We start from the raw sequence: 112,547 nt of genomic DNA on the forward strand, positions 1-112,547 counted from the left end.
GGGGCCTGCGGCCCCCAGACCCCCGCTTCGGCCCTGAACGGGCCTCGTCCTCAAACGCCGGACGGGCTGAGTGATGCCCGGCCGGCGCTGAGAGGTGAAGCCCCCTCTCTCGGACGGCGGGCGGGCGGGCTGGGTGGTGCGGGCCGGGCCGGTGCTGAGGAGCGACGGTCGGCGTCGCAAGGTCTGGCCCCCAACGGGCTGCCGGCCGGTGTCAGAGAGTGACTGGGGGCGAGCGATTTGCCTCTGTCCGCATGGTTGACGTAATGTTGCATTCACCGACGCGGGGTGGAGCAGCTCGGTAGCTCGCTGGGCTCATAACCCAGAGGTCGCAGGTTCAAATCCTGTCCCCGCTACTGAAGGCCTAGGGCCGGGATCCTCACGGATCCCGGCCCTAGGTGCGTTTCAGGGCGCGTGACCCACCGCCTCCTCGTACAGCGTGCGGTTCACCGTCCGTGACTCCGGGAGTGGGCTGCCCTCCGACACGCCCTGGGCCTCGTAGGCCGACTGCAGGCGCGTCGTCGTACCGGAGCGGATTTCCCAGTCCATGCGCAGGGGTGGGGTGGATTTGAGGATGGACTCCTCCGACTTCAGGAGTCTGGCGAGGTATGTGACAAAGGTCGCATCCTGCTTGTAGTCGGCCGCGAAGTACGTGTTCACCCTGCGGATGTAGGCCCTGAGCAGTGCCACGCCCGCGTCCACGTCGTCCTGCAGCAGTGCGCGGCCGTAGAGCATGCCGCCCAGCGGTTCGCCCTGAGGCTGGCCGCCCAGGAAGGCGTACCCCTGCTTGCCGTCCACCTTGCGCCAGACCGGATCCAGGAGCCACGCGGAGTCGACGCCGCCGTTCTGCAGGGCCGTGAGGACGTCGGCCGAGCCCAGTTGCTGGTACTGGATGTCGGCCAGGCACGGCCAGCGCCAGTTCCAGTGCGCGCCTGCGGCGGTGGGTGCGGGCGGGGTGGAGTTCCTGCGGGCCCGGGCGGCGGACCAGGACCCACTCCGCGGATGGCTTCGTGAGTGTCGTCATGCCGGTACCGCCTCCTTCCGCAGCAAGTCCCACAGCTCGCTCTTCAGCGCGGTGAACTCGGGTGCGGCGCGGATGCCGCCGGTGCGCGGGCGCGGGAAGGGCGGGCGGTGCTCGGCGATGATCCGGCCCGGGCGGGCGGACATCACCAGCACGCGGTCGCCGAGGACGATGGCCTCCTCCAGGCTGTGGGTGATGAAGAGCGTGGTCGTCCGTAGCGTCTGGGTGATGTCCAGGAGTTCGTCCTGGAGGATCGTGCGAAGCTGGGCGTCGAGCGCCGCGAACGGCTCGTCCATGAGCAGGAGTTCGGGCCGCACGGCCAGTGCCCGGGCGATCGCCACGCGCTGGCGCATACCGCCGGAGAGAGTGGCCGGGTAGGCGTCCGCGAAGTCCGACAGGCCCATGCGGGCCAGCCAGTCGTCGGCGCGCGCGTTCGCCTCGCGGCGGGGGACGCGTTGGATGTCCAGCCCGAAGCGGACGTTGGCACGGACGGTCTTCCAGTCGTAGATGCCGTAGTCCTGGAAGATCATGGCTGCCGGACGCGCGCTCGACGCGCGGATCTCCAGCGTGCCCGAGCTCGGGCGCAGCAGGCCCGCGGCGATGCGCAGGAGCGTGGACTTGCCGCAGCCGGAGGGGCCGACGACACACACGAACTCACCGGGCGCGACGGTCAGATCGAGGGGGCCGAGGGCGTCGAGCGTGTGGGGGGTTCGGCCGAAGGTGCGGGTCAGGTCGGTGGCTTTGAGTTTCGGATCACTCGCTTCTCGGTCTTGATACGGCTCTCCCACGGGGGCTCCTCGCGGAGTGCGGTACGGACTGGTGGGTGCCGTCGACGATATGACGGGCCGTCAGATACGGGAAGGTCGCCCGCAGGGGTCGTATTCGCCGGGGTCGTGTCCGCAGGTCGTACGCAGCGCGAAGCCCCGGCGCCTCATAGGTGCCGGGGCTTGAAGGAGTCGCGGGGCTACGCCTTCGCGCAGTTGGGGCAGATGCCGCGGTACGTCACCTCGACGTCCGAGACTGTGAAGCCGAAGCGCTCCGAGTCGGGGAGGTCGGCCATCGGGTTGCCTGTCGGGTGGACGTCCCGGATCGAGCCGCAGTGAGCGCAGACCAGGTGGTGGTGGGGCCGGTGGGCGTTCGGGTCGTACCGCTTCGCGCGCTTGTCGGTGGAGACCTCGAGTACCTCGCCGAGGGAGACCAGCTCGCCCAGCGTGTTGTAGACGGTGGCCCGGGAGATCTCGGGCAGCTTGGCGACAGCCCGGGCGTGGACCTCGTCGGCCGTCAGGTGGACGTGATCGCCGGCGAGGACCTCGGCCACGACACGCCGCTGCGCGGTCATCCGCCATCCGCGTCCGCGCAGCCGTTCCAGAAGGTCACTCATGGAGAACACCTTAACAGCAGCATGCCTAGGTTCCGAATGGGTGTGACTTTGGATCTCCTTTTGATTTGGACAAAGTCCAGCATGGGGCGAGGCTGGCTTTGATCAGGGGTCCAGGACCGGTGCCTGCTGGAGTGGGGCGCCTCTTCGCGTACGGCGACCCACCGCTTCGATCGCTTGCCGTGGCGGACGGGCCGGGTTCCTCGGGAGCCCGGCCCGTTTCGTGTGCCGTTGCCCTGGTGGCCGTTCCTAGGCCGGAACCTGCTGCCGTACGGGTGCCCAGCAGCGGATGATGTCGCGGACCGAGACGATGCCGACGGGCTCGTCGTGGTCCAGGACGATCAGATGGCGGAAGCCGCCGTGCGCCATGGCGCGGGCCGCCTCCTCCAGGGTCCACGACGGGGCGGCGAACACGACGTCGTTGGTGGTGTGGTCGTGGGTGCGTTCGCTGTCCGGGTTCTGTCCGAGGCCGACGGAGTTGAGGATGTCGCGTTCGGTGAGGATGCCGATGCCGCCGGCGTCGGGGTCGTGGACCACGGCCGCGCCGATCCGACGGGCGGACATCAGCGCGGCTGCCTGGCGAAGGGTGTGAGTGGGGCCGATGGTGAGGACCACGGTGCTCATGGCGTCACGTACGAGCATGGATGGAGCCACCTCCTGGTGTGCCCCCCGCCGCCTGGTTCACGGCTTGTTCACGGTTTCACAAATTCACAAGTGGGGGGACTCTCAGGGTTGCAGGCAAAGCGCGGGTCAACAAGGGGGCGCGTGCGGCTGGTACGGGGGCGCGACGGGAGCGTCAGTAGCGCTCGTTGAGATACCCGAGGAACTCGTCGTGCAGGAGGCCGTTCGAGGCGGCCGCGTTACCGCTGTGCGGGCCCGGGCGGCCGTCGAGGCCGGTGAAGGTGCCGCCGGCTTCGGTGACGATGATCGCCGTGGCGGCCATGTCCCACAGTGACAGCTCCGGCTCGGCGCAGAGGTCCACCGAGCCCTCGGCGACCATCATGTAGGGCCAGAAGTCGCCGTACGCGCGCGTACGCCACACCTCACGGGTCAGGTCGAGGAAGCCGCCCAGCCGGCCCTGGTCCTCCCACCCGCTGAGCGAGGAGTACGCGAACGAGGCGTCCGACAGCTTCGAGACGCGGGAGACCTGCAGGCGGGTCGCGGAGGAGAGGCTGCGGCCGCTGAAGGCGCCGTGTCCCTTGGCGGCCCACCAGCGGCGGCCGAGAGCGGGGGCGGAGACGACGCCCACGACCGGCTGGAAGCCGGTCTCGCCGGCCTCCATCAGGGCGATGAGGGTGGCCCAGACCGGGACGCCGCGTACGTAGTTCTTGGTGCCGTCGATCGGGTCGATCACCCAGCGGCGGGGGCCGGTGCCCTCGACGCCGTACTCCTCACCGAGGATCGCGTCTCTCGGCCGGGCCCGCTGCAGCTGCCCGCGGATGAGTTCCTCGGCGGCCTTGTCGGCCTCGCTCACCGGCGTCATGTCCGGCTTTGTCTCGACCTTGAGGTCGAGCGCCTTGAAGCGGGCCATGGTGGCGGCGTCGGCGGCGTCCGCGAGGACGTGGGCGAGGCGGAGATCGTCGAGGTAGTCCGGCATGGGACGAACCGTATCTGTCGTGGTCGGGGTGGGGCTACCGGGTGACTGCGTCGGCCGGGCCGAGTCACAGGCGCCGCTCGCCTTGCGCATCACCCGGCGTGGGGCTGGGGGGCGCGCAGCCCGGCGCTGGCGGGGTGCCGCCGGCGCCCACCCGTGCCGCGCCAGCGGCACGACTGCCCGCGGCTGAGCGGCACGGTCCCGACCTACAACGAAACCGTCAGGCCCGCTACGCGAACCCCCACCCCACAGCAACAGGCCGCCGCAGGCATCCCCGGCCCGACCGCCGGAGGCAACGCGTGCTCTCGCGACCCCTTGACAGTGCCTCTGTGCGCGTCAAATCTGGGCGCAGAGCCGCTCGCCCAGGGAGGCGATGATGCCTGCAGCGCGGGAATCACTGCTGGACGCCGCTTACACGGCGCTGGCGCGCCGGCCATGGTCCGCCGTGCGGATGGTGGACGTGGCCGCGGCGGCCGGAGTGTCCCGGCAGACGCTGTACAACGAGTTCGGCAGCAAGGAAGGTCTCGCCCGCGCGCTCGTCAGGAGGGAGGCCGACGCGTACCTGGCCGGCGTCGACCGCGCCCTCGCCACGCAGAGCGACGCCCGTGAGCGCCTCACCGCCACCGCGGAGTGGACCGCCGCACTCGCCCGCGACAACGCCCTGGTCCGCGCCATGCTCACCGGCTGCTGGAGCGAGCGCCTGCCCTCACCGACTCTCTCGGCCGTCCCGTCCTCCTCCGCCGTACCGGCACAGCGACGGGCGGACGGCCCCCTGCCCTCCCCGGGCGACTTCGTGGCCATCGTCCGCGACCGGGCCGTGTCGGTCCTGTCCGGGCCCGGCGTCAACAAGTCCGACACCCCCGACCTCGCCCGCTCCTGCGAACTCGTCGTCAGGCTGGCCCTGTCCTGCGTCGCCGCCCCACCCGGCCAAGGCGGCGTGGCCGACCTCGTACGCAGCGCGCTGTACCGGCAGTTGACCGGCTGACCTCCGGGCGAATCCCGCCTCAGTGCGCCGAGCCGGACAACTGCAACCCGATGACCCCCACGATCACCAGGCTGATCGACACGATCTTCAACGTCGACACGATGTCCCCGAGGAAGATCATCCCGTAGATCGCCGTACCGGCCGCCCCGATCCCCGTCCACACCGCATACGCCGGCCCCACGTCCAGCTTCTTCAGCGACAGCGTCAGCAGTCCGAAACTGCCGAGGGCGAAGATGCAGAACGCGACGGTCGGCCAGAGCCGGGAGAAGCCGTGCGACAGCTTCAGACAGACGGCGAAGCCGGTTTCGAGCAGCCCCGCCACGATGACCAGCAGCCACGCCATGTGCTGTCCTCCCGTATCCCCGCGTTCTGTGACCGCTTCGTCGGCTTCATCGGCTTCGTCAGGCTTTGGTCAGGCTTGGTTCCAGCTCGGTGCGATTATGCCCTTACCAGCCCTACAGGGAGGCAAACAACGCGGAGGTCAGCCGCCTTCCTCAGTCGCCCTCCGTGGGCTCCCGCGTAGCCAGCAGCCGCCGCAGCGAGTAGAGCCGCGCCTGATCGGCGTGACCCTGCGCCACCCAGTCGTCCAGCGCGCAGTCCGGTTCGTCATGACTGCACGCACGCGGGCAGCCTTCGGTTCCCGGTTCCAGGTCGGGGAACGCGTGGATCACCCGGGACGGGTCGACATGAGCCAGACCGAAGGAGCGGACCCCGGGGGTGTCGATCACCCAGCCGTCCGCCACGGGCCCCGCCAGCGGCAGCGCCAGCGCCGATGTCGTCGTGTGCCGCCCCCGGCCCGTCACTGCGTTGACATGACCGGTCGAACGCCGCCGTTCCTCCGGCACCAGCGCGTTCACCAGCGTCGTCTTGCCCACCCCCGAGTGACCGACGAACGCCGTCACCCTGCCGTCGAGTTGCTCCCGCACCCGGTCCGCCGCGCTGCCGTTCTCCAGCTCCTCACGGCTGGTGACCACATACGGGATGTCCAACGCCCCGTAGAGCTCCAGGAGTTTGTCCGGCGGTGCCAGGTCCGACTTCGTCATCACCAGCAGCGGCTCCAGACCGCCGTCGAACGCCGCCACCAGACAGCGGTCGATCAGCCGAGGCCGCGGCTCGGGGTCGGCGAGGGCGGTGACGATGGCGAGCTGGTCGGCGTTGGCCACCACGACGCGCTCGTAGGGGTCGTCGTCATCGGCCGTCCGCCGAAGCACCGACGTCCGCTCCGCGATCCGCACGATCCGCGCGAGCGTGTCCTTCTTGCCGGACAGATCGCCGACCAGAGCGACCCGGTCACCGACCACCGCCGCCTTGCGGCCGAGCTCGCGGGCCTTCATCGCCATCACGACCCGGTCCTCGACGAGGCAGGTCAGACGGCCCCGGTCGACGGTGAGGACCATGCCCTCGGCGGCGTCCTCGTGCTTGGGCCGGATGCTTGTACGGGGCCGGGTGTTCCGACGGCCCGGGCGGCTGCGGATGTCGTCCTCGTCGGTGTGCTTGCCGTAGCGGCGCATGGCGTTGAGTCCCTACGCCCCGAGCATCCCGGTCCACAGCTCGGGGAAGTCCGGCAGGGTCTTCGCCGTGGTCGCCACGTTCTCGATCCGTACGCCCTCGACCGCGAGGCCGATGATCGCGCCGGCCGTCGCCATGCGGTGGTCCTCGTAGGTGTGGAAGACGCCGCCGTGCAGCCGGCGCGGGCGGATGTGCAGGCCGTCGGCCGTCTCCGTCACGTCACCGCCGAGTTCGTTGATCTCCTTGGTGAGCGCGGCCAGGCGGTCCGTCTCGTGCAGACGCAGGTGCGCGACCCCGCGCAGGGTCGAGGGGGAGTCGGCCAGGGCGGCCACCGCCGCGATGCCCGGGGTGAGTTCGCCGACCTCGCTCAGGTCCACGTCGATGCCGTGGATCGCGCCCGAGCCGGTGAACACGAGCCCGTACTCGGTGAGTTCGCAGGAACCGCCCATCTCGGTGAAGATCTCCCGCAGCCGGTCACCGGGCTGGGTGGTCCGGGCCGGCCAGTCCGGGATGAGCACCTTGCCGCCGGTCACCAGCGCCGCGGCCAGGAACGGCTGGGCGTTGGACAGATCCGGCTCGATGGTCAGGTCGCGGCCGAGCAGGGCGCCCGGCGTGACCCGCCAGACGTTCGGCTCGCCGCCCGACTCCGGGGTGTCCACCTGGGCGCCGACCGCGCGCAGCATGTCGACGGTCATGCGGATGTGCGGCATCGAGGGGAGCGTGGAGCCGATGTGGCGGACCTCCACGCCCTGGTTGAAGCGCGGTCCGGAGAGCAGCAGGGCCGACACGAACTGGGACGACGAGGAGGCGTCGATCTCCACCGGGCCGCCCTCCAGCGCACCGCCGCCGTGCACCGTCAGCGGCAGCGCGCCCCGGCCGTCGTCGTCGATCCGGGCGCCGAGGACACGCAGGGCGTCGATCACGCCGTGCAGGGGACGCTCGTACGACCTCGGGTCGCCGTCGAAGCGGATGGGGCCGTCGGCGAGCGCGGCCACCGGCGGCAGGAAGCGCATCACCGTGCCGGCGTTGCCGACGTCGACCGTGACCGGGCCGCGCAGACCCGCGGGGAGCACACGCCACGCCTCGCCGGTGCCCTCGGGACCCACGCCCTCCTCGATGCCGACGCCCATCGCGCGCAGGGCGCCGGCCATCAGCAGGGTGTCGCGGGAGCGGAGGGGGCGGCGCAGCCAACCCGGTTCCGAGGCGAGGGCTGCCAGGACGAGGGCGCGGTTGGTGACCGACTTGGACCCGGGCACGTGGACCGTCGCGTCGACGGCTCCGCTCGCGTGCGGGGCGGGCCAAAGGGCGGGCTGTGCGTCGTTCGGGGCCATGGGCCCCACTCTATAAGGAGGGGGGTGGGTAGGCCGTTTGTCGTCTGCGGGTCCGTTGTGGCTGGTCGCCCCCACCCGGCGGAGCCGCATATCGATACGGCCCCGCGCCCCTGGAGGTCGGCTGTCATACCGCCAGTAGCCAGCGGCCGCCGCCTATCAATGAGCACAACGACACCGCGTGGAACAGGAACAGCCACAAGCTCGCCGGCACGTGCGTCAGCCGCGACAGCTGATCCGCGTCCGAGTCGCCCGCCCCACCCCGCGCCCTCTTCGCCTGCAGCTCGAACGCCGGTCGCACGCCCCCCACCAGCAGGAACCACACCACCACATACGCGAACGCCGCCTGCACCTGCGGGCCCGTCAGCCAGCTCACCAGCACGAACGTGCCGCCCGTCACGAACACCGTCAGTGCCCCGTACGCGTTGCGGATCATCACCAGCATCGCCACCAGCAGTGCCGTCGCCAGCCACAGCAGCAGCGTGATCCGGCCGGAGGCCAGCAGTGCCGCGCCGCCGAGGCCCAGCAGCGGAGGAGCCGTGTAGCCCGAGGCGGCCGTGAGGATCATGCCGAGGCCGTGTGGCTTGCCGCGGCTGACGGTGAGGCCGCTGGTGTCGGAGTGCAGGCGTATGCCGGTCAGGGTCCGGCCGGTCAGCAGCGCGACCAGGCCGTGGCCGCCCTCGTGGGCGATGGTGATGGCGTTGCGTGAGAGACGCCACAGGACGTGCGGGACGACGACGGCGAGCGCGGCGACCAGGGCGGCGATCACCACCCACAGATCCGGGTCGGGCTGAGTACCGGAGACCTCGTTCCAGAGGGAGGCGAGCGAGGCGGATGCGGTGCTGTCCATGTCAGGCGATGGCTCCCTGTGGTCGGATGGAATCTGGCAGTGTGGCACGTATGTGTGGACGGTATGCAGCGAGTCGTGGACCCGAGGATCTCGCAGGAATCTTTGAGATCGAGAAGTGGGAGCCCGAGGAGACCCTGGAGCCGGACTACAACGTGGCACCCACCAAAGAGGTCCACGTCGTCCTCGACCGTCCTTTGAAGGACGTGCCTGACCCCCGGCCGGTTCGGCAGCTGCGGAAGCTGAAGTGGGGGCTGGTGCCCAGCTGGTCCAAGACCCCCGAGTCCGCCTTCAAGATGATCAACGCGCGCGCGGAGACGGTCCACGAGAAGCCGTCGTACCGGCGGGCTTTCTCCTCCCGGCGCTGCATCATCCCCGCCGACGGCTACTACGAGTGGGTCACCGGCAAGCAGGAGCGGGACCTGGAGGTGGAGGGGAAGAAGAAACGGCCGCGCAAGCAGCCGTACTTCGTGCTGCCCGCCGACGGGTCGGTGTTCGCGATGGCGGGGCTGTACGAGTTCTGGCGGGACAAGACCCTGCCGGACGACCACCCGCACGCCTGGTGGGTGACCTGCTCCGTCATCACGACGGAGGCGGAGACGACCCCGCTGGCGGTGACGCCGCCCGAGGGCCCGACCTCGCTGGCCGAGATCCACCCCCGCATGCCGCTGATGCTGACCCCGGACCGCTGGGACACCTGGCTCGACCCGTCCCGCACCGACCCCGAGGAGCTGCGGACGCTGCTGGACCCGCCGCCCGCCGGACTGATGCGCGCCTACCCCGTCTCCACGCTGGTCAGCAACGTCCGCAACAACGGCCCGGAGCTGCTGAAGGAGCTGGACGGCCCCGAAGAGGGCACACTCTTCTGAACGCGGAGATGCGCCGAGCACCTCAGGGACCGGCCCGAGCACCTCAGGGACCGGCCCAGGCGCGGGCCGGCGAGGCGTGGCGGCCCCGACAGGCGCCGCCACGCCGACTCACCCGGACCGCACCCGCGCGGACCGCCCGGACCAGGGCCGATCAGACGGCTCCGGCCGGCGTCAGGGCCTCCCGTACCGTCGCCCGTGCCAGTGCGGCCGTGGGGTCCACCACCGGGAGGCCGGCGGTGCGATCGCCGAGAAGGAGGGGCAGTTCGGTGCAGCCCGCCACCAGCAGGCCCGCCCCTCGGGCCGCCAGCTCCTCGGCCGCCCGCTCGATCAGGGAGACCGGGGCCGGGCCGAGGTCGCCCGCCTTGACCCGGCGGATGGCGCCCGTGACGGCCTCGCCCTGGGAGAGCTCGCCCGGCACCACGACCCGCAGACCCGCCGCTTCCACGGCCCGCTGATAGAGCCCGGCGCGGATCGTGCCGGTCGTGGCCAGGAGCCCGACCGACGCCACGTCCGGGTGGTGGTGGCGGATCTCGGCGACCGTCTCCGCGATCATGTCGAGCATCGGGGCCCGCACCGTGGTCCGTACCTCGTCGAGGAACGCGTGCGCGGTGTTGCACGGCGTCGCGATGACCCGTGCCCCCATGGCTTCGAGCCGGTGGGCGCCGCGCACGAGCCACGGCGTCGGGTCGGGGCCGCGCCCGATCAGCGCCGCCGAGCGGTCCGGGACCGTGGGGTCGGCCCAGACCACGACCGGCAGATGGTCCTGGTCGATGTCGGCCGGTGTCGCGTCGATGACCTTCCGGTAGAAGTCGACCGTGGCCAACGGGCCCATTCCGCCCAGGATTCCGATGGACATCTCACGTCCCCCATTGGTCGAGTGCGAGCTTGCCGACCAGCACGGTCACGACGACGAGCAGCACGGCCCGCACGAAACCGCTGCCGCGCTTGAGTGCCATGCGGGCTCCCACCGAGGCGCCCGCGAGGTTGAACAGCGCCATGAAGGGAGCGAGAGCCCACAGCACCGTTCCCTGATACGTGAACATCGCGAGCGCGCCCAGGTTCGTCCCGACGTTGACGACCTTCGCGGTCGCCGACGCCGTGACCATGTCCATCGACAGGACCGCGACCAGGCCGATCACCAGGAAAGTCCCCGTGCCGGGGCCGAGCAGGCCGTCGTAGAAGCCGATACCCGCCCCGACGACCACGACGGCGGTCAGGACCCGCTGCCGGGTCACGGCGCCGCCCGGCCGCTGCCCGAACTGCGGCTTCAGGACGACGAAGGCGGCCACCGCGAGCAGCAGCACCATGATCACAGGGCGCAGCACCTCGCTGTTCACGCCGGCCGCGAAGAACGCCCCGGCCACCGCCGCCAGGGCCGCGACGGAGCCGAGCCCGGCCGCGAGCCGCACGTCGATCGCGGCTCGGCGGGCGTACGTCACCGCCGCCGCGGACGTGCCGACGACGCCGACGGCCTTGTTGGTGCCGAGGGCGTATGCCGGGGCCAGGTGCGGGAAGGCGACCAGCAGGGCGGGCACCTGGAGGAGCCCGCCACCGCCGACCACCGCGTCCACCCAGCCCGCGAGCGCGGCGGCGACGCAGAGCAGCACCGCCGCCGTGAGGGTCAGGTCATGCACGGGCGTAGCTGTCCTTGCTGAGCACGCGGCCCCCGGCCCGCACCAGGACGTCGGCGGGCAGCTCGCCGGGGTACGGGTAGAACCGGCGCAGCCAGCGGTCGGCGCCGTCGTAGCGCGGCGTGAAGTCGCTGCGGCCGTGCACGACGATCCGGTTGTCGACCAGGAGCAGTTCGCCCCGGTCGGCCCGCACCGCGCGGTGCACGGTGTGCATGGCGCGGTTGAGGCGCTCCAGGGCCGCCTGCGCCTCGGGGTCCGTGCCGAAGGTGTTGTGCATGTTGAACCGGACCCTCGTCCCGGGGGCGCCGGCCGGGCCGTCCGTGAGCACCGGGTGCGGCTCGGTCACCGGCCTCTCGTCCTCGGCGAGACCCCGGGTGAAGGAGAGCGGGAAGCGGCTGCGGTAGCGGTCGGTGCGCAGCAGCTCACGGTCGCCGGCCGAGAGCAGCGGCTCGGCCTCGCGGACCGAGGCGACCATGGTGGCCGCCCGCCGGTCGTGGTCGGGGCGCAGGCACAGCAGGCCCAAGTGCGAGGGCCGCACCGGGTGGTGGACGTTCTCGGTGTGGAAGTCGAAGAGCGTGGAGCCGGAGTTCAGGGGCTTCGCGGCGTCGGTGGGGACCGGGTACACGTCGTGCACGAGCGCCCCGGACTTCTCGTCCTCGTAGCCGATCAACCCGCCCAGCGGGTGCGCCACCAGGGCCACGAGCAGGCTGGAGGGGTGCGTCTCGCCGAGGACGTTGGAGCCGTACGTCGCCGGAGTCGGCGGGATGTCGCCGACGGGCAGTCCGCGCACCACGAGGAGACCGTGGTCCGGCGGCGTGTCACGGAAGGACTCGATGCCCTCGCGCAGCCGGGCCGGCAGCCGCTCGGCGAGCACGGCGAACGCCTCGGTCTGGAGGGCCTGTTCCAGGGGGCCCGTCAGGCGCGCCGCGACGTGGAGCAGTCCTTCGAGGCGGGCGGTGTCGCCCGGGTCGAGGGTGAGCGTGGCGAGGTCTGAACGGGGTTCCGCATGAGTCGTCATGCCGGAGATCATTCGGCCCCAACGAGGGCTGTGACCAGGGAAGTTGACCGTCCGGAAACGTCCATGACCCGCACCGGTCACACCTCGTACCTGTCCGGTTCGGGACGCGGCCTGATGCGGACGCGGCCCGGCGCGTCACCACCCCGTGCGGTGCGGCAGCATGTGGGGTGGCGCGGCCATGTCTTCGGGGGAGGTGTCCGCCATGTCTGAAGTTTCCTTGTTCTCCTTCATATGGGGATGATCGGTGCGATCGATGCGGTCGGTGTCCTTGTCCGCGGTCAACGCCGGCGTGGTGGCGATGGCGGTCTCCTACGCGGGACCGCTCGCCCTCGTCCTGGCCGCCGCCGACGCGGCCGGCCTGAGCCCGGCGCAGACCTCGTCATGGGTGTGGGCGATATCCATGGGCGCGGGCCTGACCTGCGTGGGGCTGAGCTGGTGGAGCCGTACCCCGGTGATCACGGCGTTCTCGACGCCGGGCGCGGCCATCGTGGTCACGGCTCTCGCGCAGCACGACTACGCCGAGGCCGTCGGCGCCTTCCTCTTCGCGGGCGTCGCGGCCACGGTGCTGACCGCGACGGGGGTGTTCACCCGGGTCCTCGCCCGGATTCCGGAGGGAATCGTCTCGGCGATGCTCGCCGGGATCCTCTTCTCCTTCGGCACGGCGATCTTCACCTCGCTGCGCTCGGCCCCGCTGCTCGCGGGTTCGATGGTGATCGGCTGTCTGCTCGCCAAGCGCCTGTGGCCGACCTACGCGGTGATGTGTGCGCTGGCCGCAGGGCTCGCCGCCGCCTGGGCCGGCGGCGGCCTCAGCCCGCACATCGCCGGTCCCGGCCTGGCCGTGCCGCACCTCACGGCACCGCACTTCTCGGCGGGGGCGCTCATCGGCATCGGCGTGCCGCTGCTCGTCGCCACGCTCGCCGGTCAGTACGCGCCGGGGATGGCCGTGCTGCGCGCCGACGGCTACCGGCCGAACGAGCGCGTGGTGTGCGGTACGACCGGTGTCGTGTCGACGCTCCTCGCTCCCTTCGGCTCGCACGCGATCAACCCGGCTGCCATCACCGCCGCCATCTGCACCGGGCCCGAGGCACACCGGGATCCGGCCAGGCGGTGGGTCGCGGGAGTGAGCTGCGGCGTCGGCTATCTGGTCGTGGGCTGCTTCGGCTCGACGCTCGTCGCCCTGTTCACCGGGCTGCCGGCGGCGCTCGTGGCGACCCTGGCCGGCCTGGCGCTGCTAGGAGCGCTCTCCGGCAGTCTGGCCCGTACGGTCGCGGACGAACGCGACCGTGAGGCCTCCGTGATCACCTTCCTCGCGACCGCCTCCGGAGTGACCGTCGCCGGTATCGGCTCACCCTTCTGGGGACTGCTCGCCGGAATCGTCGCGCACGTCCTGCTCAAGACCCGCAGGGGCGAGCCAGCCCGCACGCTCGGCGAGGACGGCGACCTGGAACCGGCTCGTGGCGCCGAGCGTCGACGTCAGGTCGTTGACCATCCGGCGGACGGTGCGGTCGGAGACGCCGAGGCGCCGCGCGACCGCCTCGTCGGTCAGCCCCTCGGCGAGTAGCCGCAGGACCGCCCGCTGCCGCCGGTCGGGCCGGCCCTCCGGGACCTCGTCCACGGCGGAGCGCGCCCCCGTGTCGAAGGCGGCGGCCTGCGCCCACGCGTACTCGAACTGGCTGCGGAACACCTCGACCAGGGAGGGGTCGTAGACGACGACGGCCGCCTGCTGTCCGTCCGTGCCGGTGGCGGGCACGATCGCCAGGTGCTGGTCGACGACGATGAGCCGGTGCGGCAGCGTCACGGCGGTACGCACCCGCCCGCCCGCCTTCTGCAACTCCCGCAGATACGCGCATATATGGGGCTGCGCGGCGGACGAGGCGAGATGGACGGTGCGCATCGCGACACCGCGTCGCAGCGCCCTCCGGTCGCGCGACAGACCCTCCTCCACCATGTGCTCGGGCACCCCCCGGCCCGGGTGCAGCGAGACGACCTCGTCGTGGGCCTGCTGGGCGGCGTCCTCCAGGGCGGCCGCGATATTGGTCGTGCCCTCCACGAGCTGGGCCTGGGTGCCGGACAGGCGCATGGCGTGGATGGGATGGAAGTCGGTGAGCATCCGCACCATCGCCTCGCGGGTGCGGGTGGTCTGCTCGACGAGCTCGGCGACGCGGCGCGCGTCGGCGGCGAGCAGGTGATCCAGCGCGGACTCGGACGACACGCAGGCCCACCCACTGGGCGTGGCGGTGGTCCGCACCAGCAGACCCAGCCCGGACAGGACGTGGATGGCCGCCGCGTACTCCTCGCTGCTCCAGCCGAGCCGCCGGCACACGGACGTCGGCGTCCAGCCGGCGTCCTGGACGGCGATGACATAGAGACTCTGCGCGAGTTTGTGCTCCAGCGCAGTCGTCCTGGTCAATGGATCCCCCTCGTCGACGCTGCCCCGGTCGCGAAGGAAGGGCGCCCTCCCTCCCTCCCGCCGGGGGAGTGACGGCCTCGTCACACAGTCGGACACCCTACGTCGGAGAGGGCACACTCTTGTGATGTGACGGATGTGACGACCGAGATCGTTGGCACGGACGCGGGGGACGCCCGCATCACCTGGCACCCGGCGAAGCAGCCCCGGCTCGTGCTGGCGGTGAGCCACGGTGCCGGCGGTGGCATCGAGGCCAGGGACCTGCGGGCGCTGGCCGAGGTCCTGCCCGGGCACGGAGTGACCGTCGCCCTCGTGGAGCAGCCCTGGCGCGTGGCCGGCAAGAAGGTGGCACCCGCCCCGAAGACCCTCGACGTCGGCTGGCGCGGCATCTGGCCCGCACTCGCCGAACCGGGGTTGCCCGTGATCTCCGGCGGGCGCAGCGCCGGGGCCCGGGTCGCCTGCCGTACGGCCGTCGAACTCGGCGCCCACGCCGTACTCGCCCTCAGCTTCCCCCTCCACCCGCCGGGCAAGCCCGAGAAGTCCCGCGCCGACGAGCTGCTCGGGGCCGGGGTGCCCACCCTCGTCGTCCAGGGCGGGAACGATCCGTTCGGGAAGCCGGAGGAGTTCCCGGACGGCGACTTCGAGCTGGTCGAGGTGCCGTACGGCGATCACGGGTTCGCCGTACCCAAGCGGGCACCCCTCGATCAGGACGAGGCCGTGTCGGTCATCACGGACGCGGTGGTCAAGTGGGTCGGGTCACTCGGGTAAAGGTTGGGGAATGTCGGGGACCCGGCCTCTGTTGTGGCGGACAGCGGTGCTGAACCAGCAGCGCAGACGTCGTAGGAGAGGAAGTCCGCCGCATGGGTTCGACCTTCTGCCCGAGCCGTGGCAGCCGTGCTGACCTGGACTGGACAGTGCTGCACGCGGCCAGGACCGCTCCTATTCGAGGGGCGGCAGGTACGGCAGGTCGTCTATCCTCCGATTCAGGCGGGACCGGCTTCGGTCCTGCCCGGAATCTTGAGGAGGTGGGTCCGGTTCCCGGTACCGACGCAGGGACCGACAACGGCCAGGCGGAGCAGCCCGAGGGCCTGGGCACGAGCGTGGGCACGTCCACGGAGACGACCGCCGAGCGCAGCGCGCGCTTCGAGCGGGACGCGCTCGAATTCCTCGACCAGATGTACTCGGCCGCGCTGCGCATGACGCGCAACCCGGCCGACGCCGAGGACCTGGTGCAGGAGACGTACGCCAAGGCATACGCGTCCTTCCACCAGTTCCGCGAGGGCACCAACCTGAAGGCGTGGCTGTACCGGATCCTCACCAACACCTTCATCAACTCCTACCGCAAGAAGCAGCGTGAGCCGCAGCGTTCGGCGGCGGAGGAGATCGAGGACTGGCAGCTCGCCCGCGCCGAGTCGCACATGTCGACCGGCTTGCGCTCCGCGGAGTCGCAGGCGCTCGACCACCTGCCCGACTCGGACGTGAAGGAAGCGCTGCAGGCGATCCCCGAGGAATTCCGCATCGCCGTGTACCTCGCCGACGTCGAGGGCTTTGCGTACAAGGAGATCGCGGACATCATGGGGACACCCATCGGTACGGTGATGTCCCGGCTGCACCGGGGCCGCCGTCAACTGCGCGGCATGCTCGAGGACTACGCCCGTGAGCGCGGCCTGGTCCCGGCGGGCGCCGGAGAGTCGAACGAAGTGAAAGGTTCGGGCTCATGAGCTGCGGAGAGCCGCACGAGACGGACTGCAGTGAGGTACTCGATCATCTCTACGAGTTCCTCGACAGTGAGATGCCGGACGTGGACCGCGACAAGTTCAAGCAGCACTTCAAGGAGTGCTCGCCGTGCCTGGAGAAGTACGGCCTGGAAGAGGCCGTGAAGAAGCTGGTCAAGCGCTGCTGCGGGCATGACGACGTGCCGACCGACCTGCGCGCCAAGGTCCTGGGGCGGCTCGACCTGATCCGCTCCGGGCAGGCGGTGCCCGACCACGACGTGACCGCGACGCCGCAGGAGTCCTGAACTCCCAGTCGTAGTCCCCCTCCCGGGAACGGGCTGCCGTCACTCGAACGTGCTAATCGGTGCGTGACAAGCCCGCAGCCGCCCCTCTCACCGACCTAGGCTCCGCGTTGAGCTGAGCAGGTCATGGTTGGGGAGGCGTCGAAGATGGAGGCGATACCGGCACGGGCGCGGGTGTACGTCGCCTGTGTGGCGCTGTGCGCCCTCGCCTGCCTCGTGCCGTTGCTCGCGGCGCTCCCCCGCGGCCTTGAGGGCGCGGGCGGTGCCCCCATGCCCTGGTGGGCGGTCGTCCTGCTCGCCGCGCTGTATGCCGCCGGTGAGCGGATCGCCGCCCGATGGCGGTTCGCGGGCACCTTCTATCCCGTGCTGCTCGCCGGGGCCTTTCTGCTGCCGCCGTCCGCCGCCGCGCTGGTCGCGGTGCCGGGTGCCCTGCTGTCGCCGACCGGGCAACGGCCGCTGTGGACCCGCCGGATCTGGCGGGCCGCCCAGCTCGCCGTCGCCGTCTGGGCGGCGGCCCGGGTGCACGGGGCGCTGGACGGGCGCGATGCCGTCGCGACGGGCGAATTCCCGTGTGCGCTGCTGTCGGCCGGGGGCGCGGTACTGACGTTCTGTCTGGTCCTGACCGCGCTGGACGGCGGGATTCTGGCGGTGGCCGAGCGCGTGCCGGTGCCGCGCGCCTGGCGGGGGCTGTTCCTGCGCTCGCTCGCGCCCATCGCCGTACACGGTCTGGCCGGGCTGATGATGGCCGTGCTGTGGCGCAGTCCGTACGGCTCGGTCGCCGCGCTGCTCGTGCTGCTGCCGATGTGTGTGTCGTGGTGGGTGTTCGCCCAGTACCACCGGGAACGCGCGGCTCATCAGGCGACCATCCGGGCGCTGGTCCAGGCCGTCGACATCAAGGACGGCTACACCCGCGGCCACAGCGAGCGGGTCGGGCAGGCCTCGATGATGATCGCGCGTGAGCTGGGCCTGCCCGACGAGCGCGTCGAGGTGCTGCGGTTCGCCGGGATCCTGCACGACGTGGGGAAGCTCGGGGTGCCCACGCGGCTGCTGCGCAAGAACGGGCCGCTCACGCCCGAGGAGCGGCGGGTGATCGAGCTGCACCCCGAGTACGGGCACGAGATGGTCCGGGGGATCTCCTTCCTCGGCGAGGCCCGGGCCGCCGTACTGCACCACCATGAGCGGCTGGACGGGAGCGGGTACCCCTACGGGCTGAGGGGAAGCCAGATCCCGGAGTCGGCGCGGGTGGTGGCGGTCGCGGACGCGTTCGACGCGATGACGTCGACCCGGTCGTATTCGAGGGCCCGGCCCGTGTCCGTCGCCCTGGGGGAGCTGGCGAAGTGCGCGGGCTCGCAGTTCGACCCCCGGATGGTCACGGCCCTCGCCCGAGCCGTGGACCAGTACGGATGGCATCCCGCCGTGACCGCCGACGAATCCTGTACGCCTCCTGCGCGCCCCCCGGTCGCCGGTGTCCCCGGAGCGCACCGGTGAGCGCCCCCTGTACCGCCGGGAAACCGCCCCTCCTCCTCACCCTCGTCCACACCTCCGCGGCCCTCCTCGCCGGGGTCTGCCTCCTCGGCACCCTCGGCGACGGACTCGAGGAACGCGGCATCGCCCTCGCCTTCGGCGTCCTCGTCACCGTCGGCGAGCTCACCCGGTGGACCGGCGCGGAGGACCGGGAGGCCGCCCCGCTCGGCGCCGCCGGGGCGCTGTCGTACGCCCTGCTGGGGGAGGCCGGCGGGCACCCCACCCATCACGGGGTCCTGCAGGTCGGTGCCGTCGTCCTCGCCGCCTCGCTCCTCGGCAGCGTGCCGCACATCGCGCGCGGACGCCCCGTGCTCGACCACCTCGCCCGGCGCGTGCTCACCGTCGGCTTCGCCGCCGTGTGCTTCCAACCCCTGTACAACCAGGGCACGTTCCAAGGCTGGGGCCCCGGCTACGCCCTGCTCCTGCTCGCGATCCTGGTCCTGACCGCCCTGTGCGACGCCGTGCTCGCCGCCGCGCTGGCGCACTCCCGCACCCGTTGGCCGTTCGGACCGTTGCTGCGGGACGAGCTGCGGGCGACGCTCGGGATCGGGTCGGCCGTCTGCGCGACGGGCGCGGTGATGGCCCTCGCGGTCGCCGTGGTGGGACTGTGGGCGCTGCCCGTCTTCTCGCTGCCCCTCCTGCTCACCCAGATGTCACTGCGCCGCTACGCCGCCGTGCGGACCACCTACCGGCAGACCATCGCCTCCCTCGCCCGGGCCACCGAGATCGCCGGGTACACGCCGGCCGGACACGCCCGGCGGGTGGCCGCGCTCAGCCGGGAGGTCGGGCGGGACCTGGGCCTGTCCGAGGCCGAGCTCACCGTGCTGGAGTACGCGGCGCTGATGCACGACATCGGCCAGCTGAGCCTGGTCGACCCGGTGCCGGCCGGGGCCACCGCCGGGCTGCCCGTCGCGGAACAGCGGCGGATCGCGCTGCTCGGCGGGGCCGTCGTACGGCAGACCGGGGTGCCCGCGCAGGTGGCGACGGTCGTGGAACGGCTCGCCGACCCCGGCCCGGAGCAGCCGGTCGCCGCGCGGATCGTGCGGGCCGTCAACGCCTACGAGGAGAAGGCGCGGGACGCCGGGCCCGGCGGGGCGCTGAAGGCGCTGGAGGAGCTGCGCCTCGCCACCGCCGGGGACTATGCGCCGGAGGTGGTGGGGTCGCTCGCACGGGTGCTGGCCAGAGACTGTCTGACATGGCCTGTGGCTGGGTAACCCATGGGTAATGAGCGCCCTTCCAGCCGTACGTGGTTGGATGCGAATGAGAGGGTGTCCGGGGGCGAGCACTAGCCAGCCCACTCCACGGAACTGGCAGGCGGGAATCGTGAGGATCTTCGGCAAGGGACGGCACCGGCCCTCCGCCTCCTGGCGGCAGGCCACCGACCGGGCGTTCACGCTCATCGGCGACGGCCGGTACGAGGACGCGGGCGCGTTGCTGACACGCGCCGCCGATCTGGAGCCCTGGCTTTCGGAGTCCTGGTTCAACCTCGCCCTGCTGCACAAGTTCCGGCACGACTGGGAGCAGGCCCGCGCCGCCGGACTGCGTGCCGTGGCGCTGCTCGACCGGGAGACCGGGGCGCCCGACTGGTGGAACGTCGGCATCGCGGCCACCGCCCTGCAGGACTGGCCGCTGGCCCGGCGGGCCTGGCAGGCCTACGGGCTGCGGGTGCCCGGCGGGGCGACCGAGTCCGGTGAGCCGGTCGGGATGGACCTGGGCAGCGCGGCCGTACGACTGTCCCCCGAGGGGGAGGCCGAGGTCGTGTGGGGGCGGCGGCTCGACCCCGCCCGCATCGAGGTGCTGTCGATCCCGCTGCCGTCCTCCGGGCGGCGCTGGGGCGAGGTCGTACTGCACGACGGGGTGCCCCACGGCGAGCGGACCACGTCCGCCGGGCACGCCTACCCCGTCTTCGACGAGATCGAGCTGTGGGCGCCCTCGCCGGTGCCGACCTGGGTGGTCCTCCTGGAGGCCGCCACCGAGGCCGACCGGGACGCCCTGGAGCAGCTCGCGGCCGAGGCCGGATTCGCCGCCGAGGACTGGTCGTCGTCCGTGCGGCTGCTGTGCCGGATGTGCTCCGAGTCGCGGATGCCGTCCGACGAGGGCGACGGGGAGCACCTGGACCCGCACGACCACAGCGAGCCGGGTCACCCCGGGCCGCTGGGGCACCGCACGGACGGGCAGCTGTGGGTGCCGGAGCGGGAGTGCGGGGTGGCTGCGCCGGCTGCGCTGGTTCGGGGGTTGCTGGACGGGTGGGTTGCCGACAGTCCGGATTCGCGGGATTGGCGGGATCTCGAAGAGGTCTGCTGAGCATTCGCCGTACCCTGTATCAGCATCACATCCCCTCTTTGGCTCTTTTGTTTGTGCAGGAAGGCATACGTCTGTCATGGCCCAGCAGGACACCGATCAGCAGCACGCGGGCGTGCTCCCCGTCGACGACGAGGGCTTCGTCATCGACACGGAGGACTGCGAGGAGCGCGAGCAGGCGTACCGCGAGCGTGGCACCTCTCGGCCCATCACGGTCGTCGGAAACCCGGTGCTCCACAAGGAGTGCAAGGACGTCACCGAGTTCGACGACGAGCTGCTGAAGCTGGTCGACGACATGTTCGCCTCGCAGCGCACCGCCGAAGGCGTGGGCCTGGCCGCCAACCAGATCGGCGTCGACCTGAAGGTCTTCGTCTACGACTGCATGGACGACCAGGGCAAGCAGCACGTCGGCGTCGTCTGCAACCCCAAGCTCGTCGAGCTGCCCGCCGAACGGCGCCGCCTGGACGACAGCAACGAGGGCTGCCTGTCCGTGCCGACGGCGTACGCGCCGCTGGCCCGCCCGGACTACGCCGAGGTGACCGGGCAGGACGAGAAGGGCAACCCGATCAAGGTGCGCGGCACCGGGTACTTCGCCCGGTGTCTGCAGCACGAGACCGACCACCTGTACGGCTACCTCTACATCGACCGTCTCTCCAAGCGGGAGCGCAAGGACGCGCTGCGGCAGATGGCCGAGAACGAGCCCCGCTACCCCGTGGTCGCGAACGACTGAGGCCCCTGGAACGTCCTCCGGTAGGCGTTCGGGGTCGTCCCCAGCGCCCGTACGAACTGATGGCGCAGTGCGGCCGCCGTGCCGAAGCCTGTCCGGCCGGCGATCGCGTCCACCGTCTCGTCCGTCGCCTCCAGCAACTCCTGCGCCAGCAGCACCCGTTGGCGCAGGATCCAGCGGTAGGGAGTCGTACCGGTCTCCTGCTGGAAGCGGCGGGCGAAGGTGCGCGGTGACATGTGCGCACGCTCGGCGAGCTGCTCGACGGTGACCTCCTCGTCGAGGTGCCGCTCCATCCACGCCAGCACCTCGCCTACGGTGTCGCACTCGGAGCGGGGCAGCGGGCGCTCGATGTACTGGGCCTGCCCGCCGTCCCGGTGCGGCGGCACCACCATGCGCCGGGCGATCCTGTTGGCGACCTCCGGGCCCTGCTCCTTGCGCACGATGTGCAGGCAGGCGTCGATGCCGGCCGCGGTGCCTGCGGAGGTGATCACCGGGTCGGCGTCGACGTACAGCACGTCCGGCTCGACGACCGCCCGCGGGAAACGCCGGGCGAGTGTCTCGGCGTGCCGCCAGTGAGCGGCGCAGCGCCGCCCGTCGAGCAGCCCGGCCGCGCCGAGCACGAAGACGCCGGAGCAGACGCTGAGCACCCGGGCGCCTCGGTCGACGGCCCGGCGCAGGGCGTCGAGCAGCTCGGGCGGATAGTCACGGGTGACGCTGCGGTCCGAGGCCGGTACGGCGATCAGGTCGGCCTCCTCCAGGCGATCGAGGCCGTACGGAGTCGAGACCGTGAGGCCGGGGACGTGGGTGCTCAGCGCCGACCCCTGGGCCGAGACCACGGCGAAGTCGTACACCGGCAGGCCCTCGTCGCTCCGGTCGAGGCCGAACACCTCGCAGACGACGCCGAGTTCGAAGGGGTGCACACCGTCGACGAGGATGCAGGCGACGTTCTTCAGCATGCTGCCAGTGTGCCTCGCCGGTGGCAGTAAATCGAGGGTCTACGGCAGTCCTGCCACTGTTCGTAAGGAGTGTCCGGCGCGAGAGTGGTGTCATGACTACGGAACAGACAGAAGGACTGCTCGCAATGATCACCGTTCTCGGCATGTTCGTCCTGCTGGTCCTCCCCTCGGTGATCGGGATCGTGCGCGACCGGCGCATCGACCGTCAGATCAGGGAGGCGGAGGAACACCGGGCCCGGCAACAGGGCTTCGCGCCGGCGGCGTAACCTCTCCTGCACCGACAGGGGAGGATCATGAGACACAGACTGTGGGCCGTGGCAGGCGGGGCGGCAGCCCTGACCCTGCTCACGGCCACCGGCGCCCATGCCGAGGGCGAGGGTGACATCCGGGTCACCAAGACGGTCGTCAACGGCGGCAAGAACGTCATCGTCGGGACGACGAAGGTGGTCGAGTACCCGATCGCCATCACCATCACGGACGACTCGGGGGTGAAGGGGCTCAACCGCGTCAGCACCTCCAACACGTCCAGTGCCGTAGGGGGCGGCTTCGCCGAGTGGGTGGACACGACGTGTGTGAAGAAGTCGTCGACCACGTCGGTCTGCACGGCCACGATGAGGATCACTCCGTCCTGGATCCCCCACTACAGCGACGCCGACAGCAACAAGGCCGCCGGTGAATGGCAGGTCAACGCCACCGTCAAGGCGAACGACGGTGACTACTGGATCTCCGACCGCATCGGCCTCTACAAGGTCAAGCGCGCCTCCAGGCTCACGACGGACGCGACCCCCGAGCCGGTCGCCAAGGGCGCCTCGCTCACCGTCAACGGCAAGCTGACGCGCGCGAACTGGGAGAACCTCGAGTACCACGGGTACACGCAACAGGCGGTCAAGCTCCAGTTCCGGCCCGCCGGCGGCGCCCACTACAGCACGGTCAAGACCGTGCGGACGGGCGAGCACGGCAAGCTCAGCACCAAGGTGACCGTCACCTCGGCGGGCAGCTGGCGCTGGTACTTCCCCGGCACGACGACGACCGCGCGGGTCGTGTCGGCCGGGGACGCCGTCACGCTGAAGTAGGGCCGGACATACGGCTCAGAAGTCCTCGTCCAGGTCGACCGTGCCCTCCACGGCGACCTGGTACGCCGACGGACGCCGCTCGAAGAAGTTGGTGAGCTCCTGGACGCCCTGCAGCTCCATGAAGGAGAAGGGGTTCTCGGAGCCGTACACCGGGGCGAAGCCGAGGCGCGTCAGGCGCTGGTCGGCGACGCACTCCAGGTACTGCCGCATCGACTCGGTGTTCATGCCCGGGAGGCCGTCACCGCACAGGTCGCGCGCGAACTGCAGCTCGGCCTCGACGGCCTCCCTCAGCATGTCGGTGACCTGCTGCTGGAGCTGGTCGTCGAAGAGCTCCGGCTCCTCCTTGCGGACGGTGTCGACGACGTCGAAGGCGAAGGACATGTGCATCGTCTCGTCGCGGAACACCCAGTTGGTGCCGGTCGCCAGGCCGTGCAGCAGGCCGCGGCTGCGGAACCAGTAGACGTAGGCGAAGGCGCCGTAGAAGAACAGGCCCTCGATGCACGCGGCGAAGCAGATCAGATTGAGCAGGAAGCGTCGCCGGTCGGCCTTGGACTCCAGCCGGTCGAGCTTCTCCACCGAGTCCATCCACTTGAAGCAGAACTCGGCCTTCTCGCGGATGGAGGGGATGTTCTCCACGGCCGCGAAGGCGGCGTTGCGGTCCTCCGGGTCGGGCAGATAGGTGTCCAGCAGCGTCAGATAGAACTGGACGTGGACGGCTTCCTCGAAGAGCTGACGGCTCAAGTACAGCCGTGCCTCGGGGGAGTTGATGTGCTTGTAGAGGGTCAGCACCAGGTTGTTCGCGACGATCGAGTCACCCGTCGCGAAGAAGGCCACCAGACGGCCGATGAGGTGCTGCTCGGCGGGGCTGAGCTTGGCGAGGTCGGCGACGTCCGAGTGGAGGTCGACCTCCTCCACCGTCCAGGTGTTCTTGATGGCGTCCCGATAGCGCTCGTAGAAGTCCGGGTAGCGCATCGGGCGCAGCGTCAGCTCGAAGCCGGGGTCGAGCAGGTTCTGGTGGGACATTACTGGCAGGCCTCGCAGGACTCGGGGTTTTCCAGGGAGCAGGCGACCGCGTCTTCGGGCGCCGGCTGCTGAACGGGGATGGTGGCTCGGTTCTGCGCCTGGGCGGCGCGGGCGATGCGGGTCGCCGGGCGTGAGCGCAGGTAGTACGTGGTCTTCAGGCCCGACTTCCAGGCGTACGCGTACATCGAGGAGAGCTTGCCGATGGTCGGTGTCTCCAGGAAGAGGTTCAGGGACTGGGACTGGTCGAGGAACGGGGTTCGGGCCGCCGCCATGTCGATCAGGCCGCGCTGCGGGATCTCCCACGCCGTGCGGTAGAGGGCCCGTACGTCCGCCGGGATCCAGGCGAAGTCCTGCACCGAGCCGTTCGATTCGCGCAGCGCCTCACGGGTGCGGGCGTCCCAGACGCCCAGCGCCTTCAGCTCGTCGACCAGGTAGGAGTTGACCTGGAGGAACTCGCCGGACAGCGTCTCGCGCTTGAACAGGTTGGAGACCTGCGGCTCGATGCACTCGTAGACGCCGGCGATGGACGCGATGGTGGCGGTGGGCGCGATGGCGAGGAGGAGGGAGTTGCGCAGGCCGGTGGTGGCCATCCGGTCCCGCAGGGCGGCCCAGCGCTCCGGCCAGGTCAGGCGAACGCTCGTGAAATGGTCGGGGTGCAGGACACCCTTGGCCGTCCGGGTCTTCTCCCAGGCCGGCAGCGGGCCGCTGCGCTCGGCGAGGTCGGCGGAGGCCTCGTACGCGGCGAGCATGATGCGCTCGGCGATACGCGTGGAGAGCTGTTTCGCCTCGGCCGAGTCGAAGGGCAGCCGCAGCTTGAAGAAGACGTCCTGGAGCCCCATCGCGCCCAGCCCGACCGGGCGCCACTTGGCGTTGGACCGGCCCGCCTGCTCGGTCGGGTAGAAGTTGATGTCGACGACCCGGTCGAGGAAGGTGACGGCGGTACGGACGGTGGCGTCCAGCCGCTCCCAGTCGATGTCGCCGGTCGCCGTGTCGACGAACGCGCCGAGGTTGACCGACCCCAGGTTGCAGACCGCCGTCTCCCCGTCGTCCGTGACCTCCAGGATCTCCGTGCACAGGTTGGAGGAGTGGACGACATGGCCCGGCAGGGCCGTCTGGTTGGCGGTGCGGTTGGCGGCGTCCTTGAAGGTCATCCAGCCGTTGCCGGTCTGCGCGAGGGTGCGCATCATACGGCCGTACAGGTCGCGGGCCGGGATGGTCTTCTTCGCGAGGCCCGCCTCCTCGGCCTTGCGGTAGGCGGCGTCGAACTCCTCGCCCCACAGGTCGACCAGCTCGGGCACGTCGGCGGGGGAGAACAGGGACCACAGGGCGTCGGCGTTCACGCGGCGCATGAACTCGTCCGGGACCCAGTGCGCGAGGTTCAGGTTGTGCGTACGGCGGGCGTCCTCGCCGGTGTTGTCGCGCAGCTCCAGGAACTCCTCGATGTCGGAGTGCCAGGTCTCCAGGTAGACCGCGGCGGCACCCTTGCGCCGGCCGCCCTGGTTCACGGCGGCGACCGAGGCGTCGAGCGTCTTCAGGAACGGGACGATCCCGTTGGAGTGCCCGTTGGTGCCGCGGATCAGCGAACCCCGGGAGCGGATACGGGAGTACGACAGGCCGATGCCGCCGGCGTGCTTCGACAGGCGGGCGACCTGGTGGTAGCGGTCGTAGATGGAGTCCAGCTCGTCCTTGGGGGAGTCCAGGAGGTAGCAGGACGACATCTGGGGGTGCCGGGTGCCGGAGTTGAAGAGGGTGGGGGAGGAGGGGAGGTAGTCGAGGCGGCTCATGAGCCCGTAGAGCGCGGCGACTTCGTCGACCGACCTGGTCGTGTCGTCCTCGGCGAGGCCGGCGGCGACGCGCAGCATGAAGTGCTGGGGCGTCTCGATGACCTTTCGGGTGAGGGGGTGCCGGAGCAGGTACCGGCTGTGCAGGGTGCGCAGGCCGAAGTAGCCGAAGCGGTCGTCGGCGGCGGTGTCGATCAGGTCGTCGAGGCGGGCGCGGTGCAGACGCACGAACTCGGCGGTCCGGTCGGCGATGAGCCCCTCGCGATGGCCGACGGCCACCGACTCGGTGAAGGACGTGACGCCCTGCGAGGCGGCCTCGGCCGCGATGGAGAGGGTCAGCAGCCGGGCGGCCAGCCTGCTGTAGGCGGGGTCCTCGGAGATGAGACCGGCCGCCGCCTCGGTGGCCAGCTCGCGCAGCTCCGCTTCGTCCGCGACGGCGGACCGGCCGCGCAACGCGGCGGCGGCGACCCGGCCGGGGTCGGCGTCGGGGAGGTCGGCGGTCAGCTCGGTCAGGGTCCGCAACAAGGCGGTTCCCGGAGCGTCCTCGTCCGTCGGGACGGTCGGGACGGCTGAGGCCGGGTCTGCTGGCGCGATGGTCACGTGGGGGCTCTCCCTCGCTCGGCACGGGGGCCTTGCGGGAGGGCAGGGGGCAGCACACGAGCGCACGCGGCGTCGCGTCCACCGGCCCATTCCACGAGGCCCGGACGTCGGAGCGCACCGACCGGGTGGCCGGGGCGCGCTGTCGACAGGTCCTCGGACTGACTCTCGTACGACGGCATGCGGGCATACGTGTACGAGTACACCGTTGCGGGACAGTTCCGGATTCGCACCGGATTCCCCTGCGGCGACAGCGAGCATGAGCATACATCTTGTGCCGGGCTGTCGTGTCACCCCCAGATGTTGTGTCGGGGTGGTTTCAGAGCGTCAACTCATAGGTGAGGAGCGTGATGTCGTCGAGGGCCGGGACCGGGTTCCAGTCCCGCTCGGGCGTGCGGACGAAGCCCACCCGCTCGTAGATGCGGTGGGCGCTGTGCATGGTGCGCTGGGTCGACAGGACGATGCGTACGCAGCCCTCCGTGGCCCGTGCGCGGTCGACGCAGGCGCGTACGAGGGCCTCGCCGACGCCCCGGCCCCGGGCGTCCCGCGCGACCGCCAGCATGCGGATCTCGGCCTCGCCGGAGCGCGCAATGTCGGCCATCGGCCCGCCGCTCGGCACGAAGGTCACGCCACCCAGCAGCCGGCCCTTCTCGACCGCCACCAGCACCTCGGCTGCCGCTGCTCGCTTTGCCGCGTTCCTCAGCTCGCCGAGGTACGCGTCGCTCTCCCCGAAGTCGAGCAGACCGTCCTGGAGGTAGGCCTGCGCGGTGATCTCACCGAGGGCCTCGTACTCGCCGGGTTCCACCTGCCGGATCACGATGTCCATGCAGGTGAGTGTGGCGGACGGGTACGCCGACGGGCCGCCGGATTTCTCCGACGGCCCGTCGATGCCGGGTACTCAGTGGGACGAACCCGCAGTCGCCGGCGGCAGCTCCACCTGGACGCCCGGGTCGCCCGCGTCCGCCGTGTAGTCCTCCGGCCTGGTCTCGTCGACGCCCTCGGGGGCCTTCGCCGCCTTCAGGACGAAGGTGAGGACGACCGTCACGACCACGTTCAGCACGAACGCCGTCAGGCCGATGTAGCCGATCTCCCCGATGCCGGGGATCTCCTTCGCCGAGCCGCCGAAGTGCTTCTGCGTCGGCGAGGCGACGCCGTACGCGGCGACCGTGCCGTAGATCATGCCGACCGCCCAGCCGGCCAGCAGGGCCCAGCGGTGGAACCAGCGGGTGAACAGGCCGCCGACCAGGGCCGGGAAGGTCTGCAGGATCCAGATGCCGCCCAGGAGCTGGAAGTTGATCGCGACCGTCTTGTCCATGGTCAGGACGAAGACCAGGGCGCCCACCTTCACCAGCAGGGACACCAGCTTGGAGACCTTGGTCTCCTGCGCGGGAGTGGCGTCCGGCTTGATGAAGTCCTTGTAGATGTTGCGGGTGAAGAGGTTCGCGGCCGCGATGGACATGATGGCCGCGGGGACGAGGGCACCGATGCCGATCGCCGCGAAGGCCACGCCCGCGAACCAGGACGGGAACATGTCCTCGAAGAGCTGTGGGATCGCCAACTGGGGGTTGGTGACCGAGACTCCGGCCGCGATCGCCATGAAGCCCAGCAGGGCCAGCAGGCCGAGCATGAGGGAGTACAGCGGCAGGATCGTGGTGTTGCGGCGGATCACCTCACGGCTCCTGGAGGAGAGCGTCGCGGTGATCGAGTGCGGGTACATGAACAGCGCGAGCGCGGAACCCAACGCCAGCGTGGCGTATGTCCACTGGCCCGCCTCCGGCGGGATCAGACCGCCGGCCTTGGCTGCCGTGTACTTCTCGCTCGCCGCGCCGAAGATCTCGTCGAACCCGCCCAGCTTGATCGGGATGTAGATGATCGCCACCGCGATGACGACGTAGATCAGCGTGTCCTTCACGAACGCGATCAGCGCGGGGGCGCGCAGACCCGAGGAGTAGGTGTACGCCGCCAGCACGCCGAAGGCGATGAGGAGCGGGAGGTCCTTGACGAACCAGTTGGTGTCCTCACCGCCGCCCACGCCCATCACGTCCAGCACCGCCTGGATGCCGACCAGTTGGAGCGCGATGTACGGCATGGTCGCCAGCAGGCCGGTGACGGCGACGGCCAGCGACAGGCCCTTCGAGCCGAAGCGGCCGCGCACGAAGTCCGAGGTCGTGACGTATCCGTGCTTGTGCGAGACCGACCAGAGGCGGGGCAGGAAGGTGAAGATCAGCGGGTACACCAGGATCGTGTACGGCACCGCGAAGAAGCCCGCCGCGCCGGCCGCGTAGATCGCCGCCGGGACCGCCACGAACGTGTACGCCGTGTACAGGTCGCCGCCGAGCAGGAACCAGGTGACCCAGGTGCCGAACGACCGGCCGCCCAGGCCCCATTCGTCGAGGCTGTGCTCGTTCTCGGCCTTGCGCCAGCGCGAGGCCAAAAAGCCCATGACCGTGACGGCCAGGAAGAAGATGATGAAGACGGCGAGTGCGACGCCGTTCACGCCGTCGTTCACTCGGCACCCCCACGGCGTGCACGCTGGTCACGCTGCCACAGCTTGTACGCGATCATCGTCAGTGCGGTGGAGATCAGCACCCACAGCATCTGGTACCAGTAGAAGAACGGGATACCGGCGAAGGCCGGGTCCACCTTCGCGTACGAGCCGACCCACAGCATCGCCACGAACGGCGCGATCAGGCAGAGGGCGATGACCACACGCACGGGTGTCACCACCGGTGGTCTCACTTCTGGCGCATCAGACATACGGCGGCTCCGTCCCCTCACTGATCACCTGTGCAATGCGCAGGAAATCTAGGCGACGCTTCCGCTTTATGGAACCCCCGTCCGTATAACGGATAGCACTCAACTGACAGCGCTTGCCGCTCAGCAGCAGCGGAAGCCCTGCCGGGGGTCCTGCTCCTGACGGTCGGTGCGCATGCGCTCGAAAGTCCGCCGTGAGGGCACGTCCGCCCGCGGATGGTCCCGGCGGAGGTGCGCGACATAGCGGTCGTACGCCGACTCGTCGGTCAGCTCCCGCAGATACCAGCGCACACCCCTAAGCGCCCGCCGCAGTGCCGACGTCATGGCGCGCCTCCTCCTTCTCCTCCCGGGTCGGGAACAGCCCGGCCGGGGCGACGATCTTCGACTCGACGTACGGCGCCTCGCTCAGCGTGGACAGTGCCGGGCGCCGGACGTGCCGGACGCAGACGCGGGCCGCGTCGACGATGACGACGACGATCAGCAGGGCGAGGACGGCCGAGAGGACACCGTCCACCGTGGAGTTGGTGACCACGGTGTGCATGTCGTCCATGGTCTTGGCGGGCGGCAGGACCTCGCCGCGGTCGATGGCGTCCTGGAACACCTGACGCTGCTTGAAGAAGCCGACCTTGGGGTCGCTGGAGAAGACCTTCTGCCAGCTGGCCGTGAGTGTGACCGTGGCGTCCCAGGCGAGCGGAATCCCGGTGATCCAGGCCCACTTGAGGCGTCCGGACTTCACCAGCAGGGTCGTGCAGACGGCGAGGGCGACCGCGGCCAGCAGCTGGTTCGAGATGCCGAAGATCGGGAACAGCTGGTTGATGCCGCCGAGCGGCTCGTGGACGCCGACCCACAGGAAGTACCCCCACAGGCCGCACACCACGGCGCTGGTGATGACCAGGCCGGGCTTCCAGCTGACGTCCTTGAACGGCCGGTAGACGTTGCCCAGCGTGTCCTGGAGCATGAACCGGCCCACGCGGGTGCCGGCGTCCAGCGCGGTCAGGATGAACAGCGCCTCGAACATGATCGCGAAGTGATACCAGAAGGCGCGCAGGCCGTCGCCGGTGACCTGCGAGAAGATCTCCGAGACGCCGATGGCGAGGGTGGGGGCGCCGCCGGTGCGGGAGAGCAGGCTCGCCTCCTCTACGTTCTCCGCCGCCCGTGCGAGTGCCTCGGGGGTGATCTGGTAGCCCCAACTCCCCACGACCTGCGAGGCGTTCTGGACGGTGTCCCCGATGACCCCGGCGGGCGCGTTCATCGCGAAGTAAAGCCCCGGGTCGATGATGCTCGCCGCCACCAGCGCCATCACGGCGACCGACGACTCCATCAGCATGGAGCCGTAGCCGATCATCCGGACCTGCGTCTCCTTCTGGATCATCTTCGGCGTCGTACCCGACGCGATGAGCGAGTGGAAGCCGGACAGGGCGCCGCAGGCGATGGTGATGAAGACGAAGGGGAACAGGGACCCCGCGAAGACCGGGCCGTCGCCGCGCGAGGCGAAGCCGGTCACCGCGTCCATCTTCAGCGTCGGCAGCGCGATGACCACGCCGAGGGCGAGCAGCACGATCGTGCCGATCTTCATGAAGGTGGAGAGGTAGTCGCGCGGCGCCAGCAGCATCCACACCGGCAGGATCGAGGCGATGAACCCGTACGCCACCAGCCAGACGACCAGCGTGGAAGGCGCGAGGGTGAAGGTGTCGGCCCACGACGACTCGGCGACCCAGCGGCCGGCGATCAGGGCGAACAGCAGCAGCGCGACGCCGATGACGGAGACCTCGGTGACCCGGCCGGGGCGGAGCACCCGCAGGTAGAAGCCCATCAGCAGGGCGATCGGGATGGTCATCGCGATGGAGAAGGTGCCCCAGGGGGACTGGGCGAGGGCGTTGACGATCACCAGCGCCAGCACACCGAGCAAGATGATCATGATGGCGAAGGCGGCGAGGAGCGCCGCCGCGCCGCCGAACGGGCCGATCTCCTCGCGCGCCATCTGCCCCAGCGAGCGTCCGTCCCGGCGGGTGGAGAAGAACAGCACCACCATGTCCTGGACCGCGCCCGCGAAGATGACGCCGGCGATGATCCAGACCGTGCCCGGCAGATAGCCCATCTGCGCGGCCAGCACCGGCCCGACCAGGGGTCCGGCCCCGGCGATCGCCGCGAAGTGGTGGCCGAGCAGGACGCGGCGGTCGGTGGGGTGGAAGTCGATGCCGTTGTCGAGGCGTTCGGCCGGGGTGGCCCTGGTCCTGTCGACCTTGAGGACCTTGTACGCGATGAACTTCGCGTAGAAGCGGTAGGCGATGGCGTACGAGCCGAGGGCGGCCGCGACCATCCAGGCGGCCGATACCTCCTCGCCCCGGGAGAGCGCGAGCACGGACCAGCCCGCGGCACCGACGAGCGCGACGAGGGTCCAGATGACGAGGGATCGGACGTTCGCGGTACGCACCGGGGAGTCCTCCCGTCCATGCGGCGACGGGAGGACCGTAGAGCAGGAGCGGCAGTTGCGCTACACCGCGTGCGGTACTGCGAAGGTCCCTGGGACAGGCCTTAGTCCCGGGGCCGCTTGAGGCGCGCCACGAACTTGTAGCGGTCCCCCCGGTACACCGACCGCACCCACTCCACCGGCTGCCCCTCCCGGTCCTGTGAGTGCCGGGACAGCATCAGCATCGGCAGGCCCACGTCGGTGCCGAGCAGGCCGGCCTCGCGCGGGGTGGCCAGGGAGGTCTCGATGGTCTCCTCGGCCTCGGCGAGATGGACGTCGTAGACCTCGGCGAGCGCGGTGTAGAGGGATGTGTACTTGGCCAGGGACCGGCGCAGGGCGGGGAAGCGCTTGGCGCTCAGGTGGGTCGTCTCGATGGCCATCGGCTCGCCGTTCGCCATCCGCAGCCGCTCGATGCGCAGCACCCGTCCGCCGGCCGTGATGTCGAGGAGCTCGGCGAGCCGGTCGTCGGCGGTGATGTAGCCGATGTCCAGCAGCTGCGAGGTCGGCTCCAGGCCCTGGGCGCGCATGTCCTCGGTGTACGAGGTGAGTTGCAGGGCCTGCGAGACCTTCGGCTTGGCGACGAACGTCCCCTTGCCCTGGATGCGCTCCAGGCGCCCCTCGACGACCAGCTCCTGGAGGGCCTGGCGCACGGTCGTGCGCGAGGTGTCGAACTCGGCGGCCAGCGTGCGCTCGGGCGGGACCGGGGTGCCGGGAGACTGTGTCTCCGTCATGTCGAGCAGGTGCTTCTTCAGGCGGTAGTACTTGGGCACGCGCGCGGTACGAACGCCTGCCCCACCCTCGTTCTCCGCACTGCTGACGTCGGTACTCATGGCCTGCCTTCCCGGCTCCGGATGCGGGTCACCTCGTGATCCCTTCTGTATACCGTTGCCGCGCTCTTTTGGTCTAGTCCACAACCCCAAAGTGGTCTAGCGGACGAGAGTACTCCGGAGCCGCTGTTTTCGCTGCCTTCTTACTTAAAGGTTCCTGCATATGTAGGTCCCATAACGGCTGGTCAGAGGCCATTCGGTCACCCTTGACACGCTTCGTGGTCTGGTCCAAGCTCCCCCCTACTGGTCTACACCATTGGTCCAGGTCCCGGCCCATGGGCGGGAGGTGTGGGCATCCCTGAGGAGGGTGGCGTGAAGCGCAAGCTGATATCCGCGATCGGTGTCGCGGGCATGATGATCTCCCTGGCGGCGTGCGGGGGCGACGACGGCGACGGCGGGGGCAAGGCCGGGGCGGACGGATACGCGGGCCAGACGCTCACCGTGTGGGTGATGGACGGCTCCTCGCCGGACCAGTGGCAGAAGGACGTCGCCGCGGCCTTCGAGAAGCAGACCAAGGCCAAGGTCAAGTTCGAGATCCAGCAGTGGAACGGCATCCAGCAGAAGCTGACCACCGCCCTGTCGGAGGAGAACCCGCCGGACGTCTTCGAGATCGGCAACACCCAGACCCCGGCCTACGCCAAGACCGGCGGCCTCGCCGACCTCGCCGACCTCAAGTCGGAGATCGGTGCCGACTGGACCGAGTCCCTCAACGAGTCGTCGATCTACGACGGCAAGCAGTACGCGGCACCCTGGTACTTCGCCAACCGCGTCGTCCTCTACAACAAGAAGATCTGGGCCGAGGCGGGCATCAAGGACACCCCCAAGACCCGCGACGAGTTCTACGCCGACCTCAAGCAGATCGGCGAGAAGACCGACGCCGAGCCGATCTACCTGCCCGGCCAGAACTGGTACCACTTCGTCGGCCTGACCATCGGTGAGGGCGCCGAGCTGGTGAAGAAGGACGGCGACAAGTACGTCTCCAACCTCGCCGACCCGAAGATCGCCGCTGCCATGGAGACGTACAAGAAGTTCCAGGCGCTGTCCAAGGCGCCCAAGGACAAGGACGAGGCCACCCCGCAGCAGGGCGAGGTCTTCGGCAAGGGCAATGTCGGCGCCTTCATCGGTATGGGCTGGGAGGCCGGTATCGCGATCAAGGCCAACCCGAAGATCGAGAAGGAGATCGGCTACTTCACCATCCCCGGTGCCGCGGCCGACAAGCCCGAGGGCGTCTTCCTCGGCGGCTCCAACCTCGCCGTCGCCGCGGGCAGCCAGAAGCAGGAGCTCGCCAAGGAGTTTCTGAAGATCGCCCTGTCCGACAAGTACGAGGGCGAGCTGGCCAAGCTCAACGGCGTCATCCCCAACAAGGAGTCGCTGCAGACCAACCTGAAGGGCAACGTCGTCGCCGAGGCCGCCGCGCCGGCCGCCGCGGGCGGTGGCACCACGCCGCTGATCCCGGAGTGGGCCGCCGTGGAGAACGCGCCCAACCCGATCAAGACGTACATGACCGCCGTGCTGAACGGCAAGTCCCCGGCCGAGGCCGCGAAGCAGGTCGAGGACGAGTTCAACAAGCGTCTGTCGCAGCAGCAGTAGGCAGCGCGGCCCGCACTGTGCCGGCAGTAATGCAGCAGCACTAAGGCGCCGGTGTTCGCGCCGGGGCGGGGGGACGGGCATGCCGCCCCCCCCGGCCCCGGCGACCGCACGCGGGTCTACGTACGTAGGTCGAGAAGAGAGATCGCGAGCATGACCGTGCAGACCGAACGGCCGCCCTCCGGCCCGGTGGACACAGCCAAAAGGGATGAGAGCGGCCCCGCCGGACCGGGACCCCGAGCCGCCTCGCGCCTCGGCGCGCTCACCCCGTACCTCCTGCTGCTGCCGGCCTGCGTGGCCACCGTGCTGCTGCTCGGCTGGCCGCTGCTGAAGGACGTCCTGCTGTCGTTCCAGAACCTCAACATGGCGCAGCTGATCCAGCACGTCACCGAGTGGAACGGTATCGACAACTACAAGGAGGTCCTCACCGGCGAGGACTTCTGGCGCGTCACCCTGCGCTCGATCCTGTTCACGGCGGTCAACGTCGCCCTGATCATGGTCGCGGGCGCGCTGGTCGGCCTGCTGCTCGCCCGCCTCGGCCAGCGGATGCGGGTCACCCTGATGGTCGGGCTCGTGCTGGCCTGGGCGATGCCCGTGGTCGCCGCGACCACCGTCTACCAGTGGCTGTTCGCCCAGCGCTTCGGCGTCGTCAACTGGGTCCTGGACAAGCTCGGTTGGCACGCCATGGCCGACTACAGCTGGACCAGCAGCCAGATGTCGACCTTCTTCGTGGTCACGGTCCTGATCGTCTGGCAGTCGATCCCTTTCGTCGCGATCAACCTGTACGCGGCCACGACCACCATCCCGGGCGAGCTCTACGAGGCCGCGGCGCTCGACGGCGCGGGCGGCTGGAAGAGCTTCACCACGGTGACCCTCCCCTTCCTGCGCCCCTTCCTCTACGCCACGACCTTCCTGGAGATCATCTGGGTCTTCAAGGCGTTCGTGCAGGTCTTCACCATCAACGGCGGCGGCCCCGACCGGCTCACCGAGATCCTGCCCGTCTACGCCTACATCGAGGGCGTCGGCAACCAGCACTACGGCATGGGCGCGGCGATCGCCGTCCTGACCATCCTGATCCTGCTCGGCATCACCGCCTACTACCTCAGGATCGTGCTCAAGCAAGAGGAAGAGGAGGCCGGGCTGTGAAGCGCTCGCTCTTCGGCCGCCTGTGGCCCAACGTCACGGCCGTCGTCCTGTTCATCGGCTTCGTCTTCCCCGTGTACTGGATGTTCGCCACGGCGTTCAAACCGACCGGCGACATCATCTCCGAGGACCCGGTCTGGTTCCCGACCGACGTCACCCTCGAGCACTTCAAGCGGGCGACCGGCGTCGACCACTTCTGGACGTACGTCACCAACTCGCTGGTCGTCACGCTGTGCGCGGTCGTCCTCGCCCTGGTCATCGCGCTGGCCGGCTCCTTCGCCCTGGCCCGGATGCGGTTCAAGGGGCGGCGCGGCTTCGTCATCGGCTTCATGCTGGCCCAGATGGCACCCTGGGAGGTCATGATCATCGCGATGTACATGATCGTGCGGGACGCGTCGATGCTGAACAGCCTCGTGCCGCTGACGGCCTTCTACATGATGATGATCCTGCCCTTCACCATCCTGACCCTGCGCGGCTTCGTCGCCGCGGTGCCCCGGGACCTGGAGGAGGCCGCGATGGTCGACGGCTGCAGCCGGGCCCAGGCCTTCCGCAAGGTCATCCTGCCGCTGCTGGCACCCGGCCTGATGTCCACGTCCCTGTTCGGCTTCATCACCGCATGGAATGAATTCCCCCTGGTGCTGGTGCTGAACAAGGAGACCGAGGCGCAGACCCTGCCACTGTGGCTGTCCAGCTTCCAGACCGCCTTCGGCAACGACTGGGGCGCGACGATGGCGGCGTCCTCCCTCTTCGCCATCCCGATCCTGATCCTCTTCGTCTTCCTGCAGCGCAGGGCTGTCAGCGGCCTGACGGCCGGCGCCGTGAAGGGATAACGCCACCCGATGACGACAATCGCCAGCGCCACCGACACTTTGACGCGCGATGCCCTGACCGTTCTGCAGCCCGGCTTCACCGGCACGACCGCCCCCGACTGGCTGCTGCGCCGCCTCGGTGAGGGCCTCGCCTCCGTCGGCCTGTTCGGCCGCAACATCGCCTCGCCCGAGCAACTGGCGGCCCTGACAGCCCAGTTGCGCGCCGAACGGGACGACGTGCTGGTCGCGATCGACGAGGAGGGGGGTGATGTGACGAGGCTGGAGGTGAGGTGCGGCTCCAGCTTCCCCGGCAACCACGCCCTGGGCGCGGTGGACGACGTGGAGCTGACGAGGCAGGTGGCGTCCGAACTGGGCCGCCGCCTCGCCGCCTGCGGAGTCAACCTCAACTGGGCCCCCTCGGCGGACGTGAACTCCAACCCGGCGAACCCGGTCATCGGCGTACGCTCCTTCGGCGCCGACACCGCCCTGGTCGCCCGCCACACCGCGGCCTACGTCACCGGCCTCCAGTCGGCAGGCGTGGCGGCCTGCACGAAACACTTCCCGGGCCACGGCGACACGGCGGTCGACTCCCACCACGCGCTCCCGCGCATCGACGCGGCCCTGGACGTGCTGACGGACCGCGAACTCTCCCCGTTCCGCGCGGCGATCGCCGCCGGCACGCGGGCGGTGATGAGCGCGCACATCCTCATCCCCGCCCTGGACCCCGACCACCCGGCGACCCTCTCCCGCCCGGTCCTGACCGACCTCCTGCGCGGCGACCTCGGCTACACCGGCCTGATCGTCACCGACGGCATGGAGATGCAGGCCATCGCGGCGACTTACGGCATCGAACGCGGCAGCGTCCTCGCCATCGCGGCCGGCGCCGACGCGATCTGCGTGGGCGGCGGCCTGGCCGACGACGAGACGGTACGCCGCCTGCGGGACGCCCTGGTCGAGGCGGTCCGCTCCGGCGAACTCCCCGAGGAACGCCTGGCGGAGGCCGCGGAACGGGTCCGCGAACTGGCCCGCTGGACGGCGACCGCCACACCGGTGACCGACGCCGAGGGCCGAACGGACGTGGGCCTCGTCGCAGCCCGCCGGGCCCTGAAGGCGACTGGCGCCGCGGACTTCACCCCGCTCACCGAAGCGCCCTACGTCGTCGCCCTCACCCCGGTGGCGAACATCGCCGTGGGCGACGAGACGCCCTGGGGCGTGGCGGCGGAACTGGCCCGACTGCTCCCGGGCACACAGACGGGCACCTTCACGGGGGAGGACGCGGGGCGGCAAGCACTGGACGCGGCGGGGAACCTGCGGATCGTGGCGGTGGTCCGCGACGAACACCGGCATCCTTGGATGCGGCGTGCCCTGGACACCCTGCTGGAGGCCCGCCCCGACACGATCGTGGTCGAAATGGGCGTCCCCCAGGCGCCACCCCGAGGCGCCCTGCACCTCGCCACGCACGGCGCGGCTCGCGTGTGCGGGCGGGCGGCGGCGGAGGTCATCGCGGGGAAGTAGCGGTTACGACGAGGAAGGCGCCGGTCCTTTGAAAGGGGACCGGCGCCTCAAGTGCCTTTAGGGGCGCTGGGCTGTATCGATATGCGGCTCCGCCGCGCGGGCGCGACCAGCCCACCACTACCCGCAGCCCGCGACAAGCCGAACCCGGCAGACGGAACCGCCCCTAAATTCCCTGCCACTCCGGCTTGTTGGCATAGGTGTGCCGGAAATAATCGGCAAGCTTCAACTTCGACGCCGCCCCCTCGTCCACAACAACCGTCGCATGCGGATGCAACTGCAACGCCGAGGCCGGACACACCGCAGCGACCGGCCCCTCCACAGTCGCCGCAACCGCATCCGCCTTGCCCTCACCCGTGGCCAGCAACACCAGATGCCGCGCCTCAAGAATCGTGCCGATGCCCTGTGTGATCACGTGATGCGGCACCTGCTCGATGTCCCCGTCGAAGAACCGCGCGTTGTCGACCCGCGTCTGCTCCGTCAGCGTCTTGATCCGCGTCCGCGACGCCAGCGACGAACACGGCTCATTGAACCCGATGTGCCCGTCCGTCCCGATCCCGAGCAACTGCAGATCGACGCCCCCGGCATCGGTCAGCGCCGCGTCATACGCCTCACACGCCCCTTGCACGTCCTCGGCCGTACCGTCGGGCCCCATGAACGCGTCCATCCCGATCCCGAGCGGCTCCAGCACCTCGCGCCGCAGCACGGACCGATACGACTCCGGATGCTCGGCGGGCAGCCCCACATACTCGTCCAGCTGCGCGATCCGGGCCCGTGAGACGTCCACGGCACCGGAGCGCACCTTGGCCGCGAGCGCCGCGTAGATGGGCAGCGGCGTCGACCCGGTGGCCACACCGAGCACGGCGTCGGGCTTGCGTCGGAGCAACCGCGCCATGGCCTCGGCTATCAGCTCGCCACCCGCCTTGGCGTCCGAAACGATGACAACTTCCACGCTGGGCCTGCCGATCTGGAGAGGGACTCGAAGGGCACCCTAAAGGGGCATGTGGTTTAGACCAATCTAACAGAGCGGGGTCCCAAGGCCCAGGTAGACGAAACATTCCCTAGTGGTCGCTACAAAAATAACCGTAGATCACCCCGCCGACATTTGTCTAGCGTCCGCTATAAAATGCATCCCATGGTGAGCAACAAGGAGAGCGAGGCGACCGGAGCGAAGCCCCGCCCGGCGGCCAGACCCCGCGGCCGCCCCCGCTCCTTCGACCGCGAGACCGCCCTGGAGAAGGCGATCCTCGCGTTCTGGGAGCACGGCTACGAGGCGACCTCCGTCTCCGACCTCACACGCGTCATGGACATCGGCGCCCCCAGCCTGTACGCCGCCTTCGGTGACAAGCAGTCCCTGTTCGAAGAGGCCGTGCGCGCGTACGACGTGCGGTACGGCTCCTTCGTCGATCGCGCCCTCGCCGAGGAGCCCACCGCCCGTGCGGCCGTGGCGCGGATGCTGCGCGAGGCCGCCGCCGAGTACACCGATCCGGCCCATCCGCACGGCTGTCTCATTGCCCATGCGGCCACCAACTGCTCCACGCCCGAGGTGGAGGAGTCGCTACGGAGCCGGCGCAACTCCACCATCGCGGCCATCCGGAGCCGTATAGCAGCGGACCTCGCCACGGGTGCCCTCCCGCCCGGCGCCGACGCCGCCGCCCTCGCCCGGCACACCGGCGCGATGATCCAGGGCATGTCACAACAGGCGCGCGACGGGGCGAGCCGGGAGGAACTGGAGGCGCTCGCGGAAATTGCCATGGCCAACTGGCCCCGCACATGAACCCACACGGGTTAGGCTGCGTGGTGGACGACGGGGCGTCCCACTGGTTCTCCGACTGGCCCGCCAGCCCGCGAAGAAGCGTCAACAACAAACAGGCTCCAACGCATGGACACACCGGAGTGGTCTAGTCCACAATGCGAAGGAGTGCGTAGGAGAAGAACGCACCGACTTCCGTCTTCCCCGCACAGGAAGGCGGACCGAGGAACCGGAGCTCTCTGCCCTGACTGCCCCGGCTCCTCATCCTTCGGCCGACCGGGACCGCACACCCCACGGCCGATGTTGCTCCGGGCTGCGGTGCCGGGAGGGTTGAGGGTCCCTCCCAGGCGCCGCGGCCCGCGGGTGTTTTCGGCCCCCGCGAGCCCTTGAAGTGGCTGGTTTCGAGCCATGTCCGTACCGCCAGGTACGCTCGGCCACGTGCCCTCCATGAACGAACTCGTACGCCAGCACACGGCCCTCGACGACTCCGACCTCGAGTGGCTCCACCTGCTGGTCTCGGAGTGGCAGCTGCTCTCCGACCTTTCCTTCGCCGACCTGGTCCTGTGGGTCCCCACCAGCGACGGCACCCGCTATGTGTCCGTCGCGCAGATGCGACCCAACACCGGCCCGACCTCGTACCAGGACGACATGGTCGGCCACCTCGTCCCGCGCGGCCGCCGCCCGATGCTGGACGCCGCGCTCGACGAGGGCCGGATCGTGCGGGAGGGCGACCCCGAGTGGCGCGAGGAGGTGCCGGTCCGCGTCGAGTCGATTCCCGTACGGCGGGACGGGCGCGTCCTGGGTGTCATCGCGCGCAACACCAACCTGCTGACCGTGCGCACCCCGAGCCGCCTGGAGCTGACCTACCTCCAGAGCGCCTCGGACCTCGCGCAGATGATCGCGGCCGGTTCGTTCCCGTTCGCCAACCAGCAGGTCGACATGGACGCCTCGCCGCGCGTCGGCGACGGCCTGATCCGCCTCGACGCCGACGGCCTCGTCCAGTACGCCTCCCCGAACGCACTGTCCGCCTACCACCGTCTCGGCCTCGCCGCCGACCTCGTAGGCCACCACCTGGGCATGACCACCGCCGAACTCGCCCCGACCCACGGGCCGGTGGACGAGGCGCTCGCCAAGGTCGCCAGCGGCTGGGCGCCCCGCGAGTTCGAGATCGAGTCGGACGACGGAGTCATCCAGTTCCGGGCGATCCCCCTCAAACCCAAGGGCACCCGCATCGGTTCGCTGGTCCTGCTCCGGGACGTCACCGAACTGCGCCGCCGCGAGCGTGAGTTGATCACCAAGGACGCGACCATCCGGGAGATCCACCACCGCGTCAAGAACAACCTCCAGACGGTGGCCGCCCTGCTCCGTCTCCAGGCCAGGCGCATCGAGTCCGACCGCGGCCGCGAGGCCCTCGAAGAGGCGGTACGACGGGTCGGCTCGATCGCGATCGTGCACGAGACGCTCTCCCAGAACCTGGACGAGCGTGTGGAGTTCGACGAGATCGCCGACCGGGTGCTGGCCATGGTCGCCGAGATCTCGCCCGGCAAGGTCATCGGCCGGCGCACCGGCCGCTTCGGCATCCTGGACGCCGAGGTCGCCACCCCGCTGTCGATGGTCCTGACCGAGATCCTGCAGAACGCTCTGGAGCACGGCTTCCGCGAGGGCGACACCGGCACGGTCGAGGTCTCGGCGGTCCGCGGCGGCACGACGAAGCAGGCCCGCCTCCTGGTCACCGTCCAGGACGACGGCGTGGGTCTGCCCGAGGGCTTCGACCCGCACACCGCGGGCAACCTCGGCCTTCAGATCGTACGGACGCTGGTGGAGGGCGAGTTGGGCGGCACGTTCGACATGGTGCCGGCGCCGGAGCGGGGGACCCGGGTGATCCTCGACCTCCCGGTGCGGGCGCACAAGTAAGCGTCGGCAGAGGGCGTGTGCCGTGCACCACGGTGGCAGGGTGGTGCACGGCACACGCCCACCACATGTGAACGGCCTGATCTCCACCGGCTCCCGGACAGCAAAGAGCCCCAGCCCGTTCAGGGGGCTGGGGCTCAACATGCTCGTTGCCAGCATTTGCTGCGCATCGGGGGTACTGCGCGCTGCGGCTCGGGGGCGGGAGATGCGTACTCGCTGTACGCGCCGCCAAGCTCAGGCTGTTTGCGGGGCGGGTGTTGTCAGGCGGAGGCCTGACGGGCCCGGTTGCGGGCGGCGCGGCGCTTCATGGCGCGGCGCTCGTCCTCGCTGAGACCACCCCAGACGCCGGAGTCCTGGCCGGACTCGAGCGCCCACTGCAGACACTGATCCATAACGGGGCAGCGACGGCAGACGGCCTTGGCTTCCTCGATCTGCAGCAGCGCAGGACCGGTGTTGCCGATGGGGAAGAAGAGCTCGGGGTCTTCCTCGCGGCAAACGGCGTTGTGACGCCAGTCCATGGCTGCTACCTCTCCTTGTGTATTACGTGCAAGTTGCTTGTGAATGTGAACGCTTTCACGAATCCCTCAACAAGTGAAGGGCCGACCGCCAGGTTCCCTGGCGAGGTCCTGTGATTTGAAGAGGGGTTCCGGTGATCTGTGGAGCCGGTGTTGCGGGCTGTCCCGATCGCCACGTAGAGACTCGCAAACCTCAGCGGCGGATACAACCCCTTCCGGAAAGTTTTTTTTGATTCCTCGGTGTCGACTAGGTCACAGCCGTACTTCCATGGGGTGGATCCTGGCCTAAACGTTCGAGTGAAAGGACTTTAGCCCGTTCCGCTCACACAATCACACGCAGTGCACGGCGTACGCCTGTGAACGTCACGCTCGTGCGCAGCCCCAGATGGTCGCCGTCCATCTGAAGGGGCAAGGGGACCTTCGAATGCAAGGTGAAGCGGTCCAGGTCGTGGAGTGAGACGGCGTGCTTTCCATGGGGTCCGCGCTCGGGGGACGAAGTGAGCAACTGGGTGCCATACCGGGCAACCGCGCCTGTCGTCATACGGCTGAGACCGAGTACGTCGAGGCCTTTATCGAACGAGGCCTTAGGTGACGCGTACATCGGGTGATTGCCCAGGAAGGTCCACGGAGAGGTGTTCGAGACTATGGAAAGCACCAGATCGGTCACCGGCTCGGCGTCCGGCCGCTCCAGCGTGATCGTCCCGTGCCTGCGGTGCGCCTCGCCGAAGAACTGGCGCAGGGCCTGTCGGACGTAGAGCGCGTGTGTGGACTTTCTGCCGCGCTCGCGCTGCTGCTCGACCCGTCCGACCACGCCGGCGTCGAAACCGAGGCCCGCGTTGAAGGTGAACCACCGTCCCGGCACGGCCTCGTCCTCGGTGCCGGGCGTGCCCGAGGTCAGGCCCAGGCCGACCGTACGCTCGCTGCCCTCGCGCAGGGCGTCCAGCAGGGCGCCGGTCGCCTCCACGGCGTCGTTGGGCAGGCCGAGTGCGCGGGCGAAGACGTTGGTGGAGCCGCCGGGGACCACGGCGAGGCGGGGGAGGTGTTTCGGGTCGGGGCCGTTGTGCAACAGTCCGTTGACGACCTCGTTCACCGTGCCGTCGCCGCCGAGGGCGACCACCAGGTCGACGTCGTCGCTGTCCGCCGCCTGCCGGCCCAGGTCGCGCGCGTGGCCGCGGTACTCGGTGGTGACCGCCTCGAGCTTCATCTCGCTGGCGAGCGCATGGATCAGGACATCGCGCGTACGTGCGCTTGTGGTGGTTGCTGCCGGATTGACCACGAGAAGTGCACGCATGAGTTGCAGCGTACCTACTGGGGGGTACCGGGCACAGGGCGAGGTAGGGATCAAGTAAGACATCGCGCGTGAGTCTCAACACGGGGGACTCCGTCGGTTGGGCCGCGTGTATTGATGCCGTCCGCTGCGAGGTGAGCGGCGTCGGCGCCGGCCCTGCTGGGGCCTGAGGCCCCCAGACCCCGCTTCGGCCCTGAACGGGCCTCGTCCTCAAACTCCCCCCAGAGGGGACACCCCCAGACGGGGCACCCCCAGACGGGCTGAAATTCAGCCCCCCGGCGTTTGAGGAGCGGGGGCCCAGGGGGCAGAGCCCCTCCAGGATGGGGCGGGTAGGGGCGGCGGGGGCGATGTGGCGGAGGGCTACCCTTCAGGGGTGACCAAGGAGCAGACCCCCACCACCCCGGAAACCGCCGGTCCGCGCCCGCGGCGGCTGACGTACGCGGCGGTACTCACCGCACTCGAAGGGCTGGCGCTCGCCGTCGGGGGCGTCTGGGTGTTCGTCCTTGGTCTTGCCGGTGATCCGGACGACCGGCAGCAGGCCGTCACCCTCGGCGTGACCCTGATCGTGCTCGCGCTGCTGCCGCTGCTCGCCGCGCGGGGCCTGTTCGCCCAGCGCAGCTGGAGTCGGGGGCCGTCCGTCATCACGCAGATCCTGGCCCTGCCGGTGGCCTACAGCCTGCTCCAGGCCGACAGCATCGCGATCCCGGCGGGCATCGCGATCGCGGCGGCCGCGATCGCCACGCTCGTGTTCCTGATCAACCAGGAGACGACCCGGGCCCTCGGAATCCGGGGGCCCGGCAGCGCCCCGGATCAGGAGTAGTACTCCGGCCTGACCGTCACTCCTCCACCAGTAGCTTCTCCCGCAGCTGCGCCAGCGTCCGCGCCAGCAGTCGGGACACGTGCATCTGGGAGATCCCGACCTCCTGCGCGATCTGCGACTGGGTCATGTTGCCGAAGAACCGCAGCAACAGGATCCGCTTCTCGCGCGGCGGGAGGTCTTCGAGCAGCGGCTTGAGTGACTCGCGGTACTCGACGCCCTCCAGCGCCTCGTCCTCCGCGCCCAGCGTGTCCGCGACCGCGGGGGACTCGTCGTCCGTGTCGGGGACGTCCAGGGACAGCGTGGAGTACGCGTTGGCGGACTCCAGGCCCTCCAGGACCTCCTCCTCCGAGATTGCGAGCTTCTCGGCGAGTTCATGGACGGTGGGAGAGCGGCCGTGCTGCTGGGACAGCTCGGCCGTGGCCGTCGTCAGGGCGAGGCGCAGCTCCTGCAGGCGCCTCGGCACCCGCACCGCCCAGCCCTTGTCCCGGAAGTGCCGCTTGATCTCGCCGACGACCGTCGGGGTCGCGTAGGTCGAGAACTCGACGCCGCGCTCCGGGTCGAAGCGGTCGACCGACTTGATCAGGCCGATGGTGGCGACCTGGGTGAGGTCGTCCAGCGGCTCACCGCGGTTGCGGAAGCGGCGCGCGAGGTGCTCGACGAGCGGCAGGTGCATACGGACCAGCTGATTGCGCAGTTCCGCGTACTCGGCGCTGCCGTCCTGCAGCTTGCGCAGCTCGACGAACATGGCGCGCGCCCCGCTGCGGTCCTGATGGTCGTGCTGCGTGGCCTGCACGCTGTGCGCGCCCATCGCCTCGTCCCCGGCGTTTCGCTCGTGCTCGCTCATCGTCCCGCCCGTTGCCCTCTCCCGAGCCCTCGCCTCCGCACGGACGGGGGAGACCCCGCTCCCGCCGCCCGGAGGCGCGCCCTGCACGGAGCCTTCGTCATCCCGACCGCCGTCCAGGAAGCCGGCCTCCGCGGAGTCGTCCTCCGGGTGTGGCCGGGCCTGCTCGGGGATGCCGTCGATGCCGCCCACCACGCGCCGGGCACCGCTCGGACCGCTCGGGCCCACCCCCAGGCTCTCGGCTCCGTCCGAGCAGGGGGGAGTGCCGTCCGACAGCTCTCGTGTGCCGCGCTCTTCGTCCCGCACCGGCCCGTCCCCGTTCCTCACGCCGGCCCGGGTCCCGCGCCGCGCTGTTTGTAGAGGCTGATCGAAACGGTTTTGTCCTCGTCCACGGCGGAGGAGACCTTGCCCGCGAGGGCGGACAGCACGGTCCAGGCGAAGGTGTCCCTGGAAGGCGCGTGGCCGTCCGTGGTCGGGGCCGAGACGGTGACCTCGAGCGAGTCGTCGACGAGCCGGAACACACAGCTGAGCACCGAGCCGGGCACGGCCTGCTGGAGCAGGATCGCGCACGCCTCGTCCACCGCGATGCGCAGGTCCTCGATCTCGTCGAGGGTGAAGTCCAAACGGGCCGCGAGGCCGGCAGTGGCCGTACGCAGCACCGACAGGTAGGCACCCGCGGCCGGCAGCCGGACTTCCACGAAGTCCTGGGTCGCGGGCTCGCCTGCGATCTGGGACACCCTCACCTCCAAGGTGGTACAAGCTTCTCGGGGCCGAGGGTCGCCCCCCGGGGTAACGCGATGTGTGGTTCAGCGGTGACGCTATCGCGCTCTGAACTTTCCTGTCCCCAGGACCCCAACCCCTTGCCGTCACTCACAGTAAACCTGTGGATACGCTCCGTGTCTAGGGGTCTGCGGCTCCAATTGGGAAGAGCGCGCGCCGGGTTGACGTACCCAGACGTCAGACGGTCGAACCGTCCGGATCCAGGGTCACACGAGTACGTGGTCCACGAAGCACCAACGCCATTCCTCGCCCGGCTCGAAGGTCCGCATCACCGGGTGACCGGACTTCTTGTGGTGTTCCGTCGCATGCCTCCCCGGCGAGGAGTCGCAGCAGCCGACATGCCCGCAGCTGAGACAGAGCCGCAGTTGTACGGGGTGCATGCCGTCCGCCAGACACTCCGGGCACGTCTCGTTCAGCGCCACGGGTTCCGGGTGCGGCAGCGCGTCGGCGTGCGTGCACTGTTTCATGATTGCCAGGTTACGACGGCCGCGAGGATGGCCGCGCGGAAAAACGAGGGCGGGCGTACGGCGATGATCAAGTGCGGTCCACGACGGATGAGCGGGGGCGGGCGCAGACCATGAGCGAGCGCGGGCGGAAGACGGCGGCACACGTGCGCGTGCGGACGACGAGGGGCGGGGGCGGCCGTGCCGCGGTGCACGCGCGCGTGGGCACCGTGACGGACGAGGGCGGGCGAGAAGCATGGACGTGATGCCGCTGCTGTTGCTGGTGGCGGGCAGTGCCGCGGTGGCCGCGGCCGCCCGGCGGTCCCCCGTGCCGGCGCCGCTGCTGCTCGTCGCCGCAGGCCTCGCGGTGTCGTACGTCCCGGGCGTGCCCGACTACACCCTCGACCCGCACATCGTCCTGCCCCTGGTGCTGCCTCCGCTGCTGCACACCGCGGCGACGGACAGTTCGTATCTCGATCTGCGGGCCCAGATGCGGCCCGTGATGCTGCTGTCGGTGGGGTACGTGCTCTTCGCGACCTTCACCGTCGGCTGGGCCGCGTATCTCGTCGTGCCGGATCTGCCGCTGACCGCGGCGCTGGTGCTGGGCGCGGTGGTGGCGCCGCCGGACGCGGTCGCGGCGACGGCGGTCGCGCGCCGGGTGGGGCTGCCGTCCCGGATCACCACGATCCTGCAGGGCGAGTCCCTGGTGAACGACGCCACCGCGATCACCGCCTACCGCGTGGCGCTCGCGGCCGCCGTCGGAGAGGGCGCCACCTGGGCCGGCGGCATCGGCGAGTTCCTGCTCGCGGCGCTCGGCGGCATCGGGATGGGGCTGGTGCTGATGGTGCCGCTCCACTGGCTGCGCACGCATGTGAAGGAAGCGCTGCTGCAGAACACGCTCTCGCTGCTCATCCCGTTCGTCGCGTACGCGGCCGCCGAGCAGGTGCACGCCTCCGGAGTGCTGGCGGTCGTGGTCGTCGCGCTGTACCTGGGGCACCGCGCGTGGGAGGTCGACTTCGCCACCCGGCTCCAGGAGGAGGCGGTGTGGAAGATGGTCGCGTTCGTGCTGGAGTCGGCGGTGTTCGCGCTCATCGGACTGCAGTTGCCGGTGGTTCTCAAGGGCCTCGGGGAGTACGAGGGCGGGCGCGCCGCCTGGTACGCGGTCGTCGTCTTCGCCGTGGTCGTCGTCTCGCGGTTCGTGTGGGTGTATCCGGCGATGTTCCTGCCACGCATGCTGTCGGCGCGGATCCGGGAGCGTGAGGACAACCCGACCTGGAAGGGGCCGTTCATCATCTCGTGGGCCGGGATGCGCGGCGTGGTCTCGCTGGCCATCGCCTTCTCGATCCCGCTCACCGTGCACGGCGGCGAGCCGTTCCCCGAGCGCAACCTCATCCTCTTCCTGACCTTCACGACGGTCATCGGCACGCTGGTCGTCCAGGGCGTGACGCTGCCGCCGCTGATCCGCCTGCTGAGACTCCCCGGCCGGGACGCACAGGCCGAGACCCTCGCGGAGGCGAACGCCCAGGCGCAGGCCTCCCGCGTCGCCGAGCTCCGCCTGGAGGAACTCCTCTCCGACGAACGCAACGCCCTCCCGGGCCCGCTGGCCGACCGCCTGCGTGCCGTCCTGGAACGGCGCCGCAACTCCGTCTGGGAACGCCTGGGCCAGGCCAACCCGGTCACCGGAGAGTCCGTCGACGACACCTACCGGCGGCTGTCCCGTGAGGTGATCGGCGCCGAGCGCGCGGTGTTCGTGAAGCTGCGGGACGGTCGATATATCGATGACGAGATGCTGCGGACGTTGCTGCGCAGACTGGACCTGGAGGAGGCGGCGGCCTATCGGGAAGCAGGGTGAGCGGCCGGAGGGCGGCGTACGCATTTCCCTACCCGCGTGCGCCTCTGACGGTGGATCATAGGAGGGACACGATCGGCACTGGGTGACTCGGGGGGCTCGATGGCCGGCACCTCACAGCGGTTCTTCATCAGTTACGCGGGGGCGGACCGGCTGTGGGCCGAGTGGGTGGGGTGGCATCTCGAACGGGATGGCCATCGCGTCGAGCTCGACGTGTGGGACTGGCGGACCGGGGACGACTTCGTCCAGCGGATGGATGACGGGCTGGAGAAGGCGGACGCCGTCGTCGCTCTGTTCTCCAAGTCGTACTTCGAGGACGGGCGTTGGACCCAGGAGGAGCGGTCCGCGGTCGTTGCCCGCCGGGACCGGGTTCTTCCGCTCGCGGTGGAACCCCTGACCAACCACGACGTCGATCCCATGTTCGCCGCGAAGGTGCGCACGCAACTGCACGGGCTGGACGAGGCCGCGGCCATCGAGGCATTGCGGGCCGCGGTGAGCGGGAAGGGGCGGCCGACCGAGCGTCCGGCGTTTCCGGGGGGCCTCGCCGACGCGCCGGACGGATCTGCCGAGCCCGCGGTGCCCGAGGGGCCCAGGCCGGCACTGCCCGGCGACGGTGACGAGCCCGAGGTGTGGAACGTACGCCGCCGCAACCGCGACTTCTCCGGGCGCGAGGCCCAGATGGTCGAGCTCCGGGACGGTCTGCTCAGCGGGCGGCAGTCCGTCGTGTACGCGCTGCACGGCATGGGCGGGATCGGCAAGACGCAGATCGCCCTGGAGTACGCCCACCGGTTCGCCAGCCAGTACGACCTGGTGTGGTGGATCGACGCGGAGCAGAGTGACCAGATCCCGATCCATTACACGGAGCTGGCCGACCGGATCGGCGTCGCCCTGCCCGAGGCCGGTGCCGAGCACAACGCCCGGATGCTGCTGCACCATCTGCGTACCCGGCCCCGCTGGCTGATCATCCTCGACAACGCGGAGGACCCCGACCAGATCGAGCCGTGGCTGCCCGAGGGCCCCGGACACGTCCTGATCACCTCACGCAACCCCAACTGGCGCCGCCTGGCCCGCCCGACGGCGCTCGACGTGTTCTCGCGGGCGGACTCGCTCGCGTACCTGCGGACCCGGATCTCGGGTATCACCGAGATACAGGCGGACACCCTCGCGCAGGACCTCGGTGACCTACCGCTGGCGCTCGCCCAGGCCGCCGGCGTGATCGAGACCGGCACGCCCGTTGACCACTATCGGCGGCTCCTGAACGACAGCACGAGCCGGATCCTGCGCGAGGGTGACGTCCCCGACTATCCGGTGCCGCTGGCCGCCGCGGTCGGCATCGCCGTCGAGGGCCTCGACGACCGGCACCCCGACGCGGCGGCGCTGCTCCGGATCGCGGCGTTCCTCGGGCCCGAGCCGATTCCCACCGAGTGGTTGGTGAACGCGCGGCCGCGGTTGTCCACGATTCCGGGAGATCCCCACGACCCGCTATGGACGCGGGCCGCGCTGGAACCGCTGCGCCGCTACGGCCTCGCCCGCATCGATGGAGAGGCCCTGCAGCTCCATCGCCTGACCCAGGCCGTCCTGCGGGACCAGGTCGACCCGGCGCGGGCCGAGGCGATCCACGACGACGCGGCGGCCGTCCTGGCAAAAGTCGATCCGGGGGATCCCGAATCGCCGGCCGACTGGCCGACTTGGGCGAGCCTGACTTCGCACCTCTGGTCGCGGCACCTCGACGTCACCCACCGGACCGAGTTGCGCCCGGTGCTCCGCAACGCGGTGAACTTCCTGATACGCAGCGCCCAGCCGCGGACCGCCGCCGAGCTCGCCACCACCCTGCGAGAGGCGTGGACCGCGGAGTCGGGCCCCGACCATCCCGACGTGCTGACCTGCACGCAGTACCTTGGCCACGCGACATCGGACCTCGGCGACCTCCAAGGGGCCCGGCTGATCATCGAGGACGCCCTCGTGCGCCGCCGTCGGACGCTGGGAGACGACGACCCCGACACGCTGCAGTCCGCCAACGACTTCGCCGTGATTCTCTCCTTCCTCGGTGAGTATCGGGAGGCATGGGCCATCGCCGAGGACACGCTGGCCCGTCGGCGCCGTGTTCTTGGTGACGAGCACCCCGAGACCCTTCAGTCCGCCAGTAATCTGGCTGTGGCCTTCGCCAGGTTGGGTGAGTACGTCGCATCACGCGACCTGCACGAGGACACACTGGCGCGCAGGCGTGCAGCTCTCGGCGACGACCATCCCGCCACACTCCAGTGCGCTCTGAATGTCGCCGAAGCCCGCCGTGGGCTCGGCGACGTGACCGGGGCCCGCCGACTGCAGGAGGAGACGCGGGACAGATGCCGGAGCACTCTGGGCGACGATCACCCCGTGACCCTTAACGCTGTTCAGTGGCTGGCCATCACCCTGAATCTCATGGGCAACCACAGCGAGGCTCGGAGCATGCTCGAGGACGTCCTCGCCCGGCGTCGTCGTGCCTTCGGCAACGATCACCCCGACATTTTCATGACCGCCTATGCTCTCGCGGTCACCCTGAGGATGATGCGTGACTACGAAGAGTCCCGCCGCATGCTCGCGGACGTTGTCGCCTGGCGGCGCCGCGTTCTGGGGCCGGATCACCCGGAAACCCTGAACTCCGTGGAGTCCCTGGCTCTTTCCCAGCAGGGGTTGCGTGACTACAAAGAAGCCCATCGCATGCTCGCGGACGTTGTCGCCCGGCGTCGCCGCGTCCTTGGCGAGGACCACCCCGAGACCCTCAAGTCGGCTCGCGTCCTAGGCGTCGCCATGTGCCAGCTGCGCTCTCCCGCAGAGGGCGCGGAGTTGCTGGACGACGTGCGTACCCGTCAGCGCCGCATTCTCGGTGACGACCACCAAGACACCCAGGCCACCACCCGATCCCTCGCGGATGCGTACAGGCAAATGGGGCTGCATCGCAAAGCCCAGAAACTGACAGCGAAGAAGACGACGCAGCGTCGCTTCAGGAGAAAGTCCCGCTAGTCACCGCCGAACGGCGCCCCGGTCACCACGGCAACCACCACGTCCCCCACCCCGAACGCCCCTTCCTCCACCAACGCCACCAACCCATAAAGCAATTTGGCGACATAGAGACGCTCGACCGGCACCCCATGCCGTTCCTCGAAGTCCTCCGCGAAGGCGTCGAGTTCGGGCGACGTCCGGGCGTACCCGCCGAAATGGAACCGCTCGTCCAGCCGCCAGTCACCGCGCGGACCGCCGAACGCCTCGGCCTGCAGGCCCCGTATGTCGTCGCCGAGGAAGCCGCCCTTGAGGACGGGGATGCCGAGGGCCCGCTGACCGGGGTCGAGCCCCGCGGCGAGGCCGGCCAGCGTCCCGCCCGTGCCGCACGCGATCGCGACGACGTCGGCCTGACCGCGCAGCTCCTCGCCGAGCGCTCGGCACCCCCGTACGGCCAGGGTGTTGCTACCGCCTTCCGGGACGACGTACGCCTCCTCCGCGCCCGCCGCGCGCAGGACGGCCGTCTGCGTTTCAGGGTCGGTCTTGCGGCGGTACGTCGACCTGTCGACGAAATGCAGCCGCATACCGTCGGCCACGCACCGCGCGAGCGATGGATTCAGTGGCCGTTCGGCCAGTTCCTGGCCGCGCACCACGCCGACCGTGGGCACGCCGAGGAGTCGGCCGGCCGCGGCGGTGGCGCGCAGGTGGTTGGAGTAGGCGCCGCCGAAGGTGACGATCGGGCGACCGGCCGCGGCCGTCAGGTTCGGCGCGAGCTTGCGCCACTTGTTGCCGATCAGCTCCGGGTGGATCAGGTCGTCGCGCTTGAGGAGCAGCCGGACGCCACGACGCGTGAACCGCCCGTCGGCCGCCTCCTGCAAGGGGGAGGGGAGCCGGGGGCGGAGTGCGCTGAGGTCGGGGCCGGTCACCTGGCCATTGTCGCCCGGCCCCGGCGGTACGGCTGCCCTGTTCGCGCTGCTCCCGCAGCCTGTCCTACTTCAGCCGCTCCCGGATCCGCTCCCGCATCCACGCCATCGTGAATCCCCGCGGATCCACCTTCCCCGGCTGCCACTCCAGATGCCCGATCACCGACCGCTCCGTCCATCCGTGATGGCGGCAAACGGCTGCCGAGACCCGTTCGATCGCCTCCAGTTGGGGCTCCGGCCACGGATCCTGTCCGTCACCCAGGTTCTCGCACTCGAAGCCGTAGAAATGGCGGTTGCCGTCGGTGTTGGCCTCGTTGTCGGGAGGCAGGGCCTTTTCCGCGATGACCGCGCGCAGTACGTCGTCGTCGCCGAGTCCGGCGTGGTTGGCGCGGCCGTAGCCGACGAGGTGGACCCTGCCGTCCTTGGTGATGACGCCGTGGCACAGGGGGCCGGGCAGCCCTTCGTAGCCGTTGCGGCAGAGTTCCACGGTGTGCGCGCTGCCCTTGGTCACCGTGTGGTGGATCATCACGCCGTGGACGGGCCCCCACGGGCCGACGTGGTTGCGGTTGTGGTGCTCCCAGTCGCCGACCTCGACGACCGTCGCGCCCTCCGCCCGGAGTCTCTCCAGGAATCTGCTCGCGGACATGGGTGAGGCCATGACCGCCTCCTTCGTGCCGTGCGTCGGCCGCCGTGCGCGGCCGGCTCGTATCGGTGACTTACCGAAAACGGGCAGACGGGACTCCTCGAATCGCACGGCGTGCGAGTCATTTCGGACATCTCCGCAGCTTGAGCGGGGCGGCCGCCGCGGGTTCCACGAGTGGACGAGAGCCCACTATTTGCCCAGCAAACCGTTGATCCATTCCCGCTCTTTCGTGTAATAGCACTGGCCCCCTCCGTGATGGAAGGCTCGGACGTGCAGATCGCGATGCGTGGCGCCAGATCGGCGTCGGTGCACGACCGGGAGGGCAATTCCTTATGTCGGTAGGCGAAGAGGTCCGCACGGAGCAGGACAAGCCGCAGCAGAGTCTGGGCACAGCGGCGGCGCGGAACCTGGCCACCACCACCAAGTCCGCGCCGCAGATGCAGGAGATCAGCTCCCGTTGGCTGCTGCGCATGCTGCCATGGGTGAATGTGCAGGGCGGCACGTACCGGGTGAACCGGCGTCTGACCTACGCCGTCGGAGACGGCCGTATCACGTTCGTGAAGACCGGCGACCGGGTCGAGGTCATCCCCGCCGAGCTGACCGAACTGCCCGCGCTGCGGTCGTACGAGGACGAAGAGGTGCTGGCCGAGCTCGCCCAGCGCTGCCAGCAGCGGGAGTTCGCGGCGGGGAACCTGATCGCCTCGTTCGGCAGCCAGACCGACGAGGTGTACCTCCTGGCGCACGGCAGGGTGGAGAAGATCGGCACCGGTCCGTACGGGGAGGACGAGTCCCTGGGGGTCCTCGCCGACGGGGCCTACCTCGGTGAGCAGGCGCTGCTCGACTCGGACGCGATCTGGGAGTACACGGCCCGCGCGGTCACCGCGTGCACGGTGCTCGTCCTGTCCCGCCAGGATGTCGAGCAGATCGCCGAGCGCGCCGACTCCCTGCGCGAGCACCTCGAACAGCTGCGGGCCATCCCCGAACAGCGCACCAACAAGTACGGCGAGAAGGAGATCGACCTCGCCGCCGGCCACAGCGGCGAGCCCGACATCCCGCACACCTTCGTCGACTACGAGGCCAGGCCCCGTGAGTACGAACTGAGCGTGGCCCAGACCGTGCTGCGCATCCACACACGCGTGGCCGACCTCTACAACCAGCCCATGAACCAGACCGAGCAGCAGCTCCGGCTGACCGTGGAGGCCCTGAAGGAGCGCCAGGAGCACGAGCTCATCAACAACCGCGAGTTCGGGCTGCTCAACAACTGCGAGTACGACCAGCGGCTCCAGCCGCACGACGGCGTGCCCAGCCCCGACGACATGGACGAGCTGCTCTGCCGGCGGCGCGGCACCAAACTGTTCCTCGCCCACCCGCGCGCGATCTCCGCCTTCGGGCGTGAGCTGAACAAGCGCGGGCTGGTCCCCGAGACCATCGAGATCGCCGGCAACCGCATCCCCACCTGGCGTGGTGTCCCGATCTACCCGTGCAACAAGATCCCGGTCACCGAGGCCCGTACGACCTCGATCATCGCCATGCGTACCGGCGAGGCGGAGCAGGGTGTCATCGGGCTCCAGCAGGCCGGCATCCCGGACGAGATCGAGCCGAGCCTGTCCTGCCGCTTCATGGGCATCAACGAACAGGCCATCATCAAGTACCTGGTGACGGCCTACTACTCGGCCGCGGTCCTGGTGCCGGACGCCCTCGGCGTGCTGGAGAACGTCGAGATCGGGCGCTGGCGGTGACCTGTCCCGCCCGGCCCCTCTCCGCCCGAAGTGCCGCCGCTCGTACGTCGTGTCCCGCGCTCTCCGCGTGGGTACGCCCTCGGGGTAGGCGCCCAGCCGTAGTGGAAGGGCCACCGTCCGCCGACTCTCCGAGGCGATGCCGTGTATGAGTTCATGACGGAGACCGCGCAGCGCCCCGCCGGGGCGCGGCCGTCCACCGAGACGCGCGAAAGGCGAAGGCCGATCACGACCGACATGGACGGCGGGGCGGGTCCGCTCGACGGGCCCGAGGCGGCGGTGATCCTGGAGCACGTCCGGGCGTCGGTCGACCCCGAACTGCGTGCCGCCATCGAGTCGTTGCCGCCCTCCATGCGCCGGATCGCGCGCTACCACTTCGGCTGGGAGCACCCGGACGGCACCCCGGCGGCGGACAACGCGGGCAAGGCGATCCGTCCCGCCCTCGTGCTCACCGCGGCCGCCGCGCTCGGCGGACCGGAGGCACGCGCGGCGGCTGTACGGGCCGCTGTGGCGGTGGAACTGGTGCACAACTTCACGCTGTTGCACGACGACGTGATGGACCGGGACACCACCCGTCGGCACCGGCCCACCGTTTGGACGGTGTTCGGCGACGCCGACGCGATCCTCGCCGGGGACGCGCTCCAGGCGCTGGCCCTGCGGCTGCTCGCCGAGGACCCGCACCCGGCGTCCACGGCCGCCGCCGCCCGCCTCGCGTCCTGCGTCGTCGAGCTGTGCGCCGGCCAGCACGCGGACACGGCGATGGAGAAGCGGGGCCCCGGCGACGTAGGCCTGGACGAGGTGCTCGGCATGGCCGAGGCCAAGACCGGCGCGCTGCTGGGGTGCGCCTGCGCCATCGGCGCGCTGTACGCGGGCGCGGCGGACGAGGACGTGGCGGCGCTGGACGCGTTCGGCCGGGAGGCCGGGCTCGCCTTCCAGCTCATCGACGACGTGATCGGCATATGGGGCGACCCGAGCCACACCGGCAAACCGGCCGGCGCGGACCTCGCCGCCCGCAAGAAGTCGCTGCCGGTCGTCGCCGCGCTGACCTCCGGCGGTCCGGCGGCGGCGGAACTGGCCGCGCTGTACGAGATGCCATACGACAAGGAGGACCTGCAGTCGACCGCCCTCGCCGTCGAGCGGGCGGGTGGCCGTGACTGGGCGCAGGCCCAGGCCGCCGACCGGATGGCCCGCGCCATGCAGGAACTGGCCCGCGCGGTCCCCGACCCGGAGCGGGCGGGTGGACTGCTGGCCCTCGCGGAGTACGTGACGCGGCGCAGCAACTGAGGGCCGCGGCAGCCGAAGTCCGCATCGTCCGGCCGCGGCGGCCGACGGTCGTCGAGACCCCGGAGCCCTCGGGCCGTACGGTTCCTGACCCCGTACGGCCGCCGGGCGGCTCCGGACCGGCGGGTCCCGCACATCCCCACGGTGTGCGGGGCCCGTTCCTGTGTGCCGGTGCGCGTACCGGCCGGCGTGCCGTCCCGGTGTACCGGACAGATCTCGACAAAGTCGTTCCGCGGACGGCACGCCCGCTCCGATCGCCCTACGATCAAGGCCGGTTGACGTGAAGGAGCGGGTGGACATGGGCGTGCGGATCCGGACGGCGGGCGCGGAGGACCGGGAGTTGGTGGTCCGGCTGCTGGACGCGGCTTTCCAGGACGATCCGGTCAGCGGCTGGGTGTTTCCGGGCGAGGAGCACCGCCGTAGCGCCCATCCCAAGCTCATGGCCGCGTTCGCCGACATCGTGTTCTCCGTCGGCCGTATCGACCTCACCGAGGAGGGCACGGCGTGCGCGTTGTGGATGTCGGTGCCGGCCGACGAGCAGGACCATGACGACGAAGGGCCCGCGCGGCTGCGCGAGGCCGTCGACCCGGAGAACGAGCGTATCGAGCTGATCGGCCGCCTGACAGCGGGTATCCATCCTTCCGGCCGTGCGCACGAATACCTGTGGATGATCGCCGTGGCACCCGAGCGCCAGGGCGAGGGGCTCGGCACCGTGCTCATGAACTCGGTCCTCGACCGCTGCGACCGGGACGGCCGGCCCGCCTATCTGGAGGCGAGCAGCGAGCGCAGCCGGAAGCTGTACGAGCGCCTCGGCTTCGAACCCCAAGGCCATCCCCTCGACCTCCCGGGCGGCCCCCGGATGTGGCCGATGTGGCGCGAGCCGCGCGGCTGAGCCGACCTCCGCAGCCCTGCTTACGCCTCCTCCGGTACGACCGTCTCCACGATCCGCTCGACCAGCCCGTCCGGCACGCTCACCCCGGGCAGGACGCCGTCCAGCACGTCCGGCAGTGTCAGGTGCTCCAGGAGCAGCCCGAGCATCGCGAGATAGAGCACGGTGACGACCTCGTCGCCGCCGGGCAGCCCGGCGTTGCGGTGGAAGTCCATGCCCTCCTCCAGGTCGGCGCGCACCGACTTGGTGAAGGAGGAGCGCAGTTCGGGGCGCCGGTTGGCCTCCAGGCGCATCTCCAGCAGGGCCAGATAGCCCGTTCGGTCGCGGGTGGCGCGGGCCATCAGGTCGTGCATGAAGGCGGCGACCAGGGAGCGGTCCTTCGGCCGGGTCATCAGCCCGGCGGTCACCTCCGGGTCGGGCGCCAGCCGCACGTGCAGCCGGGCGTCGATCTGGCGGAGCAGGTCGTCGCGCCCGGTGAAGTAGTTGGAGGCGGTGCCGACCGGCACCCCGGCCTCGGCGTCCACCGCACGGAACGTCAGCCCGCGCGCCCCCTCACGGGCCAGCACCTCGACGCCCGCGTCGACGAGGGCGGCCCGGCGCTCCGGATTGCCCGCCATACGGAATCCCCTCTCTCACTTCCAGCCGGCCCCAAAATACCCTTGCAACCACTACAGGTGAAGCACTACAAATGAAGCACTACAACCGGAGTGGTTGACCAGCCTACGAAAAGAGACCGGCTTGCGAAAGCTCACCTACTTCATCGCCTGCTCCCTCGACGGCTTCATCGGGGACCCGAGCGGAGACGCGTCGGCGATGCTCGCCTTCGTCGACGAGGAGTACTTCGCCTTCCTCAAGAGCGAATACCCGGAGACCCTGCCGACCCCTGGCCGTCGGGCGCTCGGCCTCGACGACCTGGAGAACAAGAGGTTCGACACGATCATCCAGGGCCGGGGCAGCTACGACCTGGCCCTGAAGGAGGGAAACACCAGCCCCTACGCCCATCTGCGCGAGTACGTCGCCTCGCGCACCCTGACCGAGTCGCCCGACCCGAACGTCGAGATCATCGGCGACGACCTGGTCGCCAAGGTGCGCGAACTCAAGGACGAGGACAGCGAGTTCGGAATCTACCTGTGCGGGGGCTCGCAGATCGCGGGTGAACTGATCGACGAGATCGACGAGCTCGTCATCAAGTCCTACCCCATCGTGTACGGCACGGGCATGCCGATGTTCGGCTCGGACTTCGCCGTCACGGAGTTCACCCTCGACGGGGTGCGGGCGTTCGGCAACGGCGCCGTGATCCGTACGTACAGCAGGAAGCGCTGAGAGGTATACCGCCCTACCCTGAGGACATGGGCAGCCAAGAGCACGTCTGTCCCGAATGCGGACAGCCCGTCGATACGGTCGTCCGGCGCCACAAGACGCTGGGCGCGTGGGTCCCCACATGGGTGCCCGGCCCCTGCCGGAACCCCGAGTGCGGCGCGTACACCGAGGACGACGGCGAGCACGAGGAAAAGCACGCGCAGAGGCATGAGCCGAAGCACGAGCCGAAGCGCGACGAACAGCCCGAGCAGCCTGAGACACCCACCGCGAAAAATTCCTGAACCCCGTGTCGAGAATCCCGGCCCGGCTCCGACGTCCCCTGTGAGAGCCGCCCGCCAAGGGCGGCCCGAGCCGACGGAAACCGAAGGAGCGGACCGATGAAGTACCTGGTCATGGTGCAGGGCACACAGGCGGACTACGAGGCGATGCAGGGCAAGGCGTCCGAGCACTCCGTGGCCTGGAGCCAGGAGGAGATCCAGGCGATGTACGCCTACATGCAGGCCATCAACGACGACCTCGCCGAGACCGGCGAGATGATCGACGGACAGGGACTGGCCGAGCCCGCGAAGGTCCGGCACGTCACCCTGGTCGCCGACGGCAAGGCGGTGATCACCGACGGGCCGTACAGCGAGACCAAGGAGCTGCTGGCCGGCTACTGGGTGCTGGACTGCGCGAGCCTGGAGCGGGTCACCGAGATCGCCGAGCGCGTCGCCCGCTGCCCCCAGCCGGCCGGGGCCCCCGTGTACCCGGTGGTGATCCGGCCCATCCTGGACGGCACCGGGGACATCTGCTGAGCCGTACATGAGCGCCACACCCGAGACCGAGGACCTGCTGCGCCGCCACGCGCCGCAGGTCCTCGGCGCGCTGGTGCGACGGTACGGCCACTTCGACACCGCCGAGGAGGCCGTACAGGAGGCACTGCTCGCCGCGGCCGAGCAGTGGCCGCGGGCCGGCGTCCCGGACAATCCGCGCGGCTGGCTGATCAAGGTCGCCGCGCGCCGGCTGACCGATGCCCTGCGCGCGGAGCAGGCGCGCCGAGCCCGGGAGGAGAAGGCCGCGGCGCTGACGCCACGGGATGCCTTCACGGCACCGGAGCCGGGGGCGGACCGTTCTCCCCGCGAGGACGACACCCTCACCCTGCTCTTCCTGTGCTGCCACCCGGACCTGACCCCGCCCGCCCAGATCGCCCTCACCCTGCGAGCCGTCGGCGGTCTGACCACGGCGGAGATCGCCCGCGCGTATCTGGTGCCCGAGGCGACCATGGCCCAGCGCATCAGCCGGGCCAAGCAGAAGGTCCGCGGCGTGCGGTTCGGGCGCCCGGACAACTGGGAGGACCGGCTGCCCGCGGTCCTGCAGACCCTGTACCTGATCTTCAACGAGGGCTATACGGCGACCTCGGGCACGAGCCTGACGCGGCGGGACCTCGCGGGCGAGGCGATCCGGCTGGCCCGCGCGGTCCACCGGCTCCTCCCCGACCACGGCGAGGCGGCCGGCCTGCTGGCCCTGATGCTGCTCACCGACGCCCGCCGCGACGCGCGCACCGGCCCGCACGGCGAGCTCGTCCCCCTCGACGAACAGGACCGTGGCCGCTGGGACAAGGCCGCGATCGAGGAGGGCGTCGCCCTGGTCACCCGCGCCCTGTCCCGGGGCCGCGCCGGCCCGTACCAGCTGCGCGCCGCCATCGCCGCCGTCCACGACGAGGCACCCTCCGCGCAGGCGACCGACTGGCAGGAGATCCTCGGCCTCTACGACGTCCTCGTACGCCTCGTCCCCGGACCCGTCGAGCGGCTCAACCGGGCGGTGGCCGTCGCCATGGTCCAGGGCCCGCGTGCGGGTCTGGCCGAACTGGCCGTGCTGAACGACGAGTTGGGCGCCGGGCACCGCCTGGACGCGGTCCGCGGCCACCTCCTGGAGCGGGCGGGCGCCCATGACGAGGCCCGCGCCGCCTACGAGGCCGCGGCCGCCAAGACCTTGAGCCTGCCGGAGCAGCGCTATCTGCACGCGCGGGCGGCACGGCTCGGGCCGTAGCGTGATCCCATGCCCGAACAGACGTACATCCTTCACATCACCGAACGTTCCCTGTGGGACGCGGCGCGCGAGCACGGCACGTACGAGATCTCGACACGTGGCCGCACGCTCCGGGACGAGGGCTTCATCCACTGCTCGACCCGTGCCCAACTCCCCACCGTGGCGGACTTCCTGTACGGCTCCTACGACGGCCCCGACGAACTGGTGGTGCTGGTCGTGGATCCCGCGCGGCTCGATGTGCCGCTGAAGTACGAGGCGCCGGAGCCCGGGGGCGAGGCGTTCCCGCATGTGTACGGGCCCATTCGGGTGGACGCGGTGGTGGATGTGGAGCGGTGGGGGTGACCGTGGGAGAGCGGCTGCGCAGGGTGTGGCGGTGGGTCGTCTGGGTGTGGATGGTGCTCGTGGCCGTCGGCGGTGGGCTGACCCTGTTCATTCAGGACTCGGTCGGGGCCCGGGCGCCGTACGTCGGGGAGGGGCGCAGCCCGATGCCGACGTCGATGGCGACGGCGCCGACGGATGGCGGCGACTGCCCCCGCCCCACGCCCGAACCGGGCGGGACCGTGGCCTACGCCTGCGTGCTCAAGGTCCGATAGGCAGCCCGCCCGTCTCCGGGTCACGCCCCGTCAGGCAGTACACGCCGCCCGCCGGATCGCGCATCACCGTCCAGCGGGCGCCCTGGGCGACGAACGTCGCGCCCAGTTCCTCGTGCCGGGCGCGGGTCGCCGCGATGTCCGCGCAGGCGAGGTCCAGGTGGGCTGAGGCGGGCCGCTCCTCGCCGAGCCGCTGGAGCAGGATGCGGACGGGCAGCCCGGCCGGGGGCCTGAGCACATGGAACTCGGGGCGGGAGCCGGGCGCCGACACCCAGCCCGCCAACAGGCCGCTCCAGAAGGCGACTTCGGCGTCGTACAGCGACGGCGGTACGTCCAGGCAGACCTGGTCGAGCCGGCTGCCGCGCACCACGGGCGGCCGCACCGACTCCCCGTACCAGGGCACGGCACAGAACAACTGCCCGGCGGGTGAGCGCAGCACGGCCCAGCCCTCGTGCTCGGCGGCGCTGCCCGCGCCCTGCCGAAGCGCCGACTCCACGAATTCCGGGACGTCGTCCACGGCGAAGTCGAGATGCGCCCCACCGGCGCCCGAGTCGACACCCTGGGCCTTCACACAGGCGTCGGCCCCGCCACCCGGCACCAGGGTCACGAACTCCCCCTGCTCGCCCCGGAATTCGGACAGCTGCGTGTCCGTCACCGCAGTCCAGAAGGCGTGGGCCCGGGCGAAGGACGCGGCGGGGCGGTCGACGAAGGCGTAGGTCCAGCGGATGCTCATGGGGCGATCGTAGATCCGCCGATGCGGCCACGGGCCTGCGGCAGCCGTAGCGACGCCTTGAACGCCCCTGACGCGCTGGAGCTTCACCACGTTGGCTTTGCAGGACCCTTACCAATCGCGCGTCGGCTCCTGGGACACGCTTTGCCGTGGGTTCCCCGCGAATTGGTCCGCGCTTGTTTGCATTGGGGAATGGACCACATCACGTTCCTGGTGGCGGTCGTCATTGTGACGGCCCTCGCCTTCGACTTCACCAACGGATTCCACGACACGGCGAACGCGATGGCCACATCCATCGCCACGGGGGCGCTCAAACCGAAGACGGCGGTACTCATCAGCGGCGTCCTGAACGTCGTCGGTGCCTTTCTCTCCACCGAGGTCGCCAAGACGATCTCCGGCGGCATCGTGGACGACGCACTCGTCACCCCGGGCATGATCTTCGCGGGCCTGGTGGGGGCGATCCTGTGGAATCTGCTCACCTGGCTGGTCGGGCTGCCGTCCAGCTCGTCGCACGCGCTGTTCGGCGGGCTGATCGGGGCCGTCTGGGTGGGCGCGGGGTCGCATGGCGTGCACTTTGACAAGGTTGTCGAAAAGGTGCTGATCCCGGCGGTGGCCTCGCCGCTGGTGGCGGGGGTCGCGGCGCTGCTGGCCACGTACCTGGCGTACCGGCTCACCTCTCGCGCCCGCAAGCAGTCCGTCACCAAGGGCTTCCGCGTCGGCCAGATCGCCTCGGCCTCGCTCGTCTCCCTGGCCCACGGCACCAACGACGCGCAGAAGACGATGGGCGTCATCACACTGACCCTGATCTCGGCGGGCGCGCTGGGCCACGACGCGGGCCCGCCTCTCTGGGTGATCGCCTCGGCCGGCCTGGCCATCGGCCTCGGCACCTATCTCGGCGGCTGGCGGATCATCCGCACGATGGGCAAGGGCCTGACGGAGATCCAGTCCCCGCAGGGCTTCGCCGCCGAGACCGCGTCCACGACGGTGATCCTGACCTCGGCCCACCTGGGCTTCGCGCTGTCCACCACGCAGGTCGCCTCCGGCAGCATCCTCGGCGCCGGGCTGGGCCGCCGCCTGGCGGAGGTCCGTTGGGGTGTGGCCGGGCGCATGGTCGTGGCCTGGCTGATCACCCTGCCCGCCGCCGCGCTGGTCGGCGGCGTCTCGGCGAGCGTGGTCCAGCGTGGCGGCGACATCGGTACGGCCGTGGTCGCGCTGGTGGGCGCGGCGGTGGCCGGCGGCATCGTGCTCGCCTCCCGCCGCAACCCGGTGTCCGCGCACAACGTCAACGACGCCCACGAGGTCACGATCCGCACCGAGGAGCCGACGAAGGTCGGCACGGCCGCCTGAGACGCGGCCGCCTGAGAATCGGCCGTATGAGACAAGGGGAGTTCACATCATGAACCTCGACTGGACCGCACTCGGCCAGGTCGCCGCGGTGAGCCTCGCCGTCACGGTGGCCGTGGTCACCGTCTTCGCTCTCGGCGTGCTGGGCCTGGCCCGCCACGAAGGGGCCCGCGAGGAGGGCGGCGGCACGTCCACCCTCGCCGCCGCCCAGGCCGGGCTGTGCTTTGCCGCCTGCGCGGCGGTGGTGGCGTACGGGATCTATCTGATCGTGCCGCAGTTGCACTGAAGTTCCGCTGACGGGGTCGGCTGACGGCTGACGCGGCCCGGCCGGGGGAGTGGCGGCCGGGCCCTTAGCCGCTCTAGCCGCTCAAGTCGCCGGTGTTCGCTGTTCCGAGCCGTTCGTACGCCGTCACACGCCGCCCGCGGACCTGCACGTCCGCCACCACCGTGAAGTGCTCCCTCAGCACGGCGGTCTTCGTCTTGTCCCGCTCCGCCGACACCGGCCGTGCCACCCCGGGCACGTCGGTGACCAGCAGTATGCGCCGCTGTGCCAACATCGCGCTCCGTATCCGGCCCGGCCCCGCCTCCTCGCCCTTCAACGTCCCCGACGCCACGGGGCTCTCCGCCAGCGCGACGTCCCGCAGTCCGGCGAAGTCGGCGGGGCGGACGAGGGCGGTGTCGCGCCGGGCCGCCGGTATGAAGACCACCGCGTCCCCGGCCTGCTTCAGCCGCCGCACGTCCGCCGCCACGGCCAGGACATCGTCCACCCGGCTGGCCGGAGACCGCTTGGCCAGCGACTGCGGCAACAGCGCCACGACCGCCACGGTGACCACCACCGGGACCAGCCACCTGGACGCTCTCGGGAACCGCCGCCCGGCCACCCGTACGGCCGTGCCCAGCGCCGTGCCGATCAGCAGGGCCAGCCCCAGCATGCTGAACAGGACGTAGCGGTCCAGGAACAGCGGCCGGACCAGGGAGAGCCCGAGGAGGCCGAGCTGCGGCACCGCGAGCAGCGGCAGCCCTACGGCGGCCACCGACAGCCGGCCCGCGCGCGGCCGGTCCAGCAGGGCACCGAGGGCACCGATCGCCAGCAGGATCGCGGGGCCGATCATCATGTGCCAGGTCAGCGGCGGGATCCAGGAGACCTGGGCGGACTGGCGCCGGCTGAACAGGATCAACGGCAGCACAGCCACCACCGCGACCGTCGCGGCCACCGCCCACCGCAGCCATGTCCGCCGCCCGGCCCGGGTCCAGAGCAGGGTCGCCAGGTGCGCGGGCAGGATCAGCAGCGACAGCCAGTTCAGCAGCCCGCACACCGCCACCGTGCCCCCGTACGCGGCCCAGTGCACCCCTCGGCCGCGCCCCTGAAGGACGGTCACCAGCAACAGGGTGGAGATCCCGGCCCCGGCCGCGATCAGTGCGTACGGGCGGCCCTCCTGGAGGTAGAACTGCACGGCCGGGAGCAGCCCGAACGCCAGCCCTCCCGCCAGGCCCGCCCAAGCCCCGGCCAGCCGTTGGCCGATGACCGTCACACAGGCCGCCGCCACCGCCATGGCCAGTACGGAGGGCAGCCGCAGGGTCGTGGTGCCGGGCCCGAAGCACTCGAAGAGGGCGTGCATCAGCAGGTAGTAGAGCCCATGCACGGCATCGACCTGCCCCAGCATGTGCCATATGTCGCCGGCGGACCGCCGGGCCACCTGCCAGGTCGCGGCCTCGTCCCGCCACACGCTGTGCTGCCGGGACAGCCCCCACAGACCGAGGGCGAGGGTCCACAGCAGGGGGATCGGCCAGAGGGGCGGGCGGCGGCGCAGGGGTTTCTCCAGAGAGATCGACATTCCGTACGGCGGGGGACGACTGCCGGGTGATGTGGTCCCCACTCGCCCGCTCGTGGTCGAGCACGCCGGACCTCGCCACGGCCGCGCGGGGCGTGGGCCGAGACGGGGACGGATCGGAGCGTTGCGTGCTTCCCCCGTGAACCCAGAAAAAGTTACGGGACGGGGATGATCTGCGGCCACCGTCCGGCGCGTGAACACAATCACGGCGCACGCAGGCAACCTTGAGCCTGCCGAGCTGTCTATTTACGCCGGTTCACTATTGATTGCCGGTTCCGTGCGGGGTGCTCAGCCCTGCGGCTTGCACCAGGCGATGCCGTAACGCAGCGGGAGGTGACGGCGGTACCGGGAGCCGGTGAGTGGCCACCGCTGAATGGGACCGTCGGCAGCGCGATGTACGGGGCGCGGGAACTGGGTTGAGCTGCGGGGGGGGGCAGGTGATGCGCGACGTGGCCGGGCATACAAAACCGCACCCGGACCGCAAAGGACGCCGAGTTCGGCGGCCTGAGGGCCGGGTGCGGTCAAGTGGGCCAGGTGATCGGAGATCAGGCCTTCTTGGTCTCCCAGAAGATCTTGTCGATCTGGGCGATGTAGTCCAGAGCCTTCTGCCCGGTGGCCGGGTCGGTGGACGCCTTGGCGGCCGAGAGGGCCTTCAGGGCGTCGTTGACCAGCTGGTGCAGCTCCGGGTACTTCTCGAAGTGCGGGGGCTTGAAGTAGTCGCTCCAGAGCACCGAGACGTGGTGCTTGGCGAGTTCGGCGCGCTGCTCCTTGATGACGGTGGCACGCGCCTGGAAGTGCGGGTCGTCGTTGGCGGCCATCTTTTCCTGCACGGCCTTCACCGACTCCGCCTCGATGCGGGCCTGGGCCGGGTCGTACACACCGCAGGGCAGGTCGCAGTGTGCGCTGACCTTGACCTTGGGGGCAAACAGGCGGGAAAGCATGGAGCATTCCTTCCTCGTGATCGTCTTCTCAGGTGGGACATTACTCCCTGCAAGACGGGTTTTCGCGAGTGCCCCCATGGGCTTAGGGCAAAAGTCCAGGGTCAGACTGAGACTGGTGGAGGACAGTACCGGGGAGGTGCCGGGGATGCCGGAGTTGTCGCAGGACGCCGAGCGCGGGCGGGCCGCTCAGCCCTTCGGGTGGGCCGAGGTGACGGGGCCGTCGATGGTGCCCACGCTGTACCACGGCGACTTGCTCGTGGTGTGGCACCGGGGCCGGATCAGGCCCGGGGACGTGGTGGTGCTGCGGCACCCGTTCCAGCAGGACCTGCTCGTCGTCAAGCGTGCCGCGGAGCGCCGTGAGGGCGGCTGGTGGGTGCTCGGCGACAACGCGTACGCGGGTGGGGACAGCACCGACTATGGAGTGGTGCCGGATGAGTTGATTCTGGGCAAGGTCCGCTTCCGGTACCGGCCGCGCAAGCCCGATCAGCGCTCGCCGTTCGCGCTGGCGCGCTGGGCGGTGTCGGCCGTGCGGCCCGTCTTCGCCGACCGGTCGGCCTCCAAGCGCTTGCGGGCGCGGTAGGCGGCCACATTGGCGCGGGTCGCGCAGCGGTCCGAGCAGTAGCGCCGGGAGCGGTTGGTGGACGTGTCGAGGTAGGCGTTGCGGCACGGGGACGCCTCGCACAGGCCCAGGCGGTCCACGCCGTACTCGGTGAGGTGGAAGGCCAGGCCCATCGCCGCGATGGCCGCGTAGCCGGCGGTCGCGTTCGACGGGTGGTCCGCCAGGTGCATGTGCCACAGGGGGCGGCCGTCGTCGTCCCGGAAGTCGTGGCCGGAGATCTGCGGGCTCACCGGGAACTCCAGGAGGAGGGCGTTCAGCAGGTTCACCGCCAGCGCCTCGTCGCCCTGGTCCGCCGCTTCGAAGACCGCCCTCAGTCGCGCGCGCACCGAGCGGAAGCGGGTGACGTCCCCATCGGTGGCGCGGCGGGCCGCCTCCTGGCTGACGCCGAACAGATCGCGGACGGCCTCGACCGAGGTCAGCGAGTCCTTGCCCCGGGCCGGGTCCTCGCTGTTGACGAGACGTACGGCGTAATCCGAGTAATAGGCCAGTTCCACTTGTAGTCCTTACGGAGGCGTTCTATCGTCGTCGTGCGGTCGGGTAACAGCTGATCGTGCTTCCAGGGTATTACGTGACGTGCGCTACGGAGGGGTTCGATGACGGACACGGACATCACCACCACGGCCGGAACCGACTGGGCCGCCTGGCAGAAGAGCTGGGACCGGCAGCAGGAGTGGTACATGCCCGACCGTGAGGAACGCTTCCGGATCATGCTCGACATGGTCGAGGCCCTCGTCGGCCCCGCCCCGCGCGTGCTCGACCTCGCGTGCGGTACGGGAAGTATCACGGCCCGGCTGCTCGCGCGGTTCCCGGACGCCGTCAGCACCGGCGTCGACCTCGACCCGGCACTCCTCGCCATCGCCGAAGGCACCTTCGCGAACGACGAGCGGGTCTCCTTCGTGACGGCCGACCTGAAGACACCGGACTGGCCGGCGAAGCTGCCGTACGACTCGTACGACGCCGTCCTGACCGCCACGGCCCTGCACTGGCTGCACCGTGAACCCCTCGCGGCCCTCTACGGTCAGGTCGCGGAGCTCGTCCGCGACGGCGGTGTCTTCCTGAACGCGGACCACATGATCGACGACTCGACGCCCCGGATCAACGCGGCGGAGCGCGCCCTGCGCCACGCCCGCATGGATCAAGCCAAGCAGGACGGTGCCCTCGACTGGTCCGAGTGGTGGCAGCTGGCGGCCACGGACCCGGTCCTGGCGGAGCCGACGGCCAGGCGCTTCGCGATCTACGGCGAGCATGCCGACGGCGACATGCCGTCCACCGAGTGGCACGCGCGTGTGCTCCGCGAGAAGGGCTTCGGGGAGGCCCGGCCGGTGTGGTGCTCGCCTTCCGACACGCTGCTGCTCGCGCTGAAGTAGCCAGGGCCTCGAACGAGGCCGTACGACGGGAAGAGGCGGTACGAGAAATTCGTACTGCCTCTTCTGCGTCCTGACGGCTGTCCCACCGCACTGGAAGGGTGAGACGGTCCGTCACCCGGCGGACCGGGGAGGGGGAAGGATGACGCGGAGCGCGGAAGCGGCTCTGCACGCCTTCGTCGAGGGCAGACGTACGGCGCTGTTCCGCAGCGCCTATCTGCTGTGCGGCAATCGCGAGGAGGCGGAGGACCTCGTCCAGACGACGCTGGTGAAGGTCGTCCTAGGGGCGCGCAGGCACCGGCGGCTGGACAACCTCGACGCGTATGCGCGCAAGACGCTGGTCAACACCTTCATCGCCGCGCGTCGGCGTTTCTGGCGCCGCGAGCAGGCGTACGGCGAGGTGCCGGACGTGCCAGGGCAGTCGGTGGACAGCGACACCGGGGTCATGGTGCGGGCCGCGCTCGCGCAGCTCGGGCCCAAGCAGCGGGCCGTGCTGGTGCTGCGCTACTGGGAGGACCTCAGCGTCGCCGACACCGCCGGGCTGCTCGGCATGCGGGAGAGCACGGTCAAGAGCCACACGGCGAGGGGGCTCGCGGCGCTGCGGGCCGCGGTGCGGGAGGAACACGTATGAGTCAGGGCGACGTGGACGGGGTGCAGGGTGCGACGGTGCTGCTGGGGCGGGCCCTCCAGGGTGTGCCGATGCCGTCGGGGCCCGGTTCGGACGCGGTGTTCGCGCGGGCCGCGCGGGTGCGGTGGCGTCGGCGGGGGGTGGTTGCCGGGGTGGCGGCTGCCGTGGTCGCGGTGAGCCTGGCCGTGACCGGGGTGCTGCCGGGGAACGGCCGGGAGGCGACGGGAGTCACGGGCACAACGCCCGGGTCCAGGGCGGACCGGCTGGCGAAGCTGCTGCCGCCCGGGATCGGCGAGATCCGTGAGGTCGAGCACGTCGTGGGCGAAGGGCCGTACGACGGGCTCTACGCCGTCCACAAGGACGGCGGCGTCGGGTATCTCAACATCCAGGTCCTTCCGGGCCGGCGGCAGGACTGGCCGGTGCCGGTCGGGGATCGGTGCTCGTCGTACACCCCCGGGACGGCGGCGACCTGCGTCCCCGAGACGCTGCCGAACGGCGATCAGCGCGAATCCACCGAGCTGGCGCGGGAGAGCCGTGGGTACGGCAACACCTACGGTCCCAAGCGGTCCGTACGGCTGTTCACGAAGGGTTACCTGGTCATGATCACGGCCAACAGCGGTTTCGAGGGCAAGGCGGCGCCGGGGCCACGGCTCGACGCCCCGCCGCTGACGGCGGACCAGCTGCGGGATGTGGTGATGTCCCATGAGCTGTTGCCGTAGGGGGCGGGCATGGTGAAGGGGCGGTACGAGGATCTCGTACCGCCCCTTCACCGTCGTACCGTCAGAGCACCTTGGACAGGAACGCCTGCGTCCGCTCGTGCTGCGGGTTGGTCAGGACCTCGCGCGGGTCTCCGGACTCGACGACCACGCCGCCGTCCATGAAGACCAGGCTGTCGCCGACCTCGCGGGCGAAGCCCATCTCGTGGGTGACGACGACCATCGTCATACCGGACTCGGCGAGGTCGCGCATGACGTCGAGGACGTCACCGACCAGCTCCGGGTCGAGGGCCGAGGTCGGCTCGTCGAAGAGCATCAGCTTCGGGTCCATCGCGAGGGCCCGGGCGATGGCCACACGCTGCTGCTGGCCGCCGGAGAGCTGTGCCGGGTAGCTGCCGGCCTTGTCGGCCAGGCCGACGCGGTCGAGCAGCTCCCGCGCCCGCTCCCTGGCCTGCACCCTGCTCACGCCCTTGACCTGGATCGGCGCTTCCATGACGTTCTCTGCGGCCGTCATGTGCGGGAACAGGTTGAACCGCTGGAACACCATGCCGATGTCCCGGCGCTGCTGCGCGACCTCGCTGTCCTTGAGCTCGTACAGCTTGTCGCCCTTCTGGCGGTAGCCGACCAGCTCGCCGTCGACGTAGAGCCGACCGGCGTTGATCTTCTCCAGGTGGTTGATGCACCGCAGGAACGTCGACTTGCCGGAGCCGGAGGGGCCGATGAGGCAGAACACCTCGCCGGTCTGCACCTCCAGGTCGATGCCCTTGAGGACCTGGACCGGGCCGAAGGACTTGTGGACGCCCTCGGCCTTCACCATGGCGGTCATCTCACACGCCCCTTTCGCTGCTGAAGGCCATCAGGTTGACCTTGATCCGCTGCCAGGGGGTCGGCGGCAGGTTCCGCGTCGAGCCGCGGGCGAAGCGGCGCTCCAGGTAGTACTGGAACACGCTGAACACGCTGGTCATGACCAGGTACCAGATGCACGCCACGAACAGCATCTCCATCACGGCGTACGACGTGGAGCCGATCGTCGAGGTGGCGCGCAGCAGTTCGTTGTACGTCACCGCGTACACCAGCGACGAGGTCTTCAACATGTTGATGAACTCGTTGCCGGTCGGCGGCACGATGACCCGCATCGCCTGCGGGATCACGATCCGGCGCAGCGTCTTCGCCTGGCTCATGCCGAGCGCGTGCGAGGCCTCGGTCTGGCCCTCGTCGACGGCCATCAGACCGGCGCGGCAGATCTCGGCCATGTACGCCGCCTCGTTCAGGCCCAGACCCAGCAGGGCGGCCATGAACGGCGTCATGACGTCGACCATCTCGTCCTTGTAGATCGGACCGAGATTCAGCACGGGGAAGATCAGCGCCAGGTTGAACCACAGCAGCAGTTGGACGTAGACCGGCGTGCCGCGGAAGAACCAGATGTAGACCCAGGCCACCCAGCTCGTCACCGGGTTCTTGGACAGGCGCATCACGGCCAGGATCACGCCCAGGACCACGCCCATGACCATCGCGAGGACGCTGATCAGCAGGGTGCGGCCGGCGCCCGCGAGGACCGTGGAATCGAAGACGTAGTCGCCGACGGCGTTCCACTGGATCTTCTCGGCGGTGGCGAAGGCGTTGACGAGCAGGGCCACCAGGGCCAGCACGATGACACCGCTGACCCAGCGGCCGTAGTGCCGGACGGGAATGGCCTTGATCGCCTCGGGCGGGAGGGCCCCGCCCTCCTTGGAGACGGCGGCCGACGGCTTCGCGTCGGCCGGCTCCTTGTCGAACTTGTCAGTCACTGTGACTGCCCTTCAGTACTCACCGGGACGGTCACTTGCCGCCGTTGATCGCGGCCTTGTCGATCGCGCCGGTCTCGGCGCCCCACTTCTCGAGGATCTTCTTGTACGTGCCGTCCTCGATGATGGCGTTGACGGCCTCTTCGAGGGCCGCGGTGAGCTCCTTGTTGTCCTTGTTCACCGCGATGCCGAACGGACCGGCGTCGACCTGCTCGCCGATGACCTCGAAGGCGTTGCCGCCGTCGGCCTTGCGGGCGAGGTCGACGGCCACCGGGTAGTCGTTGACGCCGGCGACCGCGCCGCCCGACTTCACACGGGTCTGGGCCTCGGTGTCGTTCTCGAACGGCTCGATGTCGATCTTCTTCTTGCCCTCGTCCGTGCAGGCCTTGGACTGGGTCTGGAGGGCCTTCTCGTACGTCGTACCGCGCTGCACGGCGGCCGTCTGGCCGCAGAGGTCCTCGATCGAGTTGATGTTCTTCGGGTTGCCCTTCTGGACGTACACGGCGGTGCCGGCGACGAAGTAGTCGACGAAGTCGACACCCGGGCCGAGCTTCTTGCCCTTGTCGTCCAGGCCCTCCTGGCGCTGCTTGTTGTCCGTGATGGAGGACATGGCGATGTCGTAGCGGCCGGAGTTCAGGGCGGTGATCAGACCGTCGAAGGAGCCGGAGGTGAACTGGACCTCAACGCCCAGCTTCTCGCCCAGCGCGGCGGCGATGTCGGGGTCGACGCCGACGATCTTGCCGCCCTCCTGGAACTCCATCGGGGCGTACTCGGCGTTCGTGCCGGCCTTGATGACGCCCGCGTCCTGGATCTTCTTGGGCAGCTTGTCGAACAGCGGGGCGGTGTTCGCTTTCCCCGTCTCGTTGGTGCCCTCGTTGCCGCCGCCGTTCGTCTGGTCACCGCAGCCGGTGAGAATCAGTGCGCCTGCGACCGCGATCGAGCCGACCGCTGCCAGCCGGGAGCGTGCGGCGGTCGTACGACGGGTGGAGCGTGCGGTCATGGTGGGTTCCTCCGGCGGATGGGTGGAGTTGCCGATGGGGCGTACAGCTGCCGATGGGTTCGGCACTGCGGGGGTCGACGAGAACACACGTCTTCGAGTGTCGCGACCTCGTGTGATTACGGCATCTTGCCATTCGGTCTGAGCCATTCAGGACGCTCGCCATGTCAAAATCGGATAACGGGTGACCCCCGAACCGCCTCAGGTCGGTACATCCTGACCGCACCTTCTACGGGGATCTGGCCTCCCGACCGGAAGATCTTCGGCGTATCTCGGGATATGGATCAGTGTGGCGTGGAGTTTGCGGGGGCCCACGCCCTTTGCGGCCTACGGTGTCGATTGTCCGCTTATTTCGCCGCGAATCGCACCGCTGTCGTTGCCCGGCCGTGTTCGATCCGTGTCGTCGGCATACGTGTTTCCCTTCACGTCATGTGACCTTGCACGTATTGGGCTCGTCGTCGATGCCGTCCGTCCGGTAAGAAGGTTCTTTACACCCCTCATCCGGGGCTCAGGGCGCGTGTGCGGCGCGCCCGTCGCGTATGACCCGTACGCATCAACAGATCGGGGCATGCGCGGTCCCGCCCACCCCTCACCAGGAGTGGCCACCCTCAACCAATGAAGATCTAAGGGGTAAGACAAAGTGGCAGCGGAGATCGTCAATCCTCGCAGCGACAGCAATACGGATCAGGACGGCGGGGCCGAGCCCCTCGATTCCTTCGATCCGGCGTTCGCGCTGCACCGCGGCGGCAAGATGGCTGTGCAGGCCACCGTGCCGGTCCGTGACAAGGACGACCTGTCCCTCGCATACACACCCGGCGTGGCGCGCGTGTGCACCGCGATCGCCGAGCAGCCGGAGCTCGTTCACGACTACACGTGGAAGTCGTCCGTCGTGGCCGTCGTCACCGACGGCACGGCCGTGCTCGGGCTCGGGGACATCGGCCCGGAGGCCTCCCTTCCGGTGATGGAAGGCAAGGCGATTCTGTTCAAGCAGTTCGGCGGCGTGGACGCGGTCCCGATCGCGCTCGACTGCACGGACGTGGACGAGATCGTCGAGACGGTGGTGCGCCTCGCCCCGTCCTTCGGCGGCGTGAATCTGGAGGACATCTCGGCACCGCGGTGCTTCGAGATCGAGCGAAAGCTCCAGGAGCGGGTCGACATCCCGGTCTTCCATGACGACCAGCACGGCACGGCGGTCGTGACGCTGGCGGCCCTGCGGAACGCCGCGCGGCTGAGCGGGCGATCCATCGCGGACCTGCGGGCCGTCATCTCCGGCGCGGGCGCGGCCGGTGTCGCCATCGCCAAGATGCTGGTCGAGGCCGGCATCGGCGACGTGGCCGTCGCGGACCGCAAGGGCGTCGTCTCGGCCGACCGGGACGACCTGACTCCGGTCAAGCGGGAACTCGCCGGGTTCACCAACAAGGCCGGCATCACCGGGTCGCTGGAGGCGGCCCTGGAGGGTGCGGACGTCTTCATCGGCGTCTCCGGCGGTACGGTCGCGGAGGCGGCGGTGGCTTCCATGGCTGAGGGCGCCTTCGTCTTCGCCATGGCCAACCCGAACCCCGAGGTGCACCCCGAGGTCGCGCACAAGTACGCGGCGGTCGTGGCGACCGGGCGGTCCGACTTCCCGAACCAGATCAACAACGTCCTGGCGTTCCCGGGCATCTTCGCCGGCGCGCTGCAGGTGCGGGCCTCTCGGATCACCGAGGGGATGAAGATCGCGGCGGCGGAGGCGTTGGCGGGCGTGGTGGGGGACGACCTCGCCGCGGACTATGTCATCCCGTCGCCCTTCGACGAGCGGGTCGCTCCGGCGGTCACGGCGGCGGTCGCTGCCGCGGCGCGGGCGGAGGGTGTCGCCCGGCGCTGACGTGAGTGTCGACTGATCGGCCCCGTCCGGTATGGGCGGGGCCGATTCTTTGCCTGCGGGTGGGCTGTTCGGGTGGTTCAGGGCGGGTTCGGTGGGGTGTGCCGTGTGTGGGGGCGGCGGACCGTGCGGGTGGGCGGGAGCGGCTGCGGGGTGCGGGTGGCGCCTGTCCGTCCGGCCTCATGCCGGGCGCCCTGGCAAGAGGGTGTGTGTCACAGGGCGCAGCGGTTCCGTCGGTCGGCGTGGGCACCTATCGTCAAGGTCATGTTCGCTGTCTACGCCGCCCGAATCGACCGCGACGAGCCGCTCGCGGGGCTGGAGTTGGGGGAGCGTCCGGCCCCAGAGGCCCGCCCCGGCTGGAGCACCGTCGACGTCAAGGCCGCCTCCCTCAACCATCACGACCTCTGGTCACTGCGGGGTGTGGGCCTCGCGGAGGACAAGTTGCCGATGATCCTCGGCTGTGACGCCGCCGGTGTCGACGAGGACGGCAACGAGGTCGTCCTGCACTCCGTGATCGGACAGAGCGGGCATGGGGTGGGACCCAAGGAGCCCCGTTCCATTCTCACCGAGCGGTACCAGGGCACGTTCGCGGAGCAGGTCGCCGTGCCGACCTGGAACATCCTGCCCAAGCCCAAGGAGCTCTCCTTCGCGGAGGCCGCCTGTCTGCCGACCGCCTGGCTGACGGCCTATCGGATGCTGTTCACCAACGCGGGCGTGCGACCCGGTGACTCCGTGCTCGTACAGGGAGCCGGGGGCGGGGTCGCCACGGCTGCCATCGCGCTCGGCAAGGCCGCGGGGCTGCGGGTCTTCGCCACCAGCCGGGACGAGGCCAAGCGCAAGCGTGCCCTGGAGCTGGGGGCGGTGGAGGCCGTGGAGTCGGGGGCCCGGCTGCCGCAGCGGGTGGACGCCGTGATCGAGACGGTGGGAGCCGCTACCTGGTCGCACTCCGTGAAGTCGCTGAAGCCGGGCGGCACGCTGGTCATTTCCGGTGCCACCAGTGGTGACCGGCCCTCGCACGCCGAGCTCACGCGGATCTTCTTCCTGGAACTGAAGGTCGTCGGGTCCACCATGGGCACCAAGGACGAGCTCGAGGATCTGCTCTCCTTCTGTGCCGCCACCGGTGTGCGGCCTGTCATCGACGAGGTGCTTCCCATGGACCGCGCCCGTGAGGGCTTCGAGCGGATGGAGTCCGGGGAGCTGTTCGGGAAGATCGTGCTCACCAACTGACGGTTCTTGCCACGCGCTTGCGGCGGGTCCGGGGCTTTGCCTCGGGCCCGCCGTTCTTTTGTCAACTGGGGTTGACGTGAGCCGCCATGTCAACCTACGTTGACATCATGACCGAAGCAACAGATCTCGCCGAGCGGGCGGGTGATCGCGATCCGCGGGTCGGGCTGCGGGCCGTTGCCGCGTTGCGCCGACTGCTGGAGCAGTTGGAGGCGGTGCAGGTGCGCAGCGCGCGCAATCAGGGGTGGTCGTGGCAGGAGATCGCCGCGGAACTCGGGGTCAGTAGGCAGGCCGTGCACAAGAAGTACGGGAGGCGTTGATGTTCGAGCGGTTCACGAAGGACGCCCGCGCGGTGGTGACGGGCGCGGTCGAGCACGCCGAGACGGGTGGGGCGCAGACCGTCGATGCCGAGCACATGCTGCTCGCGGTGCTCGATCGGGAGGGGAGCCGGGCCTCGTTCGCGCTCGCCGCGCTCGGGGGCGGGCAGTGGCTGGAGTCCGTACGGCAGGCCTTGGGTGAGGCTCGGCGCCGGGGCGGGCTGTCGCAGGCCGAGGCCGAGGCGCTGGCCGGGCTGGGGATCGATGTGGGGGAGATCGTCGCCCGGGTGGAGGAAGCGCACGGGGTGGGGGCGTTGTCCGGGGACCTGAAGGACAAGGGGTGGTGGTCGGGGCGGCGGTCGTTCAGCCGGGGTGCCAAGGACGTGCTGGAGCGGGCGCTGCGTGTGGCCGTCGCCCGTCGGGATCGGCACATCGGTGATGAGCACATCCTGCTGGCTCTGACCAGCCGCCCAGGCGTGCCCGCCGAGGTCCTCGCCGATCACGGGGTGACGTATGAGTCCGTGACGAGGGTGCTGTACGGCGAGGGAGAGGCCAAGGCCGGCTGAGAAGGGCGTACGCAAGGCCTGTAGCGTCCGGCCCCGGGCAGTGCGCCGAGTTGGTGGTCGCACTGCCCTGGTGAGTGGGCTCAGTGCTTCGGCGTGCGCAGCAGCGCTCCGATGTGCGCCGCCGCCGTCGACAAGTGGCGGCGGGTTTCGCGGAGTTGGTCGGCTGTTACACCATGGTCCCTCGCCGCGTCACGGATGTCGTCGCGGAAGCGGTCGAGCAGGCGGTCCAGGTCGCGGGCCGGGTCGCCGGTGGGGGGCTCGTGGGCCCAAGTGGGTTCGTAGTCGGCGGGGAAGTCCTGAGGGGTGTCGGAGTAGTCGGGGTGCTGCTGCGCCGACTTGGGGGTGCCGGGGCGGCCGAAGCCGAAGTCCCGGCCGAACTCCTTCCCGAAGTCCTTGCCGAAGTCGCCGAACTCCTTGGCCAGTTCCGTCAGGCCCTCGCGCACGCCCGTCGGCCAGTCACCGCGCGCGAAATGGTCCTGTACATGCTCCTGGACCCGGCGCGCGATGCGCTGGACCTCCTCCTGGGCCTGGGCCCGGGCGCGGTCCTGTGCCTCCTTGGCCTGGCGTCGGGCACGCTGCGCCTCGTCGCGGGCGCGGCGGCTCTCGTCCTTGGCGCGCCGGGCCTGCTCCTTCCACTCCTGCTTGGCCCGGCGCATCTCCTCCTTGGCGGCACGCCACGCCTCCTTGTCGGTGTAGTCCGAGAAGTCACCGAAGGGTGCTTCCGCCCCGGCGCCGTTCCCCTGGCGGGCCTCGGATGCCGCCGCCCGCATCTCGCGCCGCAGGTCGCCCGCCGCGCCGCGCACATCGGCCTGGATCTCGGCGGCGAGTTCGGCGACCGACTCCCTGATCTCCAACTCCAGGTCGGCCAACTCGCCGCTGCGGTCGGCCAGTTCGGCGCGTCCGGCGTCCGTGATGGCGTACACCTTGCGGCCGCCCTCGGTGGTGTGGGTGACCAGGCCCTCGGCCTCCAGCTTGGCCAGGCGGGGGTAGACGGTGCCGGCCGACGGTGCGTACAGCCCCTGGAAGCGCTCCTCGAGGAGGCGGATCACCTCGTAGCCGTGGCGCGGGGCTTCGTCCAGCAGCTTCAGCAAGTAGAGGCGGAGGCGGCCGTGGGCGAAGACGGGAGGCATGTCAGAGCACCTTCTTGTCGGTCGTGCCGTCGGCCGGGGCGGTGGTGGGGCCACCGCCCTGGCCGGAGACGGAATTGTCCCCCGAGTCGTCCTGTGCGCTGTTCACCGGGTCGGTCGTCGAGTCCGTGGGTGAGGTCGGTGAGGTGGGCGTGGCGGGCTCGGGCTCCTCCCAGGCCTCCGCCTCCCACGGCTCGTCCTCCTTGGGCGGGCGGCGCAGCAGGGCGATCGAGCCGGAGACCGTCGTCGCCCGGAGCTTGCCGGTGCCGTCGCCCAGGCGGCCGGTGATCTTGTGGGCGCCCCACTGGCCGTGGACCCGCAGGCCCTCGAAGGCGTTGGCGATCCTGCCGCTCGCCGTGTTGGCCTCGACGTCCGCGTCCGCCGGGGCCGGCAGGCGGATGGCGATCTCACCCGAGACGCTGGTCAGCCGGACGTCGGTCGGGCCGTCCGGGTCGAGGTCGACGATCATCGAGCCGCTGACGGAGTCGGCCTTCACCGAGGAGCCGGAGCCCTCGACGACCGTGAGGTCACCGGAGACGGAGTTGAAGCGGAGGTCGCCGGTGACGGCCTGGGCCTCCAGGTTCCCGGAGACCGTGTCGGCGCGGACGGGGCCGGACAGGGCGACGAGTGTCGTGTCGCCGGTGACGCCCTTGACGACCGACGGGCCGCTTATCCCGGAGACCACCGCACCGGCGCCGACCACGCCCACCTCGACGCGCGTGTCGGCCGGCACCGCCAGGGAGACCACCGCGCTGCGGCGCCAGCCCTTGCGGTCGAGCCACTTGAGGAAGCCCTTCCAAGGCAGGTCCTCGTACGCCACCGTCAGCGTGCCGCCCTGCTGGGTCACCGCCAGGGGCGGGCCCTCGATCTCCGAGACCTCCAGGCGGGCGGAACCTTCGTCCGTCCCCACCACGTTCACCGTGCCATTGACGATGCGCACGTGGAGCTCGCTCACCGGCTCGTCGAAGGTGAGCTTCCTGGGCTCTGTGACGGACCACTCGGACATGCTGCGGACCTCCTGGGCGACGGACGCGGCCGCACGGCCGGACCGGAACACGACACGCCATATCGCGTCTTCCGTGAAACACGATATATCGTGGCCGTCGTAAGTCAAGACACTCGTTCTGGTGATCACAAATCACGCGAGGTGGACAAATGGGCCTAGCGTGTTGTCATGCCGACGGAAGAGTCCCGGGCCGCTCGCCAAGCCCGTCCCGCGCCGGGCGCCCTGCTGCTCTGCCGCGCGGAGCCCGAGTCCGTCGCCCCCGCCGCCCAGCTGCTGCGCGAGCACATGCTGCTCGCGTCGGCCGGCGCGGAGTGGAGCGTGTTGGTCCCCGAGGGCAGGCCCTGGCTGGAGGGCGGCGAACCGATCGACCGCGTCCTGACCGGCTGGGCCACCGCCCTCGCCGTCGGCGCCCCGTGGCCCGCCCTCGCCCTCTGGTGGGACGCCGACCGCGCCGGATACACCCTCGCCTCCGGCTTCCGCCGCCCCGTCGGCTACGTCTGGCTCGCCAACGGCACCCCGGCCGGCGAGGGCGAGGCCATGCACACCTTCGCCGGCCGCCTGGGCCTCGATCCGGTGCTGGACGTGCAGGCCCTCGACGCACTCACGGAACCCGACCCCGCGGCCGACGCACGGGCACGCATGCGTGGCCTGCTCGCCGTCCTCACGCGCGCGGGCGTGTCCCTGCCCGCCGGCCTCATCCCCGGCGACAGCGCCGACCGCCTCCACGAGGCCGCCAACAACCACCCGCACGTCCGCGTCGAGGGGGCGGCGGGCTGGCGCAACGCCCTCCGCGCGGAACTCGACGCCGTCGAAGACAGCCGCCTCGGCCCCTTGCTGCCCTGGACCGGCGGCCCCCAGTCCCACCGGCTCGCCATCGCCCAGGTCGCGGCCGGGCTGCCCGTCACGGCCTGGGGGCTGCGGCGCCGCAGCGCGGGCTGGACCGTGGCGGGCGCGGTGCTGCTGGTCCACGGGGCGCTGGGGCTGGTGTACAACGCGGTGTGGCCGCTGGACTGAGGGTTCTGCGGCGGGGTCCGGCCGGAGCAGAGGCCGTACGGCCGCGCAGGCTGCCGTACAACACGGCCAGCGGCCGCTCGGACGGCCGTACAACGCGAAGGGCGCCCCGCATCGGGGCGCCCGGGCAGAGGCGTCCGCCAGGGACGCCCCTGGAGCGGCACCCTCATGTCGAGGGGGTCGGCCGAGCTCCTACACGTCGTCGTCCTCGTCGTCCAGCCGAGCCAGCCATGTCGCCAGCCGCTCCACCGGTACCTCGAAGTCCGGGTTCAGGTCGACGAACGTGCGCAGCTGCTCGGCCAGCCACTCGAAGGTGATCTCCTCCTCGCCGCGCCGCTTCTCCAGTTCTTCGATGCCTCGGTCGGTGAAGTACACGGATGCTCTCCTGGGGCTGGGCCTGTGGCCACCGGTCGTACGTCTCCAGGTTATGTGGCCCGGGACCCGGGTCGTACCACTGCGTTTCCGCACGCCACGGGCGCGTGGCGGGCACAATGTCCGCAGGCGCGAAGAAAGCGCCAACCAGTCAGGGGCGCAGGGGAGTTGCCCCGGAGTGCGGGGGAGCCATGGAGCGGAGGATCCAGGAGATCGAGCTGCCCGGAGGGCAGACGGTGCTCGCCAGGGTCGGAATCCTCAGGGCCGACGACATTCCCGGCGACGAGGACGAGTTCGGCTACGACGACGTCGGCGCCCTCGATCAGCTCTCCGCCCGGGTGGAGCAGCTGAACGAGCTCGTCACGGGCGTCGGCAGTGCCGTCCTCGCGGCGGGCCGGGAGGCCGGGCCGGACGAGATCAGCGCCACGTTCGGCGTCGAACTCGCCGCCAAGCCCGGCAAGGCCGTGGCCCTCCTCGCGGACGGCGAGGCGAAGGCGGCGATCTCGGTGACGCTGACCTGGCACCTGAACGGACGCGGCACACAGCGGACCGGAGACGGCACAGCGAGCGGAGAAGGGACCGGCGCCGGCGGAGCCTGACCGTGTCCGAACTGGAAGACCTGACACGCGGGGCCACCGTACGCCTGGGGCCGGCCGGTGACCCAGACGTGCTGTGGGGCAGCGGGTTCTTCGTAGCGCCCGGCTGGGTGCTCAGCTGTGCGCACGTGTTGCGCCTCGGCGAGGACGGCGAGCGGAAGGGGCTGTTACGGGTCTCGGGCGAGCACGGAGCGGCCCGCGCCCGCCCCGCCTACTGGCTGGGCTCCCGCGTCGACCCCGAGCAGGACCTCGTCCTGCTCCGGCTGCTGGACGACGTGCCGCACGCATGCGTGCGGCTCACCGACCGCTACGACCGGCCGCACGAGATCACCGCGTTCGGCTGGCGCGCACGGTCGGGCGGCCCCGAGACATGGAGCGGCCGCTGCCTCGTGAGCGGCACCGACGGCGACTACGGCGTCACCCTGGGCCCGGAGAGCGAGATACCGCACGGCGCCTCCGGCGGCCCCGTCCTGGACCGGCTGCACGGGGTGGTCGCCGGAGTCGTCAAGGCCCGCCGCAGGGGCCGGGACGGTGGCCTCGCCGTCGCCGCCACCGCCCTGCGCGGCTTCGGCGAGGCGATCGCCCTGGACGGCGGGGACGAACTGGGCCCCGACCCGTACCACGCCCTCATCCGCGCCCACGACCAGTGGCACCACAACCGCCATCGGGACCACGCGACCCGCCGCACCTGCTGGGTCGCCGCGCAGGAGCGGCTGGCCGCGCCGCACGCGCGCGTGTGGCGCCCGTCGGACGGCGCCACCGCCTGCGCTCTGTTGGCGGATCTGCCGCTGCCCGAGGGGACGGACACCCTCCAACGGCTCATCAAGGTCGTCCTCGATGTCGAGCCGCACTGGCGGGGAGCGCCACCGCCGCGCGACTGGCGCGACGGCCACGGCTGGCTGTACGACCGCAGCGAGCGGGCCGACATCGCCTTCCTGCACTATCTGACCCTCGTGGCCCAGGGGTGCGCCCAGGACTGCCCGGCCCCTGTCGCCGCCCTGGAGGACTGGCTGCGGGAACGGGTGGAGACGCTGCCGGACGGCGAGCGGGGGCTGCTCAAGGACAAGCTGTCGGGCGGCCGGACGCCGAAGCGCGCGGCGGCACCCCCGCCTCGGTCCCAGGGCGACGACGGGCGGAACCCGGTGGTGACCGTCGTACTGGAGCCCGACGCCTTCCACCCCGCCGACCGGTTCCACTGGCGGGTGTGGATCTGGCCCGGCGGCTCCGGGACGACCAGTTCCCTGGCCGAGTCCGACGGCATGGAGGGCGTACCGCTGACCGCGCTGCAGAACGAGCTGAGGGAGCCCCTGGGCAAGGCGTTCCAGCTGCTCGACTCCCCCCACCGGCGAGCCCGGCTCGAAGTCGCCCTGCCTGTCGAGCACTTCGACGTGGACGTGGACTTCTGGCGGCCCCAGGCCGCCGTCCGCAGCTACCGCCTGCACCCCGCCGAGCGTCCCTTCGGCGTGCACCGGCAGGTCGTGCTCCGGTACCTCGGCCACAGCCGCGGCCTGTCCGCGCAGGCCTGGCGGGAGCGCTGGCGGGCCCTCGACGAAGGCGGCCTGGAGGCCCTTCCGCTGAACCCGCCCGCGTACGCGCGCACCACCCTGGAGTCGGCCCCCGGCCCCGCCGTGCCCGTGCTGTGCAGGACCGCGGCCGAGAGCCTGGAGGCCCTTGAGGAGGCGATCGACGCGGGCTACGGACTCGCCCTGTGGGCCCGCGGCGTCCAGCACACGTACGGCTGCGGGCAGCAATGTGTGGACCTGCACGAACACACCGCCAAGCTGCTGCGCCGCACCGGCCGCGCCGTGGCGCTCCCCGAGGCGTTGCGCCGACTGCGCGAACGCATAGGCGAGTGCGACGAGGAAGCGGAGTGGGCCGAGCCGCTGGCCCTCCTCTACGACGATCCGCAGCGCCCCGTCCCACGCTGCGACGAGCCCCTGAACTCGCCCTGAACCGACACGAACAGCCCGAGGAGGGCCCGTGACAACCCCCGACTGGTACGTCTTCACAGGCTCGGGCGAGCCCCACGCGGGCATCACCCGGCTACCCGCCCCACCGCCCTGGCGTGACTTCGACGGCGGCCCGCCGCTGACCGACCTGCCGCCCCTGGGCACCGAGTCCACCCGCCGCCTCGGCAGCCACGGCACCCGCGCCCCGGCCTGGCGCGCCGAGGAACTGGACCTGGTCAACGCCGCGTTGCATCTGCGCAGGCCGTTGCTCGTCACCGGCGACCCCGGCTCCGGCAAGTCCACCCTCGCGCACGCCCTCGCCCATGAACTCGGCCTCGGCCGCGTGCTCCACTGGCCCATCGTCAGCCGGACCACTCTGCGTGACGGTCTGTACAGCTACGACGCCATCGCCCGGCTCCAGGACATCCAGATGGCCAGGGAACTCGGCGAGCGGGCCGGCACGGACATCGGGGAGTACGTGCGCCTCGGGCCCCTGGGCACCGCCCTGCTTCCGTACGAGCGGCCGCGCGTGCTGCTCGTGGACGAGCTCGACAAGAGCGACATCGACCTGCCTAACGACCTGCTGAACGCGCTGGAGGAAGGCGAGTTCACCATCCCCGAGCTGCAGCGGATCGCCCGCGTGGAACCGACCGCCGAGGTGCTCACCGACGACGGCGGCCGAGCGGCGGTGACCGACGGCAAGGTACGCTGCCGCGCCTTCCCGGTGGTCGTGATGACGAGCAATCGCGAACGGGACTTCCCCGCCCCGCTGTTGCGTCGCTGCGTCCACCTCGATCTGCCCTCGCCGACGAACGACCGCGCGGGCGCCGACCGCCTGGCCGCCATGGTCGGCGCTCACTTCGGCGACGGCGACGCGGCGGAGTACGAGACGCTGATCCAGCACTTCCTGCAGAGCAGCCCCGGCTCCCTGCGCGCCGCCGACCAGCTCCTCAACGCCGTCTACCTGACCCAGCAGTCACTGCGCGCCGCCCACCCCGACCGGCAGCGGCTGGCGGAGCTGTTGATGCGCCCGCTCGACCACGGCGACCACGGAGCGCGCTGATGAGTGCCGGGGGCGCGATCGGCAGGCTGGCCGAACGGCTGCGCGCACTGGGCGCCGAGCCCTCCGCCCGCGAGCTCGCGGAGGCCCTGTGGCTGGCCCGCCATGTGACCCCCGTCGAGCCGGCGGCCCGGCCCGAACCACCCCCGCGGCCCCGCCCGGCCCCCGCGGACGCCGAGCCCCCGCCTGCCCGGCGACCGACTCCGGAACAGCAGGGTCCCGCCGGTTCCGAGTCCGACCGGGCCCGCCTGTATCCGGACCCCACGCCCTCCGGCCCGCGCGCCACGACGCCTCCGCTCGACGACTCCTACGTCCGCGTGCGCGTCCCCGCGGCCCCTGCCCTGCCCCGCTCCCTCCGACTCCAGCGCGCCCTTCGGCCGCTCCAGCGCTACCACCCACCGGTCCGCGCCGTCGCCCACCGGCTGGACGAACAGGCCACCGCGGAACGCGCCGCGGAGACCGGCCTGCTGCTGCCCGTCCGCACGCCCGTCGTCCGCCGCCAGGCCCGGCTGCTCCTGCTGATGGACGCCTCGACATCGACACCCGTCTGGGACAAGGCCCTCAGCGAGCTCAGCCAGATCTGCGCCGGCACCGGCGCCTTCCGCGAGGTGCTCGTCCACTACGTCCACGAAGGCCCCGACGGTTCCCTCCTCGTCGCCCCCTCGCGCCGCCCCGACCGTGCGCCGCGCCCCGCCGAGCAACTGCGCGACCCGACCGGCCATCAGCTGACCCTCGTCCTCAGCGACTGCGCGGGACCGCTCTGGCGCGACGGCCGTATGCAGAGACTCCTCCACGACTGGGCGCAGGCGGCGCCGGTCGCCGTGGTCCAGCCGTTGCCGCAGCGGATGTGGCAGCGCACCCACCTGCCCGCGCTCCCGGGAACCCTGCGCCGCCGTGAAGGCCTGGGCGCACGTATGGACTTCACCCCCGCCCACGCGCCGGCCGGCGCGCTGCCCGTGCCGGTGCTCGGCCTGACCGGCGCGGCGTTCGGCACCTGGGCCAGGCTGCTGTCCGGCAGCACGGGAGTGACCCTGCCGGCCGCCGCGGCCTGGGTCCGCGCGGACCACACCGCAGCCGAGCGTGACCCGGCGGCGCACCGGGAGCCGGCCGAGGAGCCGCTGACCGTCTTCCGGGCGACCGCTTCCCACCACGCCGTCGAGCTCGCCGTGCTCCTGTCCGCCGTACCGCTCACCATCCCGGTGATGCAGCTCCTCCAGCGTGCCATGCTGCCCGCGACCGGCCCGGCCGTGCTCGCGGAGGTGTTGCTGAGCGGGCTGCTGCGCAGAGGCGGGCAGGACGACTGGTACGAGTTCCTGCCGGGGGCACGCGAACAGCTTCTGGACCTGCTGCCCCTCGGTGACGCCCTGCTCGTGCTGAAGCACTGCGGCGACTACGTCGACCGGCACTTCGGCCGCCGGGCCCGCAACTTCCCCGCCCTGGCCCACGCCCTGCTCACCGGCGGCGAGCCGCCGGAAGGTGCCGAGGCGGGCGTACCGGGGGCGTTCGCCGAGGTGTCGCGGATGGTGGTGCGGCGGTACGGGGGTGAGGTGGCGGTGCCGGAGGAGCGGCAACGCAGGACGGCACCTCTGGAGGAGCCCGTGACTCCCGTGCGCTGCACCATCCTCTACGCGGGCTACGACCGGCCGTGGGCGGCCTGGGCCGGGCGGGTGCTGAATTCGTACGGCATGGAGGTCGTCGAGACGCGGTGGGATCCGGGGCCGTACCGGGACCTGGTCGACGCCCTGGCGACCGTGCGCGACCTGGGTGTGACGCGTCCGCCCGCCGGCCGGGTGCTGGTGATGCTGAGTGAGGCGCTGCTCCAGCCCGGTGTCCGTCGACCTGACGAGTGGTGGGACGCGCTGTACCTGGTCGGGGAGGGAAGGCCAGGCCTCTTCGCCCTGGTCGCCCTGGGCATGCGGCTGTCGGAGGAGAACTGGCCCGGCTTCCCCCCGGCCTTGGACGCGGTCGGTGAGGTGGAGGCCGAGGAGTTGTTGCTCGAGGCGCTCGCCCTCGACGTCGGGGTCGCGGTCACACGTCGTCGGACGTCGGCGACGCGATTCCCCCGAGCGATGAGGGTCGACGAGGCGCAGGTGCCCTCGCGAGACCCGTACTTCACCGGACGTGGCGACCAGCTCCACGCCCTGCCCGAGCGCTTGCGGCAGGCCCGGCGGGCCGGCGCCGTCCTCGTCCTGAGCGGCGAACCGGGCGTCGGCAAGACCGCGATGGCGGTCGAGTACGTGCATCGGTTCGGGGACGATTACGACGAGGTGCGGTGGACGGCGTCGGGCGACCACCCCGGATCCGTGCGGCGGCGCTCGAAGCCGGACAGCCTCCTATGGGTCGTCGACGACTGGGACGGCCAGGACCTCGACGCCCTGACCGAACTCACCGCGCACACCCACGTGCTGGTCACGGCACGAGCGGTGCCCGACTCGCTTCGCTGCCGTGTCGTTTCCGTCGGTGCCCTGACCCGGCAGGACTCCGTCGCCTACCTCATGCGGATGCTGCGCGTGTCCCGGGGGGAGGCCGAGGCGCAGGCCCAGGCCTGTGCCGACCATCCGGCGGCCCTGGCACGGGCGGTGGACCGGGCGCCGGTGCCGACCGCGTACGTGAGCCCCGTGCACCGGTTGGACGCAATGACCCACCGCTGTGTGGTGGGCCTCAGCGCCGACGGCACGGCCGAGACGCACACCGGCTGCGGTGTGCTGGTGGCGCCGGGATGGGTGCTGACCGCGGCGGACGTGCTCGGCGAAGAGGACACGGTCGTGGTCACCCTGGACGACGGACGTCGGCTACCCGGCCAGTTGGTCCATGACACGGCCGGGCCCGTCGAACCCCGACCGGCGCTCGTGCGGCTCCCCGAGGGGGTCGAGCACGAATGCGTGTGGCTCGCCGATCCGGGGCCGCGGCCGAGCGAGGTACTGGTGCAGGGGCTGCGCGCCCTGCCGATGCGGCTGGCGCGCTGGACCGGCACGGGAGAAGTGGCCGAGGCGTTCGGTCCCGGGTTCCGGGTGCCCGGCATCGACCTGCCGCCGTCCGCTGTCGGCGGCCCCGTCATCGACCGGAATCTCGGGACGGCCGTCGGCCTGGCCTGGCTGGGCCCGCCCGGCCCCCCGCGGAGCATGGTCTTCGCGTCCATGGAGGCGTTGCGTGCCCGGTTCGAGGCATCCGAGCCGACGGCACGCCTGTGGCACGACATCATGCGCGCACACGACCGGTACCACCTCGGCCGCCTGGACCACGCCGGGAGCTGGCCCGCGCTCCAGGAGAGCCTCGCGCAGGAAACGGGGGACAGCCCCGCGGCCTTCACCCCGGCGCTGCGCACCCGCCTGTACGGAATCGTGGCGGCCCTCACCCCACCGTCCGGCCACGATGAGGCGCGAGGCCCGCTGGCACTGGCCGGCGTAGAGGTGGGCGAGGCGCCGCGCGGCTGGGGGGACGGACTGCGGCTGTTGGCCGCGTACGGCCGAGGACTGGAGGTCATCGCCCTGTGCGCCGCGCACATCTGGGCCCATCGCCTCGGGGCGGGCCATGAGGAGGACCACCGGGCGCTGGTCGAACTGCGGGGGTGGACGGAGGATGTGGCTTTCAGGTGTCTCGACGGGGAGGCACGGCGACAGGTGCTAGACGTCCTGGACAAGGGCCGGTCACTTGCCCGTTCGGACATCTTCGTCGAGTTGGTCCAGGCCCCCGGCGGACACGGCTGGCGGCTGTGCCGCCGGGCGGGGGAGGTCCTGCGGACCGTTCAGGAGAGCACCGGCGCATGGCCCTCGCCCCTGTCGGCGTACCGTCACAGCGAGTTCGAGGCGGCCGTCAGGTTCAGCGAGGCGCACGGTGAGCGGGGACACGTCGTCTTCGTCGTGCCGCCCGGTCCCCTGCTCGACCAGCCGTTCGAGCAATGGGAGACCGCACACGAGCGACTGGGGCAGCGCTGCCGGGTCAGTGTGGCGCTGGAACGGGAGAACCTGTTCCACCAGGACGACGAGGCATCACGGCGATTCCGCTGGGCCGGTGTCAGCAACGGCCCGCTGCGGCCCCTTTCCCTGCTGCACGAGTCCGGCCGGGACCCGCACAGCGAGCTGCTGTTCGCGCCCCTGGGGGCTGTGCCGGTCCACTGCGGAACGTTGAGCACCGGCAGGGGAATCGGCGCGCTGGAGGCAGCGCTGGGCAACGGGTACGGACTGATGCTGTGGCGGCGCGGCGACGGCCACCGCGACTGCGCGGAGTTCCATGCCCGGGCCGCGGAGTTGGTGTCCACCGCCGGTACGGTGGCGAACCTCCTCGAACGCGTCCGCCTGCTCCGCGCCGACCAGGACAACCCCGCCCACGCCTGGGCCCGAGGCCTCGCGGTCCTCTACGACCCGCCCCTCGGGCACTCCCTCTTCTGAGACGGCCGGGACAAGGAATCGGCCCCGACACCTCGGACGAGGTGTCGGGGCCGATTCCGTTCGGTCACCCGGTGTCAGAGGCTCAGGCCTCGAACACCTCACGCACCAACTGCTCCTGCTCGGCCTGGTGCCGCTTGGCGGAACCGACGGCCGGGGACGAGCCGTGCGGCCGCGAGATACGGCGCAGGCGCTCGCCGTGCGGGACGTCGGCGCCGACCGCCAGGTCCAGGTGGTCGATCAGGTTGAGCGCGATGAACGGCCACGCACCCTGGTTCGCCGGCTCCTCCTGGGCCCACAGGTACTTCTCGGCGTTCGGGTACTTGGCGATCTCGGCCTGGAGCTCGGCACCCGGCAGCGGGTACAGGCGCTCGATGCGGATGATCGCCGTGTCCGTGACGCCGCGCTTCTTCCGCTCGGCGTCGAGGTCGTAGTAGACCTTGCCCGCGCAGAAGACGACCTTCTTGACGGCGGCCGGGTCGACCGACGCGTCGCCGATGACCGGCTGGAACTGCCCGGTCGTGAACTCCTCCGCCTTCGCCGCGGCGGCCTTCAGACGCAGCATCGACTTCGGGGTGAAGACGACCAGCGGCTTGTGGTGCGGGTTGTGCACCTGCCACCGCAGGAGGTGGAAGTAGTTCGACGGCGACGTCGGCATGGCGACCGTCATGTTGTTCTGCGCGCAGAGCTGCAGGAAGCGCTCCGGGCGGGCGGACGAGTGGTCCGGGCCCTGGCCCTCGTAGCCGTGCGGGAGGAGCAGGACCACACCGGAGGTCTGGGCCCACTTCTGCTCGGCGGAGGAGATGAACTCGTCCACGACCGTCTGGGCGCCGTTGACGAAGTCGCCGAACTGGGCCTCCCACATCACGAGCGCGTCGGGGCGGGCCAGCGAGTAGCCGTACTCGAAGCCCATGGCCGCGTACTCGGACAGCAGGGAGTTGTAGACGTTCAGCCGCGCCTGCTCCTCGGAGAGGTACTGCAGCGGCGTGTACTCCTCGCCCGTCTCACGGTCGATGATGACCGCGTGGCGCTGGCCGAACGTACCGCGCTGCGAGTCCTGACCCGCCAGGCGGACCGGGACACCCTCCAGCAGCAGGGAGCCGATCGCGAGGGTCTCGCCCATGCCCCAGTCGATGGTGCCGTCCTCGACCATCGACGCCCGGCGCTGCAGCTGCGGCAGCAGACGCGGGTGGACGGTGATGTGGTCGGGGATGTTGACCTGGGACTCGGCGATCCGCTTGACGACCTCCGAGGTCACCGCGGTGTTCACGGCGACCGGGAACTCGGCCTGCGGGTCCGAGGGCTCCGCGGCGGCCGGCTGCGAGGTGGCCTCGCGGACCTCCGTGAAGACCTTCTCCAGCTGGCCCTGGTAGTCCTGCAGCGCCTGCTCGGCCTCTTCCAGGGTGATGTCGCCGCGACCGATGAGGGACTCGGTGTAGAGCTTGCGCACCGAGCGCTTCTTGTCGATCAGGTCGTACATCAGCGGCTGGGTGAAGGCCGGGTTGTCCGACTCGTTGTGACCGCGGCGGCGGTAGCAGATGAGGTCGATCACCACGTCCTTGTTGAACGCCTGGCGGAACTCGAAGGCCAGACGTGCGACGCGCACGACCGCCTCCGGGTCGTCGCCGTTCACGTGGAAGATCGGGGCCTCGATCATGCGGGCCACGTCCGTGGCGTACATCGACGAGCGCGAGGACTCCGGGGCGGCCGTGAAGCCGACCTGGTTGTTGATGACCACGTGGACCGTGCCGCCGGTGCGGTAGCCCCGCAGCTGCGACATGTTCAGGGTCTCGGCCACCACGCCCTGGCCCGCGAAGGCCGCGTCGCCGTGCAGGGCCACCGGCAGGACGGTGAAGTCCGTGCCGCCCTTGTTGATGATGTCCTGCTTGGCGCGGGCGACGCCCTCCAGGACCGGGTCCACCGCCTCCAGGTGCGAGGGGTTGGCGGTGAGCGAGACCTTGATCTGCTCGCCGTCCAGGCCGGTGAAGGTGCCCTCGGCGCCCAGGTGGTACTTCACGTCGCCGGAGCCGTGCATCGACTTCGGGTCGAGGTTGCCCTCGAACTCGCGGAAGATCTGGGCGTACGACTTGCCGACGATGTTGGCGAGAACGTTCAGGCGGCCGCGGTGGGCCATGCCGATGACGACCTCGTCCAGGCGGGACTCGGCGGCCGAGTCCAGCACCGCGTCCAGCAGCGGGATGACGGACTCGCCGCCCTCCAGGGAGAAGCGCTTCTGGCCGACGTACTTCGTCTGCAGGAAGGTCTCGAAGGCCTCCGCCGCGTTCAGCCGGCGCAGGATGCGCAGCTGCTCCTCGCGCTCCGGCTTGGTGTGCGGGCGCTCGATGCGGTCCTGGATCCACTTGCGCTGCTTCGGGTCCTGGATGTGCATGAACTCGATGCCGGTGGTGCGGCAGTACGAGTCGCGCAGCACACCGAGGATGTCGCGCAGCTTCATCAGGGACTTGCCGGAGAAGCCGCCGACCGCGAACTCGCGCTCCAGGTCCCACAGGGTGAGGCCGTGCTCGGTGATGTCCAGGTCGGGGTGCTTGCGCTGGCGGTACTCCAGCGGGTCGGTGTCGGCCATGACATGGCCGCGGACCCGGTAGGAGTGGATCAGCTCGAAGACGCGCGCGGCCTTCGTCACGTCGTCGTCGTGCGAGGCGTCGATGTCCTTGAGCCAGCGGACCGGCTCGTAGGGGATGCGCAGGGCCTCGAAGATCTCGTCGTAGAAGTTGTTCTCGCCGAGGAGGAGGTTCGCGACGATCCGCAGGAACTCGCCGGAGGCGGCGCCCTGGATGACCCGGTGGTCGTAGGTCGACGTGAGCGTCATGACCTTCGAGATGCCGAGCTTGTTCAGGGTGTCCTGAGAGGTGCCCTGGAACTCCGCCGGGTAGTCCATGGAGCCGACGCCCATGATGACCGACTGGCCGGGCATCAGACGCGGCACCGAGTGGACGGTGCCGAGGCCGCCCGGGTTGGTCAGGGAGACCGTCACGCCGGTGAAGTCGTCCATGCCCAGCTTGCCGTCGCGGGCACGGCGGACGATGTCCTCGTAGGCCTGCCAGAACTCGAAGAAGTTCAGCGTCTCGGCCTTCTTGATGCCCGCGACCACGAGCTGGCGGTCGCCGTTGGGCTTGACCAGGTCGATGGCGAGGCCGAAGTTGATGTGCTCCGGCTTGACCAGGGTCGGCTTGCCGTCCTTCTCCGCGAAGGAGTAGTTCATCGACGGCATGGCCTTGATGGCCTGCACCATCGCGTAGCCGATGAGGTGGGTGAAGGAGATCTTCCCGCCCCGGGCGCGCTTCAGGTGGTTGTTGATGACGATGCGGTTGTCGAAGAGCAGCTTCACCGGGACCGCGCGCACGGACGTGGCCGTGGGCACCTCCAGCGAGGCGTTCATGTTCTTCGCGACCGCGGCGGACGGGCCGCGCAGCGTCACGTACTCGGGACCGTCGGCGGCTGCGGCGGGCTCGGCCTTCTTCGGCTGAGCGGGCTTCGCGGCCGGCGCGGGCGCGGCGGGCTTCGCCGCGGCCGGAGCCGGGGCGGCAGGCGCGGCGGCCGCGGGCTTCGGGGCCGCGGGAGCCGGCGCGGGGACCGACGGAGCGGCAGGCGCGGCCGGAGCAGCCGGGGCGGCGGGAGCAGCCGGGGCGGCGGGAGCCGCTGGAGCCGTGGTGGTCTCTGCGGCCCCCGCGGCCGCAGTACCCGCCGGAGCCGGGGCGGCGGGCGCCCCCGGCTTGTAGTCGGCGAAGAAGTCCCACCAGGCTCGGTCTACCGAATTGGGGTCCTGGAGGTACTGCTGATAGATCTCGTCGACGAGCCACTCGTTCGCACCGAACGCGGCCGCGGGGTTCTTGCCCGCTTGGTCGGTGTCGGTCGAGATGCTCGAGTTACTGGGGGACTGTGGCGACACGGCGGCAACCGCCCTCTTCCGCTTCACAAGGTGATGGACAGCGGGAATAAAGGCTACGCCCCTATGGCCGGGATGGTCAGGCTGAGCAAGGTCATCGTCGCGTAAGTCACATCGGAAAGCGTGTTTCGTGCCGGGAAATGGCGGGAAACAAGCGTGGTTCCGCATCAGCTGGGAAGGGGAGACCGCGGCCCGGCACGCCGAGGGCGCGGGGCTCTGCCTGATCACACGTGTCCGTCAGCCAGGACGCACGTGGATCTTGGTGCTCCGCTTCGAACTTTACGTCAACTTGGCACAGATGGCTGCCCCGGCAGTGTGACAAGAATCCGGCAGCCCCGCTCGGATTCGGCCACTCCGATCCGGCCGCCGTGCAGATCGACGGCCCAGCGTGCGATCGCCAGCCCCAGCCCCGTACCGCCGTCGCTGCCCGGCCCGTGCGGCCGGATCACGGCGCCCCGGTTGAACCGCTCGAAGACCCGGTGCCAGTCCGAGCGCGGAATGCCCGGACCCTCGTCCAGGACCTCCAGCTCCAGCGACTCCGGATACGCCCCGCGCCGCGCCTTGACCGTCACGCGGCCGTGCGGCGGGCTGTGCTTGATCGCGTTGTCGATGAGGTTGGCGACGACCTGGTGGATGCGCTCGGGGTCGGCGTGCGCCGTCAGCTCCGGCGGGGAGACGTCGAGGTGCAGATGGACGTCGGTGCGGGTGTGGCTGCCGGAGCCCGACGCCATGCCGCCGCGGGCGGAGGCGACCATGTTGGCCTCCTTCAGCACGCCCGACAGGTACGGCCAGACCTCGAAGCGCCGCATGCGCAGCGGTACGACGCCGTTGTCCAGCCGGGACAGGTCCAGCAGCGTCTCCACGAGCCGGCCCAGCCGCTCGGTCTGCTTCAGCGCCGTACGCATGGTTTCCGGGTCGGCCTCGGCGATGCCGTCGACCACGTTCTCCAGGACGGCCCGCAGGCCCGCGATCGGGGTGCGCAGCTCGTGCGAGACGTTCGCCACCAGCTCCTTGCGCTGCTGGTCCTGGGCCGCCAGCTCGTCCGCCATGCGGTTGATGGTCTCGGCCAGGTCGCCCAGCTCGTCCCGGCGGTTCTCCCGCACCCGGCGCGTGTAGTCGCCGTGCGAGATGGACCGGGCCACCGCGTTCATCTCGTCCAGCGGCGCGGTGAGCGAATGCGCCACGAACTGCGTAATGAGCAGGGTGGCGATCATCGAGAAGACCGTGATGAAGCGCAGCTCCGTCTGGGTGCGCACGGCGATCATGGACAGGCCGGTGGTGATCAGCACCGCGATGATGACCAGCGCGCCCAGCTTGGTCTTGATCGAGAACGGACGTACGCCGCCCCAGGGCTCCCCGGGGCCTCTCCGTGCGGCCGGCCCGTCGCTCATGGCGTCGGAGTCTCCAGGGCGTAGCCCACGCCGTGCACCGTACGGATCCGCTCGGCGCCGATCTTCCGGCGCAGGGCCTTGATGTGGCTGTCGACCGTGCGGGTCCCGGAGGCGTCCGCCCAGTCCCACACCTCGGCGAGCAGCTGCTCACGGGAGAGCACCGCGCGCGGGGTGTTCGCCAGGCACACCAGGAGGTCGAACTCGGTCGGGGTGAGGTGAACATCCTCACTGCGCACCCGCACCCGCCGCTGCGCGTGGTCGATCTCCAGCTCGCCGAGGCGCAGGATGCCCGAGCGCGGCGTCGTGGCGGCCAGTGCGGCCCGCTCGACGCGGCGCAGCAGCACATGCACGCGGGCCGCCAGCTCCCGCATCGAGAACGGCTTGGTCATGTAGTCGTCGGCGCCGACGCCGAGCCCGACCAGCATGTCGGTCTCGTCGTCGCGCGCGGTCAGCATCAGCACCGGTACCGGCCGTTGGGCCTGCACCCGGCGGCACACCTCCAGGCCGTCGAAGCCCGGCAGCATGATGTCGAGGATCAGCAGGTCGGGCTGCCAGGCCTCGGCCGTGTCGACGGCCGCCGGACCGTCGCCCGCGGTCTGCACGAGAAAACCCTCGGCGCGCAGACGGGCCGCGATGGCGTCCACGATGGTCGGATCGTCCTCGACCACGAGGACCCGGCGCTGAGCGCCGGGAGTCGCCGCCGTGCCGTTGTGGGAGGTGTGTGTCTGCTCCATCGCCCGCCCCAAAGTTGCTTTCCGGAATCCGTGGGGTGATCCCGCTAACTGGCTATGCCTGCGCATGCTTGCGATTGACGCTTGAATGATCCGCGTCAGGTGAGCAGAGTACGGGGAGTCACCGTGCCACGGCTATCCAGGTCGTACGGCGAGGTGTACGACGTCCGGAACGCCCCGGGCAACGGGGATCTCTTCGGTACGCACCTGTTGGAATCCGGCATTACACAAGGTTTCTTCGAATTCCGGAGATGGTCGGGCGGACCAAACGGCCAGCACTCCGCCCGGTCTCAACGCCCCTGCGCAGGCTGTCAGTCCGGCCGGGGAGTACAGGCTGTCGTTGCCCTCGGTGACGGTCCAGCCGGGCCCGTTGTCGATGTCGAGGCACAGGGCGTCATACGTGTCGTAAGTCTCATGTACGTGCGCCACCAGATCCGTTTCCAGAATCCGGGTGCGCGGGTCGGCGAGGGCGCGGGCGGAGAAGTGGGACAACGGCCCGTCGAGATGCCAGCCGATAATCGCCGGCTCGCGCTCGACGACGGTGATCCGATTCGGGCGCGGATCGGCGGCGGCGTGTGCGAGCGAGAACCCGACGCCGAGCCCGCCGATCAGCACGTGCGGCTCCGGCCGGCCGCCCAGCGCGCCGAGCGCCGCGTCGACGAGCAGCCGCTCCGAGCGCCCGTCGGAGGTGTCCATCAGAAAGCAGCCGTTGGCGATGATCTGGAGCAGTTCGCCGTGCCGCCGCAACACGATCTCGCCGTACGGGCCTTCGCGACGGTCCAGGACTTCGGGGATGTCGTACGAAGTGGGCATCCGGCCATCCTGGCAGGTCGGGCGGGGACGGCCGAGGGAAATACCACCAGTGGGTGACCTCGGGATCTTCTTGAGAGGTTGCTGAGAATCCGCTGTCATGTGGCGCTGGTCACAGACATGGGTGAGGGGCGGGCTGAGGGTGGGGCAAACGGAAGGAGCGCTTCACCGTGGAACGAACTGTGACTGGCCCTTCCGGCGACGCGAGCCTGCCCGAGGTGGCCGGGCTGCTGGACGGGATGCCGCGCCAGCGCGGACCACTGAGCGCCGCTCCGGCGCCGTCCCCGGCGCCGGAGATCGCCGAGGCGACCGGGGCGACCGGCGCCACCGAGGCCGCCGCGACTGCTGCGGCAACCGCACCCCGAACCCCCGCCCTCCGCCCCTGGCGTCTGCTCCCCACCCCCACCGCAACGCCCGTCACCTGCGCCTACGCCGCCGTCCTGGCCGTCACCTCACTGATCGCCACCTACGCCGATCCCGCCCTCGTCCACGCCCTGCACCAGGGCTCCAGCACCGATGTGGCGCACCTCGTGCGGACGCCCGTGCTGGTGCTGGTCACCAGCGCGCTGTGGATCGCGGGCGGGATCACGACGCCGTACACGCTCGGCTTCCTGCTCGTGCTCACCGCGCTGGAGCGGCGTATCGGCGCCGCTCGCACGGCCGTCGTCTTCCTGCTCGGGCACGTCCTGGCCACCCTCGCGACCGAGGTCCCGGTCGGGATCGCGGTGCTGGTCGGCCACCTCCCCGACAGCTCGCTGCACCGCCTCGACTACGGCATCAGCTTCGGCGTCGCCACGAGCGTCGGCGCGCTGGCCGGGCTGCTGCGGCCGTGGCTGCGGTGGCCGGTGCTGGTGCTGTTCGGCGGGATGCTGGTCCAGGGCCTGCTCAATCTCACGGATCCGATGACCAATTGGGGGCATCTGATCTCCCTGGTCATCGGGATCGCGCTGTGGCCGGTGGTGCGCCGCTGGTACGCCCCGGCTTCAGCCGGCCACGGGCGACCACACGTACGGCGTGGTCGTCGTCACCGCCTCGAAGCCCAGCCGCCGCAGGATGGGCGCGCTGTCGTCGGAGGCGTCGACGTGCAGGTGGCCGACCCTGCGCGCGACGGCGAGGGCGGCGCGGGTGGCGACCAGCGCCCGGTAGATGTCCTGACCGCGCCACTCGGCCGACGTTGACCCGCCCCACAGGCTCGCGAACCCGGTCCCCGCGCGGAACACCAGCCACGCCGCGGAGACGACTTGGCCGTCCGCTTCGGCGACGTACACGGCGATCTCGTCCGGGGCGGACGCGACACGGCCGATGAGATCGTCGGCGAGCCAGCTCCGGTCCTCGTCCCACACGACCGACTCCATCGCGGCGATACGGCGTCCTCGGGCAGGAAGCCGGCCTCGTGCAGGCGGTCGGTGAGGTCGGCCGGGTCGTCGTGGGACCGCGTCTTCCACTCCACCGCCTCGCCGCGTGCCGCGAAGTAGTCGCGCTGGCGGGCGATGAGCCGGTCGAGCTCGGCGCCGCGTACGCCGAGCGAGCGCGGGCCGCTGACGAGGCCCCGGAATCCGCCGACGATCCGCAGCAGGGGACCGTCCTGTTCGTACGTCACACCTGCGGGCGGGTTCGGGGGTGCGCCGCGCATCTGGTCGTCGTAGGCGGCGAGAAGGGTCTCTGTGTCTGTCGCGGTGTCCGTCACGGGGAGACGGTGGGGGAAGGAACAGGCCCCCGGCAACCGTTTATGGGTGAAAGCCGAGGTCACAGTCGGCGCCCGCGGGTGATCGCTGACAGCGAACGAAGGCCTGGGAACATTCGAGCCCTCCCATGCATTGAGTCGACATAACTCAACTTGACTGCCGAAGGGGAGATCATGGCTTCGACGTCCACACCGCTCACCCTGCCTGTGCTGCCGCTCGACGATGAGGTCGTGCTGCCCGGAATGGTGGTCCCGCTGGACTTGAACGACGCCGATGTGCGCGCCGCCGTGGAGGCCGCGCAGGCGGCCGCCCGCTCGCAATCCGGAAAGCCACGGGTGCTTCTGGTGCCGCGCATCGACGGTACGTACGCGAGCACCGGTGTGCTCGGCACCGTCGAGCAGGTCGGCCGGCTGGCCGACGGTGACCCGGGTGCCCTGATCCGCGGTCGCGGCCGCGTGCGGATCGGCGCCGGGACGACCGGACCGGGTGCGGCACTGTGGGTCGAGGGGACGCGGGTCGACGAGAGCGTGCCCGAACCGCTGCCCGGACAGGTCGCCGAACTGGTCAAGGAATACAAGGCCCTTGCCACCGCCTGGCTGCGCAAGCGCGGCGCCTGGCAGGTCGTCGACCGCGTCCAGGCCATCGACGACGTCTCCGCCCTGGCCGACAACTCCGGTTACTCGCCCTTCCTGTCCACCGAACAGAAGGTGGAACTCCTGGAGACCGCCGACCCGGTCGCCCGCCTCAAGCTCGCCACCCGGCACCTGCGCGACCACCTCGCCGAGCAGGACGTCGCCGAGACCATCGCCAAGGACGTCCAGGAGGGCGTCGACAAGCAGCAGCGCGAGTTCCTGCTGCGCCGTCAGCTGGAGGCCGTCCGCAAGGAACTGCGCGAGCTGAACGGCGAGCAGGAGGGCGAGGAGTCCGACGACTACCGCGCCCGCGTGGAGGCCGCCGACCTGCCGGAGAAGGTCCGCGAGGCGGCGCTCAAGGAGGTCGACAAGCTGGAGCGGTCCAGCGACCAGTCGCCCGAGGGATCGTGGATCCGCACGTGGCTCGACACCGTCCTCGAACTGCCCTGGAACGAGCGGACCGAGGACGCGTACGACATCCAGGGCGCGAAGAGTGTGCTGGATGCCGAGCACGCCGGTCTGGAGGACGTGAAGGAGCGGATCACCGAGTACCTGGCGGTGCGCAAGCGCCGTACCGACCGCGGCCTCGGTGTCGTCGGCGGCCGGCGCGGCGGTGCCGTACTGGCCCTGGTCGGCCCGCCCGGCGTCGGCAAGACCTCGCTCGGCGAGTCCGTCGCCCACGCCATGGGCCGCAAGTTCGTCCGGGTCGCCCTCGGCGGCGTCCGCGACGAGGCCGAGATCCGCGGCCACCGCCGTACGTACGTGGGCGCGCTGCCCGGCCGTATCGTGCGCGCGATCAAGGAGGCCGGATCGATGAACCCGGTGGTCCTCCTCGATGAGATCGACAAGGTGGGCTCGGACTTCCGCGGCGACCCCGCGGCCGCGCTCCTGGAGGTCCTGGACCCGGCCCAGAACCACACCTTCCGGGACCACTACCTGGAAGTGGAACTGGACCTGTCGGACGTGGTCTTCCTCGCCACCGCCAACGTCCTGGAGGCCATCCCCGAGGCCCTGCTCGACCGTATGGAGCTGGTCCGCCTCGACGGCTACACCGAGGACGAGAAGATCGTCATCGCCCGCGACCACCTGCTCCCGCGCCAACTGGAGCGGGCGGGCCTGGAGAAGGACGAGGTGACGCTCGACGAGAGCGCACTGCGCAAGCTCGCCGGCGAGTACACGCGCGAGGCGGGCGTCCGCAACCTGGAGCGCTCGATCGCGCGGCTGCTCCGCAAGGTCGCGGCGCAGCACGAACTGGGTGAGCGGAAGCTGCCGTTCACGATCATGGACGGTGACCTGCGCGGTCTGATCGGCCGGCCGCACCACGTGCCCGAGTCCGCCCAGGACCCGGCGGAGCGCCGTACGGCCGTGCCGGGCGTGGCGACGGGGCTCGCGGTGACCGGCGCGGGCGGCGACGTGCTGTTCGTCGAGGCGTCGCTGGCGGATGCGGAGACGGGCGCGGCGGGCCTGACCCTGACGGGCCAACTGGGTGACGTCATGAAGGAGAGCGCACAGATCGCCCTGTCCTTCCTCCGCTCGCACGGCGCCGAACTGGAGCTGCCCGTCGCCGACCTGAAGGACCGGGGCGTGCACATCCACTTCCCGGCGGGCGCGGTGCCCAAGGACGGCCCGAGCGCGGGCATCACGATGACGACGGCGCTGGCGTCGCTGCTCAGCGGACGGCTGGTCCGCACGGACGTGGCGATGACGGGCGAACTCTCCCTGACCGGGCGGGTCCTGCCCATCGGCGGCGTGAAGCAGAAGCTGCTGGCGGCCCACCGGGCGGGCATCACGACCGTGATCATCCCCAAGCGCAACGAGCCCGACCTGGACGACGTCCCCGCCGAGGTGCTGGACAAGCTCGACGTCCATGCCGTGACGGACGTCCGCCAGGTCCTGGAGCTGGCGCTGTCGCCGGCCACCAGCGGCGTGGCGCCGGAGGTTCCGGTCGCGGCGTGACGGACGTGACCGGAAAAGGCAAGGCCCGGGTTTCCCGTGAGGGAGACCGGGCCTTCGCCGTGGGGCGCGCGTCGGACTAGCCGTTGGCCAACGCCTTCACCCGATCCAGCGCGCCGTTGAACCTGTTGTGGTCACCGACGGTCGGCCCGGAGGACGTGTACTGCCACATCGTGTAGTACTTCCAACCCGCCGGCAGTTCGCCCACCGCCGTCGCGTACCGGGCGATCCACAGCGGGTTGACGGAGGCGAAGCCGCTGTGGTTGCCGGTGCACTGTTTCCACCAGCTGGTGGCCGTGTAGATGACGGGGCCGCGGCCGGTGCGGGCCCGGTACCGGTTCAGGAAGTCGCGGATCCAGGTGACCATCGCGCTCGGTGTCTTGCCGTAGCAGGCGTCTCCGTAAGGATTCCACTCGATGTCGAGGACGCCGGGCAAGGTCCTGCCGTCCCGGGACCAGCCGCCGCCGCGATCGATGAAATAGTCGGCCTGGGTTGCTCCATTGGTGGTGTCCGGGGTGGCGAAGTGGTACGCCCCGCGGATCATGCCGACGTCGTGGGAGCCGTCGTACTGCTGGGCGAAGTAGGGGTTCCTGTAGTACGTCCCCTCGGTGGCCTTCACATAGGCCCACTTGACCCCGCTGCCCCACAGCTTCGGCCAGTCGACGTCGCCCTGGTGGCTGGAGACGTCCACGCCTTCCGTCTGAGCGGCCAGGGTCTGGGCGGGGCCGTCGTGCACCCCGTCGTGTACTGCGACGCCCATGCCCATGTGGGCGGAGCCGCGCGGCGGGTCGTCGTCGGCGGATGCGGGAGGGGGCTGGACGGCGAGGAGGGAGAGGAGGAGGGAGAGGACGACGGCGAGCAGGAAGCCGGCGAGGCGGGGGTGCCGGGAGCGGAGTAGTTCGGATCTGAGCACGGGCATAGCGTGCCTCCGACGGCTCGGTGACGCTCGGTGGGAAAACGGGCCGGGGGCGTGACTGCGGTCGGGTGATGGGGGAGGGCTGGGCGGCTCCGGTCGGGCCGCGGTGGGTGAGGGCCTCGGCAGGTGGAAGGGGTCCGGAGGCTGCCGTTGGTCTACGCCTGCGAAATACTGGCGGAGCTGCGGCAATGACGGCGGGTGACGGAAGTTTTCCGGACCGGGAAATCGAGGCAGGGGCTGACGTGCACGAAGACGGAAACGGCGACGGGCGGAGAGTCGAACCTGGGGGTGGCCCCGCTGGGGGAGTGTCCGGCGGCGGTATGGACCAGCCCGAATTCCTCGACCTGGAACGCGAGTTGACCGTCCTCTTCCGGCGCGCCAGGGCCAAGCAGGGCGAGATGGCTCGCGAGGTCCATCCCGACCTGGAGTCCGCGGCGTACGGGTTGCTGGTCCGACTGGACGAGTCCGGCCGCATGCGGGCCACGGAACTCGCCGCGTACATCGGCGTCGGCAAGGCCACGATGTCCCGCCAGCTGCGCGCCCTGGAGGACCTGGGCCTGGTCGCCCGCGAGCCGGACCCCGCCGACGGGCGGGCCTGGCTGGTGCACCTCACGGAGGAGGGGCGCGGTCGGGTCGCGAAGGTGCGGGAGGCCCGCCGGGCTCGCTATGTCGCGCAGCTGTCCCACTGGGATCGGGGTGAGGTGGCGGAGCTGGCTCGGTTGCTGAATCAGTTGAACCGGGGGATGGAGAAGTAAGGCGACGGTCGCGGGGAAATGGGCTGTTATGGCTGTCACGGGCGGTGAGCCCTGGCATCCTTGCATTTCCTCAACCTCGGGGTAGCTGTCTGGGCGCCGGCTCCGGGGGTGCTGCGTACGGGGGTGCGGTGTGGACGGAGCCGGGGTCGGGGCCGGGTCTGCGGCCGGATCAGGGGCCGGATCAAGGGCCGAGCGATTCGATGTGTTCTTCTCCTACGCCTTCAGGGACGGTGATTGGCCCGTCGCCCTGGCGGAGAACCTTGAGCGGCTCGGGCTGAGGGTGTGGTTCGACCGGTGGGAACTGGCTGCCGGGCAGCGGGTGGCCACGCGGTTGCAGGAGGGCTTGGCACACGCGGAAGCTCTGGTGGCCGTGGTGACTCCGCTGTGGATCGCCTCCGAGTGGTGCAACGAGGAGTTCGCGGCGGCCATGACGGCTTCGACGGCCGGGCGGCAGCGGGTGATCCCGGTCCTCTGGGGCGATGTGGCGACCGTTCCGCCCTTCATCGCGTCACGGCTGTTCGTCGACTTTCGTACGGTGGCGGCGCCGGACCAGTACGAGGCGAAGGTACGGCAACTCGTGCGGGCCGTACGGGGGTTGGCGGACTCGGAGCGGCCGGCGGCCACGGGTGCGGTGGTCCCGCCGCAGGGCCTGGAGTACCGGCCGGACGGGCCCATCCACGCGGAGTTACGGGTCGGAGCGGGGGCGGTGGTGTTCTCGACCGAGGGAGCCGAGGTGTCCGGCGCTCCGCTCGGCGCGGATGACGGGCGTGCGGCGGCCGAGCTGGACCGCCGGTTGGATGAGCGGGTTCGGGCGTTGCAGCGTGCGCGGGAGCGAGTGCGCGGGGATCACGTGACCCGGACCGCGCCCACGACGGACTCGCCGGTGATCTCCGGTGGCGTGAACGGTGCCTTGGCCGCCGTCGGCCGGACCCTGGGCGAGCGGTTCGTGAACGGGGAGGTGGGGGCCGCGTTGCGGCGCGAGGCGGCGTTGGCTCGCGACTGCAATGCTCCGCTGCGGATCGGGCTGAGCGTCGACGCGGCCGAGTGGCGGGATCTGCCCTGGGAGAGCCTGGTGGTGCCCGGTGCGCCGGGGCCGCTGGTGCTGTCCGAGCGCGTCGACCTGTACCGCAAGGTACGGCGGGAGACCCCGCCGGTGGCGATGCCGATCCCGGGGCCGCTGCGGATTCTTGCCGTGGTGGCGAGTCCGGAGGCGGGCGCCGGTGAACTGCTCGATTACGAGCGGGAGTTGGCGCGCATTCTGGACGCGGTGGGCTCCGCGCGGACCAAGCAGGGGGCGTATGTCCGGGTACTGAACTGGGGGAGTGTCGCCGAGATTCGCGCCGCTCTGGAGGAGGAGCGGTTCCACGTACTGCATCTGTCGTGCCATGCCGCCCCGGGGGTGCTGTTCCTGGAGAAGGATGACGGCGGGCTGGACAAGGTGGACGCCCGGCGGTTCATGGATGACGTGCTGCCGCCGGGACGTGGGGTGCCGTTGGTGGTTCTGTCCGGCTGTTCCACGGCACAGGCACCACAGGCCGATGCCGGTGACGCCGCCGCCGAGGCTCGTGCGGGACTGGCGCGGGAGCTTCTGGGCCGAGGGGTTCCGAGCGTGCTGGCCATGACCGAGGCGGTCACCGACCGGTACGCCACCGAGCTGGCCGCCCTCGTGTACGAGGATCTGGCCCGGGCGGAGCATCCCGTCCCGCTGGCCGCGCTTTCGCGGGCGCGGCGACGGCTGGAGGCCGCACGGCAGCAGCTCCCGGCCGGCGATCCGAGGGGCGCCTGGCCCGAGTGGTCCACTCCGTCCCTTTTCCTCGCGGGGCCGCCCCTGCCGCTGTTCGACGCCGGGCAAGGCGTCGAGCGAGTGGCACCGATGCCCGAGAGGGTGCTGGAAGAGGGGATGGTGGTGCGCAAGGTCGGCGAGTTCGTGGGGCGTCGGGCGGAGTTGCGGCAGCTGCTGGGCGTGTTGCGTGACTCCGACCGGGGCGGCGTGCTGATCCACGGGATCGGCGGCGTCGGCAAGTCGACGCTCACCGCGGAGTTGCTGCACCATCTGGGGCCCGAAGCGGGGTTGGTGGTGCCCGTCCCGGCCGCTACGGCCCCGACGGTCGACTCGGTGCTGGAGACCCTGCGCAAACGTCTCGTCGTGCGCTGCGTGTCCGCCGGGCTTGCCGAGGACGACATGCTGCGCCGGGTGGCGGCCATGCTCGCCGATGCCACGCCGTCGTGGCGGGAACGGTGGGAACTGATCCAGCAGGTCGTCCTGCCACGGCTGCCGGTCCTGCTCGTGCTGGACAACGCCGAGGACCTCCTGGTCCAGTCCGACGGGGGTTGGCAGCCGGCCGATCCCGACCTGGCGGACTTGCTGGCCGCCTGGGCGGCTGCCGCGCCTCGCGCTCGACTGCTGGTCACCAGCCGGTATCCGTTCAGCCTGCCGAACCGGATGCACCGACGCCTGACGATGCATCACCTCGGCCCGCTGTCGCTTGCCGAAACCCGCAAGCTGATCTGGCGGCTGCCCGGCCTGGACACCCTCGGCAAGGAGGACCTCCAACGCGCCTACGCCGATGTCGGCGGGCATCCGCGGGCACTGGAGTACCTGGACGCGTTGCTGCGCGGTGGCGAGGCACGGTTCCCCGACATCGCCGAGCGCATGGAGGAGGCACTGGAGCGACGCGGCATCCGTAACCCGGAGCGGTGGCTGGCCGGGATCGCCGGTGACCTGGACAAGGCGTTGGCCGAGACCGTCACGCTGGCGGTGGACGACGTGCTGCTCGACACGCTGCTGGGGCAGTTGGACGGTGTGCCGGGGGCGCGGTCGCTGCTGGACGGGCTTGCCGTCTATCGCGCGCCGGTCGACCGGACGGGGGCGGCCTGGCAACTGTCCGACCTGACCTCGGCACCGGAGGTTGATCCGGCGTTGCTGGAACGGCTCCGGACACTGAGCCAACAGATCGGGGAAGCCGAGGCCGAGGGAGCCGTGGCGGAGGAAGGCTGGGGTCTTCCTACGGGGGTATTGGCCCAGTACGGACACGATCTCAGGGAGCTGGCCCGGCCTCCGGTCGCACTCGACGACGATGCCGAGGGAGCCCTGCGTCTTCTGCTGGAACTGGGTCTGGTCTCCCCCGCGCCGACGTCGCAGGACGAGCCGGGCAGTCGGCCCAGCGGATTGCTGGTCCACCGCTGGACCGGTGACGCCCTCCGGAACCGGAGCGCCCCTGATGTCCTCACAGCGGCTCATCGCCGGGCTGCTGCCTACTGGCGGTGGCGCGCCGAGGTATGGCCGCAGGAGAAGGCCGCCGCCATCATCGACGTCATTGAAGCCCGCCATCATCATTACCAGGCCGATGACCTCGATCAGGCGAACGCTGTCACCCTCCATGTGTGCCTGCAATTGCACACTTGGGGTGCGTGGGACTGGGAAGAGCGGCTACTCAAGGAAAGTCTCTCCTGGAATCCCGCCGGCTCCCGGGCCGCTGCCGGCTTCCTCCACGAGCTGGGCACGATCGCGGATGCGCGGGGGGAATATGGTACGGCCGAAGAGTACTACCGAAATTCGCTCGCCATCAGTGAGAAACGCGGCGATCGAGCCGGCATTTCCCTCGCATATCACCAACTCAGCATCCTCGCAGTGAGGCGGGAAGATTATGGCAAAGCTGAAGAGCTCTGTCGAAAATCGCTGGCCATCAAGAAAGGGCGCGGTGACCGGGCTGGGATCGGTGCCGGATACCACCAACTCGGGTCGGTTGCGGAAATGCGGGGAGAGTATGACGTAGCCGAGGAATATTACCGGAAGTCACTGGCCATCAGTGAGGACCTTGGCGATCGAGTGGGCGTTGCCACCAGCTATCATCAACTCGGTGGCGTAGCGGAATATCGAGGTGATTATGACCTTGCCGAAGAGTGCCACAACAGTTCGCTCGCCATCAGTCAGGAACGCGGCAACCGGGCTGGGATCGGTGCCAGTTACCACCATCTCGGCATCGTTGCTGAAATGCGTGAGGATTATGGGGTGGCCGAGGGCTACTACCTCAAGTCGCTGGCCATCAGTGAGGGAATCGGTGACCGAGCCGGCATCGCCGCCACCATCAGTCAACTTGGCATATTGCGAACAAAGCTGAATCAGCCGGCTCAAGGCATTCCCCTCAACCTTCAGGCGCTCGCTCTACGTCTGGAGATGGGAGTCTCGGTCGGTACGGACATTTACTGGCTCAAAAGACAGAGAGCCCTTGTGGGTGACGATGCCTTCGAGAACAAGCTCCGCGCTCACCTGGCCGAGAAGAACGCACAAGCGGTCATGTCGGTAACGCTTCCGTCGCCCGAGAGCGCCGATGAGGACGAGTCGCCCCCGGAATAGGTGGCTCACAACTCCGCAAACACCACCGTCGCATCATCATGCGTCTTACTCCGCCCCAGATACGTACGCTCCTCCGCGTCACCCCGCTCCAACCCCCGCACCCGATCCACCAACTCCCGCGCCCCCTCCTTCCGCAGGAGTCGATAGCAGTCCCCCCAGTCGCCCTCCCGGAACTTCTCCACCCACCGGGTCGCCCCATCGGTCAGCGCGGCCAGCGCCCGCACCTCCCCCCGAGCCAGCACCCCCGTCACCGCCCGCCCCGCCACCGACGGATCCGCGGCGGCCGTGAAGAAGCCGCCCTCCTTGTTGCGGATGTGGGCGTCGATCATGGCGTCCGTGGCCAGGGACGCGCGGGGGAGGCGGGACAGGCGGTCGTCCAGGTAGGGCGTGATCGCGCCGTCCGGGGACTCCACCAGCAGGGCCGAGTCCGACAGGATCAGGTACTCCACCGCATGCGCCGACCACCGCGCCAGAACCACCGTTGCCTGTGGGGTGCGTGGGTGAGAAAGGTCACAGGTTTCGGCGTGGGCCTCAGCGGTACGTGCGATGGCGCGGGCCAAGGCGTCGACGAGGGGAACATCAGGGAGTGAAACGGTCAGTTCGGTCAGGGTCCCGCCGAGTCGTGCGGTGAACCAGGGGACGGAATGCAGACAGCCCGTCTCACCCCTCGGAGGGGTCACTCCATCCAGGACCACCAGTGCGCCGCCCTGTCCCGAGGCGGGAACAGCGACACTCGCGAAGTCCTCGTTGGGGCGGGCCGGGTCACCGGGCTCCGAAACAAGCTCTGTTCGCATTCGGCCAGTCTGCACGAGGCCTTCACAAGGTTCGCGAAGGGGCCGCATTGGCCGCCGAATGCATGCGGCGACGCAGGTCAGGCGCCTGATTTGGGCTGGAATGGTTTACTCCGGCGGGGCGTGGCGGCGAATACTGCCATCGCCCGCCGCAGACGTCCAACCGGCCCGCCGTGCAAGGCATGTGCACGCGCCAGAGGAACTTGCCCGCCAACTCTCCTCCGAGGTTCACTCCTTCGGGTGGCGGGTCAGGTGATGCGCGGCCGCTGCCCACCGGCACTGGGAGGGTCGGGAACCGCATCGAGTGTACGTAGAGTCGGCAGTAGTTGACGGAGCGTCACTCGGACCCATGGGTATCACGAGTCAGGAATGCGAGCACCGGTGCAGAAGATGCGGCCTCGTCGCTCAGGCAAGCAGACGTCCTCCGCAGGGGGCGCGCAGTCCACGCCCGGCACCACGAACGGCACGACGGCCGACGTCACACCCGCCGGCAAGGGGCGCCCGACCCACGTACGGAACCGGCTGATCGTCGCCGTGGCCGTAGTGGCCGCCGCCATCGCCGGTGCCGGCGTCCCCTCGGTCGTCGCCGCCTCCGGGCAACTGCACGACTCCCAGCGGCTGGTGACCCTCGCCGAACAGACCGAGGACGCGCTCACACTCGCCCACTCCCTCGCCGACGAGCGCGACGAAGTCACCTCGTACATCGCCGCCGGACGGCCCAAGTCCAAGGCGCCCAGCGAGCAGCGCAGCGTCCGCGTCGACCGCCAGGTCGAGGAGCTGCGCGCCGACACCGACACGCCCGCCGCGCTGCGCGGCGACCTCGACGGCATCGCGACCGTGCGCAGGGCCGCGCTCACCGGCAAGAGCACCGCGCTGGAAGCGCACGAGGCCTACTCGCTCACCATCACCGAACTCCACCGGCTCGCCGAGCAGCTGGCCGAGCAGATGCCGCCCCGCGCGGGCGCCGGCGCCTACGCCCTCGCCGAGCTGGACTCCGCCGTACAGCAGGCCGCCGCCGCCCGCGGGCTGCTGCTCGCCGCCCTCAGCGTGCCGACCACCACCGAGACCGTGATCGACCCGATCACCGGCATCGCGACCACCCAGAAGACCTCCTCGGACGCCGACGCCAAGCAGCGCGCCACCCTCAGCGCCGCCGCCCAGCAGGCCCGGCTGCGCTCCGACGCCGCCCTCACCGACTTCCACGAGACCGCCCCCAAGAGCGCGCGCACCTCGTACGACTCCACGGTCACCGGCCCCGAGATCAGCACCGCCGAGCGGTATCTCACCGCCCTCACCGACCAGGCCACGCTCTCCGACCGGGACCTCGCCACCAACACCCAGCGCGCCGAGGCCGCCCTCTCCGCCCGCGTCGACGCCATGCGCGGCGTCGAGTCCGCCCTCTACGACCGCCGCACCAAGGCCCTCGAACAGCTCCGCGACGACGACGTCACCGCACTGGAGATCCGCATCGCGATCCTCGGCGCGCTGATGCTGCTCGCCGTGGGCGTCGCCACCGGCATGGCCCGCAGCCTCACCCGGCCCCTCGCCGTGCTGCGGCTCGGCTCCGCCCGGCTCGCCCAGGCCGAGGACCCGGCGGCCGAAGAGCCGGTCAAGTTCACCGGCCGCAAGGACGAGTTCGCCCAGGTCGTCAACTCCGTCAACGCCCTGCACGCGCACGCCGTCGCCCTCCACGAGCGCATCGCCACCCTGGAGTCCGACCGCAAGCACCTCGTCGGACAGCGCCAGAAGATGGCCGACGCCCGCGACGAGCTGCGCAGCGAACTCGCCGATTCCGCCGCCCAGTTGGAGCGGCTGCGGGACACCATCGGCTCCACCTTCGTCAACCTCGCCCTGCGCACCCTCGGCCTGGTCGAGCGCCAACTCACCGTCATCGAGAGCCTGGAGGAGCGCGAGCAGGACCCGGACCGGCTCGCCACGCTCTTCAAGCTCGACCACTTCGCCACGGTCATGCGCCGGCACAGCGAGAACCTCCTCGTCCTGGCCGGTACCGAGCACGTCCAGCAGCACGCCGGACCGGTTCCGCTCGTCGACGTCGTCCGCGCGGCGATCAGCGAGATCGAGCGCTACGAGCGGGTCCGCATCGCCGCGCTCCCGCCGCACGCGCATGTGGCGGGCTTCGCCGCCGACGACCTCTCCCACCTCCTGGCCGAGCTGATGGAGAACGCGTCGTCGTTCTCCCCGCCCGACCTGCCCGTCGAGGTCTCCGGCTGGCTGCTGGAGAACGGCGAGGTCATGCTCTCCGTCCACGACGAGGGCATCGGGATGACGAGCGATCGCCTGACCCGCCTCAACTCCCGCCTCGCCGACTTCGACCCCGAGGCCACCTACGACCAGGAGGGCGACGACGGCCTGGGCCTCGGCCTCTACGTCGTCGCCCGCCTCGCCCACCGCCACGGCGTCCGCGTCCAGCTCCGCGAGCAGAAGCAGGGCGGGGTCGCGGCGGTCGCGGTCCTGCCCAGGGGCCTGCTGGCGGCGGCCCCCGCGGCCGCGGTCCCCTCGGACTCACCGCACCACACTGGCACCCACGCCTTCTCCCTGCCCGGCGCCGACGCGGAGGCCAACTCCAACGTCCTGCGCGGCCGCACGAAGAACGGCGACCCGTTGGTCGCGCTGGCCGAGAAGGCCGTACAGGAGACGGAGACGGCGGACGAGGCCGTACAGGAGACGGAAGCCGCAGACGAGGCCGTACGGGAGACGGAGGCGGCGGACGAGGCCGTACGGGAGACGGAGGCCGCGGACGAGGCCGTACGGGAGACGGCAGAGCGGCAGCAGCCGGGCACACCTGAGGCCGAGCAGGAGCGGGAGCATCCTGCCGAGACCACGATGGAACTCCTGATCCCGGCACAGTCCACGGGTGAGTCGACTCCTGGCGGGCCGGCGGTCGCCGAGCCCGAGAGTGTGAAGTCCGCGGTCGGCGATCCCGGAGCGGCAGCCGATCCCGCGGCCGACGAACCCGCCGAAGGCGAAGCCGAGGCGGAACACGAACGCGTCCCGGACGAGCCCGAGGACCTGCTCACCGACAAGGGCCTCCCCAAACGCACCCCGAAGATCACCGCCCCCGCCCAGGCCCCGCGCCAGCGGACCACCGGCGTAGACGCCGAAGCCCTCCGCAGGAGGCTGGGTGGCTTCCGCAGTGGCGCGGAGGCCGGCTACCGCGACGTACAAACGGAGATCGCCGAACAGACCGGCCAGAACAAAACACTCAGCAGTGAATCCGACGCAGCCACGGGGGGCACAGTCGAGGAGGCAAGCAGTTGACCGCGCCCAGTACCTTCGGACTGAGCAGTGAAGCCCGCAACCTGCACTGGTTGTTGACGAATCTGGTCGAGGAGGTGCCGGGCATCCAGTCAGTCGCGGTGGTCTCCTCCGACGGGTTGCTCCTGCTCTCCTCGGACCACGCCCGCAACGCCCAGGCCCGGGAAGCCGGCAACGGCAAGCCCACCGGCCCCCGCGGCTCCTCCGCCGACCTCGCCACCATCGTCTCCGGCATCGGCAGCCTCACCATCGGCGCCGCCAAGCTGATGGAGTTCGGCGGGGTGAAGCACACGATGGTCGCGATGGACGAGGGCAGCCTGTTCGTGATGTCCATCAGCGACGGCTCGCTGCTCGGCGTGCACGGCTCCGCGGACTGCGACATGAGCGTGGTGGCCTACCACATGGCGCTCTTCGTCGGCCGCGCCGGCCACGTCCTCACTCCCGAACTCCGCAGCGAGCTACGGAAGTCCCTCGAGACCGCGTCGGCAGGGAGTACCCGATGAGCAACGCCCCGCAGAACCGGCCCCAGCTCCCCGTCCGCAGCGGCGACCGCAAGCCCGCCCGCGTGCGGCCGTACTCGCTCACCGGCGGCCGTACCCGCTTCGGCCACGTTCTCCTCGTCGAGACGTTCGTCAGCAGCACGGCCGCGCTGGAGGCTCCGCAGGAGCGCCGGGAACTGACGAATGGTTCCCTCACCACCCGGGTGATGCCGGAGATGCGGGCCATCGTCGAACTGTGCCGCCGGATGCGCACGGTGGCCGAGATCGCCGCGCTGCTGAAGATGCCGCTCGGCGTGGTCCGCGTGCTCCTCAGCGACCTCGCGGACCAGGGAAAGATCCGTGTGTACGGCACCGGAACCGGTCACGGCACCGGCCGTCCGGACCGCGCGCTGCTGGAAAGGGTGCTCAGTGGACTCCGTCGTCTCTGACGCCGCTCGTGGTGTCTCCCCCCGCCCCGACTCGTTCCTCGCCGAAGAGGGGCCCGTACAGCCCTGGCAGACGGACCGCACCCGAGCCCCCGTCGCCACGAAGATAGTCGTGGCCGGCGGCTTCGGCGTCGGCAAGACCACGCTGGTCACCGCCGTCTCGGAGATCACGCCCCTGCAGACCGAGGCGCTGATGACCGAGGCGAGCGAGGAGACCGACGACCTCACCTCGACGCCCGGCAAGCTGACCACCACCGTGGCCATGGACTTCGGCCGCATCACGCTCGACGACGACCTGGTGCTCTACCTGTTCGGCACCCCGGGCCAGCAGCGGTTCTGGTTCATGTGGGACGACCTGGTGCGCGGCGCGATCGGCGCGGTCGTCATGGCCGACACCCGGCGGTTGAAGGACTGCTTCCCGGCGCTGGACTACTTCGAGAGCTGCGGACTGCCGTACGTCGTCGCCGTCAACCACTTCGACGGCAGTGAGCGCTTCGAACCGGAGGACGTGCGGGAGGCGTTGACGATCCCCGCGCACATACCTGTAATGATCATGGATGCGCGGCGGCGGATCTCGGTGATCGAGACGCTGCTGTCTCTCGTCGGCCACGCACTCGACGTCACCCCCGAGTAGTCCCCGATCCCCGTAGGAGACACCACCCGCATGCGGAAGATACTCGTCGTCGGAGCCGGTCAGTCCGGACTCCAGATAGCCCTCGGACTCCAGTCGCAGGGATACGAGGTCACCCTGATGTCCAACCGGACGGCGGACGAGATCCGCTCCGGCCGGGTCATGTCCACCCAGTGCATGTTCCACACGGCACTGCAGCACGAGCGCGATCTCCAGCTGAACTTCTGGGAGTCCCAGGCCCCGAAGATCGAAGGACTCGGCGTCTCGGTGGCGGCCCCCGGCTCGTGGAGCGAGGGCCCGGCGGCGCGGGCGATCGACTGGGTGGGGCACCTCGACGGGTTCGCGCAGTCGGTCGACCAGCGGGTGAAGATGGCCGGCTGGATGGAGACGTTCGCCCAGCGCGGCGGCCAGCTGGTCATCCATGGCGCGGCGGTCGGCGACCTCGACTACTTCTCCCGTACGTACGACCTGGTGCTGGTGTCGGCCGGCAAGGGCGAGCTCGTCCAGATGTTCGGGCGGGACGCGGAGCGGTCCCCGTACAGCGAGCCGCAGCGAGCGCTCGCCGTGTCGTACGTCCACGGCCTGGGCCCGCGTCCGGAGCACCCGGACACCGAGGCCGTCCACTGCAATCTCGTCCCCGGCGTCGGCGAGCTGTTCGTCATGCCGTGTCTGACGACCTCCGGGCGGGCGGACATCCTCTTCTGGGAGGGCATACCCGGCGGGCCGCTCGACGTCTTCGACGACGTGAAGGATCCGGCGGAGCACCTCTCCCTGACCCTGGAACTCATGGAGAGGTACGTCCCGTGGGAGTACGCGCGGGCGACCAAGGTCGAGCTCACGGACGCCGGCGGTGTGCTGAGCGGCCGGTACGCGCCGACCGTTCGTAACCCCATCGGGCGGCTGCCCGGCGGCGGGCTCGTGCTGGGTGTGGCGGACGTCGTCGTGGCGAACGACCCGATCACCGGGCAGGGCTCCAACTCCGCGTCCAAGTGCGCGGCCGCCTACCTCGCCTCGATCGTCGAGCACGGCGACAAGGAGTTCGACGAGGCGTGGATGCGCGCCACCTTCGACCGGTACTGGGCCACCGCGCAGCACGTGACCAAGTGGACGAACGCGATGCTCGCGCCGCCGCCGGAGCACATCCTCAACCTCATCGGCGCGGCCGGTCAGCTGCCGCCCGTCGCCGACCGGTTCGCCAACGGGTTCAATGACCCGGCCGACTTCGAGAACTACTTCTATGAGCCGGAGAAGGCCGCGGCTTACCTCGCTGAGGTTTCTGGGTCCTGACCTCCGGGCGTACGGCTCCCAGGACCGGGTTCGACGCGATCGGCGAGATCTTGATCTTCTCGCCGGTACGCGGGGCCTGGACCACCTTGCCCTTGCCGAGGTACAGGGCCACATGCGTGGCGTCCGGGAAATAGACGACCAGGTCGCCCGGGCGCAGTTCGGTCAGCGGGACACGGTCGAGCTGCGCCCACTGCTCCTGGCTGGTGCGGGGGATCGGCGTCCCGGCGTGGGCCCATGCCTCTGACGTCAGACCCGAGCAGTCGTACGACTTCGGGCCCTCCGCGCCCCACTTGTACGGCTTTCCCAGCTGCTTCCTGGCGTAGCGGATGGCGCGGCGGGCCTCGGGGGACGGTTTGTGGTCGTCCTTCGCGAGGGCGCCGGACGCCATGAAGGCCCTCTGGGACTTGGCGATGCCCTGCTTCTCGAACTCGGCCAGGGCGGTGAGCTGGGCGGCGGTGAGGGAGGCGAGGAGCTCCTCCACCTTTTTCAGGCGCTTTCGTACGGCGTCCCGGTCCTTCTTCTGCCGCTCGGCCAGGGCGAGTTGGGCGTCCAGCGCCTTGCGGGCCTGCCGGGCCAGCTCGTCGGCCTTCTTCTCCATGCCGGTCAGGCGGCCCACCGTCTCGGCGCGCTCGCGTGCCAGCCGGCCGATGACGTGGCCCTGGTCCAGGGCGTGCTGGGGGTCGCGGGCCAGGAGCAGGCGTACGTACGGGGAGATGTCGGTGGTGTTCTGGTACTGCTGGCGGGCCAGGCGGCCGGCCGCTCCTCGGCTGTCGCGCAGGGAGAGGCGGGCCCGGGCCAGGGCGGCGTCCAGGCGGGCCACCTCGGTGCGCTGTTTCTTCAGCTTCTCCTCGGTGGCGTTGTAGGTCTCCGTGGCCTGCTCGGCCTTGCGGTAGAGGCGCTGAAGGTCGGTCAGAAGCTCGGCGGTGGAGCGTGCTCGGGGTTCAGGGGCCGGGGCGGCCGCAGCTGGTGCCGGTGGGAGGAGCGTGGCGGCCGTCGTGGCGGTCGCCGTCGCCGCCGCCATGCATGCCAGACGCAGAAATCTTCCTGACACGTCATCACCTCCGGTGCGGAGAGGCTCTCTGCTCCGCATCGTGAGGATTAGACCGGGGTGGCGGGTTTGTATGGCGGATGTGCGCGGTTCGGCGCAATCCGGTCACCCGTCGGAGTCGTCCGGCTTGCTCTGCGGCGTGGCGTCCGGCTTGGACCACGGCCAGTTCAGGCGGCGGGACTGCTTCCCCTCCGGGTCGTACTCGTACTTCCAGCGTTGGGACAGGCCCATGCGGGCGCCCGGTGTGCGGGGTACGCGGTGGTAGACGAGGACGGTCGGCGGGCCGCCGTGCGGGTCGGGGACGGGGATGCGGTACGTCTTGGGCGGGTGGCCGGTGATGCCCAGGAGCACCGGGAGTACGCGGCCGTCCATGGGGCCGCCCTCGAAGGGGGTCTCTTCGCTCTTCACGGCACCAGTCTCAGCTATCCGCCGCAAGCTTCTGCGTCAGTGCCGCGGTCTGTGGGTCCCGGTCCGCCGTGACGGAGAGTACGGCGACGAACTGGTCGACCAGCCAGTCCCGTAGTTCCTCGACGGGGGGCTGCTTGTCCTCGTCGAGCCAGATGAGGGAGGCCGCCTCCACCGCGGTGATCCACATCCGTACGGTCATGCGCAGGCGGAGGCCGGGGTCGGTGACCTCCAGGTGGCTGAGGATGTGCTCGGCCGCCGCGCGGCGTACGCCGTCGACGATCGCCGTCGTACGGGACGTCTCCACGACGCTGCCGCCCTGGAGCAGCGCGCTGAATCCGGCG

The 112,547-nt window shown here is 70.5% G+C and carries 103 protein-coding genes, 1 tRNA gene, 2 pseudogenes and 1 riboswitch (1 of these 107 running past the window's edge); of the genes and pseudogenes, 55 read left to right on the forward strand and 51 right to left on the reverse strand.

Translation table 11 applies throughout. From position 1 onward, the window contains the following. The first annotated feature begins 279 nt into the window (after positions 1–279). Positions 280–353 (forward strand) — tRNA-Met (locus ACTMVF_RS26460). 49 nt (positions 354–402) lie between these two features. Here ACTMVF_RS26460 and ACTMVF_RS26465 read toward each other — a convergent pair. The 5 genes and pseudogenes from ACTMVF_RS26465 to hisN form a co-directional block, all read right to left on the reverse strand. Continuing rightward, a pseudogene (locus tag ACTMVF_RS26465) lies at positions 403–900 on the reverse strand (ABC transporter substrate-binding protein); the annotation flags it as partial. 117 nt (positions 901–1,017) lie between these two features. After that, the gene (locus ACTMVF_RS26470) at positions 1,018–1,806 is read right to left on the reverse strand and encodes an ABC transporter ATP-binding protein (protein ID WP_441273609.1); all 789 of its coding nucleotides are present in this window, start codon (positions 1,804–1,806) and stop codon (positions 1,018–1,020) included. A 176-nt stretch (positions 1,807–1,982) separates the two neighbouring features. After that, positions 1,983–2,399 carry a Fur family transcriptional regulator gene (locus ACTMVF_RS26475; protein ID WP_441273610.1) on the reverse strand — a complete coding sequence of 139 codons (417 nt, stop codon included), beginning with the start codon at positions 2,397–2,399 and terminating at the stop codon, positions 1,983–1,985. Positions 2,400–2,645: 246 nt separating this feature from the next. Then, positions 2,646–3,038 (reverse strand): CBS domain-containing protein, encoded by a 393-nt coding sequence (locus ACTMVF_RS26480; protein ID WP_403332310.1) that lies wholly within the window; start codon positions 3,036–3,038, stop codon positions 2,646–2,648. A 154-nt stretch (positions 3,039–3,192) separates the two neighbouring features. After that, entirely contained in the window at positions 3,193–3,993 is an 801-nt protein-coding gene (hisN, locus tag ACTMVF_RS26485; protein WP_441273611.1) for a histidinol-phosphatase, read from the reverse strand. Positions 3,994–4,366: 373 nt separating this feature from the next. Between hisN and ACTMVF_RS26490 the strand changes: the two genes are divergently transcribed. Beyond that, positions 4,367–4,975 carry a TetR/AcrR family transcriptional regulator gene (locus ACTMVF_RS26490; RefSeq protein WP_441273810.1) on the forward strand — a complete coding sequence of 203 codons (609 nt, stop codon included), beginning with the start codon at positions 4,367–4,369 and terminating at the stop codon, positions 4,973–4,975. A 19-nt stretch (positions 4,976–4,994) separates the two neighbouring features. On the opposite strand, the gene ACTMVF_RS26495 is transcribed toward ACTMVF_RS26490, so the two are convergent. From ACTMVF_RS26495 to ACTMVF_RS26510, 4 genes are all read right to left on the reverse strand, one after another. Beyond that, the gene (locus tag ACTMVF_RS26495; protein WP_441273612.1) at positions 4,995–5,318 is read right to left on the reverse strand and encodes a DMT family transporter; all 324 of its coding nucleotides are present in this window, start codon (positions 5,316–5,318) and stop codon (positions 4,995–4,997) included. Positions 5,319–5,469: 151 nt separating this feature from the next. Beyond that, the gene (gene rsgA, locus ACTMVF_RS26500) at positions 5,470–6,486 is read right to left on the reverse strand and encodes a ribosome small subunit-dependent GTPase A (protein ID WP_441273613.1); all 1,017 of its coding nucleotides are present in this window, start codon (positions 6,484–6,486) and stop codon (positions 5,470–5,472) included. A 12-nt stretch (positions 6,487–6,498) separates the two neighbouring features. Further along, positions 6,499–7,815, reverse strand: coding sequence for a 3-phosphoshikimate 1-carboxyvinyltransferase (aroA, locus tag ACTMVF_RS26505; RefSeq protein ID WP_441273614.1), 1,317 nt, complete (start codon positions 7,813–7,815; stop codon positions 6,499–6,501). A 124-nt stretch (positions 7,816–7,939) separates the two neighbouring features. After that, a complete protein-coding gene (locus ACTMVF_RS26510) occupies positions 7,940–8,662 on the reverse strand; it encodes a M50 family metallopeptidase (RefSeq protein ID WP_441273615.1) in 723 nt (240 codons plus the stop codon). 50 nt (positions 8,663–8,712) lie between these two features. On the opposite strand from ACTMVF_RS26510, the gene ACTMVF_RS26515 reads away from it, so the two are divergent. Beyond that, positions 8,713–9,528, forward strand: coding sequence for an SOS response-associated peptidase (locus ACTMVF_RS26515; RefSeq protein WP_441273616.1), 816 nt, complete (start codon positions 8,713–8,715; stop codon positions 9,526–9,528). A 151-nt stretch (positions 9,529–9,679) separates the two neighbouring features. On the opposite strand, the gene ACTMVF_RS26520 is transcribed toward ACTMVF_RS26515, so the two are convergent. The 4 genes from ACTMVF_RS26520 to ACTMVF_RS26535 form a co-directional block, all read right to left on the reverse strand. Beyond that, complete coding sequence (locus ACTMVF_RS26520; protein ID WP_441273617.1) at positions 9,680–10,384, reverse strand: aspartate/glutamate racemase family protein; 705 nt, start codon at positions 10,382–10,384, stop codon at positions 9,680–9,682. A 1-nt stretch (position 10,385) separates the two neighbouring features. Continuing rightward, complete coding sequence (locus ACTMVF_RS26525) at positions 10,386–11,162, reverse strand: TSUP family transporter (protein WP_441273618.1); 777 nt, start codon at positions 11,160–11,162, stop codon at positions 10,386–10,388. Further along, positions 11,155–12,177 (reverse strand): TauD/TfdA family dioxygenase, encoded by a 1,023-nt coding sequence (locus ACTMVF_RS26530; protein WP_441273619.1) that lies wholly within the window; start codon positions 12,175–12,177, stop codon positions 11,155–11,157. Before ACTMVF_RS26530 ends, ACTMVF_RS26525 begins: the two co-directional genes overlap by 8 nt. Before the next feature lie 135 nt (positions 12,178–12,312). Beyond that, positions 12,313–12,459, reverse strand: a complete 147-nt coding sequence (locus ACTMVF_RS26535) for a hypothetical protein (protein ID WP_441273620.1) — start codon at positions 12,457–12,459, stop codon at positions 12,313–12,315. A 16-nt stretch (positions 12,460–12,475) separates the two neighbouring features. Between ACTMVF_RS26535 and ACTMVF_RS26540 the strand changes: the two are divergent. Then, positions 12,476–13,510: pseudogene (locus ACTMVF_RS26540) on the forward strand (benzoate/H(+) symporter BenE family transporter); the annotation flags it as partial. A gap of 12 nt (positions 13,511–13,522) precedes the next feature. Here the strand turns inward: ACTMVF_RS26540 and ACTMVF_RS26545 are convergent. After that, positions 13,523–14,587 (reverse strand): helix-turn-helix domain-containing protein, encoded by a 1,065-nt coding sequence (locus tag ACTMVF_RS26545; RefSeq protein ID WP_441273621.1) that lies wholly within the window; start codon positions 14,585–14,587, stop codon positions 13,523–13,525. A gap of 135 nt (positions 14,588–14,722) precedes the next feature. Between ACTMVF_RS26545 and ACTMVF_RS26550 the strand changes: the two genes are divergently transcribed. The 7 genes from ACTMVF_RS26550 to def all read left to right on the forward strand — a co-directional run bounded on the left by ACTMVF_RS26550 (position 14,723) and on the right by def (position 21,156). Further along, positions 14,723–15,352 carry an alpha/beta hydrolase family protein gene (locus ACTMVF_RS26550; protein ID WP_441273811.1) on the forward strand — a complete coding sequence of 210 codons (630 nt, stop codon included), beginning with the start codon at positions 14,723–14,725 and terminating at the stop codon, positions 15,350–15,352. Positions 15,353–15,609: 257 nt separating this feature from the next. Then, a complete protein-coding gene (locus tag ACTMVF_RS26555) occupies positions 15,610–16,305 on the forward strand; it encodes a sigma-70 family RNA polymerase sigma factor (RefSeq protein ID WP_301997020.1) in 696 nt (231 codons plus the stop codon). Next, on the forward strand, positions 16,302–16,604 hold the full coding sequence (gene rsrA / locus ACTMVF_RS26560) for a mycothiol system anti-sigma-R factor (RefSeq protein ID WP_301997018.1): 303 nt from the start codon (positions 16,302–16,304) through the stop codon (positions 16,602–16,604). The genes ACTMVF_RS26555 and rsrA overlap by 4 nt, the downstream gene beginning before the upstream one ends. 144 nt (positions 16,605–16,748) lie before the next feature. After that, entirely contained in the window at positions 16,749–18,089 is a 1,341-nt protein-coding gene (locus ACTMVF_RS26565) for an HD-GYP domain-containing protein (RefSeq protein WP_441273622.1), read from the forward strand. After that, positions 18,005–19,339, forward strand: coding sequence for an HD-GYP domain-containing protein (locus ACTMVF_RS26570; RefSeq protein WP_441273623.1), 1,335 nt, complete (start codon positions 18,005–18,007; stop codon positions 19,337–19,339). The genes ACTMVF_RS26565 and ACTMVF_RS26570 overlap by 85 nt, the downstream gene beginning before the upstream one ends. Before the next feature lie 109 nt (positions 19,340–19,448). Continuing rightward, the gene (locus ACTMVF_RS26575; protein ID WP_441273624.1) at positions 19,449–20,429 is read left to right on the forward strand and encodes a tetratricopeptide repeat protein; all 981 of its coding nucleotides are present in this window, start codon (positions 19,449–19,451) and stop codon (positions 20,427–20,429) included. A 76-nt stretch (positions 20,430–20,505) separates the two neighbouring features. Beyond that, positions 20,506–21,156, forward strand: coding sequence for a peptide deformylase (gene def / locus ACTMVF_RS26580; protein WP_441273625.1), 651 nt, complete (start codon positions 20,506–20,508; stop codon positions 21,154–21,156). Here the strand turns inward: def and ACTMVF_RS26585 are convergent. Continuing rightward, the gene (locus tag ACTMVF_RS26585; protein WP_441273626.1) at positions 21,132–22,109 is read right to left on the reverse strand and encodes a helix-turn-helix domain-containing protein; all 978 of its coding nucleotides are present in this window, start codon (positions 22,107–22,109) and stop codon (positions 21,132–21,134) included. The two genes, def and ACTMVF_RS26585, sit on opposite strands and share 25 nt — an antisense overlap. 92 nt (positions 22,110–22,201) lie before the next feature. Between ACTMVF_RS26585 and ACTMVF_RS26590 the strand changes: the two genes are divergently transcribed. Both ACTMVF_RS26590 and ACTMVF_RS26595 read left to right on the forward strand, forming a co-directional pair. Beyond that, positions 22,202–22,375, forward strand: a complete 174-nt coding sequence (locus ACTMVF_RS26590) for a hypothetical protein (RefSeq protein ID WP_441273627.1) — start codon at positions 22,202–22,204, stop codon at positions 22,373–22,375. A gap of 27 nt (positions 22,376–22,402) precedes the next feature. Beyond that, on the forward strand, positions 22,403–23,182 hold the full coding sequence (locus ACTMVF_RS26595; protein ID WP_441273628.1) for a hypothetical protein: 780 nt from the start codon (positions 22,403–22,405) through the stop codon (positions 23,180–23,182). Between the two features lie 15 nt (positions 23,183–23,197). On the opposite strand, the gene ACTMVF_RS26600 is transcribed toward ACTMVF_RS26595, so the two are convergent. The 8 genes from ACTMVF_RS26600 to ACTMVF_RS26635 form a co-directional block, all read right to left on the reverse strand. Next, on the reverse strand, positions 23,198–24,205 hold the full coding sequence (locus tag ACTMVF_RS26600; protein WP_441273629.1) for a ribonucleotide-diphosphate reductase subunit beta: 1,008 nt from the start codon (positions 24,203–24,205) through the stop codon (positions 23,198–23,200). Further along, positions 24,205–26,586, reverse strand: coding sequence for a ribonucleoside-diphosphate reductase subunit alpha (locus ACTMVF_RS26605; RefSeq protein WP_441273630.1), 2,382 nt, complete (start codon positions 26,584–26,586; stop codon positions 24,205–24,207). The genes ACTMVF_RS26600 and ACTMVF_RS26605 overlap by 1 nt, the downstream gene beginning before the upstream one ends. A 127-nt stretch (positions 26,587–26,713) precedes the next feature. Next, positions 26,714–26,850, reverse strand: a riboswitch (cobalamin riboswitch). A 52-nt stretch (positions 26,851–26,902) separates the two neighbouring features. Further along, positions 26,903–27,409, reverse strand: a complete 507-nt coding sequence (locus ACTMVF_RS26610; protein WP_441273631.1) for a GNAT family N-acetyltransferase — start codon at positions 27,407–27,409, stop codon at positions 26,903–26,905. A gap of 72 nt (positions 27,410–27,481) precedes the next feature. Beyond that, the gene (mctP, locus tag ACTMVF_RS26615) at positions 27,482–29,092 is read right to left on the reverse strand and encodes a monocarboxylate uptake permease MctP (RefSeq protein ID WP_441273632.1); all 1,611 of its coding nucleotides are present in this window, start codon (positions 29,090–29,092) and stop codon (positions 27,482–27,484) included. Further along, positions 29,089–29,340, reverse strand: coding sequence for a DUF3311 domain-containing protein (locus ACTMVF_RS26620; protein ID WP_301997006.1), 252 nt, complete (start codon positions 29,338–29,340; stop codon positions 29,089–29,091). Before ACTMVF_RS26620 ends, mctP begins: the two co-directional genes overlap by 4 nt. 120 nt (positions 29,341–29,460) lie before the next feature. Next, positions 29,461–29,661, reverse strand: coding sequence for a CstA-like transporter-associated (seleno)protein (locus tag ACTMVF_RS26625; protein WP_441273633.1), 201 nt, complete (start codon positions 29,659–29,661; stop codon positions 29,461–29,463). Continuing rightward, a complete protein-coding gene (locus tag ACTMVF_RS26630; RefSeq protein ID WP_441273634.1) occupies positions 29,633–31,771 on the reverse strand; it encodes a carbon starvation CstA family protein in 2,139 nt (712 codons plus the stop codon). The genes ACTMVF_RS26625 and ACTMVF_RS26630 overlap by 29 nt, the downstream gene beginning before the upstream one ends. Before the next feature lie 101 nt (positions 31,772–31,872). Then, positions 31,873–32,637 carry a GntR family transcriptional regulator gene (locus ACTMVF_RS26635; RefSeq protein WP_441273635.1) on the reverse strand — a complete coding sequence of 255 codons (765 nt, stop codon included), beginning with the start codon at positions 32,635–32,637 and terminating at the stop codon, positions 31,873–31,875. 309 nt (positions 32,638–32,946) lie between these two features. Between ACTMVF_RS26635 and ACTMVF_RS26640 the strand changes: the two genes are divergently transcribed. The 4 genes from ACTMVF_RS26640 to ACTMVF_RS26655 all read left to right on the forward strand — a co-directional run bounded on the left by ACTMVF_RS26640 (position 32,947) and on the right by ACTMVF_RS26655 (position 37,688). Beyond that, entirely contained in the window at positions 32,947–34,224 is a 1,278-nt protein-coding gene (locus tag ACTMVF_RS26640; RefSeq protein WP_441273636.1) for an extracellular solute-binding protein, read from the forward strand. Positions 34,225–34,374: 150 nt separating this feature from the next. Further along, positions 34,375–35,367 carry a carbohydrate ABC transporter permease gene (locus ACTMVF_RS26645; RefSeq protein ID WP_441273637.1) on the forward strand — a complete coding sequence of 331 codons (993 nt, stop codon included), beginning with the start codon at positions 34,375–34,377 and terminating at the stop codon, positions 35,365–35,367. Next, a complete protein-coding gene (locus tag ACTMVF_RS26650; protein ID WP_441273638.1) occupies positions 35,364–36,194 on the forward strand; it encodes a carbohydrate ABC transporter permease in 831 nt (276 codons plus the stop codon). The genes ACTMVF_RS26645 and ACTMVF_RS26650 overlap by 4 nt, the downstream gene beginning before the upstream one ends. A gap of 9 nt (positions 36,195–36,203) precedes the next feature. Continuing rightward, the gene (locus tag ACTMVF_RS26655) at positions 36,204–37,688 is read left to right on the forward strand and encodes a glycoside hydrolase family 3 protein (RefSeq protein WP_441273639.1); all 1,485 of its coding nucleotides are present in this window, start codon (positions 36,204–36,206) and stop codon (positions 37,686–37,688) included. Positions 37,689–37,851: 163 nt separating this feature from the next. Here the strand turns inward: ACTMVF_RS26655 and nagB are convergent, their stop codons facing one another. Continuing rightward, positions 37,852–38,637: a glucosamine-6-phosphate deaminase gene (gene nagB / locus ACTMVF_RS26660; RefSeq protein ID WP_441273640.1), complete on the reverse strand. Its 786-nt coding sequence runs from the start codon at positions 38,635–38,637 to the stop codon at positions 37,852–37,854. A 183-nt stretch (positions 38,638–38,820) separates the two neighbouring features. On the opposite strand from nagB, the gene ACTMVF_RS26665 reads away from it, so the two are divergent. Then, positions 38,821–39,462 (forward strand): TetR/AcrR family transcriptional regulator, encoded by a 642-nt coding sequence (locus ACTMVF_RS26665; protein WP_441273641.1) that lies wholly within the window; start codon positions 38,821–38,823, stop codon positions 39,460–39,462. A 423-nt stretch (positions 39,463–39,885) separates the two neighbouring features. Continuing rightward, entirely contained in the window at positions 39,886–41,352 is a 1,467-nt protein-coding gene (locus tag ACTMVF_RS26670) for a sensor histidine kinase (protein ID WP_441273812.1), read from the forward strand. Positions 41,353–41,609: 257 nt separating this feature from the next. Here the strand turns inward: ACTMVF_RS26670 and ACTMVF_RS26675 are convergent, their stop codons facing one another. Further along, positions 41,610–41,867, reverse strand: coding sequence for a WhiB family transcriptional regulator (locus ACTMVF_RS26675; RefSeq protein ID WP_006142322.1), 258 nt, complete (start codon positions 41,865–41,867; stop codon positions 41,610–41,612). A gap of 319 nt (positions 41,868–42,186) precedes the next feature. Then, positions 42,187–43,155, reverse strand: a complete 969-nt coding sequence (locus ACTMVF_RS26680; RefSeq protein WP_441273642.1) for a diacylglycerol/lipid kinase family protein — start codon at positions 43,153–43,155, stop codon at positions 42,187–42,189. Between the two features lie 370 nt (positions 43,156–43,525). On the opposite strand from ACTMVF_RS26680, the gene ACTMVF_RS26685 reads away from it, so the two are divergent. Beyond that, a complete protein-coding gene (locus ACTMVF_RS26685; RefSeq protein ID WP_441273643.1) occupies positions 43,526–43,972 on the forward strand; it encodes a hypothetical protein in 447 nt (148 codons plus the stop codon). 16 nt (positions 43,973–43,988) lie between these two features. On the opposite strand, the gene ACTMVF_RS26690 is transcribed toward ACTMVF_RS26685, so the two are convergent. The 3 genes from ACTMVF_RS26690 to ACTMVF_RS26700 form a co-directional block, all read right to left on the reverse strand. Next, positions 43,989–45,119 (reverse strand): RNA polymerase sigma factor SigF, encoded by a 1,131-nt coding sequence (locus ACTMVF_RS26690; protein WP_441273813.1) that lies wholly within the window; start codon positions 45,117–45,119, stop codon positions 43,989–43,991. A 17-nt stretch (positions 45,120–45,136) separates the two neighbouring features. Next, a complete protein-coding gene (locus tag ACTMVF_RS26695) occupies positions 45,137–45,550 on the reverse strand; it encodes an anti-sigma regulatory factor (protein ID WP_004925829.1) in 414 nt (137 codons plus the stop codon). A gap of 249 nt (positions 45,551–45,799) precedes the next feature. Next, positions 45,800–46,060, reverse strand: a complete 261-nt coding sequence (locus ACTMVF_RS26700) for a UBP-type zinc finger domain-containing protein (protein ID WP_441273644.1) — start codon at positions 46,058–46,060, stop codon at positions 45,800–45,802. A gap of 232 nt (positions 46,061–46,292) precedes the next feature. Between ACTMVF_RS26700 and ACTMVF_RS26705 the strand changes: the two genes are divergently transcribed. Both ACTMVF_RS26705 and fxsT read left to right on the forward strand, forming a co-directional pair. Continuing rightward, on the forward strand, positions 46,293–47,888 hold the full coding sequence (locus ACTMVF_RS26705) for a Na+/H+ antiporter (protein WP_441273645.1): 1,596 nt from the start codon (positions 46,293–46,295) through the stop codon (positions 47,886–47,888). Positions 47,889–47,987: 99 nt separating this feature from the next. Beyond that, a complete protein-coding gene (gene fxsT, locus ACTMVF_RS26710; protein WP_441273646.1) occupies positions 47,988–50,888 on the forward strand; it encodes an FxSxx-COOH system tetratricopeptide repeat protein in 2,901 nt (966 codons plus the stop codon). Here the strand turns inward: fxsT and ACTMVF_RS26715 are convergent. Both ACTMVF_RS26715 and ACTMVF_RS26720 read right to left on the reverse strand, forming a co-directional pair. Then, entirely contained in the window at positions 50,885–51,790 is a 906-nt protein-coding gene (locus tag ACTMVF_RS26715) for a 1-aminocyclopropane-1-carboxylate deaminase/D-cysteine desulfhydrase (protein WP_441273647.1), read from the reverse strand. The genes fxsT and ACTMVF_RS26715 overlap by 4 nt on opposite strands. 64 nt (positions 51,791–51,854) lie before the next feature. Beyond that, positions 51,855–52,445, reverse strand: coding sequence for an N-acetylmuramoyl-L-alanine amidase (locus tag ACTMVF_RS26720; protein ID WP_441273648.1), 591 nt, complete (start codon positions 52,443–52,445; stop codon positions 51,855–51,857). A gap of 317 nt (positions 52,446–52,762) precedes the next feature. On the opposite strand from ACTMVF_RS26720, the gene ACTMVF_RS26725 reads away from it, so the two are divergent. From ACTMVF_RS26725 to ACTMVF_RS26735, 3 genes are all read left to right on the forward strand, one after another. Further along, positions 52,763–54,169 (forward strand): family 2B encapsulin nanocompartment shell protein, encoded by a 1,407-nt coding sequence (locus tag ACTMVF_RS26725; RefSeq protein ID WP_441273649.1) that lies wholly within the window; start codon positions 52,763–52,765, stop codon positions 54,167–54,169. Between the two features lie 153 nt (positions 54,170–54,322). After that, positions 54,323–55,450 (forward strand): family 2 encapsulin nanocompartment cargo protein polyprenyl transferase, encoded by a 1,128-nt coding sequence (locus ACTMVF_RS26730; protein WP_441273650.1) that lies wholly within the window; start codon positions 54,323–54,325, stop codon positions 55,448–55,450. A gap of 295 nt (positions 55,451–55,745) precedes the next feature. Then, complete coding sequence (locus ACTMVF_RS26735) at positions 55,746–56,339, forward strand: GNAT family N-acetyltransferase (protein ID WP_441273651.1); 594 nt, start codon at positions 55,746–55,748, stop codon at positions 56,337–56,339. A gap of 20 nt (positions 56,340–56,359) precedes the next feature. Here the strand turns inward: ACTMVF_RS26735 and ACTMVF_RS26740 are convergent, their stop codons facing one another. After that, complete coding sequence (locus tag ACTMVF_RS26740) at positions 56,360–56,953, reverse strand: TetR/AcrR family transcriptional regulator (RefSeq protein ID WP_441273652.1); 594 nt, start codon at positions 56,951–56,953, stop codon at positions 56,360–56,362. Positions 56,954–57,074: 121 nt separating this feature from the next. Between ACTMVF_RS26740 and ACTMVF_RS26745 the strand changes: the two genes are divergently transcribed. From ACTMVF_RS26745 to ACTMVF_RS26770, 6 genes are all read left to right on the forward strand, one after another. After that, on the forward strand, positions 57,075–57,659 hold the full coding sequence (locus ACTMVF_RS26745) for a dihydrofolate reductase family protein (RefSeq protein WP_441273653.1): 585 nt from the start codon (positions 57,075–57,077) through the stop codon (positions 57,657–57,659). A 26-nt stretch (positions 57,660–57,685) separates the two neighbouring features. Then, entirely contained in the window at positions 57,686–57,937 is a 252-nt protein-coding gene (locus tag ACTMVF_RS26750; RefSeq protein ID WP_441273654.1) for a hypothetical protein, read from the forward strand. 96 nt (positions 57,938–58,033) lie between these two features. Then, on the forward strand, positions 58,034–58,450 hold the full coding sequence (locus tag ACTMVF_RS26755; RefSeq protein WP_441273655.1) for a YciI family protein: 417 nt from the start codon (positions 58,034–58,036) through the stop codon (positions 58,448–58,450). A 7-nt stretch (positions 58,451–58,457) separates the two neighbouring features. Continuing rightward, positions 58,458–59,684, forward strand: coding sequence for an RNA polymerase sigma factor (locus ACTMVF_RS26760; protein ID WP_441273656.1), 1,227 nt, complete (start codon positions 58,458–58,460; stop codon positions 59,682–59,684). Positions 59,685–59,693: 9 nt separating this feature from the next. Beyond that, positions 59,694–60,026, forward strand: a complete 333-nt coding sequence (locus ACTMVF_RS26765; protein WP_441273657.1) for a DUF952 domain-containing protein — start codon at positions 59,694–59,696, stop codon at positions 60,024–60,026. Then, positions 60,023–60,277 (forward strand): hypothetical protein, encoded by a 255-nt coding sequence (locus ACTMVF_RS26770; protein WP_441273658.1) that lies wholly within the window; start codon positions 60,023–60,025, stop codon positions 60,275–60,277. Before ACTMVF_RS26765 ends, ACTMVF_RS26770 begins: the two co-directional genes overlap by 4 nt. Here the strand turns inward: ACTMVF_RS26770 and ACTMVF_RS26775 are convergent. After that, the gene (locus ACTMVF_RS26775; protein WP_441273659.1) at positions 60,264–61,007 is read right to left on the reverse strand and encodes a VOC family protein; all 744 of its coding nucleotides are present in this window, start codon (positions 61,005–61,007) and stop codon (positions 60,264–60,266) included. The two genes, ACTMVF_RS26770 and ACTMVF_RS26775, sit on opposite strands and share 14 nt — an antisense overlap. Positions 61,008–61,196: 189 nt before the next feature. Between ACTMVF_RS26775 and ACTMVF_RS26780 the strand changes: the two genes are divergently transcribed. Then, on the forward strand, positions 61,197–62,351 hold the full coding sequence (locus ACTMVF_RS26780; protein WP_441273660.1) for an anion permease: 1,155 nt from the start codon (positions 61,197–61,199) through the stop codon (positions 62,349–62,351). Between the two features lie 49 nt (positions 62,352–62,400). After that, positions 62,401–62,634, forward strand: a complete 234-nt coding sequence (locus ACTMVF_RS26785; protein ID WP_441273661.1) for a hypothetical protein — start codon at positions 62,401–62,403, stop codon at positions 62,632–62,634. Between the two features lie 73 nt (positions 62,635–62,707). On the opposite strand, the gene ACTMVF_RS26790 is transcribed toward ACTMVF_RS26785, so the two are convergent. Beyond that, a complete protein-coding gene (locus ACTMVF_RS26790; protein WP_441273662.1) occupies positions 62,708–64,183 on the reverse strand; it encodes a glycosyltransferase family 39 protein in 1,476 nt (491 codons plus the stop codon). Between the two features lie 542 nt (positions 64,184–64,725). After that, on the reverse strand, positions 64,726–65,121 hold the full coding sequence (sodN, locus tag ACTMVF_RS26795; protein WP_020123534.1) for a superoxide dismutase, Ni: 396 nt from the start codon (positions 65,119–65,121) through the stop codon (positions 64,726–64,728). Between the two features lie 145 nt (positions 65,122–65,266). On the opposite strand from sodN, the gene sodX reads away from it, so the two are divergent. Continuing rightward, a complete protein-coding gene (gene sodX / locus ACTMVF_RS26800) occupies positions 65,267–65,701 on the forward strand; it encodes a nickel-type superoxide dismutase maturation protease (protein ID WP_062706164.1) in 435 nt (144 codons plus the stop codon). On the opposite strand, the gene ACTMVF_RS26805 is transcribed toward sodX, so the two are convergent. Next, positions 65,605–66,234 carry a CGNR zinc finger domain-containing protein gene (locus ACTMVF_RS26805; protein WP_441273663.1) on the reverse strand — a complete coding sequence of 210 codons (630 nt, stop codon included), beginning with the start codon at positions 66,232–66,234 and terminating at the stop codon, positions 65,605–65,607. The genes sodX and ACTMVF_RS26805 overlap by 97 nt on opposite strands. 99 nt (positions 66,235–66,333) lie before the next feature. Between ACTMVF_RS26805 and ACTMVF_RS26810 the strand changes: the two genes are divergently transcribed. The 3 genes from ACTMVF_RS26810 (at position 66,334) to ACTMVF_RS26820 (ending at position 68,451) form a co-directional block, all read left to right on the forward strand. Continuing rightward, positions 66,334–67,107, forward strand: a complete 774-nt coding sequence (locus ACTMVF_RS26810; protein WP_441273664.1) for a class I SAM-dependent methyltransferase — start codon at positions 66,334–66,336, stop codon at positions 67,105–67,107. Positions 67,108–67,246: 139 nt separating this feature from the next. Continuing rightward, complete coding sequence (locus ACTMVF_RS26815; protein WP_441273665.1) at positions 67,247–67,735, forward strand: SigE family RNA polymerase sigma factor; 489 nt, start codon at positions 67,247–67,249, stop codon at positions 67,733–67,735. Continuing rightward, positions 67,732–68,451 (forward strand): hypothetical protein, encoded by a 720-nt coding sequence (locus ACTMVF_RS26820; RefSeq protein WP_441273666.1) that lies wholly within the window; start codon positions 67,732–67,734, stop codon positions 68,449–68,451. The genes ACTMVF_RS26815 and ACTMVF_RS26820 overlap by 4 nt, the downstream gene beginning before the upstream one ends. Positions 68,452–68,512: 61 nt before the next feature. Here ACTMVF_RS26820 and ACTMVF_RS26825 read toward each other — a convergent pair whose 3' ends face one another. From ACTMVF_RS26825 to ACTMVF_RS26835, 3 genes are read right to left on the reverse strand one after another with little or no spacing between them, the layout of a single operon-like run. Then, a complete protein-coding gene (locus ACTMVF_RS26825; protein ID WP_441273667.1) occupies positions 68,513–69,274 on the reverse strand; it encodes an amino acid ABC transporter ATP-binding protein in 762 nt (253 codons plus the stop codon). Between the two features lies 1 nt (position 69,275). Then, a complete protein-coding gene (locus ACTMVF_RS26830) occupies positions 69,276–70,235 on the reverse strand; it encodes an amino acid ABC transporter permease (RefSeq protein ID WP_441273668.1) in 960 nt (319 codons plus the stop codon). 31 nt (positions 70,236–70,266) lie between these two features. Then, positions 70,267–71,232, reverse strand: a complete 966-nt coding sequence (locus ACTMVF_RS26835) for an ABC transporter substrate-binding protein (RefSeq protein WP_441273669.1) — start codon at positions 71,230–71,232, stop codon at positions 70,267–70,269. Positions 71,233–71,869: 637 nt separating this feature from the next. On the opposite strand from ACTMVF_RS26835, the gene ACTMVF_RS26840 reads away from it, so the two are divergent. The 4 genes from ACTMVF_RS26840 to ACTMVF_RS26855 all read left to right on the forward strand — a co-directional run bounded on the left by ACTMVF_RS26840 (position 71,870) and on the right by ACTMVF_RS26855 (position 75,197). Next, the gene (locus ACTMVF_RS26840; protein WP_441273670.1) at positions 71,870–73,093 is read left to right on the forward strand and encodes an NAD(P)-dependent malic enzyme; all 1,224 of its coding nucleotides are present in this window, start codon (positions 71,870–71,872) and stop codon (positions 73,091–73,093) included. 261 nt (positions 73,094–73,354) lie between these two features. Next, positions 73,355–74,317 carry a zinc-binding dehydrogenase gene (locus ACTMVF_RS26845; protein ID WP_441273671.1) on the forward strand — a complete coding sequence of 321 codons (963 nt, stop codon included), beginning with the start codon at positions 73,355–73,357 and terminating at the stop codon, positions 74,315–74,317. 107 nt (positions 74,318–74,424) lie between these two features. After that, positions 74,425–74,634, forward strand: coding sequence for a helix-turn-helix domain-containing protein (locus tag ACTMVF_RS26850; protein ID WP_003997975.1), 210 nt, complete (start codon positions 74,425–74,427; stop codon positions 74,632–74,634). Next, a complete protein-coding gene (locus ACTMVF_RS26855) occupies positions 74,634–75,197 on the forward strand; it encodes a Clp protease N-terminal domain-containing protein (RefSeq protein WP_441273672.1) in 564 nt (187 codons plus the stop codon). Before ACTMVF_RS26850 ends, ACTMVF_RS26855 begins: the two co-directional genes overlap by 1 nt. Before the next feature lie 80 nt (positions 75,198–75,277). Here ACTMVF_RS26855 and ACTMVF_RS26860 read toward each other — a convergent pair whose 3' ends face one another. Then, positions 75,278–76,327: a helix-turn-helix transcriptional regulator gene (locus ACTMVF_RS26860; protein WP_441273673.1), complete on the reverse strand. Its 1,050-nt coding sequence runs from the start codon at positions 76,325–76,327 to the stop codon at positions 75,278–75,280. A gap of 1 nt (position 76,328) precedes the next feature. Next, positions 76,329–77,330: a DUF4097 family beta strand repeat-containing protein gene (locus tag ACTMVF_RS26865; protein ID WP_441273674.1), complete on the reverse strand. Its 1,002-nt coding sequence runs from the start codon at positions 77,328–77,330 to the stop codon at positions 76,329–76,331. 168 nt (positions 77,331–77,498) lie between these two features. Here ACTMVF_RS26865 and ACTMVF_RS26870 point away from each other — a divergent pair, with 168 nt between their 5' ends. Further along, complete coding sequence (locus tag ACTMVF_RS26870; protein WP_441273675.1) at positions 77,499–78,344, forward strand: hypothetical protein; 846 nt, start codon at positions 77,499–77,501, stop codon at positions 78,342–78,344. Between the two features lie 189 nt (positions 78,345–78,533). Here ACTMVF_RS26870 and ACTMVF_RS26875 read toward each other — a convergent pair whose 3' ends face one another. Then, the gene (locus ACTMVF_RS26875) at positions 78,534–78,716 is read right to left on the reverse strand and encodes a DUF6104 family protein (protein ID WP_003997970.1); all 183 of its coding nucleotides are present in this window, start codon (positions 78,714–78,716) and stop codon (positions 78,534–78,536) included. Between the two features lie 188 nt (positions 78,717–78,904). Between ACTMVF_RS26875 and ACTMVF_RS26880 the strand changes: the two genes are divergently transcribed. From ACTMVF_RS26880 to ACTMVF_RS26895, 4 genes are read left to right on the forward strand one after another with little or no spacing between them, the layout of a single operon-like run. Further along, entirely contained in the window at positions 78,905–79,312 is a 408-nt protein-coding gene (locus tag ACTMVF_RS26880) for a CU044_2847 family protein (protein WP_441273676.1), read from the forward strand. Positions 79,313–79,314: 2 nt separating this feature from the next. Next, positions 79,315–81,261: a VMAP-C domain-containing protein gene (locus tag ACTMVF_RS26885; protein WP_441273677.1), complete on the forward strand. Its 1,947-nt coding sequence runs from the start codon at positions 79,315–79,317 to the stop codon at positions 81,259–81,261. 28 nt (positions 81,262–81,289) lie between these two features. Beyond that, positions 81,290–82,321, forward strand: coding sequence for an AAA family ATPase (locus tag ACTMVF_RS26890; protein ID WP_441273678.1), 1,032 nt, complete (start codon positions 81,290–81,292; stop codon positions 82,319–82,321). Beyond that, the gene (locus ACTMVF_RS26895; protein ID WP_441273679.1) at positions 82,321–86,706 is read left to right on the forward strand and encodes an SAV_2336 N-terminal domain-related protein; all 4,386 of its coding nucleotides are present in this window, start codon (positions 82,321–82,323) and stop codon (positions 86,704–86,706) included. Before ACTMVF_RS26890 ends, ACTMVF_RS26895 begins: the two co-directional genes overlap by 1 nt. 82 nt (positions 86,707–86,788) lie before the next feature. On the opposite strand, the gene ACTMVF_RS26900 is transcribed toward ACTMVF_RS26895, so the two are convergent. From ACTMVF_RS26900 to ACTMVF_RS26915, 4 genes are all read right to left on the reverse strand, one after another. Beyond that, the gene (locus ACTMVF_RS26900) at positions 86,789–90,613 is read right to left on the reverse strand and encodes a multifunctional oxoglutarate decarboxylase/oxoglutarate dehydrogenase thiamine pyrophosphate-binding subunit/dihydrolipoyllysine-residue succinyltransferase subunit (protein ID WP_441273680.1); all 3,825 of its coding nucleotides are present in this window, start codon (positions 90,611–90,613) and stop codon (positions 86,789–86,791) included. Between the two features lie 281 nt (positions 90,614–90,894). Further along, positions 90,895–92,001 (reverse strand): HAMP domain-containing sensor histidine kinase, encoded by a 1,107-nt coding sequence (locus ACTMVF_RS26905; protein ID WP_441273681.1) that lies wholly within the window; start codon positions 91,999–92,001, stop codon positions 90,895–90,897. After that, entirely contained in the window at positions 91,998–92,735 is a 738-nt protein-coding gene (locus tag ACTMVF_RS26910; RefSeq protein ID WP_003997964.1) for a response regulator transcription factor, read from the reverse strand. The genes ACTMVF_RS26905 and ACTMVF_RS26910 overlap by 4 nt, the downstream gene beginning before the upstream one ends. A gap of 132 nt (positions 92,736–92,867) precedes the next feature. After that, on the reverse strand, positions 92,868–93,545 hold the full coding sequence (locus tag ACTMVF_RS26915) for a spermidine synthase (RefSeq protein ID WP_441273682.1): 678 nt from the start codon (positions 93,543–93,545) through the stop codon (positions 92,868–92,870). Between the two features lie 167 nt (positions 93,546–93,712). Here ACTMVF_RS26915 and ACTMVF_RS26920 point away from each other — a divergent pair, with 167 nt between their 5' ends. Both ACTMVF_RS26920 and lon read left to right on the forward strand, forming a co-directional pair. Further along, positions 93,713–94,720 (forward strand): rhomboid-like protein, encoded by a 1,008-nt coding sequence (locus ACTMVF_RS26920; RefSeq protein WP_441273683.1) that lies wholly within the window; start codon positions 93,713–93,715, stop codon positions 94,718–94,720. A gap of 680 nt (positions 94,721–95,400) precedes the next feature. After that, entirely contained in the window at positions 95,401–97,815 is a 2,415-nt protein-coding gene (lon, locus tag ACTMVF_RS26925; RefSeq protein ID WP_441273684.1) for an endopeptidase La, read from the forward strand. 76 nt (positions 97,816–97,891) lie between these two features. Here the strand turns inward: lon and ACTMVF_RS26930 are convergent, their stop codons facing one another. Next, positions 97,892–98,731 carry a lysozyme gene (locus ACTMVF_RS26930; RefSeq protein ID WP_441273685.1) on the reverse strand — a complete coding sequence of 280 codons (840 nt, stop codon included), beginning with the start codon at positions 98,729–98,731 and terminating at the stop codon, positions 97,892–97,894. Positions 98,732–98,970: 239 nt separating this feature from the next. On the opposite strand from ACTMVF_RS26930, the gene ACTMVF_RS26935 reads away from it, so the two are divergent. Both ACTMVF_RS26935 and ACTMVF_RS26940 read left to right on the forward strand, forming a co-directional pair. Next, positions 98,971–99,483 carry a MarR family winged helix-turn-helix transcriptional regulator gene (locus ACTMVF_RS26935; RefSeq protein WP_441273686.1) on the forward strand — a complete coding sequence of 171 codons (513 nt, stop codon included), beginning with the start codon at positions 98,971–98,973 and terminating at the stop codon, positions 99,481–99,483. A 202-nt stretch (positions 99,484–99,685) separates the two neighbouring features. Continuing rightward, entirely contained in the window at positions 99,686–103,840 is a 4,155-nt protein-coding gene (locus ACTMVF_RS26940; RefSeq protein WP_441273687.1) for a tetratricopeptide repeat protein, read from the forward strand. A 5-nt stretch (positions 103,841–103,845) separates the two neighbouring features. Here the strand turns inward: ACTMVF_RS26940 and ACTMVF_RS26945 are convergent, their stop codons facing one another. Beyond that, entirely contained in the window at positions 103,846–104,634 is a 789-nt protein-coding gene (locus tag ACTMVF_RS26945) for a protein phosphatase 2C domain-containing protein (RefSeq protein ID WP_441273688.1), read from the reverse strand. A 366-nt stretch (positions 104,635–105,000) separates the two neighbouring features. Here ACTMVF_RS26945 and ACTMVF_RS26950 point away from each other — a divergent pair, with 366 nt between their 5' ends. Genes ACTMVF_RS26950 through ACTMVF_RS26970 form a run of 5 tightly spaced genes read left to right on the forward strand, consistent with a single transcriptional unit; the run spans position 105,001 to position 110,750 of the window. Then, entirely contained in the window at positions 105,001–107,910 is a 2,910-nt protein-coding gene (locus ACTMVF_RS26950) for a sensor histidine kinase (protein WP_441273689.1), read from the forward strand. Then, positions 107,907–108,410 carry a roadblock/LC7 domain-containing protein gene (locus tag ACTMVF_RS26955; protein ID WP_441273690.1) on the forward strand — a complete coding sequence of 168 codons (504 nt, stop codon included), beginning with the start codon at positions 107,907–107,909 and terminating at the stop codon, positions 108,408–108,410. The genes ACTMVF_RS26950 and ACTMVF_RS26955 overlap by 4 nt, the downstream gene beginning before the upstream one ends. Beyond that, the gene (locus tag ACTMVF_RS26960) at positions 108,407–108,835 is read left to right on the forward strand and encodes a DUF742 domain-containing protein (protein WP_441273691.1); all 429 of its coding nucleotides are present in this window, start codon (positions 108,407–108,409) and stop codon (positions 108,833–108,835) included. The genes ACTMVF_RS26955 and ACTMVF_RS26960 overlap by 4 nt, the downstream gene beginning before the upstream one ends. After that, positions 108,816–109,466, forward strand: coding sequence for a GTP-binding protein (locus ACTMVF_RS26965; protein ID WP_441273692.1), 651 nt, complete (start codon positions 108,816–108,818; stop codon positions 109,464–109,466). The genes ACTMVF_RS26960 and ACTMVF_RS26965 overlap by 20 nt, the downstream gene beginning before the upstream one ends. A 30-nt stretch (positions 109,467–109,496) precedes the next feature. Beyond that, on the forward strand, positions 109,497–110,750 hold the full coding sequence (locus ACTMVF_RS26970; RefSeq protein WP_441273693.1) for a styrene monooxygenase/indole monooxygenase family protein: 1,254 nt from the start codon (positions 109,497–109,499) through the stop codon (positions 110,748–110,750). On the opposite strand, the gene ACTMVF_RS26975 is transcribed toward ACTMVF_RS26970, so the two are convergent. The 3 genes from ACTMVF_RS26975 to ACTMVF_RS26985 form a co-directional block, all read right to left on the reverse strand. Next, positions 110,668–111,801: an NlpC/P60 family protein gene (locus ACTMVF_RS26975; RefSeq protein ID WP_441273694.1), complete on the reverse strand. Its 1,134-nt coding sequence runs from the start codon at positions 111,799–111,801 to the stop codon at positions 110,668–110,670. The genes ACTMVF_RS26970 and ACTMVF_RS26975 overlap by 83 nt on opposite strands. Before the next feature lie 102 nt (positions 111,802–111,903). Next, a complete protein-coding gene (locus tag ACTMVF_RS26980; protein WP_441273695.1) occupies positions 111,904–112,206 on the reverse strand; it encodes a hypothetical protein in 303 nt (100 codons plus the stop codon). 10 nt (positions 112,207–112,216) lie between these two features. Beyond that, positions 112,217–112,547 carry the 3' portion of a TetR/AcrR family transcriptional regulator gene (locus ACTMVF_RS26985; protein ID WP_441273696.1) on the reverse strand. Its footprint extends 317 nt past the window's final position, so the window shows 331 of its 648 coding nt (coding positions 318–648); the start codon falls outside the window, past its right edge — the gene reads right to left on this strand; it ends in the stop codon at positions 112,217–112,219.

The sequence above is a fragment of the Streptomyces sp. SD31 genome, assembly GCF_052068475.1.
Lineage (GTDB): Bacteria > Actinomycetota > Actinomycetes > Streptomycetales > Streptomycetaceae > Streptomyces.

Coding starts and splice junctions, on each gene's coding strand:
- ACTMVF_RS26645 (WP_441273637.1), top strand. CDS start 34,375: ATGACCGTGCAGACCGAACGGCCGCCCTCCGGCCCGGTGGACACAGCC.
- ACTMVF_RS26495 (WP_441273612.1), bottom strand. CDS start 5,318: ATGGCGTGGCTGCTGGTCATCGTGGCGGGGCTGCTCGAAACCGGCTTC.
- ACTMVF_RS26635 (WP_441273635.1), bottom strand. CDS start 32,637: ATGAGTACCGACGTCAGCAGTGCGGAGAACGAGGGTGGGGCAGGCGTT.
- ACTMVF_RS26930 (WP_441273685.1), bottom strand. CDS start 98,731: ATGCCCGTGCTCAGATCCGAACTACTCCGCTCCCGGCACCCCCGCCTC.
- ACTMVF_RS26765 (WP_441273657.1), top strand. CDS start 59,694: ATGCCCGAACAGACGTACATCCTTCACATCACCGAACGTTCCCTGTGG.
- ACTMVF_RS26755 (WP_441273655.1), top strand. CDS start 58,034: ATGAAGTACCTGGTCATGGTGCAGGGCACACAGGCGGACTACGAGGCG.
- ACTMVF_RS26480 (WP_403332310.1), bottom strand. CDS start 3,038: ATGCTCGTACGTGACGCCATGAGCACCGTGGTCCTCACCATCGGCCCC.
- ACTMVF_RS26780 (WP_441273660.1), top strand. CDS start 61,197: ATGGACCACATCACGTTCCTGGTGGCGGTCGTCATTGTGACGGCCCTC.
- ACTMVF_RS26950 (WP_441273689.1), top strand. CDS start 105,001: ATGCGAGCACCGGTGCAGAAGATGCGGCCTCGTCGCTCAGGCAAGCAG.
- ACTMVF_RS26600 (WP_441273629.1), bottom strand. CDS start 24,205: ATGTCCCACCAGAACCTGCTCGACCCCGGCTTCGAGCTGACGCTGCGC.
- ACTMVF_RS26735 (WP_441273651.1), top strand. CDS start 55,746: ATGGGCGTGCGGATCCGGACGGCGGGCGCGGAGGACCGGGAGTTGGTG.
- ACTMVF_RS26775 (WP_441273659.1), bottom strand. CDS start 61,007: ATGAGCATCCGCTGGACCTACGCCTTCGTCGACCGCCCCGCCGCGTCC.
- ACTMVF_RS26700 (WP_441273644.1), bottom strand. CDS start 46,060: ATGAAACAGTGCACGCACGCCGACGCGCTGCCGCACCCGGAACCCGTG.
- ACTMVF_RS26680 (WP_441273642.1), bottom strand. CDS start 43,155: ATGCGTGCACTTCTCGTGGTCAATCCGGCAGCAACCACCACAAGCGCA.
- hisN (WP_441273611.1), bottom strand. CDS start 3,993: ATGCCGGACTACCTCGACGATCTCCGCCTCGCCCACGTCCTCGCGGAC.
- ACTMVF_RS26665 (WP_441273641.1), top strand. CDS start 38,821: ATGGTGAGCAACAAGGAGAGCGAGGCGACCGGAGCGAAGCCCCGCCCG.
- ACTMVF_RS26490 (WP_441273810.1), top strand. CDS start 4,367: ATGCCTGCAGCGCGGGAATCACTGCTGGACGCCGCTTACACGGCGCTG.
- ACTMVF_RS26510 (WP_441273615.1), bottom strand. CDS start 8,662: ATGGACAGCACCGCATCCGCCTCGCTCGCCTCCCTCTGGAACGAGGTC.
- ACTMVF_RS26970 (WP_441273693.1), top strand. CDS start 109,497: ATGCGGAAGATACTCGTCGTCGGAGCCGGTCAGTCCGGACTCCAGATA.
- ACTMVF_RS26475 (WP_441273610.1), bottom strand. CDS start 2,399: ATGAGTGACCTTCTGGAACGGCTGCGCGGACGCGGATGGCGGATGACC.
- ACTMVF_RS26655 (WP_441273639.1), top strand. CDS start 36,204: ATGACGACAATCGCCAGCGCCACCGACACTTTGACGCGCGATGCCCTG.
- ACTMVF_RS26620 (WP_301997006.1), bottom strand. CDS start 29,340: ATGTCTGATGCGCCAGAAGTGAGACCACCGGTGGTGACACCCGTGCGT.
- ACTMVF_RS26705 (WP_441273645.1), top strand. CDS start 46,293: ATGGACGTGATGCCGCTGCTGTTGCTGGTGGCGGGCAGTGCCGCGGTG.
- ACTMVF_RS26880 (WP_441273676.1), top strand. CDS start 78,905: ATGGAGCGGAGGATCCAGGAGATCGAGCTGCCCGGAGGGCAGACGGTG.
- ACTMVF_RS26845 (WP_441273671.1), top strand. CDS start 73,355: ATGTTCGCTGTCTACGCCGCCCGAATCGACCGCGACGAGCCGCTCGCG.
- ACTMVF_RS26585 (WP_441273626.1), bottom strand. CDS start 22,109: ATGCTGAAGAACGTCGCCTGCATCCTCGTCGACGGTGTGCACCCCTTC.
- ACTMVF_RS26675 (WP_006142322.1), bottom strand. CDS start 41,867: ATGGACTGGCGTCACAACGCCGTTTGCCGCGAGGAAGACCCCGAGCTC.
- ACTMVF_RS26850 (WP_003997975.1), top strand. CDS start 74,425: ATGACCGAAGCAACAGATCTCGCCGAGCGGGCGGGTGATCGCGATCCG.
- ACTMVF_RS26530 (WP_441273619.1), bottom strand. CDS start 12,177: ATGACGACTCATGCGGAACCCCGTTCAGACCTCGCCACGCTCACCCTC.
- ACTMVF_RS26595 (WP_441273628.1), top strand. CDS start 22,403: ATGAGACACAGACTGTGGGCCGTGGCAGGCGGGGCGGCAGCCCTGACC.
- ACTMVF_RS26610 (WP_441273631.1), bottom strand. CDS start 27,409: ATGGACATCGTGATCCGGCAGGTGGAACCCGGCGAGTACGAGGCCCTC.
- ACTMVF_RS26730 (WP_441273650.1), top strand. CDS start 54,323: ATGACGGAGACCGCGCAGCGCCCCGCCGGGGCGCGGCCGTCCACCGAG.
- ACTMVF_RS26870 (WP_441273675.1), top strand. CDS start 77,499: ATGCCGACGGAAGAGTCCCGGGCCGCTCGCCAAGCCCGTCCCGCGCCG.
- ACTMVF_RS26760 (WP_441273656.1), top strand. CDS start 58,458: ATGAGCGCCACACCCGAGACCGAGGACCTGCTGCGCCGCCACGCGCCG.
- ACTMVF_RS26860 (WP_441273673.1), bottom strand. CDS start 76,327: ATGCCTCCCGTCTTCGCCCACGGCCGCCTCCGCCTCTACTTGCTGAAG.
- ACTMVF_RS26670 (WP_441273812.1), top strand. CDS start 39,886: ATGAACGAACTCGTACGCCAGCACACGGCCCTCGACGACTCCGACCTC.
- ACTMVF_RS26750 (WP_441273654.1), top strand. CDS start 57,686: ATGGGCAGCCAAGAGCACGTCTGTCCCGAATGCGGACAGCCCGTCGAT.
- ACTMVF_RS26910 (WP_003997964.1), bottom strand. CDS start 92,735: ATGGAGCAGACACACACCTCCCACAACGGCACGGCGGCGACTCCCGGC.
- ACTMVF_RS26520 (WP_441273617.1), bottom strand. CDS start 10,384: ATGTCCATCGGAATCCTGGGCGGAATGGGCCCGTTGGCCACGGTCGAC.
- ACTMVF_RS26915 (WP_441273682.1), bottom strand. CDS start 93,545: ATGCCCACTTCGTACGACATCCCCGAAGTCCTGGACCGTCGCGAAGGC.
- ACTMVF_RS26820 (WP_441273666.1), top strand. CDS start 67,732: ATGAGTCAGGGCGACGTGGACGGGGTGCAGGGTGCGACGGTGCTGCTG.
- ACTMVF_RS26960 (WP_441273691.1), top strand. CDS start 108,407: ATGAGCAACGCCCCGCAGAACCGGCCCCAGCTCCCCGTCCGCAGCGGC.
- ACTMVF_RS26790 (WP_441273662.1), bottom strand. CDS start 64,183: ATGTCGATCTCTCTGGAGAAACCCCTGCGCCGCCGCCCGCCCCTCTGG.
- ACTMVF_RS26945 (WP_441273688.1), bottom strand. CDS start 104,634: ATGCGAACAGAGCTTGTTTCGGAGCCCGGTGACCCGGCCCGCCCCAAC.
- ACTMVF_RS26815 (WP_441273665.1), top strand. CDS start 67,247: ATGACGCGGAGCGCGGAAGCGGCTCTGCACGCCTTCGTCGAGGGCAGA.
- ACTMVF_RS26515 (WP_441273616.1), top strand. CDS start 8,713: ATGTGTGGACGGTATGCAGCGAGTCGTGGACCCGAGGATCTCGCAGGA.
- ACTMVF_RS26725 (WP_441273649.1), top strand. CDS start 52,763: ATGTCGGTAGGCGAAGAGGTCCGCACGGAGCAGGACAAGCCGCAGCAG.
- ACTMVF_RS26865 (WP_441273674.1), bottom strand. CDS start 77,330: ATGTCCGAGTGGTCCGTCACAGAGCCCAGGAAGCTCACCTTCGACGAG.
- fxsT (WP_441273646.1), top strand. CDS start 47,988: ATGGCCGGCACCTCACAGCGGTTCTTCATCAGTTACGCGGGGGCGGAC.
- ACTMVF_RS26835 (WP_441273669.1), bottom strand. CDS start 71,232: ATGACCGCACGCTCCACCCGTCGTACGACCGCCGCACGCTCCCGGCTG.
- sodX (WP_062706164.1), top strand. CDS start 65,267: ATGCCGGAGTTGTCGCAGGACGCCGAGCGCGGGCGGGCCGCTCAGCCC.
- def (WP_441273625.1), top strand. CDS start 20,506: ATGGCCCAGCAGGACACCGATCAGCAGCACGCGGGCGTGCTCCCCGTC.
- ACTMVF_RS26740 (WP_441273652.1), bottom strand. CDS start 56,953: ATGGCGGGCAATCCGGAGCGCCGGGCCGCCCTCGTCGACGCGGGCGTC.
- rsgA (WP_441273613.1), bottom strand. CDS start 6,486: ATGCGCCGCTACGGCAAGCACACCGACGAGGACGACATCCGCAGCCGC.
- ACTMVF_RS26590 (WP_441273627.1), top strand. CDS start 22,202: ATGACTACGGAACAGACAGAAGGACTGCTCGCAATGATCACCGTTCTC.
- ACTMVF_RS26625 (WP_441273633.1), bottom strand. CDS start 29,661: ATGACGTCGGCACTGCGGCGGGCGCTTAGGGGTGTGCGCTGGTATCTG.
- ACTMVF_RS26810 (WP_441273664.1), top strand. CDS start 66,334: ATGACGGACACGGACATCACCACCACGGCCGGAACCGACTGGGCCGCC.
- aroA (WP_441273614.1), bottom strand. CDS start 7,815: ATGGCCCCGAACGACGCACAGCCCGCCCTTTGGCCCGCCCCGCACGCG.
- ACTMVF_RS26720 (WP_441273648.1), bottom strand. CDS start 52,445: ATGGCCTCACCCATGTCCGCGAGCAGATTCCTGGAGAGACTCCGGGCG.
- ACTMVF_RS26855 (WP_441273672.1), top strand. CDS start 74,634: ATGTTCGAGCGGTTCACGAAGGACGCCCGCGCGGTGGTGACGGGCGCG.
- ACTMVF_RS26565 (WP_441273622.1), top strand. CDS start 16,749: ATGGAGGCGATACCGGCACGGGCGCGGGTGTACGTCGCCTGTGTGGCG.
- rsrA (WP_301997018.1), top strand. CDS start 16,302: ATGAGCTGCGGAGAGCCGCACGAGACGGACTGCAGTGAGGTACTCGAT.
- lon (WP_441273684.1), top strand. CDS start 95,401: ATGGCTTCGACGTCCACACCGCTCACCCTGCCTGTGCTGCCGCTCGAC.
- ACTMVF_RS26570 (WP_441273623.1), top strand. CDS start 18,005: ATGGCATCCCGCCGTGACCGCCGACGAATCCTGTACGCCTCCTGCGCG.
- ACTMVF_RS26825 (WP_441273667.1), bottom strand. CDS start 69,274: ATGACCGCCATGGTGAAGGCCGAGGGCGTCCACAAGTCCTTCGGCCCG.
- ACTMVF_RS26895 (WP_441273679.1), top strand. CDS start 82,321: ATGAGTGCCGGGGGCGCGATCGGCAGGCTGGCCGAACGGCTGCGCGCA.
- ACTMVF_RS26905 (WP_441273681.1), bottom strand. CDS start 92,001: ATGAGCGACGGGCCGGCCGCACGGAGAGGCCCCGGGGAGCCCTGGGGC.
- sodN (WP_020123534.1), bottom strand. CDS start 65,121: ATGCTTTCCCGCCTGTTTGCCCCCAAGGTCAAGGTCAGCGCACACTGC.
- ACTMVF_RS26785 (WP_441273661.1), top strand. CDS start 62,401: ATGAACCTCGACTGGACCGCACTCGGCCAGGTCGCCGCGGTGAGCCTC.